We start from the raw sequence: 113782 nt of genomic DNA on the forward strand, positions 1-113782 counted from the left end.
CGGCGGACGTGACGGGGCGGAGTGCGATCATGCCCCGACGGTACGCACCGGCGTCACTCCGCGGCCATGTCGCCGGTCGCCGGCGTGCCGGGGCGCAGACCGTACCGCAGCAGGACCGCGCCGGACGGCGAGACGGCCGGTGCGTCCAGCAGCTCCAGGTTGGCCGGGACCGCACCGCCGTCGAAGACCTTCTTCCCGGTACCGAGCGTGATCGGGTAGAGCCACAGGTTCAGCCGGTCGAACAGGCGCTCGCGCAGCAGCGTCTGCACCAGGTCCAGGCTGCCGATGACGTGGATCTTCTCGTGCCGGTCCCGGAGCGCCCGGATCCCGTCCGCCGGGTCCGGGCCGAGCGGGGTCGAGCCGGCCCAGGTCAGGTCCGGCTTGCCGCGCGAGGCCACGTACTTCGGGATGCGGTTGAACAGCGTCGCGATCTCGTTGTCGCGCTGCGGCCAGTGCCCGGCGAAGATCTCGTACGTCCGGCGGCCCAGCAGCAGCGCATCCATGCCACGCATACCGGCCATCACCTGCTCGCCGGTCACCTCGTCGAACAGCGGCGCCTGCCAGCCGCCGAACGCGAAACCGCCCGCCGGGTCCTCCTCCGGCCCGCCCGGCGCCTGCGCGACCAGGTCGAGCGTGGTGAACAGGTCGACGTGAATGCTGCCCATGATGTCCTCCTCGTGTTCCGGTCACGCTTCAGACCTCCGCCACGGGGCGAACTCATCGGTGCCGCCGATCGGTGTCTTCCGGTGACCAGCGACGGAACCGGTGCCCGCGGGAGCACCGGTAAGCGGCCACGCCGGAAGCGGGAACATGAATCGCCGCTGGTCAGAAAGCGTCCAGCGACGGCTCCTCGTCCGCGTCGTGCGCGGCCAGCAGCGCGGCGAACCGGTCGGACGGCATGATCCGCACGCCCAGTTCCTCGGCCTTGGCCGCCTTGGAGCCGGCGCCGTCGCCGACCACGACCAGCTGCGTCTTCTTCGACACCGAGCCGGAGGACTTGCCGCCCAGCCGCTCGACCGCCTCGTTCCCCTCGTTGCGGGTCAGGCCGGGGACGGAGCCGGTGACCACGACCGTCATCGGTGAGCCGTCCTCGTTCTGCAACGGCAGTCGCGCACCCGCCGGAGGCACCGCGGCCGCGGCCCGCTCGGATGCCGGGACCACGCCCGGCTCGACCATGTTCACCCCGTGCGCCGCCAGCTTCGCGATGATCGGCGCCAGCTCCGCCAACTCGGCCGCGATCGTGGTCGCGCGTTCCGGCCCGACGCCGTCCACCTCCTGCAGTTGCTCGACGGTGGCGCCGGTCAGCTCGTCCATGGTGCCGAAGTGCTTGGCCAGCCGGCGGGACATCGATCGCCCGGTCATCCGCACGCCAAGCCCGGTCAGCACGCGGGACATCGGCTGGGTCTTGGAACCCTCGATGTTCGCCAGCAGCTTCGTGGCGGAGGTGGTGCCCATCCGCTCCAGCGCGGCGACCGCGTCCACGTCCAGCTCGTAGAGGTCGGCCGGGTCGGTGACCATGCCGGCCGCGACCAGCGCGCGGATCACCTTGTCGCCAAGACCCTCGATGTCCATCGAGTCGCGCGCCGCGAAGTACGCCAGCGACTCGGCCGCGCCGCACGCCCGGCCCTGCGCGCACCGCCAGCGCTTCTGCGAGCGGTCGATCTCGCCGCCGCAGCGCGGGCAGAACGCCGGCGGCGTGAACGGGGCCGAGTCGGCCGCGCGCTCGTCCAGCTTCGCGCCGGTGATCTCCGGGATGACCTCGCCGGCCCGGCGGACGAACACGGTGTCGCCGACCCGCACGTCCCGCCGGACCAGATCGTCGAAGTTGTGCAGCGTGGCCGAGGTGACCACGACGCCGCCGACCTGGACCGGCGCGATCACCGCGACCGGGGTGATCACGCCGGTGCGGCCGACCTGCACCTCGATCGCGGTCAGCGTGCTGGTGCGGGTGTCGGCCGGGAACTTGAACGCGATCGCCCAGCGCGGCGCGCGGCTCGACGAGCCGGCCGCGTCCCGGTCGGCGGGAGCGTCCGCCTTGATCACGGCGCCGTCGATGTCGAAGCCGAGCTTGCCGCGCAGCGCGCCGAGCGCGGTGACGGCCTCGACCAGCTCGTCCGCGGTCGCGCAGTGCGGCATGCCGGCCGGTGAGCCCGCGGTGGTGGTGACGCCGAGGTCCGCGATCGCGGCCATCGCGGCGCTGTGCGTGAGCCCTTCGCCGTCCGGCAGGTCGTGCACCGCGTACGCCAGGAAGGACAGCGGCGCGAGGTAGGCCCGGTCCTGTGCGCGGAGCGTGCCGGCGGCGGCGTTGCGCGGGTTCGCGAACGGTGCGCCGCCGTGCGCCACGCGCAGCTCGTTGGCCTTGGCGAAGTCGTCGTCGGTCATGAAGACCTCGCCGCGCACCTCCACCGTGACCGGCCGGGTCAGCGTGCCGGGCAGCCCGGCGACCGCACGGGCCTGCGCGGTCACGTCCTCCCCCGCGGTGCCGTCGCCGCGCGTGGCGACCTGCACCAGCTTGCCCTCGGCGTAGCGCGCCGCGATCGCCATGCCGTCGATCTTCGGCTCGACCGTGAACCCGGCCACCGGGCGGCCGATCACCTTCTCCAGACGGGCGGCCCACTGGCGCAGCTCGTCGTCGTCGAACACGTTGGCCAGGCTCAGCATCGGCGTGCTGTGCACGACGTCGCCGACCACGCCGCCACCGGCCGCGACCACCTCGGTCGGCGAGTCCGCCACCGCCCACTCGGGGTGTGCCGCCTCGCTGGCCGACACGCGGGCGAACAGCGCGTCGTAGGTGGCGTCGTCCATGACGATGTCCTCGCCCGCGTAGTACGCCGAGGCGGCCGCCCGCATGCGCGTGATCGCCTCGCGGTAGTCGTCGGCGCTGTCGAACGGCGCGGCGTGCGCCGCGTCGACGACGGGGGCGATCTCGTTGCCGGCGGTGGTGGGCATAGGGCACTCGTTTCCTCGGGTCCAGCGGTGTTGCCGTCCTTCATACTCCAGGGGTACGACAAGATCCGGGGCGTGTACGGTGCCGGGGTGTCGCGGATCCTCTTCGCCGCCCTGGCCTCGCCCGGGCACGCGTTCCCGATGGTCCCGCTCGCGGTCGCGGCGCGGGCCGCCGGTCACGACGTGTGGTTCGCCGCCGGTGACCACGTGCACGCGGCGCTGGCCGGGCACGGGCTCCGGCCGTTCCGCCCGGCGGACGCGTTCTACGAGATCTACCCGGAGGACCTGGCGCCGGAGCTGGACCGGCTGGCGCCGGACCTGGTGATCCACGGCTGGGGTCTGCCCGGCGCCGCCGAGGCCGCGCGGCGGAAGGGCATCCGCAGCGTCTGGCACGGTGCCGGGCGGCTCTTCCCGGACGGCATCGGCTTCGCCCGGCCGTCGATGGACCTGCCGCACCTGGACATCTGCCCGCCGTCGTTGCAGTCCCCGGAGCTGACCGCCGACCGGATCCCGCTGCGCCCGGTCCCCTACGCCGAGCCGGGCCCGCAACCCACCGCACGTCGCGGCCCCGTGCCGCTGGTCTTCCTGACCATGGGCACCGCGTTCAACACGCCGGAGGTGCTCGCCACCGCGCTGCGGGGCCTGGCCGGTCTGGACGCCACCGTGATCGCCTCGACGGGGCACAACACCGTAGAAGACGAAATTCCGGACAATGCCATGGTACGGCCGTGGGTCGCGCAGGCCGCGCTGTTGCCGGTCGTGGACCTCGTCGTGCACCACGGTGGCAGCGGGACCATGCTCGGCGCGCTCGCCCACGGCGTACCGCAGCTGATTCTCCCGCAGGGCGCCGACCAGTTCGCGAACGCGGACGCGGTGACGAGGGCCGGCGCCGGGCTGCGGCTCGACGAGGCCACGGCGGACGGGATCGCCGCCGCGGCCCGGCTGCTGCTGGCGGACCGGGGCGGCGATCACCGGGCGGCCGCACGCGCGATCCAGCGGGAGATCGCCGCGATGCCGTCACCCGCCGAGGTCGTCGGCGTGCTCACGGGTTCGTGAGCGGCGCGTCCAGGCCCGAGGCCCCGGCGGCACGCGTACCCACCGGGGCTCTGCGGCCGGCTCTCAGCTGATCTGGAAGCTGGGGTGCGGCGGCTGGTTGTACGCCGTGTTCTGCCACGCGACCGCCTCGCGGTACATCCGGTCCTGCATCAGCGACACGCGCGAGATGCTCGTCGGGTCCGTGGTCTGGTAGATGCGCAGCGCCGTGTTGTTCGTGGTCGGCCAGATGACCTCCTCGCGCCAGTCACCGAGGATGTCGGCCTGCAGTGACGGCGTCGCCTTGGTGCCGTTGTTGGAGTGCACGCCGCTCGCGGTCAGCAGTGTGGTGTCCGACGCCGTGCCGTACTTCTTGATGGTGGTGCCGTCCAGCAGCTCGCGCTGGCCGTCGCCGTCCCACCAGATCACGAAGTTCGCCGAGGACGGCTTGCGGCCGACGTTCGCACCGGACGTGTTGCGCAGGCCGTCCACCGCGCTCGACCAGGACTCCGCGCCGGGGCTGCCGGCCCAGACGTCCGCGGAGACGCCGCGGCCGTTGTCGCAGCCGCAGGACGGCGCGTTCCAGATGATCGCGCCGGTCCGGGCGTCCGCCATGTAGTGCGCGTACTTGCTGCCGTCCTCGTCGACCTTGAACACCTCGAGGCCGCCGCGGCCCGGGATCAGGTCGCCGACGTGCAGTGCGTCGCCGTGCCCCTGGTTCGTGCGCCACAGCCCGGCGCCGTTGTCGTCGATCGCGATCGCGCCGTAGATGATCTCGTCCCGGCCGTCCGCGTCCACGTCCGCGACGGACAGCTGGTGGTTGCCCTGGCCGGCCCACGCGGAGCCGTTGGTGGACGAGTTGCTGTCGAACGTCCACTTCCTGGTCAGCGTGCCGTTCCGGAAATCCCAGGCCGCGACCACGGTACGGGTGTAGTACCCACGCGCCATGATGATGCTCGGGTACGACCCGTTGAGGTACGCGGTCCCGGCCAGGAACCGGTCCACCCGGTTGCCGTAACTGTCCCCCCAGCTGCTGACCGTCCCGCGCGGCGGCACGTAGTCCACGGTGGCCGCGGCACGCCCGGTCTGCCCGTTGAAGACGGTCAGGTATTCCGGCCCGGTGAGGATGTAGCCGGAGCCGTTCCGGTGGTCGGCGCTCGCGTTGCCGATCACCGTGCCGCCGCCGTCCCGGGTGCCGTCCGCGGTCTTCATCGCGACCTCGGCCCGGCCGTCGCCGTCGTAGTCGAAGACCTGGAACTGCGTGTAGTGCGCACCGGCCCGGATGTTGCGTCCCAGGTCGATGCGCCACAGCCGGGTGCCGTTCAGCCGGTACGCGTCGACGAACACGTTCCCGGTGTAGCCGGACTGCGAGTTGTCCTTCGCGTTCGACGGGTCCCACTTCAGCACGATCTCGTACGCGCCGTCGCCGTCCAGGTCGCCCACGGACGCGTCGTTCGCCGCGTACGTGTAGGCGACGCCGTCCGGTGTGGTTCCGCCGGACGGCACCTGGATCGGCACGTCCTGGCTGGCCGCGAGCGTGCGCACCGGCTCCTCGCCGGCCAGCGTCTCGACGCCACCGATGCTCGGGCGGACCGTGTAGGTGGCGTTCGCGGGCGCGCCCACGTCCGTGAAGTTGGTGACCCGCGCGGTGCTGATCTTGACGCCGTCGCGGTACACGCCGAACGCGACACCGGCCGGGTCCGAGGCGAGCAGCCGCCAGGACAGGAAGTTGCCGCGGCCGGTGCGGATGCTGACCAGCCCGCGATCGAGGTTCTCGGTGTCACCGGCGGCCGGTGCCACGACCGGTGCGGGCGTCTCGGCCGCATGCGCCACCGCGACGGCGCCGCCGGTGAGCAGCAGCGTGCCGGCGGCGACCGCGGCGTACCGCTTCTTGACACGTTTCATGGGCGGACATCCCCTGCGATCGGGGTCGCGGTCCGCGAGGGGTCAGCCGGTGCCGGTCGGTGGCCGGCACCGGCTGCGGGCGTGGCGGACCACGGCCGTGCGATGCACTTCCCGGTGGAGGCGGAAAGCGTTTTCCGAAGCCGTTAACGTAAGCGTTACATTTGAGTCTGTCAATACTTGCGAGGGGTGTCCCCCGAGTCGGCGGCCGGCCCGCGGTAATGCGCCGGCATCGATCGCGCCGCCGTGCCGACCGCAAGCGAGACGCCATCCTGCGCGGCACGCTGGCAGTCGTCCTGCTGCTGACCGTCACCGCGGCCGCCCGGCCGTCACCGCCGCACCGCGACGTGAGCGCGCTCCGGGCGCTCGGCGTCACCGGCGCCGTGGCCCGCCTGGAGACGCCGGCCGGCACGTCTGATGTGGACCCGCGCATCCGGATCGGCAGCTTCACCGGGGCGTTCGCCGCCGTGGTGGTGCTGCAACCCCGCCGCGGAGGCCGTCCGAGCCCCGACTCCACCGCGTCACGCCCTCACCGCCGCCGTCTTCACCCGTACGGCCGGCCCGGCCGGGCACGCGGCCCGGGAGTCCGCGGCCGGCGCGCTCGCCGTCCGCGCACTGTGCGCCGGTCAGCGGTGATACGTCAGCTGCACGCCGAGCGTGGCGAGCGCGGTGACGAAGAAGACGGCCCAGCCGACCAGGTCGCGGGAGCCGACCCGGAGGTGGGCGACGAGCGCGCCGGCGAAGTAGAGCACCAGGCCGGCCGCGGCCGCGATGCCCAGCGGCGCGAGCCAGAAGCCGGCCAGCAGCCCGGTCGCGCCCGCGCCCAGCAGCCCGCCGAGGACCGGCATCCACCGGTGCGACATGCGCTTCATGTCCAGCTGGGCACGCGGATACGAGTGACCGGTCAGGTACGTCACGGCCGCGGTCGCGTGGAACAGCGCGGCGACGAGCGTGATCGAGACATAGGCGGCGAACACAGGCCCTCCTCATGGGACGTTTCGAGGAGGACGGGGCGGCGGCGCCGGATGTGACGCGGTGCCCGGCATCCCGCGCGGGATGCCGGGCGGCCGGTCAGTAGGCCACCGCGACGTCCAGCACCCAGGTGACGCCGAAGCGGTCCTTGAGCATGCCGTAGAGCGGGGTCCAGCCGGACGGCGCGAGGTCCTGGACGATCGTGGCGCCGTCCGAGAGGCCCTTCCAGTAGCCGGTGATCTCGTCGCCGTCGGCGCCGCGGACCGAGACGTACACCGGCTTGTCACCGGCGTCGTACGACTGACTCGCGGGCACGTCGAACGCCATCACGTGGAAGCCGTTCTCCGCGTGCACCTGGCCCCAGGCGACCAGGCCGGCCTCGGCCGGGTCGGTGGTGCCGTACGCCTGCTGGTGAGTGGCGACCGCGATCTCGCCGCCGAACACGGACCGGTAGAACTCCAGCGCCGCGCGGGCGTCGCCGCGGAAGTTGAGGTGGGTGGTGGTGGTGATGCTCATGTTGACTCCGATCGAGTGTCCGTGCGGCTTGCGAGACGAACTCTGTCAGCGGTAGGTGCCAGGATGTGTCACCTTCTTCCGGCACCATGAACTCCATGCCGAAGACCTCCGCCCGCCTGCTCTCGCTGCTGTCGCTGCTGCAGGCCCGCCGTGACTGGCCCGGAACGCTGCTGGCCGACCGGCTGGGCATCAGCCTGCGCACGGTCCGCCGCGACGTGGACCGCCTGCGCGAGCTCGGCTATCCGATCGCGGCCATGAAGGGTCCGGACGGCGGCTACCGGCTCGGCGCCGGCACCGATCTGCCGCCGCTGCTGTTCGACGACGAGCAGGCGGTGGCGCTCACCGTCGCGCTGCAGATCGCGGCGACCACGCCCGGCAACGGTACGGCCGAGGCCGCGGCCCGCGCGCTGCACACCGTCCGGCAGGTGCTGCCGGCCCGGCTGCGGCAACGCATCGGCGCGCTCGAGGTCACCGCGATCGAGCGCCCCACCACCCGCCCACCGTCCCCGGTCGACGGCGACGTGCTGCTGACGCTCAGCGCGGCCGTGCACGCCCGCGAGACGCTGCGCTTCGACTACGGGGACCGTGCCGACCGGCCGCCGCGCCGGGCCGAGCCGCACGCGGTGGTGACCTGGGACGGCCGCTGGTACCTGGTCGCGTGGGACCTTGACCGGGACGACTGGCGCACGTTCCGGGCCGACCGGATCAGGCCGTGGACGCCGAACGGCCCCCGCTTCACCCGCCGCGAGCTGCCCGGCGGCGACGTGGCCGCGTTCGTCGCGGACCGCTTCCAGGGCGGCACGCCGTGCCGGGGCACGGTGGTCCTCGCGCTCCCGGCCGCGACCGTGTCGCTCTACACCCGGGACGGCGTGGTCGAGGAACTCGGCCCGGACCGGTGCCGGCTCACGCTCGGCTCCTGGTCCTGGACCGCGCTGGCGGCCGCGATCGCGCGCTACGACGCGGACGTCGAGGTGGTCGGCCCGCCCGAACTCACCGCCGCCTTCACCCACCTGGCCCGCCGCTTCGGCCGTACCGCCGGGGTCTGACGGTCAGTGCAGGCGCGGGGCCGGCGCCGCGGTCGCCCGGAAAGGCCGGCGGAAAACCCGGGACCGCAGCATCGGCAGGCACACCACCGCGAGCGCCAGCACCGTGCAGACCAGCACGCCGCGGTCGCTGACGGAGCCGAGCAGCTCCTCGCTGAGCAGGCCGGTGACCATGTTGTTGCCGGCGTGCGCGAGCGTCGGCACCCACACCGTGCCGCTCTTCGCGTACAGCCAGACCAGCATCACCTCGTAGAGCACGAACACCGCGGTCCACAGCCCCATGCTGACCGTGTGATCGGGCAGCGCGGTATAGCCGAGGAACGCCAGCGGGTAGTGCCACACCGCCCAGATCAGCCCGGTCGCCCACATCGACGCCATCGGCCGCCCCGGCACCAGCCGCGGCCACAGGAAGCTGGTCCAGCCGAACTCCTCACCCCAGTAGAGCGGCGCGCAGACGACCGCGAGCCCCATCGCGAACACCACGACGCCCAGCTCGCCGCCCGGCCGCCACCACCCGGACACCGCCGCGATCGCCAGCATCAGCACGGTCACCGCGACCGGCAGCAGCCAGGCCGCGAGCCACGTCCAGTGCCACCGCGGGCGCAGTCCGGCGTCCGCGAACCCTTCGCGGGTCACCCACCGCCGTACCACGACCGCGGCGATCGCCGGCATCATCGCGCCTGGCAGCTGCACCAGCGGATTCACCAGCGACAGACCGAAACCCAGACGAGCGACCAGAAGGTACGACCAGGTGCCGCCGAACGCGACGGCCAGAAAGACGAGGATTCCCTTGACACGTATGGACACGCGTCAAGTCGATCATCCGCCCGCCGGGCCGGTCACTACGTCAGGCGGGCGTCCACCGGGTATGCCTGGGCATACCCCGGCGCCCGGTCACCAGAACTTGCGGCGGTAGTGGCCCTTGTGCCGGTAGTGCCCCTTGTAGCGGGCGTGCCCGTGGTAGCCACCGCCGTGGTGGTAGCCGGGCGGCGGCCCGTACGGGTGGTGCCCGTGACCGTACCCCGCGTGCCCGTGACCGTGACCGTACAGGCGCCGGTTGACCTCACCCAGCAGTCCACCCACGACCGGGTTGCCCCGGTGCGCCTTGCGCTGCAACCTCGACGCCACCATGGACAGCAGGAACCGCTTGACGAAACCGCTCACCGCACCCATCTCCTCACCAGCTCTGCCACCCACGGTAACCGACGCACTCCACCACACCCTGTGCTCCACCTGCCGGTTCCCTGAGAGCCGGAAAATCGGTTGACGGCGTCGATATTCTGATCCTCCGTGTGTGCGGCCGGTCGGCCGTGCGGCCGGGAGGGGCCCTGTCCCTCCACGACCTCGGAGTCGCACATGCGCCGGGCACCCGCCCTCTCGTTCCTGCTCGTCACCGTTTTCCTCGACATGCTCGGGCTCGCCCTGATCGTGCCGGTCATGCCCGCGCTGATGGCCGGCCTGACCGCGGACGCGGGCTCGGCCGTGCTCTGGTCCGGTGTGCTCGGGTCGGTCTACGGCCTGCTCCAGTTCGCCGTGTCGCCGCTGCTCGGGCGGCTCTCCGACCGGTACGGGCGACGGCCGGTCCTGCTGGCGTCGCTGACCCTGCTCGGCGTCGACTGGCTGGCGCACGCGCTCGCGGACAGCCCGTGGACGCTGCTGCTGTTCCACGCGCTCGCCGGTGCCTGCGCCGGCACGAACACCGTGGTCAACGCATACCTCGCGGACGTGACCCCACCGGCGGGCCGGGCCCGGGCGTACGGCCTGGCCGGTGCCGCGTACGGGCTCGGCTTCATGGCCGGGCCGGTGCTCGGCGGCCTGCTCGGCGCGGCCGGCGTACGCCTGCCGTTCCTCGCCGCGGCCGGGCTGTCGCTGGCGAACGTCGCGTACGGCTGGTTCGTGCTGCCCGAGTCCCGCGCCGGTGACCGGAGCACCACGCTGACGCTGCGCGGCGCGAACCCGGTCGCGGCGATCGCGGCCGTGCTGCGCCGCCCGGTGCTCGGCCGGCTCGCCCGGGCGCGTTTCCTGGCCGACGCCGGCCGAATGACGCACCAGTCCGTCTGGACGTTCTTCGTCGCATACCAGTTCGCCTGGAGCACCGCGCACATCGGCGTCGTCATGGCGGTCAACGCGGTGACGGTCGCGGTGGTCCAGACGCGCGCGACCGGCCCGATCGCCCGGCGCCTCGGCGACCGGCGTGCCGCCGTGGCCGGCAGCCTGCTCGTCGCCGCGTCGTTCCTGGGCACCGGCCTGGCGACCGCGCCGTGGATGCTCTACCTGTCACTGGCCGTGGGCGTGCCCGGCGTGCTCGCGGTCGCGGCCACGATGTCCTGGATCTCCCGCCGGATCGGCGACGGCGAGCAGGGCACCGTGCAGGGTGCGCTGTCCGGCGTCTCCGCGGCCGCGGAGACGATCGTCCCGGTGACCGCGGGCGCGATCTTCGGCACCTCGCTGGCGTACGGCCGGCCGGGCCTGGTGTTCGTCCTCGCCGCGATTCTCGCCGCCACGTCGGCGCTGCTGCTCGCCCGGACGCCGGACGAACGCTGATTGTCGTACCCGATGTCTACAGTGCGCGCCCGTGGGAAGCAGTCATCAGACCGTGCTCGCGTGCGGCTCGCTCGGCGCGGTGCGCGCCGCCGTCGCCGAGTCCGGGCAGCGGGCGGTGATCCGGCCGGTGGCCGAGCGCCACAGCGCGATGCTGCACGCGCTCGGCCTCGACTGCACGCCGCTGCGACAGCGGTTCCACGAGATGTCATGACAGGGCCGGGGCGGCCCGGCGGCTCCACTCCGCCGCCCACGCGGCGAACTCGTCGGGTGGCAGGGGGCGGCAGAACAGGTAGCCCTGGCCGACCTCGCAGCCCATCTCGCCGATCGCGCGGTGGGTGCGTTCGTCCTCCACGCCCTCCACCACGACCTGCAGGCCGAGTGCATGGGCCAGCTCGACCATCGCGGTCACGATCGGGCGGCCGCGCGGGGTGGAGAGGATCTCCGTGGTGAACTGGCGGTCGATCTTCAGCTCGTCGAGCGGCATCACCTGGAGGTAACTCATCGACGAGTAGCCGGTGCCGAAGTCGTCGATGGAGAGCAGCACGCCGCGGTCGCGCATGTCGCGGAGCGCGGTGGCGGCCCGCACCGGGTCGTCGACCAGCGCGCTCTCGGTGATCTCGATGGTCAGCTGGCCCGCGGCGGTGCCGTAGTGGTCCATCAGCGCGGCGACCCGCGCCGGGAAGCCGGGGTCGAGCAGGTTGGACGCGCCGACGTTCACCGAGACCGGCGTCAGCAGGCCCTCGTGCCGCCAGCGCCGGTGCTGGGCGAGCGCCTCCTCCAGCACGGCCTCGGTGAGCGGGCGCATCAGGTCGCTCTGTTCCGCGGTCGGGACGAACAGGTGCGGGCCGAGCAGTCCGCGCGCCGGGTGCCGCCAGCGGACCAGCGCCTCGGCGCCGCACAGCGCACGCGTGCCGACCCGTACCTTGGGCTGGTAGTGCAGTTCCAGCTCGCCGTTCTCGATCGCGCGGCGCAGCTCGCCGAGCAGCGTGAGTTGCTCGAAGCTGTTCGAGTCGGCCTCCGGGTCGTACATGCTGATCCCGCTGTGCCCGCGTTTCGCCGCGTACATGGCGACGTCCGCGTGCTGGAGCAGTTCGGCCGCGCTGGTGCTCGGCGACGGGTAGAACGCGACGCCGATGCTGCCGCTGATGTCGAGCGTGAGGCCCTCCAGCTCGGCCGGGCCGCAGAGACCGGCGAGCATGCGCCGGCCGATCTCCATCACCTCGTCCGCGGAGTCGACCGCGGACAGCAGTACCGCGAACTCGTCGCCGCCGAGCCGCGCGACCACGTCCGTGCCGCGGGACGCGCCGGTCAGCCGCCGGGCCACCTCCTGCAGCAGCAGGTCGCCGGCGTGGTGGCCGAGCGTGTCGTTGACCTCCTTGAACCGGTTGAGGTCGATGAGCAGGAGGCCGACGCCGGAGCCGCCCGGTACCGTACGCGCGATGGCCTTCTCGACACCCTCGGTGAGCAGGTCCCGGTTGGCGACGCCGGTGAGCGCGTCGTGGCTGGCCCGGTACCGGCTCTCCGCGGCCTGACGCTCGGTGCTGCGCTGGTAGACCAGCAGTACCAGCGAGCAGAAGACGACCAGCGCCAGGTCGGCGGTGGAGATCACGCCGACCGCGAGCTTGATCCGGTCGCTCTCCCGCTGTGCCTCGCGCAGCCGGTCGCCGATCTCCAGATTGTTCCGCGCGATGTTGTTCGAGGCCTGCTTGCGCAGCGCGGCGGCGCTCAGCGCGGCCTGCCGGGCCTGTAGGCGGACCAGCTCCTCGTCGTCGCCGCGGGTTGCGTCGACCAGGTTCCGCAGCGTGTAGCTGTACCCGCTGTAGGTGTTCTGCAGCGACCGGGCCTGCGTGCTGTCGTCCGGGCCGCCGTTCGCGTTGAGCCAGCGCAGGTTCTCCTCGGCCGAGCCGATCGAGCCGGTCAGCACCGAGCGGCCCTGCGCGCTCTGCTGGTCCAGGAAGTCGACCAGCAGCTCGTACTCAATGTTGATTTTGAGGTAGATCTCGTTCCACTGCTGGCTGACCTGCTGCCGGCCGGCCACGGACGCGGAGGCCTGCGCGGCGCTGCGGGCGCTGACGAACGCGAGACCGGCGAGCAGCATCAGGCCGATCATGAGCGCGACGATCGCGCTGCGGGCGACCGCGCGACGCTGCAACCAGTGGCGCATGCGGCCGCACCTCCTTCCGCCCTCGCCCATCGACCGGGGCCGCGTTTCCCTGAGCTAATCCGCAACGGTGCCGATGGGAGCGGCATGGACGTGTCGCGCCGGATCCTCGCCGCGCTGCTCACGCTCACCGTCACCGTGGGCACGGCCGGTTGCACCGGCGACCGGCGGCCCGGCCCGGTGGCGCTCCTGGTGGCCAGCCGCCAGTTCGGCTTCGTGCAGGAGATGACGCTCGGCTTCGCGCACGGCGTCGAGACGGTCGGCGGCGTCGCGCACACCGTGTCCGGTCCCGGCGTCGCGGACAACACCGCGGAACTCCGGGAGTTCGCCAAGGTGGAGGAGAAGAACCCGGCCGGCCTGTCGCTCTTCACACTCAGCCCGGAGCTGTTCGCCGACTCGCTCGGCAGTACGGTCGCGCGGGGCACACCGGTGATCGCGGTGCATTCGCCGCCGTCGCCCGGCTCCGGCATCCGGCTGTTCGTCGGCAACGACAACTACCAGCTCGGTGCGATGCTCGGCGACGCGGTCGCGTCCCGGCTGCCGCCCTCGACCGGCGGCGTCATCGTGATCGGCTCGGTCTCGCCCGGCATCCCGTCGCTCGACCGCCGGGTGGCCGGTGTGCGCGAGACACTTCAGCGACGGCTGCCCAGCGCGGTCGTGGTCGGCCCGTTCGACACCAAGCAGGAACCGGAGGCGAACCTGCGCGCCTGGCAGACGCTGCGCAACGCGAACCCGGACGCGCTCGCGTTCGTCGGCATCAGCGGCCGGGACGTCAGCTCGATCGCCTCGCTGCGGGAGACCAGCCGCGATCCGTGGGTGGCCGCCGCGGTCGGCTTCGACGACAAGTCGCTGACGCTGGCGAAGAAGGGCCGCATGGTGCTGGTGTCCGCGGAGACGTACCTGCAGGGCGAGGTGGCCGGCCGCCTCCAGGCGCTGACCGCCAAGACCGGGCGGCCGCTGCCGATCGGCTGGATCCAGACGCCGAGCCTGCTCATCGACTCCGGCAACGCGGCCGCGGTGATCGGCCGCCAGTTCTCCGAGCAGCGCCGCCGCGAATGGTTCGACGATACGGCCAGGACGATCGTGCACTCCCCGGAACAGTTCCTCAGGCCCCTCGACGACGCGGTCTAGAAAGACCCCCGGGCTCCCCGCACACCTCGTCACGGTCACCACGAGACCGGGTCAGTTGACGCCGAGGCTGGCGGCGAGGCGGCGGCCCTCGGCGACCGCGTCGCGCCAGGCCTCGGTCTCGGTCTTGGCGCCGCGTTCGAACGCGGCGAGCTCGCGGACGTAGATGCGCTGCACGTCCGCGTCGGCCGGTGCCTCGTAGACGCGGTGCGCGCGCTGCGCCGAGTCGCCGAACACCTCCACCGTGATCTGGCCACCGAAGTACGCGTCCGGCTCGCGCAGCGCCGCCATCGTGTAGGTCGCGGGCGCGGCCGGGAACAGCGCGGCGTCGGTGAACGCGCGCGCCTGGTTCTCCGGCGACAGGATCCAGGCCATGATCTCGTACGCGACAGCCGGGTCCTTGCCGTTGACCGGCAGCGACAGGAACGATCCGCCGTAGTTCGCGCCCGCCGCCGGCCCGGACGCCACCCGCCAGTCCCCGGCCGCGTCCGGTGCCGCGGTCTTGATGTCGTAGCCGAGCCAGGCCGCGCCCAGCTCGGTCGCCAGTGTCCCGTCCCGCAGTCGCGCCTTCCAGGCCGCGTCGTCCTCGACCGGGATGCCCGCGCTCACGCCGGTCCCGACCAGCCGCGCGGCCGTGTCCCAGGCCGCGCGCACGTGCGCGCCGTCGCCGACGAAGTGGTTCGCCTCGTCGATGAACCGTTTCGTACCCTGGCAGATGACGATGGTGAACAGCTCCGGCGCGTTGCGGAGCAGCTTCACGCCGGGCAGCGCACGGGTGATCTCGATGCCCGCCTCGAAGTAGTCGTTCCAGGTGCCCAGCCGCGCCGTCACCTCGCCCGGCTCGACCGGCAGCCCGGCCCGCTCGAACAGGTCCGCGCGGTAGAACATCGCGGTCGGCCCGATGTCGATCGGGAAGCCGATCAGCCGGTTGTCCGGCGCGCTGGCCTGCTGCCACTTCCACGGCAGGTACTGACCGGCGACCTCGTCCGCGCCGACCCGGTGCAGGTCGGTGAAGAGGTCCGCGCGCGGCAGGAACGACGCGATCTCCTCGCCCTTGATCCCGGCGATCGACGGCACCCCCTCGGCCGGCCCGGCCAGCGCCTCGGTCAGCCGCGCCCGGAAGTCGCCCTCGATGAGCACGGGCTTGAGCGTGGTCCGCGGCGCGAACCGTTTCACCGCGTCGGCCAGCACCGCGTCGCTCAGCCCGCCCGGCCAGTACCAGAGCACGGTCTCGTCCGCCCCGGCCGCGGCCCCGGACCCGTCCCCGTCGCAGGCACCCGTCGCAGTGGAGGCCACCAGCCCCGCCGCGAGGGACAGGACTTGCCGACGGGACAGCGACACGGCACGGACCTCCTCTGGAATTCCCACCCTACTGCGATTAGCCCGTTTTAAACCCTTTTATCGGTACGTTTGTCGCATGGCTGATCTCCAGGGATGGGTGAACGTGCCGGTCCGGGTCGAGCCCGGCGGCGAGGCGCGCGTGATCGCCGCCGGTGACCGGTCGCTGCACCTGCGGCGGGACACCGGCGCCTGGACCGGCCTGCAACCGTTCGACACCGTCTCGCTGGTCCGCGTCACCCCGCTCGGCCGCTGGTGGGCCGCGGTCCGCGAGACCGACGGCACCGACCTGCACCTCGGCCTCCCCCGCCCCACCGGCGCCGACCGCCGCCGCTACGCCCGGCAGGCCGTCGCCTCCACCATCACGGTCTGGTGGCCCGGCGCGGACCAGCCCGCGACCGGCAACACCACCGACATGTCCGTCGGTGGTTTCTCCGCCCGGCTCGACCGCGAGGTCCCGGCCGGCGTCAACGTCGCGGCCCGCATCTCACTCGGCGAATCCCCGATGACCTGCATCGCCGCCACCGTCGACGGCCGCCTGGGCAACGCCCGCTTCGCGTTCACCCACCTGCGCCCCGCCGACCGCGACATGGTCGCCGCCATCACCTGGACCACCGGCCCGGACGGCGCCGCCGTACCCAGCGGCCCCGCCTGGCTCTGGGCCTCCGCCGGCTCCGCCCGGGTCACGTTCGACGCCACCGCCCTCGGCGGCGCCATCACCGGCGACGACCTCAAGGTCCACCGCGGCGAACGCGTCGTCCTCGCCATCGACGACAAACTGCTCCTCGCCCGCGTCGTCTCCCTCGCCGGCGGCCGCCCCCGCCTCGCCTGGGACGACTGACCCCCTCCGTCACGTCAGCGCCCCCTCCCCACCCGGTCACGCCACCGCACCCGGGCCCGCACAGCACCGCCGCCGCCAGCCGCACCGCACTACCTGACCCGCACGGCGCTCGTCGCGCGCACGCCACACCCCCCTCCCGGCCCGACGGCACTCCCGGCCCACGGCATTCCCGACACCCATCCCACTCCCGGCCGCCAGGGCATTCCCGGCACACGGCATTCCCGGCGCCCATCCCACTCCCGGCCACCACGGCACTTCCAACAAAGGCACCCTTCCACGGCATCACCGGCCCTACGGCACCCGACATCCCCGCTCCCGGCCTCAGGCGCTACCGACACGGGCCCACTCTCGGCAGCCATGCCCGTCCCGGTCACATACCCTGAGTGATCAATCAGTGGAGCGAAACGGACGTCATTTAGCGACGTTGACATCTCTTTTGCTCCACTGATTGATCACTCAGGGCCGGGTGGTCCTGTTCAGTGGGAGCGGACTCCGGCACGCAGGGTGGGATACCGCGATATTTCGGGCGCGCAGCGCCCACTCGCTGCCGGTCACTGGGGATGCGCGGCGGGTCAGCCGGTCACCCACCCCCGTGTGGTGCAGTCGGGGCAGCAGGCCGGGCCAAGAAGGGGATCTCGCGCGGCCGTGGCGCCCGGACCGTCCGACGTGGCCTGTTGCGCCACCAGCCGGGCGAACGCGCCATCCGGCGACATGATCGGCATGATGAACATCGTCGCAGTGGCCCCCAGGGGTGGGGCGGCGGCGCGGGAACGGGGGCGGTGCACCGGCGGCTGTTGCCGGGGCGGGTCGCAAATGCGCGGATCGAGGGTGACACCAGGATCCTGACGATGCGGGACGGGCACGAGGTCCGGGAACTGATCGTCGGGATCGACCACGAGCTGCGGCGGATGGCGTATTCCGTCGTGGGTGGGCAGCGGATGTCGCTGACCTATCACCACACATTCTTTCAGGTCGATCCGGAAAGCGCCGGGCACTGTCGGCTCCTGTGGGTGACCGATGCGTTACCACATGACGCGGCCGCGGATCCGGCCGAGAATGGAACGCGGAATCGCCGAGATCAAGGCCGTTCTCGAAAGCCAGTGACCGGCATCACTCGATCGGGTGGAGCAAGAAATGTGCGGAGAGTGACCACCGAACGAACGAAGTGGAGCGGACCGCGCGGCAGCACACCCGGCACGACCACGCCGGAAACGGAACGGTTCTACATGGCCTGCGGCCGCTGCCGCCCCACCTGATCCGTGGCGACATAGACGCCGCGGCCCTGGTGACCCTGGAGTTCACCGAGGGTGTTGAGCATGCGGATGGCCATCTTGACCGGCTCGGCACTGCAGCTGTAGGCGACGGTGAGTTCGGCGATGGAGGGCAGCTTGTCGCCGGGCTTGAGATCACCGTTCGCGATCTTGGTGCGGATGTCAGCCATGATCTGCTGGTAGATGGGGGTGGCGGGCATGGTGAGGAACTCCCTTGGTCAGCGCCTGCCATGACATCACGCTGAACCTCGGATAACAAGCATTCCAAGAATCCTCAGTATCCACAGTTGACTTGGAATGAGATGCATTCTAGGTTTTCGATCCGAGGGCCCGCCGTTCTGCTCTTGGTCAGCAACTTTGGGTGACGAAGGCGGGCCCTCGCCACCGATCGGGGCGCGTCCCCGAACGCCGTGTTGCCGCCGGAGACCCCCCTCGCCGCACCTCGCGGCCGCTCCGCGGCAACTTGGAATGCATAGAATTCCACGAAGGGATGTTGCAGTGGCATCACTGCTGAACCGGCCGCTCAGCCGCCGGACGCTGCTGGCAGGCAGCGCCGCGGCCGGCGTCGGCCTCACCGGGCTGGCCGCCGGCTGCACGTCGGACGACGGCGCGGAGACCGCGGCGCCGAGCGGCGAGCTGCGCAAGACCACGTACATGACCGCGTTCGGTCTGCCGGGTCGTGAGGCGGCCGGTGCGGTGGCGAAGGGCAAGGGCTTCTTCACCGAGGCCGGGCTGGACGTCGAGATCCTCGCGGGCGCGGCCGGTGAGAAGAACTACGCGGCGATGGAGTCCGGGCAGGTGGACTTCGGCGCGGTGGACTGGTCCGGCGCGGTCCCGCGGTACGCCAAGGGCGGCAAGGCCGTGAAGATCGTGGCCGCGATCCACTCGCAGACGCTCATCTCGATGGTGACGCTGCCCAGCACCGGCATCACCGGCGCACGCCAGCTGATCGGCAAGCGGATCGGCGTGGGTGCCGGCGCGGCGCCGAAGTCGGTCTTCCCGGCGTACGCGTCGGCGTTCAACATCGAGCCGGCCGAGCTGAAGACCGTGCAGTGGCAGGAGGTCGCGCCGGACCAGGTCGCGGGCCTGCTCATCGCCGGCAAGGTGGACGCGATCGGCCTGTTCGTCGCGGGTACGCCGGGCGTGCGCAAGGCCGCGATCGGCAAGGGCCTGATCACCAAGGAGCAGGACCTGGTGGTGCTGCCGTACAGCGACGGCCTGACCGACCTGATGGGCAACGTGCTGACCGCGCGCACCCAGCTCATCCAGGAGCAGCCGCAGCTGGTCCGCGACTTCACGAACGCGCTGATGAAGGGCCTGGACTACGCGGTCAACAACCCGGAGGAGGCGGCGAAGATCCTGGCCGAGCAGGTGCCGGAGACCGACCCGGAGGTGGCGGCCGCGGAGCTGGTCATCATGAAGAACTACGTCTACCCGCAGGACACCACGAAGCCGGTCGGCTTCATCGACGTGGCCCGCGCGGCGAAGGGCGCGGCCATCCTCGAGGGCGTGCTCCAGCTGCCACCGGTCGACGTCGGCGACATGATCGACTTCAACTTCGTTCCCGGCGGTACGCCCGTGGCGGCGTCCGCGGCGGCCAAGTGAGGCGCGCGTGACGGACATCCGGCCGTACCCGCTGAGCAATCTGCACGCGGCGTCGGGCGCGCATCACGACGCGCTCAGCGACCTGCTCGACGACGACACCATGTACCGGATCATGAGCCTGATCGACCGGGAGAGCTTCCCGGCCACCGGGCTGCCGTCCGGCACCTGGGCGGGCGCGAGCATGCTGGAGGTCGGCGCCGGGGCCGGCAGCGTGGCGCAGAAGATGCGCTACCTGGTCGGTGACTCGGGCCGGGTGGTCGCGCTGGACCTGCACCCGGCGATCGCGCCGGACGGCAACCTCGAGGTGGTGCAGCTCGACCTGCTCTCCGGCGAGCCGCTGCCGGCCGGGCCGTTCCACCTGATCCACGCGCGGCTCACGCTCGGCCATCTGCCGCCGCGCAAGGAGATCACCGCGCGTCTCGTCGAGCGCCTGGCCCCGGGCGGGTGGCTGTGCCTGGAGGACTTCCGGGCGCGGCGGGCGAACATCGCGGTGGCCGGTGCGGGCGCCGAGATCGTCGAGGAGTTCCAGCGGACCGTGGGTGAGAAGGTCTTCGACGCACACGGTACGGACCCGGGCTGGGCGCCGAGCATGCACGGCGTGCTCACCGGGCTCGGTCTGAGCAATGTGGAGACCAGGACGTTCAGCTCGTACTGGGGTGGCGGGAACGCGGGTGCGCGCTTCCTGACCGCGATCCACGCGCAGACGTACGACAAGATGCTCGCCGCCGGGATGGCCAAGGACCGGCTGGACCGGGTGCCGGAGATCATGGCGCACCCGGAGACGCTGATCCACGGCCACGAGGTGTTCTCGGTGGTCGGCCAGCGCGTCTGAGAAACGTGCCGGGCGTGCCCGCGCACACCGGGACCGCCATCTTCCCGGTGTGCCCGCGCACGCCCGGCACCATCCTATGAGGAGCACCGGGTGTCCCTTCGTGCAACCTTCCTGCCCACCGCCGGGGTCGTCGGTGTGGTGCTGGCCTGGTGGTCGTTCACCGTGCTCGGCGGCGTGCCGGAGTTCTTCCTGCCGTCGCCGCCGCAGATCTTCGACGCGTTCCTGCAGAAGCCGGAGTACCTGCTCGGCGAGGCCGTCGTCACGCTGATCGAGACGCTGGCCGGGTTCGCCATCGCGACCGCGGCCGGTCTGCTGATCGGCGTCGGGCTGGCCGCGTCGGCCACCGCGGACCGGATCACGCTGCCGGTCTTCGTCGCACTCAACGCCGTACCGAAGGTGGCCCTGGCTCCGTTGTTGCTCTTCTGGCTGGGTTTCGGGTTCCCGCCGAAGATCACCCTGGTCGCGATCATGTGCTTCTTCCCGATCCTGCTCGCGGTCAAGCAGGGGCTGACGTCCGCACCGGCCGAGTCGCTGGAGCTGGCCGCGTCGCTGTGCGCGAACCGCCGGCAGACGTTCCTGAAGATCCGCTTCCACTACGCGCTGCCGCAGATCTTCCTCGGGCTGAAGACCGCGATCAACCTGGCCGTCATCGGCGCGGTGGTGGCCGAGCTGTCGAACCCGGAGCGCGGTCTCGGCACCGTGATCAGCCGCAGCACCTCGAACTTCGACACACCGGCCGCGTTCGCCGCGATCGTGCTGCTCGCGGTCATCTCGGTCACGCTGTTCTACGGCATCGCGCTGATCGAGCGGCTACTGCTGCCATGGGCCCGGGAGATCAGCGGCTAGCGAGCCAGCCGCGCAGGATCGCGGCGAGCGCCCGCCGGCCGAGATGCACCGCGCGGTCCGGGCCGATCGTGCCGAGGTGGCCGAGCGACGCCATCCCGTGCAGCGTGCCCCAGACGATCTCGCAGGCCTCGTCCAGCTCCAGCGCGACCGCGTGCGCGGCGGACCAGTCGGCCAGCGCCCGGTAGGTCAGCCCGACCACCGGATCGGCGGCCCGCTTCCGCGCCTCGGCGCCCAGCAGCGTGTTGGTCATCGCCTGGTAGAGGTACGGATGCGCACCCGCGTAGCGCAGGTAGGCCTCGGCGCCGTCCAGCACCCGGTCCCCGGCGCCCGCGATCGCCGCGCCCATCTCCGCGTGCAACTGCCGGTACCCGTGTTCGACCAGCGCCAGCAGCAGCCCGTCCTTGCCGTCGAAGTGCTGGTAGACGATCGGCGGCGTGTACTCCACCTCGGCGGCGACCCGGCGCACGGTCAGCCCGGCCGCGCCCTCCGACTCCAGGATCTCCAGCGCCGCCGCCACGATCCGGTCGCGGACGTTCGCCCGTTCCCGCTCCCGGCGCTGCCGTACCGCACCGCTCGTTGACATCTCCTCGGACACGCCTCCAACTTAACAGTGTTCGAAAATCTAACAGTGTTAGGCGTGCCGCATGTATGACGTTCCGGAATTCCTGACCCGTGATCACTATGAGGCCCTGGTCATCGGCAGCGGCTTCGGCGGCGCGGTGGCGGTCTGCCGGCTGGCCCAGGCCGGCGTGGACGTCGCGATCGTCGAGCGCGGCCGTCGCTGGCCGGCTGGCAGCTTCCCGCGCGACCTGACCCGGCTCGACGACGGCTGGCTGTGGGCATGCAACCACGGTCTCTACGACGCGATGCCGCTCAACGACATCCTCGCCGTGCGCGCCGCCGGGTACGGTGGCGGCTCGCTGGTCTACGCGAACGTGGCGGTCCGCTCGCCGCAGGCCGTGTTCGACGGCTGGCCCGCGCCGTACAGCCGCGCGCACCTGGAGGAGCACTACGACCTCGCCGCGCACATGCTGGACGTGGCGCCGGTGCCGCAGGACCGCGAGCTGCCGCCGAAGAGCCGCCTCATGGCCGAGGCCGCGGACCGGCTCGGGCACCGCGACGGCTTCTTCCACCCCAACCTGGCCGTCACGTTCGCCGACCGCGGCCCGGGGCAGACCAACCGCTTCGGCGTGCCGCAGCGCGGCTGCACCTACTGCGGGCAGTGCGACATCGGCTGCAACGTCGGCGCGAAGAACAGCGCACGATGCATCTACCGACCTATGTGTCCGGTCAGATGAGCCGCGGCATGCAGACGATGCTGTCGTCCGCGCGGTCGTTCGCGAGCCGGCTGGGCACGAACCGGACCGCCGTGCTGCTCGCGATGGGCGCGGACCACGCGGACGGCCGGATCGAGCTGCGCGGCAGGAACAACCGGCTGCGCGTGGTCTGGGACACCACCCGCAACGACCCGCTCTACACCGAGCAGCAGACCGTCTCCGGGGCCATGGTCCGCGCGCTCGGCGGCACCCCGTTCACCACCCCGACGTGGCGGATGTTCCGGCAGCCGGTCACCGTGCACAACCTCGGCGGCGTGCCGATGGGCAGCGCCGCCTCGCCGGACGGCGAGGTGTTCGGCCATCCCGGCCTCTACGTGCTCGACGGCGCGCTGCTGCCCGGCGCGACCGCCGGCAACCCGTCGCTGACCATCACCGCGGTCGCGGAGCGCTGCATCGAACGGGCGGTCCGCCGGATCACCGGCGACCCGTCCTGGCGGGCGCCGGAGCGTGACAGCCTGGTGCCGCGCCCGATCCCGGAGGACACGGCCGTGGCGGCGGTCGCCCGGCGTGCCGCGGTGCTGCGCCGCCCGGCCGGGGTCCGCTTCTCCGAGGTGATGACCGGCACGGTCCGGCTGCCCGGCCCGGACGGGCTGCCCGGTGCCGCCCAGCTGCGGCTGTCCGTGGACATCCCGGACCTGGACGCGCTGATCGGCGATCCCGCGCACTCGGCCGCGGTCTACGGCACGATCCGGGTGGCCGGACCGACCGCTCAGCCGGTCATGGTCGCCGGGGGGCGGCTGCACCTGCTCGCCACGGTCGACGGCGGCCCGGCGCGCACCATGACGTACCAGATACCGTTCACCGACGACACCGGCCGCCATTGGCTGCTGCACGGCACCAAGCACGTCCGCCGCGGCCGGCGCACGAACCCGTGGACCGCCACCACCCGCCTCGCCGTGGCCGTCGTCGACCCGGACGAGCGCTACGACGCGGTCATCCCCACCGGCCGGATGACGATCACCGCGCGCGAGGCCGCCCGCCTGCTGACCACGATCCGCCCGACCGGCGCCGGCACACCGGCCACGGTCGCCCGCTTCGGCCTCTTCCTCACCGGTGAGGTGGGCCGCGCGTTCCTGCAAGGAACCTCAAGATAGATGCTTCCGCTTCCGGCGTGGTCACTTCGCCCCCATTCCCGTGGAGGCGCTGGCCGCGTATGCCGGCCGTGCTTACCGGGCGGCCGGCTACCGGCCCACGTAGCGGTGATGCGTGCTCACCGCCCGGAATTTCCGGATAAAGTCCTCTGCCACCGCACCTGGTGATCGCTTCCGTCGCGGGCCGGGAACCTGAGTGATCAATCAGTGGAGCGAAAAGGACGTCATCTAGCGAAGTTGATATCCTTTTTGCTCCACTGATTGATCACACAGGGCTGGGCGGCGTCACTCGCCAGCGGCGGTGCTTCTACCTCCAGGGTGAGATATCGCGATATTTCGGGCGCGTAGCGCCCGATCTACGCTGCCGAGCGGGGTTGCAGCATCGAAGGTTGCCGCCGCGGAGCGGGAGTTGCCGTTGCCGGACGGAGGCGCCGGCTGCGGGAGGCTGCCGCCGCAGGGCGGGGGTGCCGCCGCGCAGCCGGGTTGCCACTGCGGGACCGGCGTGCCGCAGCGGAGGCTGCCGCCGCAGGGCGGGCGCTACCGCCGCAGAGCGGGCGCTACCGCCGCAGAGCGGGCGCTACCGCCGCGCAGCCGGACTACCGCCGCGCAGCCGGGTGCCGCTGCGGAGGTTGCCACCGCAAGCCGAAGTGTCGCCCGGAACCGGGCGCGGCACGGAACCGGAGCGCGGCACGGAACCGGAGCGCGGCGAGCGGGACCGGAGCGCGGCGAGCGGGACCGGAGCGCGGCGAGCGGGACCGGAGCGCGGCGAGCGGGACCGGGGATAGGCGACGGAGTTGGTCACGCGGGCGAACCTGGCGGTTCACTCGACGTCGCTGGCGCTCCGTTCGATTCCCGCCGAGGAACCGATTCCGGCGTGTGGAAGCCGGGCGTGGGGCGACCGGAGGCCTCAGCGGGCGGGCCGGCCCGGCAGTACGTACGGGCTGTGCAGGTGCTGGCGGAGCGCGCGGACGTCGAATGCGACCCGGTCCCGGGCGTCCGGGTCGCGGATGGCCAGCGACATCAGCGCGGCCAGCCGCGGCGTGTGGCTCTCGGTCAGGCCGGTGTGCACGGCCTCGGCCACGCCGAGGCTGAGCGCGGGCGCACCGCCGAGACCGGGAAGGTCGTCCCGGATCTCCGCGTCGATGCCACCGGCGGCGAGACGCTCACCGGCCCGGGCCGCGTCGAGCCCGGCCGTGCGGGTGTCGACCCAGAGCTGATGCCCGCCGGTGTAGCCGCGGTCGGCCGCGAGCGGTGGCAGCCCGGCGGCGGCCAGCGCGTCGCCGAGCGCGCGGGCCGTGCGCACGATCGCGCGTGCGTAGGCCAGCCCGGCCCGGGACTGGAACTCGGCCAGCGCCAGCCCGAGCGCGCACACCGCGGCCAGGTGGTGCGAGGCGATCAGGTCGCGTTCGGCCGCGAACACGGCCTCGGCGACCGGCGCGGTACGCATGGCCAGCACCCCGTGCTGCGGCCCGGGGAACGCGGTGTGGGTGGACCCGCCGATGCTGTCCGCGCCGAGGTGCAGCGGGTTCGGCAGCAGACCACCGAAGATCAGCGGCATGGTGGCGGAGATGTCCACGTGCGTGCGCGCGGCGCCGGTCGCGGTCAGCAGCTCGGCCAGCGGCAGCGGGAACAGGCCACCGTCCTCGAAGAGGATCAGCGCGGGCCGGTGTGCCGCGGTCGCGGCCGCCAGCGCGGCGGGGTCCGGCCGGTACGGGTCCGCGTGCCGGACGTGCACGTCCGTGTAGCGCATGCGGCGGACCAGCCGGGCGGTGCGGCAGACGCCCTCGTGCGCCGCGTGCACGATCAGCACGGTGGCGCCCGCCGGTGCGTCCAGCGAGGCGAGCACGAGCGTGGTCGACTGGGTGCCGGACAGCGGGCGGGCGGAGACGTACGAGGCACCGGTCGCGTCGTGCAGCAGCGGCAGCGTCACGTCGGTCTCGATGCGGGCGGCGTGCCGGCGGGAGGGCAGCGTCCAACCGCCGGGCTCACCATCAATGTTGAAGAACGCGCGGGCGGCCGCGTCCGTGCCGTACGCGGCTCCGGCCAGCCGGGACCCGGCGTTCTCGGTCGGGACCAGCGAGATGATCCGGGCCGCGCGGCGCTGGTGGCTGGAGAGAGCGTCGAGTCCGGCGGACAGCAGATCCTCAACGTCGACCACGGCGGGCACGGTCCTCCTCGGGGCACGGGTGCTGCGGGCCGCGGCAGCCTAGGGCGTGCAGAGAGGGACTCTACGTGAGTAACCGGATCGCCGCAGTCCGTGCTGTCATCGTGCCGTACCAATGGGTGATATTGAAGCTCTTCCACCGGTACGTTCGACCGCCGTCGATCCAGAATGGAGGATCAGTAGCTCGTGTAGGTGACGGTCTCGGTGTAGGTGACGCTGACCTCCTCGGCCGCCAGCGACGTGTAGCCGCCCGGCACCTCGTAGGTCTCCTCCGCGACGCCGTCACCGTCCACGTCGTAGGTGGCGACATCGGCGAGCCCGTCGCCGTCCAGGTCCGCGACGGTGAGGATGCTGCCGTCCGGGTACTCCTCCGCCACCACGTAGTCGTCGGTGCCGTTGCCGTCCGCGTCCATCATGAACTCGTAGATCTCGCTCATCGCCGTACTCCCTGTCGCGTGGTGCTTGCTGTGTGACAACGACATTAGGCGGCGGGCGGGCGCGGCGAATCCCGGGAATGTGCCACGAGCAGGTCGCCCTCCTCCGGCGTGGACGTGACGAACCGGCGGCCGTCCTCCGTCCGGGCGATCACGACCGCGTCCTGCCCGGGTTTACGGGTGTACGTCTCCACCGTCATCGGCCCGGGCCGGGATTCGCACACCGGCACCGCCGGCACCGCGTCCAGCCGGGCCTGGATCGCGGCGCTGTCGTCCGCCCGCCACGGCGCCGGTGCGGTGGAGTAGACGCCCACCGAGTACTTGCTGAGGAACCCGCCGTTCGCGCCGACCAGCCCGAACGTGCCGGGCGCGCGCCGGGCCCGGCGGACCGTCTCCACGATCGCGTGCAGCGCGTAGTCGTTGCCCGGACCGCCGAAGAACGGCAGCCCGCCGGTGACGGTCAGCCCGCGCGGGTCGTCGGCCGGCAGCCCGAGCCCGTCGCAGACCGCGAACACCGCGATCGGGAAGCAGCTGTACAGGTCGATCGTGGCCAGGCCGTCCAGCCCGATGCCGGCGAGGTCCAGCGCGTGCCGGACCGCGGCCACCGCGGCCGGGTAGGCGGACAGGTCCGGCCGGTCCAGCACGTCGCGTTCACGCAGGTCGGCGTGGCCGTGCAGGTACACCCACCGGTCCGGCGGGATCCGCAGCCGGCGCGCGGCGGCCACCGAGGCCAGCAGCACGGCCGCGCCCTGGTTCACCTTGTCCCGGGAGACGAGACATCGCGGGTAGGGGTCCGCGATCATCCGGTTCGAGGGCGTCTCGGTGATCAGCTCGGCCGCGGTCCGGACCGTGCGCGCGGCCGCGTGCGGGTGCCCGGCCGCTACCCGGCTGAACGGCGCGAACAGCGCGCCCATCGTGACCGCGTAGTCCGCGTGGGACAGGCCGAGGCGGGCCCGGCGGGCGTGCTCGAACAGCGCGTACTGGCCGGGCGGGTCGAGCAGGCCGTGCGCGGCGAGCTGAGGTGGCGCGAGGCCGTCCAGCCCGTACCCCCGGTCCTCGATCTGCCCCCGGGTGCGATCGGTGAAGTCGGGCCGGTCGCCGGCACGGGCCAGACGCGCGACCGTGGAGATCGCCTCCGCGCCGCAGACCAGCGCGGTGTCCGCGCGCCCGGCCGCGATCTCCCCGGCCATCTCGGTGACCAGCCGCTGCGGCGCCTGGCCGCCGGTGACCTCGAGGATCGCCCGCCTCGGCGCCTGCCCGAGCCGGGCCGCGACCGCGCGCGGGAAGTTCTCGGCCCGGCCGAGCGGCGCGTGCGACCAGGGCGTGGAGATCTCGAACTGGCGGACCGCCGCGATCACGTCGACGGCTGCCGCGCCGACCGCCGCCGCGGCGGCGGTCGTGGCCAGGTCCACCGGCGACATCGCGCGGTAGTCCGGGTCGGCCGGGCGCTCGGACGCCTCCCCCACCCCGATGATCACCGGCGTGCGGTCGTCGATCACAGCTGCCGGCCCAGTGACGCGATCCGGGCCGCGCACTCCTCCGCCATCGTCCGGGTGATCTCCGCAGCCGGGCGCAGACCCCGGAACGAGCCGACCACCTGCCCGACGAAGAACGACTCGAGCGCCAGCGCGCCCTCGTGCCCGGCCGCGGCCGCGTCGTCGATGCGCTGCCAGGCCTCACCGGTCAGCAGCGGCTGCAACGGCAACGGCAGCGGCGCCGGGCTGCCCGGCCGCTCCCACTCGTCGTGCCAGGCACTGCGCAACTGCCGGGCCGGCTTACCGGTGCGGGTCGGCGAGCGCAGCGTGTCCGCGCTGGACGCGGCCACGAACTTCGCCTTGATCGCGGCGTTCGCCACGTCCTCGTGACTGGACAGCCAGATCGAGCCGCACCACACGCCGGCCGCGCCGAGCGCGAGCGCGGCCGCCATCTGCCGCCCGTCCGCGATCCCGCCCGCGGCCAGCACCGGCGTGTCCCCGGCCAGGTCGACGATCTCCGGGGTGAGGACCATGGTGGCGATCGTGCCGGTGTGCCCGCCGGCCTCGGTGCCCTGCGCGATCAGCAGGTCGACACCGGCCGCGAGCTGGCGTGCCGCGTGCTTCGGCGCGCCGACCAGCGCGGCCACGATCACACCGGCCGCCTTGCCGCGCGCGACCAGATCCGGCGGTGGCGTGCCGAGCGCGTTCGCGATCAGCGAGATCCGGTGCTGGAACGCGACGTCGAGCAGCGCCGTCACGCCGGCCGGGCTGACCCCCGCCGCGAACTCGTCCGCGACGTCCCGGGTCCCGGTCGGCGGGATGCCGTAGCGGGCGAGCAGGTCGTCGACGAACGCGAAGTGCGCGGCTGGGATCTGCGCGCGCAGGCTGGCGATCAGATCATGCGGGTCCCCCTTCGCGAACGTCGACGGCACCAGCAGATCCACACCGTACGGCCGGCCCCGCACGCGCTCCTCGATCCAGGTGAGCTGCGCGTCCAGCTCCTCCGGCGCGTACGCGGACGCGGCCAGCACGCCGAACCCGCCCGCGTTCGTCACCTCCGCCACCACGGCCGGTGACCGGTTGAACCCCACGATCGGATGCCGTACGCCGGTCAGCTCCGTGAACGCGGTCCGCATCGACGTGCTCCTTTCGGTCGAGTGTCCGTCGCATCGTGCCCCGCGCGCCGCCCGGCCCGCTAGCCGAACGCCCGGTCGATCTCCTCGCCGGTCAGTGAGCGGGCGCGGAACGTGGTGGTGCCGGGACCGAGGAGTTCGAGCGCGGCGGTGCGGGCGGCGCCGTAGGCGGCCCAGGCGAGGGCACCGCCGGTGGAGACGCGGCGGACGCCGAGCGCGGCCAGCTCCGGGACGCTGGGTGCGCCGGCCACGGCGAGCACGTTGACCGGCGCGTCCACCGCGGCGACCACCCGGGCGATGTCGTCCGGCGTGCGCAGGCCGGGGGCGTAGAGCACGTCCGCGCCGGCGTCCCGGTAGGCACGCAGCCGGTCGATCGTGTCGTCCAGCTCGTCGTGGCCGTAGAGGTGGTTCTCGGCGCGCGCGGTGAGCACGATGCCGTGCCGCGCGCAGGCCTCCGCCGCCTCGGCGACGCGCGCGGTGGCGTCCGTGGCCGGGGTGACCGCGCCGCGGGCCGGGTCGTAGTCCTCGATGGAGAGGCCGGCGGCACCGGCGTCCGCGAGCGCGTCCACGGTCGCGGTGACGTCGTCGAAGCAGCGTTCCGCGTCCACGTTGAGCGGCACGCCGATCGCGGCGGTGAGCGCGGCCGTGTGCGCGCACAGGCCGGCGAGCGTCCCCCGCTGGTCGAGCGTGCCGAGGCCGGCGGCCAGGCCGGAGGACGTGGTGGCGAGCGCCGCGAAGCCCAGGCTCTCCAGCAGCCGGGCCGAGCCGGTGTCCCACGGGTTCGGCATCACGAACGTGCCGGCGGCGTGCAGTGCGCGGAAGCGGTCGCGGAGATCGGTCATGGGCCTCAGCGTACGATCTCCGCCATGCAGGATCGGGGACTCGAGACATCCGTCGACGCCGTCATCGCCGCGCTGGAGGCGTTCGACCGGGAGGCGTTCGGCGAGGCGATGCAGGACCTGGCGCAGGCTACGCCGCGGTCCCGGCCGGACGAGGTCGCGACCGCGCTCACCCGGCTGGCGCCGGTGCTGGCGGAGCTGCCGATCGGCATCGGCGGGCACCTGGCGCAGCTGGCCGGCAGCATGGTCGACTTCGGTGGCACGCCGGACCTGGTGCTGCCGGTGCTGGTCGAGCGCGCGTGCGAGGTGCTGGAGGCCGCGGCTCGGTTCCGCGCGCTGCACGAGAAGGCGTACGGCGAGGCCCCCGACCCGGACGACCACGAGGCGATCGGGACCACGATCGAGCGGTTCGCCGACGGGGCCGCGGCGCACGGACTGTCCGAGGTGGAGGGTCAGACGCTGATCGAGGCGTGGTTCACCGCGGGTGTCTGGGTGCAGCCGGTGCTCTACCTGGCGCAGCGCCGCGACGTGCGGGTGTCGCTGCCGCAGCGCGAGCGGCTGACCGCGGCGGTCGAGGCGACGCGCGAGCAGATCGGCACGGCCGGCTGGCTGCACGGGCTGCTGCTGGTCCTCGACGACGAGCCGCTGATCGTGCTGCACCGGGCGACCGGCCGCGCGTTCGAGGTGACGATCAGCGGGATCGGCGACAACTTCCAGCTGCACACGCTGCTGGCCGCCGCGATCCTGGACGGCGACGACCGGCCCTCAGAGGAGGAGATCGCGGCCGCGACGGACGGGCCGGAGCTGGAGCCGGAGGGCGGCATGACCGGCCGGGTGAACCTGGTCGACGGCGAGGGCACCTGGATCTGGAACGAGGGCCGCCCGGCGGACATCCCGGTCTACGAGGGCGCGCGCGTGGTGGTGCTGGACCCGCCGCCGTACCGGCGGACCTGGAACACCGGCCGGCCGTACCCGCTGATGGTCCCGTCCGTGACCGCGGAGCAGCTGCCGTCCGCCGAGGCCGCGGCCTGGCTGAGCAAGGTCAAGCCGGCCGCCTGACGCGTGTCCACCGACCGGTGGACAGCCGGATTCCGTCCACCGGTCGTCCCGTCGGCCGCCGTGCGCGGCGAAGAATCGAACGCATGGCAGTCATCGAGGTACAGGACCTCAGGAAACGGTACGGCCCGCACACGGCCGTCGAGGGCGTCACGCTGACCGTCGCGCGCGGCGAGGTGTTCGGGCTGCTCGGCCCGAACGGCGCCGGTAAGACCACCACGGTGGAGATTCTGGAGGGCTACCGCCGGCGCGACGGCGGCACGGTGCGGGTGCTCGGCGAGGACCCGGGCCACGCCGGGCGCCGCTGGCGGTCCCGGATCGGGATCGTGCCGCAGGGCGCGCAGGACGGCGGCGAGCTGACGGTCCGCGAGTACGTCCGGCACGTGGCCGGCTTCTACCCCCGGCCGCGCGACCCGGAGACCGTGATCGAGCGCTGCGGCCTGGCCGAGAAGGCCGGTGCGAAGCTGCGCACGCTCTCCGGCGGGCAGCGCCGGCGGGTGGACGTGGCGCTCGGCATCATCGGCGACCCGGAGCTGCTGTTCCTGGACGAGCCGACCACCGGCTTCGACCCGGAGGTGCGCCGCGCGTTCTGGTCGCTGATCCGCGACCTGGCCGCGGACGGCACCACGATCGTGCTGACCAGCCACTACCTGGACGAGGTGGAGGCGCTCGCGACCCGGCTGGCGGTGCTCGCCGGTGGCCGGATCGTGGCCGAGGGCACGCCGCAGACGATCGGCGGCCGGACCGCGGAGTCGATCGTGTCCTGGCGGGACGGCGACGGCCCGCAGCGCGTGGTGACCGACGCGCCGCTGCCGCTGCTGGCCACGCTGACCGGCCGGGCCACGGCCGTGACCGACCTGCGCGTGCAGCCGCGCAGCCTGGAGGACGTCTACCTGGAACTGATCGGGGAGAACCGATGACCACCGACACGCCGGCCATGCCCTCAACGCTGCGGATCGGCCTGGCCCGCGGCGTGGCCGAGGTGCGCGCCTACTTCCGCGAGCGGGACGCCGTGGTGTTCACGTTCGCGCTGCCCACGGTGATCCTGATCCTGCTCGGCATGATCTTCGACGAGCCGCTGGAGGGCGTGCCGGACGCGACGGTCAGCCAGGTGTTCGCGGCCGGCATGGTCGCGTACGGCATCCTGTCCACCGCGTTCATCAGCATCGGGATGGGCATCGTCGCCGACCGCGAGGACGGCACGCTGAAACGCCTGCGCGGCACGCCGGTCACGGCCGGTGCGTACCTGATCGGGAAGATCGTGCTGGTGGCGGTGACCACGGTCGCGTCCGTCGCGCTGATGCTGGCCGTCGCGGTGCTGCTGTTCGACCTGGAACTGCCCAGCGACACGGGGCGCTGGATCACGTTCACCTGGTTGATGGCGCTGTCGGTGGTCGCGTGCACGCTGCTCGGCATCGCCGCCAGCACGCTGGCCCGGTCCACCCGCAGCGCACCGGCCGTGATGAACCTGCCGGTGCTGGCGTTGCAGTTCACCTCCGGGATCTTCGTGCACATCTCCACGCTGCCGGATGGGATGCTGACCGTGGCGTCGTGGTTCCCGGTGAAGTGGATGGGGCAGGGCTTCCGGTCGGTGTTCCTGCCGGACGCGGCGGCCGCACAGGAGGTGGCGGGATCGTGGGAGCACGGCAGGATCGCGCTGGTGCTGACCGCGTGGTGCCTGGCGGGCCTGGCGCTGTGTCTGGCGACGTTCCGCTGGACGGACCGCCGCACGCGATGAAGCGCTGGGTGTGGCCGTGGGACGTCTTCCTGCTCACCGCGCTGGGCGTGGTGATGGTGGTGACCGCCCGGCACCAGGAGGTGTCCCCGGCCGCCCGCGCGGTGTCGGTCACCGCGCTCGCGCTGGCCGCGGCCGTCTGGGTGTGCTGGGGCCGGCGGATCGCACCGCGCGACGACGAGGGCGTACCGGAGGGCGGCGTCTGGTTCGGCGTCGTCCTCGTCGTGCTGTTCGTGGTCGCGGTGTCGGCGGCGGAGATCAGCACGTTCGCGCTCTTCGGGATCGCGCCGATGCCGTTCCTGTGCATGCGGGTACGCCCGGCGGTGCTCACGGCCGCGGTGCTCAACCTGACGCCGCTGCCGGTGGACCTGGCCAAGCAGTCCGGCTGGGAGGAGCTGCTGATCGACGCGGGCGTGGCGGTCCTCGGGCTGACGTTCTCCGCGCTGATCGGCACCACGATCGAGCGGATCTCCGCGGAGAGCCGGGAACGGGCTCGGCTGATCGAGGAGCTGGAGGCGAGCCGGGCCCGGGTGGCGGCGCTGTCGCACGACGCGGGTGTGGCGGCCGAGCGTGCCCGGCTCGCCGCGGAGATCCACGACACGCTGGCGCAGGGGTTCACCAGCATCGTCACGCTGGCCCAGGCGATCGAGTCGGAGCTGGACACGGACCGGGCCGCGGCCGACCGGCACCTGGCGCTGGTGCTGCACACGGCCCGGGAGAACCTGGCCGAGGCGCGCGCGATGGTGACCGTGCTGGCACCGGCGGACCTGCAGGGCCGGTCCCTGGCGGACGTGCTGTCCCGGCTGGCCGCCGCCCATCACGCGACGTGCAGCGTGGAGTCGGACGGTTTCCCGACCGCGGTCGAGGTGGTGATCGTGCGGACCGTGCAGGAGGCGCTGACGAACGTCCGCCGGCATGCGCGGGCGGCCACCGTCACCGTGGATCTCGTGCGGAACCGGCTGACGATCAGCGACGACGGCGACGGCTTCGACCCGGGCGTGCGGACCGGCGGGTACGGCCTGCGCGGCATGCGGGCCCGCGCCGAGCAGATCGGCGCCCGGCTCACCGTCACGTCCGCACCCGGCGCCGGAACGACGATCACATTGGACGTACCCTCATGATCAAGATTCTGCTGGTGGACGACCACCCGGTGGTCCGGGACGGACTGCGCGGCATGCTCGGCGCGGAACCCGGTCTGGACGTGGTCGGCGAGGCCGGGTCCGGCGCGGAGGCGGTGACCGCGGCCCGCGCGCTGCGCCCGGACGTGGTGCTGATGGACCTGCGCATGCCGGGCGTGGACGGCGCGACCGCGACCGGCCTGATCCTGGCCGAGCTGCCCGGCACCCGGGTGGTCGTGCTGACCACGTACGACACGGACGCGGACATCCTGCGTGCGGTCGAGGCAGGCGCGTCCGGCTATCTGCTCAAGGACGCCAGCCGCGCGGAGCTGACCGGCGCGATCCGGGCGGCCGGGCGCGGCGAGACCGTGCTGGCCCCGGCCGTGGCCGGCCGGCTGGTCCGGCAGGTGCGGCAGCCGGCCGCGCCCGCTCTGTCCGCGCGGGAGCTGGAGGTGCTGCGGCTGGTCGCACAGGGCCACACGAACGCCGAGATCGGCCGCCGGCTGCACATCAGCGAGGCGACCGTGAAGACGCACCTGCTGCGCACGTTCGCGAAGCTGGACGTCTCCGACCGGACGGCCGCGGTCACCACCGCGATGTCGCGCGGGCTGCTGTGACCGCGGCCGTCCCGTTCCACTAGTAGCGGACGACGATCACCACCCGGCGATTGAACTTCTGGCCCTTGCCGAGCCCGTTGACACCACCGGCGCCGACCGTGGAGATCGGCGCCGTGACACCGAGCTTGCGCAGGTGGGCGCGGACCGCGTTGGCACGCTTGAGGGCCAGCCGCTTGTTGGCCTTCGTGGCGGCCTTGCCCCTGCTGTCGGTCTCCGTGTAACCGGTGATCGTGATCGCCTTGGCGCTGGTCAGCGCGCCCCGGAGGTCACGCAGCGTGCGCTGGGCCTTCGGGCGCAGCTTCGCCGACAGGTGCGGGAACGTGAACGACTGCAGCGTCACCGTGTTGTTCACCGGCGCGGTCACGTTGTTGATGCTCTTCGCCTTGCACGTGTCGTCGAGCACGACGTAGCTGGAGTCCTCCAGCTTCGCCCCGCCCGGCGCGGTGCCGGTCAGCACCAGCCGGTGGGCGCCACCCTTGACACAGGCCTTCGCGGGCATCGTGATGACCGCGTTGAACGCGCCCGCCGCGTTGGTCGTGCCGCGGGCGACCTCGACCGGCGTGGAGTACATCGTCAGCGTGTACGGCGAGGACGGTTGCAGACCGCCGCCGCTGACCGTGGCCCGCGCCCCCTGCAGCGGCGCGTCCACGGCGAGCTGCAGGTTCAGGTTGATCCGCGGCGGGTCGGCCGGATTCGGCACCGGTGACGTGACGACCGGGCCGGGCGTGGTCGGGACCACGGACGGGGCCGCCGAGGTCGGCGCCACGGACGGCGAGGCCGACGGGCTGACCGACGGGGCCACGGACGGCGTGACGGACGGCGCCGCGGTCACCACCGGCGTGTCCGGGCCGGTGAACGGCGGCACCGGCGGCTTCGTCCGCACCAGCTTCACCACCATGCCCGGGTACATGAGCGTGGAGTAGACGTCGCCGTTCGCGGCGACCTCCACACCGGCGGGCACGCCGACCTCGGTGGTCAGCGCCGGACCCGGCGTCACCGCGTATCCGCCCTGCGCGGCGATCTGCGCCGCCACCGCCACCGGTTCCACGTCGGTCGCCTGTTCGGGCGCGGTGAGCTGGTCGATGCTCGCGCCGTGACCGATGCCGGCGATGACGCTGATCGCGCCGTCCATCGTGTCGACCTCGGCGATGACGCCGTAGGCGGACGTCGCGTACAGCTTGGCTCCGGTCTGGTCGAGGTGCAGGCCGACCGGGGCGAAGAACATCCACTCGCTCAGCAGCTCACCGGTCGACGCGACCTTCAGGATCCGGCTGGCCTTCGTGTCGGAGATGTAGACCGAGCCCTTGCTGTCGACCGCGACACCCCGCGGGTCCGGGATCGACATGAGCGTCGCCGGCTGGTTGAACACGCCCTGCGTCGGCGTGCCGTTGCCGTCACCGGCGATCACCTCGATCATCGGCGGGCTCTGTGTGACGTCGATCCTCGCGACGACGTGGGACTCCTCGTCGCCGAAGTAGAGCCAGTTGCCGTATGCCGTCATCTGGGTCGGCGTGTCGACCTGCCCGTTGAGCGGCGAGCCCTGGACACCGGTGCCGGCGAAGTGCGTCAGGTTCCCGTTCGCGTCGGCCCGGTAGATCCACCCGTCGTCGGCACCGCCGATGTACAGGTTGCCCTTCAGCCAGGCCAGGCTGACCGGCCGGTCGTAGAACGTGTTGCCGTTGCGGGGCACGCAGCCGTCCACCGTGCCGACGAAGACGGAGAGCTGCCCGGCCGGCGTGATCTTCTCGACCGCGCAGTTCTGGGTGTCCGCGACGTAGAGGTTGCCGGCCGGGTCGAACGCCATGTCGGTCGGCTGGTTCATCCGCGACGCGCTCGCCGGCCCCACCACCGGCAGACCGCTGCCGTCGTTGCTGCCCGAGACGATGGACAGCGTGTACGCCGCCGATGACGAGATCGGAATCGGCTCGGCCGAGGCCGAGGGTGCGACGGCCCCCACCGCCGCCACCAGCCCGGCCCCCGCGGCCGCCACCGCGGCTCCCGCGAACCAGTGTCTGTGCACTTTCACTGTTCCCCCCGTGGATCGGATATTCGTACCGACGTCGCCCGTGTCGCGTCACGTCGAACCCCACCACCTTAGGTCCGATTTGCCGGATTAATAAGGGAACGCAGCAACACCCGGCGATCGCGGGAACTGTTCCCGTGCCGCCGCCGACCAACGCTCCGAACGATCATCGAGGAGGACTGGACTGATGGGTAGGACCTCGCGTTTCGGTGCCGGACTGGCGCTGGCACTGGCGCTGAGCGGGCTCACCGCGTGTGCGAACGACGACAGCACGGCCGCCGCACCCGCACCGAGCGCCACCACCGCGGTGAACGCGCCCGCGGCGACGTCCGGGCTGACGATGAAGGACCCGTGGATCAAGGCAGCCGACGAGGGCATGACCGCCGCGTTCGGCACGCTGGTCAACGGCGGCAGCACCGACGTCACCGTGGTCTCCGCGGCGACCGAGGTGTCGCCGATGATGGAGCTGCACGAGACCACCATGGTCAACGGCGCCATGCAGATGCAGCCGAAGCAGGGTGGCTTCACGATCCCGGCCGGCGGCGAGCACGTGCTGGAGCCGGGTGGTGACCACATCATGATGATGGGCCTGACCACGCCGGTGAAGGCCGGCGACGAGATCGCGCTGACGCTGACGCTCGGCGACGGCTCGACCGTACGGTTCACCGCGGTCGGCAAGCCGTTCACCGGGGCCCAGGAGTCGTACGCGCCGGGCGCCCACGGCGGTGCGATGCCGTCGATGTCGGCCGGGGCGCATTCGTGACCCCACGCCCGATCAGCCGGCGCGGGCTGTTCACCGGCGGTGCCGCCGCACTCGGCGGCGCCGTCGCGGGCGGTGCGGTGACCGCCGCGCTTCCACCGGAGACGCCGGCACCGGCCGTGCCGGTCCTCGTCGACCACGGCCAGGCGATCGAGCCGTTCTACGGCGCCCGGCAGGCCGGTGTCGAGACGATCCCGCAGGCGCACGGCGCGTTCGTCGCGTTCACGCTGCTGCCCGGCACCGGCCGGGACGCGCTGGGCCGGATGATGCGGCTGCTCACCGACGACGCGGCCCGGCTCACCCGGGGCGAGGCACCGCTGGCCGACACGGAGGCGGAACTGGCCGTGGTACCGGCCCGGCTGACCGTCACGTTCGGCTTCGGGCCCGGCCTGTACACGGCCGCCGGCCTGCCCTCGCCGGTGACGCCGCTGCCCGCGTTCCCGCAGATCGACCGGCTCGAGGACCGCTGGAACGGCGGCGACCTGCTGATCCAGATCTGCGCGGACGACCCGATCACGGTCACCCACGCGCAACGCATGCTGATCAAGGACAGCCGGCCGTTCGCGACGGTACGGTGGGTGCAGCGCGGGTTCCGGCGCGGCGCCGGCATGGAGGCCACCGGCCGCACCCAGCGCAACCTGCTCGGCCAGCTGGACGGCACCGCGAACCCGGCGGCCGGCACGCCGTCGTTCGGCACCGCGGTCTGGCGCGCGGACGGCTCCACCCAGCTGGTGGTCCGCCGGATCCGCGCCGAACTGGAGGAGTGGGACCTGCTCGGCCGCACCGACAAGGAGAACGCGGTCGGCCGGAGGCTGGACACCGGCGCGCCGCTGACCGGCACGACCGAACTGGACGAGCCGGACTTCGCGCGGCTGGACGCCACCGGGTTCCCGGTCATGCCGGACTTCGCGCACGTCACCCGCGCCCGGCAGACCGACGACCGGCTGAAGATCGTGCGCCGGCCGTACAACTACGACGACGCACCGGCCGCGGACGGGACCGCGGACTGCGGGCTGATCTTCGCGGCGTACCAGGCGGACATCGTCGCGCAGTACGTCCCGATCCAGACGCGCCTGGCGGAGAAGGACCTGATGAACGAGTGGATCACGCCGATCGGCTCGGCCGTGTTCGCGATCCCGCCCGGCGTGCCGGAGGGCGGCTGGATCGGGCAGCAGGTGCTGGCATGATCCGCCGGGTGCTGGCCGCCGCGCTCGCGCTGACGCTCGCGGTGCTGGTCCCGGCCGCGCCCGCGTTCGCGCACAACCGGCTCACGTCGTCGGTGCCGGCCGAGGGCGCGCGGCTGGACGCCGTACCCGCGGAGATCGTCCTTGAATTCGCGGAGGCGCTGAACCCGGCGTACACCCAGCTGATCGTGACGGACGCGGCGAAGGCGCGGGTCGCGGTCTCCGAACCGGCCGTGGACGGTGCAACGGCGAAAATCACCTTCACGGGTACGCCGGGCGACGACGTCTACACGGTCGCGTACCGGGTGGTGTCCAAGGACGGGCATCCGGTGCAGGGGTCGTACACGTTCACGGTCGGTGCCGGTGCGCCCGCGGTGGTGTCGTCCGCTTCCCCGGCCACGGCTTCCCCGGCCACGGCTTCCCCGGCCGCTGTTTCCTCCGTCTCCGTTTCCTCCGTCTCCGTTTCCTACGGGGTGATCGCGCTGGGGGCGGCCGTGGCCGCCGCCGGCGGTGCGGTCGTGTTCTGGCTGTTCCGCCGCCGCCGGACCGCGGCCTAGCGTCCGTCGTGCCGTCCCGCCCGCACGGGGCGGCACGACGGTCTCAGAAGGCCGGCACCCCGGTGCATGCGGTGCTGGCGTGCCGCGCGCCCGCGCGAACGAAGGTCAGCGAGGTGTGGCGCGCACCAGGGTGCGGAGGCGGTGACGGCCGAGCCAGAGGGCAGCGGCGAGGGCGGCGCCGACGACGGGCAGCGTGTGCGCCGCGAGCGCGGGGACCGGCGTGATGACCGCGTTCCGGCCGCAGCCGGCGATGCCGACGTCGGCCGCGACGGCGGTGCCACGCAGGCTGATCCTGAGCGCGGTGCTGCGGATGCTGCCGGCGCCGGACGGGGCGCTGCGGGCGTCCAGCAGCAGCGTGGCCACGCCGGGGATGTCGACGACGGTGTTCGGGCCCGCGGAGAGCGACAGGTCGCGCAACGGCAGGCCGAGCAGCAGCACGGACGCGTTCGCCAGCGAGGCCCGGGCGACCGGCGCGGCACCGGCGACGGCGCGGCAGGACGCGATGATGGCGTCGGCCTTGACGGTGGCGAGACCGCGGAGGTTGATCTCGATGCCGCCGCCGGAGACGTCGCAGCTGCCGTCCTTGCCGACCGTGATGGTCCCGCCGTTGCCGACCAGGCCGGCGCATGCGACCGAGGTGCCGTCCGGGTACGCGACCGCGCGCTGCACCAGCGCGCCCGCGGAGATCAGCGTCTGCTCCCCGAGCAGCCCGAGCCCGGGCGCCGCGCCGGACGTCTGCGTCTGCTGCTCGCCGCTGTTGCTCGCCGCGCTGACCGGCGTGGTCACCGGCCCGCCCGGCAGCGTCAGCGAGGCCGCCTGCGCCCCAGCGGTGGACGTGTCCGCCATCGCCGGCGCGGCCTGCCCGGCCAGGAGCATCAGGCAGGCTCCGACCGTCACCACCGCCGCACGTACTCCGATCCGTCGCTTGCCCATCGATCCCGTCCCACCCGGAGTCACCGAACGTCCCCCGCACCGATCGACCGGCCGCCCCGGCCCCGAAGCGCTACGCCCGGACCGCACCAAACCCGCACCGCAACGACGGGTCACGCCGGGACCAGGCCACGCCTGGCCGGCCGCGCCTGGCCGGGCCACGCCGGGCGAGGGCTGCGGGATAGCGCCGGGACCTTTCGCGACGCGAGTCAGGGCGACGGCTGCAGGCGGGTGAGGCGGGCGCGGATGGCGCGTTGGAGGATCGTGGGGTAGACGTGCAGCACCGCGGTCAGGGCTGTGCGCCAGGCGACCGCGGTCCACGCGCCGGCGATCGCGGCCACGACGGCCAGCAGCGTGCCGGCCGCGGCCAGCACGCTGTGGGCGAGCTCCGAGCGGCGGGTGTCGCGGTCGAAGGCCGCGCCCGGCGGACAGGCGGCACGTCACCCCGCCTGTCCGTCCTAGGAGGCTGGCATGAAGAAGGTCAGAGGCGCTGGAGCTGGGTCACGACCATCGCGATCGCGAAGAAGCCGTAGAACGCGATCGCGACCAGCATGCCGCCGAGTCGCCAGCCTCTCAGGCGTACCGGTGCGGGCAGGCCCGTGCTGTTGAGACGGACCAGCAGGATCGAGTAGAGCAGCGTGACCACGGACGCGGCGCACGTGGAGACGATCAGCAGGGCGAGCGGCTGGGTGAAGCCGGCCAGCAGGATGATCGAGCCGAGCACGATCTCGGTCCAGACGACCAGCAGGTAGAGGCGGGGCTCGGTCCAGCGGGTGGATGCGGGCAGGAACGCACGGTGCACGAAGTCGGCGGTGAGCCGGCCGATCACGTCGAGCAGGCCCATCGCGGCAGCCCAGAGCGAGACCGCGGCGATCGCGAAGAACAGCAGCTTCAGCCAGACGCCCACCCGGTCGGCCAGCACGTCGCCCTCGATCCGCAGGAACGACGGGTCGCTCTTCAGGTCGTCGCGGCCGGCCAGCGTCTCGTACGCCAGCAGGCTCATGATCGTGATGGTGATCAGGCAGACGACCACGAACGTGACCAGGTGCTCCACGTTCGCGCGGCGCCACCAGACCCGCCAGCGCTCCAGGTTGGCCGAGGACTCGGACAGGTCGAAGCGGTCCGCGCCGGCCGGTTCCGGACGGCCGGTGATCGGCGAGATCAGCCGCGGTACGTGCGCGCCCATCCCGTACCCCTTGTCGCGAATCCAGTTGCTCAGCACCAGGTTGTGCACTCCCCCGGCGCCGGCCGCGCCGATCGCGCTGAGCAGCATCACGAACGTGATCTCCGGCGGGATGCGGCCGAACTCCACCACCGCGGCCCGCGCGCCGGAGCCCCAGGTGGACAGCGAGATGACGAAGACCACCACGACGAGCAGAAAGAACAGCGTGAGCAGCACCTTCACCGTCTCGACGCGCTCGACCGTGGTGTAGACGACGCGGGACACGGACAACAGCACGCCGATGGCGACCAGGACCAGCACCGTGATCCAGACCGGGTCGCCGCCGCCGATCAGGTAGGTGAAGACCGTGGAGCCGCTGGTCGCCCAGCCGGGCCAGACGTACTGGAACGCGCCGCCGAGGCAGATCAGCACGCCCCAGCCGGTCCACCAGCGGGAGAAGCCGGCGACCACGGTCTGCCCGGTGGCCAGCGTGTACCGCTCGATCTCCATGTTGATGACGAACTGCACGGCCAGCGTGCTGATCGCGAGCCAGAGCAGCCCGAGGCCGCCGAGGACGGTGAGGTACGGCCAGAGGATGATCTCGCCGGCCGCCATGCCGATGCCGACCGCGACGACGCCGGGGCCGATCATCCGCCGCAGCGGTACGGGAGCGGGCAGGTCAGTCATGTCGCACTCCTAGGAGAGCAGAATGTCCAGGTGGCGCAGCATCCGCGCGGTGTCCGCGGTGCGCCCGGTGAAGAGTTCGAACGCGGCGGCGGCCTGGTACGCGCACATCGCGGTGCCGCCGAGCGTGCGCAGGCCGGCCGCGCGGGCGGTGCGCAGCAGCGGCGTGTGGACCGGCATGTAGACGATGTCGGCGACCCACAGGCCGGGGTGCAGCAGCTCCGCCGCGAGCGGCAGGCCGGGGTGCCGGTGCATGCCGACCGGGCTGGCGTTGACCAGCCCGGTGGCCGGTGCGATCGCGGCGGGCAGCTCGTCCGGAGCCGCCACCGCGATCCGGTCCGCGTCCGCGTGCAGCGCGAGCGTCTCGGCGAGCAGCCCGCGCCGGTCCAGGTCCGGGTCGACCACGGTGAGGTGCCCGACGCCGAGGCCGAGCAGCGCGTGCGCGGTGGCGGCGCCGGCGCCGCCCGCGCCGAGCTGCACGACCCGGGTGGTGTCCACATCGGGCAGCCCGGCGCGGAAGGACTCGGTGAAGCCGTATGCGTCGGTGTTGTGCCCGTGCCGCTCACCGTCGCGGAACACGACGGTGTTGACCGCGCCGATCGCCCTGGCAGCGGGCGACAGCCGGTCGAGCAGCCCGATGACGTGCTGCTTGAACGGATGGGTGATGTTGAGCCCGGCGAAGCCGTCGCGTTCGGCGTCCTCGAGCAGCCGGCCGAGCGTGGCCGGGGTGCCCGCCCGGTCCACGTCGATCAGCTCATAGGTCAGGTCGAGGCCCTGCCGACGGGCCTCGGTCTCGTGCAGCGCGGGCGAGAACGACGCGTCGATCCCGGCGCCGATCAGTCCACACCGCATCATTCGACCCCTTTGAATGTACGAACTGGTACGTTAGTTATCCGGGTCACATCGAGCGGTGTCAAGGGGGCGGGCAGACTGGACCTCATGGAAGAGACCGTGGAACGCCGCCGGGACGCCGCGCGCACCCGAGCCGAGATCATCGACGTCGCCACGGACGAGTTCGCGCATCGCGGCTACGCCGGTGCGCGGGTGGACGAGATCGCGGCCCGCACCCGCACCACGAAGCGGATGATCTACTACTACTTCGGCGGCAAGGAGCAGCTCTACCGCGCGGTGCTGGAGCGGGCGTACGCCGAGATCCGGGCCGCCGAGCGGGCCGTGGACGTCGAGCACCTGGAGCCGGTCACCGCGGTCCGGCGGCTGGCCGAGGTCACGTTCGACCACCACGAGGCGCACCCCGCGTTCATCCGGCTGGTCGGCGTGGAGAACGCGCAGCAGGCCCGGCACGTCGCGCACGCCGCACGAATGACCGACCTGAACAGCTCCGCGGTGGACCTGCTGCGCGGCGTGCTGGAGCGCGGCCAGGCCGGCGGCGTGTTCCGCACGGACGTGGACGCGCTCGACGTCCACCTGATGATCAGCTCGTTCTGCTTCTTCCGGGTCGCGAACCGGCACACGTTCGGCGCGCTCTTCGACCGCGACCTGCTGGACCCGGCCCGCCGGGAGCACTACCGCACCATGCTCGGTGACCTGGTGACCGGATATCTACTGATCTAGGGGTACGGAATGCGGCGGTCGATCGCGACGGTGTGCGTCTCCGGGACGCTGGACGACAAGCTGACCGCCGCGGCGGCGGCCGGGTTCGACGGCATCGAACTGTTCGAGAACGACCTCGTGGTCTCGCCGTGGTCACCGGCCGAGATCCGGGACCGGTGCGCGGACCTCGGCCTGTCGATCGACCTCTACCAGCCGTTCCGCGACTTCGAGGCCGTACCGCGGGAGGCTCTTGAGCTGAATCTGCGCCGGGCGGCGCGCAAGTTCGACGTGATGGCGGCGCTCGGCGTGAACACCATGCTGGTGTGCTCGTCGGTGTCGCCGGACGCCCGCGACGACGACGCGCTGGCCGCGGAGCAACTTGCCTTACTGTCCGCTCAGGCGGCCGAGCGCGGGATCAGGATCGCCTACGAGGCGCTCGCCTGGGGCCGGCACGTGTCCACCTGGGATCATGCCTGGCGGATCGTGCGGGCGGCGGACCACCCCGCGCTCGGGCTGTGCCTGGACTCGTTCCACATCCTGTCCCGCGAGGTGAGCCCGGACGGCATCGCGGGCATCACGCCCGGGAAGATCTTCTTCGTTCAGCTGGCCGACGCGCCACACCTGCGGATGGACGTGCTCCAGTGGAGCCGCCACCACCGGCTCTTCCCCGGTCAGGGCGCGTTCGACCTGCCCGGCCTGATCAGGACCATCAAGGCCAGTGGGTACGACGGACCGCTGTCCCTGGAGGTGTTCAACGACGTCTTCCGGCAGTCCGACCCGGCACGCACCGCGGTCGACGCGATGCGCTCGCTGATCGCGCTGGAGGACCGGGCCGGCCTGCGCCCACTGCCGCTCGCACCCGCGCTGCGCGGTCACGCGTTCACCGAGTTCGCGGTGGACGGCGGCACCGGACCGCAGCTGCGCGAGGCGTTGCGCGGCCTGGGTTTCGCGCACACCGGCCAGCACCGGACCAAGCCCGTCGAACTGTGGGAACAGTCAGCCTGCCGGGTCGTGCTGAACAGCGCGGTGACCCGGCCCGGCGTCGCGATCAGCGCGATCGCGGTCAGCACCGACGACCCCGCGGCCGCGCTGCACCGGGCGGCCGCGCTGCGGGCACCGGCGCACGTCAGCGCGCACGGCCCACGCGAGATCTCGCTGGCGTCCGTCACCGCACCGGACGGCACTGACGTGTTCCTGACCGGCCCGGCCCCGGACTGGCGCGCGGACTTCCTGCCGACCGGCGAGAACGCCGGCACCGGGCTGCTCGACACCGACCACGTCGGACTGACGCAGCCGTTCGATCACTTCGACGAAGCCGGGTTGTTCTACCACTCGGTGCTCGGGCTGGACCGGCTCGCGACCGCGGAGTTCGCCGCGCCGTTCGGGCTGATGCGCTCGCGCGCGCTGGTCACGGCCGGCCGGCAGGTGCGCCTGGCACTGACCGTCGCGCTGCTGCGCCGCGGCGAGTGGGCGCCCGGCGTGCCGGAGCCGCAGCACGTCGCGTTCTCCACGTCGGACATCCTGGCGGTGGCCGCGCGGGTGCCACGGCGGCTGGCGATCCCGGACAACTACTACTCGGACCTCGCGGCCCGGTTCGCGCTGGCGGACGAGGCGGTCGAGCCGCTGCGCCGGCACGGCATCCTCTACGACCGGGACGCGCACGGCGGCGAGCTGCTGCACTTCTACACGCCGGTGCACGGCGGCCGGGTGTTCTTCGAGATCGTCGAGCGGCGCGGCGGCTACGACGGGTGCGGCGAGGCGAACGCGCCGGTCCGGATGGCCGCCCACCGCCACCTGCGCCTGTCCGGCCGTTGACGACGCCGGTGCCGTTCTTTTGATCTTCATCGCTATCCTGCTGCCGCGGGCTCACCGACGAACCCGCTCGGCGCGAGGAGTGAGATGACGGACTATCGGTGGGAGACCGCGTCGGACGGGCGGATCCCGGAGGGTGCGATCCCGCACGGGTACGACGACGACGGCTCGCCGCTCTGGGTGTGCCGGGTGCGGCTGCACGGCGGGCTGCACCCCGGCAAGGTCCGGCCCGGGCTAGGCCTGGCCGGCGTCGCCTGGGGCGGCGACGAGATCGGCGTGCCCGGCGAGTACGAGGTGCTGATGGACCGCGGTATCTGGGGCGTCGCGGTCGGCGGGCACGTGCCGGACGACGCGTACGAGGCCGGGCACGAGCACCACGGCGTCCCGCTCTACGTGGCGCGCGCGTCGATCGACGGCAACAACCTGCAGCTCGGCAAGGTGCGCCGGGAGTTCGGGGCGGCGAACATCGGCTACGGCAACGAGGAGCACACCGTGCACGCGTACGAGGTGCTGCTCCGCCCGGACGCACCGATCTTCGCGTCGCACACGGGCTCCGCACCGGGCCCGCGGCCGGTCACGCCCGCGCAGCCGGCCGCGGTGACGGTGGACGGCAGGCGGGTCACCGTCACGGTCACGGTCGACCTGGGCTGATCAGGTGGTGTAGGTGCCGTTCCACGGCTCGGTGAAGCCGAGCCGGTCCGGGTAGAGCTCGGCCCACGGGCCGCGCCGCTCGTCGGACTCGTCCACCAGCGCGAAGAGGACGCCGTCGTGCTCGAACCGGAACGGCCGCACCGCGATGTTCCCGAACCGGATCCGGTGCAGGCCGGCCAGCAGGCCGGCCAGCACCCGCTCCGCGCCGTCGGAGTCGGCCAGCACCGCGGTGCGGGCCAACAGCCGCACCCGGGTCTCCCGGTACCGGCCGTCCGCGTCGAACAAATGCACGTACGCGTACCACGCGGGGCCGGCGCCGGGCCGGTACGAGCCGTGCACCGCCGCGTAGAACTGGCCGTCGGCGTACCGGCCGATGGTCTGGGTGCGATGCTCCGCCTCCCACGCGATGGGGATGCGCCGCGGCACGGGCATGCCCGAATGCTAGTGATCGCCGTCACAGATCAGCTCAGCCATTCGGCTCAACCCTGAGCGCCCTCCGGCGGGGTCAGCAGGTAGTCGTCCGCGTCCGCGTTCCACTCCAGCGCGACCGCGCCGCTGGTCGCGGCCGCCTTGCAGAACTGCAGGAACGAGCGGTACCCGAGCTTCTTCTCGCTGAACCCGGGCGCGACCTTGCGGACCCGGTTCTTCAGGCCGGAGAGCGCGACGGCGCCGTTGCCGGTGGACAGCTCCCGCACGACCGCCCGCAGCACGCCGAACGCGGCCTCCCGGTCGCCGTGCTCCGGCAGGCTGACCTCGGGGTCGCCCTTGGCCGAGCCGTCGCTCAGCTCGACCACGTTCTGCTCGCGCAGGTGGCGCAGCAGTTCGCCGAACGCGCGGAAACCGTAGTCGGCCTCGCTGAACGTGGGGTCCTTGCGCAGCAGCGTGCGCTTCAGCGTGGACGCGGTCACCGCGCCGTTCGCGCTCTGCTGCAGACCGGTGACGGTCTGCGCGACCAGCGTGGCGAGCGTGTCGGCGTCCCGCGCGGGCGCCTCCGCGGCGTCCGGCGCGTCCGGCGCCACCTCCACGGCCACGTGCACCTCGACCGGCTCCGGCTCGGCCGGGGCGACCGGTTCCGGGGCCGGGCGGCTGCGCTTCGGCCGGGCCGGCGGCACCTCCACCCCCTCCAGCCGGTCGTAGTAGAGGAACTCGTCACAGGCCGGTGGCAGCAGCCCGGACGTGGACCTCTGCACGCCCACGCCGATCACCCGCTTGTTCAGCTCCCGCAGCTTGTGCACCAGCGGCGTGAAGTCGCTGTCGCCGGTGCAGAGCACGAACGTGGAGATGTACGGCCGCTCGAACGCCAGCTCCAGCGCGTCCACCACCATCTTGATGTCCGCCGCGTTCTTCCGGGACGCGCCCATCCGCTGCGGGATGTCGATCAGTTCCACGTGCGACCGGGTGAGCATCCGGCGGTCGTCGTCGAAGTACGACCAGTCCGCGTACGCCTTCCGCACCACCACCCGCCCGCGCTCGGCCAGCGCGTCCGCGACCGGCTTCAGGGCGAACGGAAGCCCGCCCAGGTGCTCGCGGGCCCCGATCGCCAGATTCTCGTAGTCGAGGAACAGGGCGATGCGCTCTTCATGATCCACGCAGGTCAGCGTACGCCCGGGGCGCGGCGCCCGCGCTCCCCGTCGAGTGAGAACACGATTTCACGCACGTGCTGTTGATCCGTGGCGGCCTTCCGTGCGTGCCATCTGATGGGCGACAACATGCCGGCGGATGGGAGTCACGGTGACGCAGGGCGGCGGGGCAGCGGAGCAGAGGTCCTGGGAGGTCGCGACGGCGGCGCAACCGCCGGTCGCGGACCCCGGCGACGAGCCGGAGAAGCAGCCGGCCGGGTGGCCGTCGATCGCCGACTACTGGCCGGACGCGCCGCACCGGATCGGCCCGGAGGCGGACGTCTACCACCTGGACGACGCCGCGCCCCCGGCAGCGGTGCCGGCGGCGGACGACACCGAGGTTCGGGATCCGTTCGAGGATCTGGTGCTGGCGGAGGATCTCGTCCATCCGCCCGCGGACGGTGACGACCTGCACTGGAACGGCGAGACCGCGGCGGTGCCGGCGGCCCGGCGCGGCGGGCGGGTCCTGGCCGGCGTCGCGATGGCGTTGCTGCTGCTGGTCGGACTGACCGCGCTGATCGTGGTGCAGCTGCCGAACGACGCCACGGACCAGGGCACGACCGCCGCACCGGCCGTGCCGGACGAGCGGGCCCCGGAGACCACGACGCCGGAGGAGACCGCACCGCAGGAGACCGCACCGGCTCCGGAGGCCGGCGGCGGGCGCACCGCGTCCGCGCCGCTGGACGGCCGGGAGGAGGCCACGTTCGCGCTGCTCAACGACGTGACGATCCTGGCCGTACGGACCACCTCGCTGGACGGCGACCTGTTCCGGATCAGCGCACCGGAGCGGAGCGGCGTGCTGCCGAACGCGGTCACCGAGGACGGTGAGGTGCGGCTGTTCCTCCAGCCGAGCGGCAACGCCGACGCCACCGCAGAGGTGGAGGTGCTGCTCAGCGACGAGGTGCGCTGGTCAGTGCGGCTGCTGGCCGGTGTCGACGAGGGCGCGGTCGACCTGAGCGCGGCCCCGGTCGCGGAGGTGACGCTGGCCGGCGGCGCCACCAGCATCGACCTGAGCCTGCCCGCGCCGGACGGCACGCTGCCGATCTCGCTCACCAAGGGCGCCAACCAGCTCACGGTACGGACCCCCGCGCGTGCCCCGGCCCGGGTCGCGATCCGGCAGGGCGCCGGCACGGTGGAGATCGACGGCGCGTCGAAGAACGGCATCGCGAAGGGTGAGGTGTTCCAGTCCCGCGACTGGCAGGCCGCCACCGACCGCCTCGACCTGGACGCGTCCGCCGGGCTCGGCACGCTCCGGATCGAGGCCGCCTGACCGGGGCGCGCACCTCTCCGGTACGGGGTCGGCTCCCCCGCCGGCACGACGCGCGGCCCGTTCCTCGCCGGTAGCGTGGCGAGCGTACGCGCGGGACGAGGAACAGGTGAGCGACGTGACGGACGGCCGGCCGGTGCGCGCGCTGTGGTGGGTCGGGCTGGGCTCGGCGGCCGGGCTGCTGCTGGTCGTCACGGCCACGCTCAGCGCGGACGTCTACGGCCTGCCGGTGCTCGTCGCGTTCGGCGCTGCGACCGCGGGCTGCGCCGCGCTGCCGCTGGTCCCGGTGCGACCCCGGCTCGCCGCGGCGCTGCAGTTCGCCGCCGTGCTGGTGTTCGCCTGGACGCAGCCGGTAGACGAGCATGCGTGGCCGCTCGCCGTACCGGTGATGGTGGTTCTGATCTTCTACGTCGGCCTGGTCGGCCTGTGCCGTCCATGGCGCGAGGCGGTGGCGACGTGGTGGGCGTCCGCGCTGATCCTGATCCTGCTGGCGATACTCGACCCGCGCGGGCGCAACTTCGACGCGGCCGACGAGACGCTGGTCGTCTACGCGACGAACTCGGCGCTGGTGCTGTTCGGCGCGATCGCGTGGCGGCAGCGCGCGCTGATCCGCCGGCAGCTCGCCGACGCCCGCTGCGCCCGGCGCCGGGCCTGCGCGACCTGGACGAGCTGGCCGTCTCCGCCCGGCGCGGCGGCATCGCGGTGCAGCTGACCGTACCGTCCGAGGTGCGCGACCTGGCCATCCCGGAGTCGGTCGGCGTGGCCGCGTTCCGGATCGTGCAGGAGTCGCTGAGCAACGTGGTGCGGCACGCGCCCGGCGCGGACACCCGGGTGCGGGTCGCCGCGACCGCGCGGGAACTCACCGTCGAGGTGGTCAACGACCGCGCGCGCCGGGCCCGGTCAGCGTGCCGCGCACGGCTTTGGTATCCATCGCGGTCACGCTATGGACCGGCCTCCGGCCGCGTCGTCCGGCGGCGGAGCCATACCCGCTACCCCGGGAGAGCTACGCCGCCCCCGAGTCGCGCGCGGTGTGGCGGCGGCGCACCCCGGAGTCGCGGATCCGCTCCCGGCGACGCCCGATGCCCCGATGCGGGCCGAGCGGTGCCGGGAGCGGAGAACCCGGTCAGGCGGTGCCGGTGAGGATCTCGAACAGGCCGGCGCGGCACTGGAGGCCGGCCTGGCGCAGCGCGGCCACGCGGGACAGCTGCTCGGCCGGTGGGATCGCGTGCAGTGCGTCCCAGGCCTGAGCGGTCGCCACGCGGTCCTCGTCCAGGTAGGTCACCGGTGGCGCGGACCGGCCGAGCAGCCAGGACGCGGCGACCGCGCGGGCGGCGCGCTGGCGGACGTCGGCCTCGCGCGTGGTGTAGTCCTCGCAGCGGAGCGTGCCGGCGCCGTCGAGCAGGTCCTCGACCAGCGTGGGACCGCCGGTGACCAGCGCGCCGGTGCCGTCGACGGTGAGGCGTACCCGTACCGTGGACGGATCTTGAAGGGTCTGCACGCCGAACGCGTGCTCGTCCTGGATCAGCGCGGACGGCGCGTCCGGCAGCCGGCTCAGCGCGGTCAGCGCCTCCCGGGCCGGGCCGGTCAGCTCCGGCAGCGTCTTCGCGTAGGCGCGGGTCACGCACACCCGCGGCGTGCCGTCCGCGCAGACCTGCGCGGTGGCGCCCGCGTCGACCGTCGTCGCCCGCGCGGCCGGTGGCAGCACCAGCAGCGCGGCGGCCAGACCGGCGGCCAGCACCGCGGCGCCGGGCACCAGCGCGGCCGGGCGGGGCCGCGACGGCAGCGCGTAGCACAGGAAGCCGGCCGTGCCGAGCGCCACGAACCAGATCGTTTGGCCCGCGACGGTGGCGGCACCGAACCGGAGGAACTCACCGGCGGTGCCGCCCTCCGGCAGGTACGACGGCAGCAGCGCGAACGCGCGGGCCGGCCGGTCCTGGGCCAGCACCTCCAACGCGAAGAACAGCACGGCGGAGACCACCAGCGTCGCCGGGACCGTCCACAGTGACGGCAGCAGCCGCCCGAGCGCGAGGCCGAGCAGACCGGCCGCGGCCAGGCCGAGCGCGCCGGTCAGCAGCGCCCAGGGCCAGCCGGACGGCCAGTACGTGTCCGCGTCCAGCACCGCCAGGCCGAGCGTCTGCCCGAGCGCGGCCAGGTAGACCACGGCCAGCCCGGCGCCGAGCAGGACCGCCCGCAGCGCCAGCCGGGACCGGGGGCGGCGGGACGTGACGCCGATCAGTTCGGTGGTGCCGGCCGCGCCGTCCCGGCGGCCGATCCACACCCCGGCGGTCAGTGCCAGCGGCCAGAGCAGCGCCAGCGCGGCGCGGTGGCCGAGCACGGTCGCGTTCACCAGGCCGGGCCAGCGCGGGTCCATCCCGTCCGAGGTCATCGCCCAGGACGCGAACAGCATCGCGACTATCAGCCAGGGCAGCAGCGTGCGGCGCAGTTCCAGCAGTGTCAGGCGGATCGTCATCGGAGTACCTCCGCGTACCCTCGCTCGTAGGTGCTCGTCATGCCGTCGTCGCCGGGCTCGGCGCGGGCGGCCAGCTCCGCGGGCGTGCCGCGGAACGCGACCCGGCCCTCGCGCAGCACGATCAGGCCGGTGCAGGCCGCGGCCACGTCCTCGATCACGTGGGTGGCGATCACCACGCAGGCGGTACGGCCCAGGCCGCGCAGCAGCGTGCGCAGCTCCTGCCGGTTGCCGGGGTCGACGCCGGAGGTGGGCTCGTCCAGGATCAGCAGCCCCGGGTCGCCGACCAGCGCCTGTGCCAGCCCGACCCGGCGGATCATGCCGCCGGAGAGCGTGCGCAGCTTCTCGTCCGCGCGGTCGGTCAGTCCACACTGGTCGATCGCGCGCTGCGCCGCGGCCGGGATGTCGTGCGCGGGCAGCTCCTTCAGCCAGGCCAGGTACTCGACGAACTCCCGTACGGTGAAACGCCGGTAGTAGCCGAAGGTCTGCGGCAGGTAGCCGAGCCGGCGCCGGATCTCCCGCAGGTCGCCACCGGCGTGGACCGGCTGACCGGTCAGTTCGAGCGTGCCGGCGGCGGGTGGGGTGACGGTGGCCAGCGCACGCAGCAGCGTGGTCTTGCCGGCGCCGTTCGGGCCGAGCACGCCGTGCACGCCCGGTCCCAGGTCCAGGTCGACGCCGTCGACGGCGAGGCGGCGGCCGGCGCGGACCGACAATCCCTCCGCCCGGATCGGCCATGCGGCCGGCCGGTCGTCTCCTATCGCACGCATCCTTCTCCTGTCCGGTTCTGTCGTTCTGGGCGGCGCTCGACGGCGCCGGTGTCGGTTCGTCCATGTCGCTTCGGGGGTGCCGGAAGCGTGGTCGGTGGCGGTGGGTCCGCTTCACGGGTGACGGCTTCGCTGCGGCAGGCCACTCCTGCTACGCCGGTTCCGGCGGTGCACCGGATTCCGCGGCGCGCGCCGGTTCCCGCGGGCGCCGCTTCCGGCGGTAGGGCCGCTGATCCGTGGCGCGGTCGGCGACGCCGGGAGCCCGCACGGCCCGCGCGGTGGGCCCGGTTCACCGGGCGAGGCGGTAGCGGTCGCGGAAGCGGGCCAGCACGGCCGTCGCCGCGACCGCGACCGCGAGCCAGGCCGGGGCCGCCGCCGGAGCCAGGACCACCGGGTCCCGCGCGTCGGCCAGCGTGGGCACGACCACGGCCACCGACCACAGCGCGGTCACGCCGACCGCGGCGCGGCCCACCCCGGTCAGCGCGCCGGCCGCCAGCACCACGGCCGTGAACGCGAGCCCGGGCAGCAGCCAGCGGGCCGGGGACGCGCCGACCGCGAGCCCGGCCAGCGCCACCGGCGGCAGCGTCACCAGCAGCGCCACCAGCGTGCGGCGCAGCACCAGCGTCAGCCCGGCCTGCGGCGTGACCGCGACCAGCGCATGCGCCGGGTCGGTCCACCGGTTCCAGGAGACGGCCACACCGAGCACCGGCACCAGCGGCGCGATCAGCAACAGCAGCGGCGGCATGTCACCCGGCCCGGCCGCCTCGAGCAGCGTCGCGGCCAGCGGCACCGCGACCGTCATGGCCAGCCAGGGCAGCACCGCCGGCACCGCCCACCGGGCCAACGCCCGGCGTGCCCGGTGCCGCAGCCCCCAGAGCCGGCCGTGCCCCGGCCCGAGCCGCGGCCCGACCGCCACGCGCACGGACTCGACCAGCACCGGAAGCACCGGATCGGCCTCGATCACACGCGTCATCCGCGCCCGGCACGCCGGGCAGCGCTCGAGGTGCGCCTCCAGCACCCAGAGCGTCTCCTCCGGCAGGTCGTCCCCGGTGGCGTACCGGGTGAGAAGGTCCTCCGGGACACACACGTCACTCACGACAACGCCCTCCGCAGCTCGATCCGGGCCCGGCGCACCCGGGTCTTCACGGTGCCCTCCGGCACGCCCAGCAGTGCGGCCGTCTCCCGCGCGGTCAGCCCGTCCAGGACCATCGCACGCAGCACCGCGCGCAGTTCCGGCGCCAGCCGCCCGAGCGCCGCCGCGAGCGCCGCGTCCGGGATCACGTCCAGCACCTCGTCCTCGGCCGCCGGCGCGGTCGCCCGCGGCGGCTCACCGGCCAGCGGCACCTCGTCGTGCCGCGCCTCGCGCCGGAACGCGTCCACCAGCCGCCGCGCCGCGATCGTCCACAGCCAGCCGGCCGCGCTGCCACCCATCGGATCACCCACGTACCCCGCCGCAGCCCGCCAGGCCGCCACGTACGAGTCCTGCATCACCTCGGCCACCAGTTCGTCGTCGCGGCAGCGCCGGCGCAGACGAACCGCGAGCCACGGCGCCGTACGCCGGTAGAACTCGTCGAACGCGGCCCGATCACCACGCCCGACCCGGCGCAACAACGCCTCCTCGTCGAGTCCGGTCACTCCCGCACTGTGGTTCACGCCCGGTAGGTCGTCGCCCCGACACGACGGAGATTGCGTTCAGTGGGTGACGTGGGTCACACTCCGGTGGCGGCGCATCGCCGCGTCAGGGCAGTGAGCGGCGCGTGACCGGGAAGTCGAAGTAGGTGTCCGGGTACGGCTCCCCGGCCAGGGTGAAGCGCCACCACTCCAGGTCGTAGTCGGTGAAGCCGGCCGCGGCCATCGCGTCGCGGAGCAGCAGCCGGTTGGCCAGGGCGCGGCCGGTGATCCGCGGGTCGAGCGTGTTCGCGCGCGGGTCGAAGCAGTCGTAGCCGGTGCCCATGTCGACGGTGTTGTCCGGGAACCGCAGCCACACCGGCGCGAAACACGGGATCAATGGCTGGCCGGGGACGTACGGCGGCTGCGGCCGGGCCGGGAGCCGGACGATCGTCAGGTCCACCGTGCTGCCCCGGCTGTGGCCGGACCGGTGTGCGATGTAGCCGTCCTCGAACAGCCGGGTCTTCGCCACCTCCGGGTAGAACTCGCGCTTCGTCAGCTCGTCGCCCAGGTCCTCGGCCCAGGCAGCGAAGTGGTCGACCGCGCGCTGCGGGCGGTAGCAGTCGTACACCTTGAGGGTGTAGCCCGTCGCCCGAAGGCCCGCCTGCACGCGCCGCAGCGCCTCCGCCGCAGGCCGGGTGAGCAGGCACAGCGGCTCGCGGTAGCCGTCGATCGGCCGGCCCACGAAGTTGTGGAATCCGCGGTACCGGATGTCGTGCAGGATCGTCGGGTCTACATCGGACAGACTGACGAAGCCGGCCGGAGCTTGCGGCGGCTGCGGTGTCGCTTGCGCGACGCCGGGCAGCACGGCCAGCAACCCGCCCACGACGGCGGCGAACACGAGGACGCGACGCTTCACGAGAACACCACCCGTCGACCACATTGACTGCCGGTCGTCAATGATGCCGGATCCGCGTTACATCCAGCTACGTCGAATCAGGACGACCGTCGTTGAAGTACGAGACCGGGCACGGGCTGCCGCACCGCCGCGAAGTACCACGATTCCGTTGCACACCCGGCGACTCCGGCCGCAGCCATGGCGCCCTGCCGCAGAATCCAGCTCTCGTCGGGAGCCCGGCGACCAGCGGGCGAAGCGGTCGTACCCCAAACCCGGGTAGAGCCGTTGTCCTTGCAGACGATGCGCCGCGCGGCATGGGGCGAGCGGCCATCCCGGGGTCGGCAAACCGGCGGCACCGCCCCACCCGTCAACCGATCGGCGTCGCAGTCGCATCGTGCAGGCGCGCGCCGCGCGGAACATGTTCGCCGCGATTGAGGCAGAACCGAAACGGAATCATGCTCCAGCATTCAACGGGCAATGTATCGAGCACGACACGATGAGTCGATATCCTGACATAGGTACGGAAAGGTGTATAAGGGACTACCATCAGCGCATCTTCGGTGACCCACCCCCGGCACCACCGAGCCCGAAGCTGAACCATTCCCTCGGAATTTTGCGCCAAGGAGAGTTGATGCTGCCACCTCCCGCAGTCGTCGAACCAGCAGATCATGGCGACAGCAAAATGCGCCTTTCCGACCTCTGGCGACAAGATTCCTCATTCATTTCGGAAGACCCGGACAATGCTCTCCTAGGCTTCCTCGACGGCATTTGCGAAAACATTAGCGAATACAACCCACAGGAGACGAATGATCCGGGCTCTGACATCAATCCGGTAGACGACCGACAGCCATAAGATCACCTACACAGGACCCACGATGACAACCGAACTACCGACTGCGGCACGGGACAGCCTGCTCACGGGGAATCCTACGGAGGACGCCGTTCACCGGCTTATGTCCGCGGAACGCGTCAGACGATCGACGGTAGCGCTGAAACACGTACGGAGGAAGCTCAGCGGGCTCGACCTGAGCCCGCTGCCCGCCGCGGAGGATGCGTTCCGCATTCTGGAGGCGGCCGAGCGGGCGGACGCGGACGCAGCCGACGAGGTGGTGATGTATCCGCACGTGGGAGCGTGGCTGGTTCATCTGGTGAAACGCCTGTACGAGGTCGAAAGACGCGACACACCGCTGTGGCACGACGTCGGCTACCTACATCTTCTTGCCGCTGCGGCAGCCATTCGCGCAGGCATCGACTTCACCCTGTCCGTACCGGCACCCCTAGTACTCCAGCAGGAGATCCGTTTTACGGTTCTGTGAGTGCTTGTCTGGCGTAGTGGCTGATTTTGGCTGAGTCCTGGTGGCGGCGTCTGAAGATGGACCAAGCGATGACGTCGGTGTTGCGTCGTGCGGGGTCGAGGATCAGGGCGTGGAACAGTCGGCGGAGTTCGTTGACGGTGATGTCGATCAGCCCGTCCGGGCTCGCTGTGCTGACTGCTGCGGCTGCGGCGAGGAAGGCGTGGGCGGCGATGACCAGGGTGGTCCAGCGGTGCCATGCTTTCCAGCGGCGGTGCTGGTGTTGGTCGAGTCCGAGGCCGGTTTTGGTGGCCTGGAACGATTCCTCGATGCTCCAGCGGCGGCCGGCGACGGTGACAAGTTGGCGCAGGGCAACACGTTCAGGGCTCCAACAGCGGTAGAAGGCCAGCTCACCGGTAGTGCGGTTGCGGCGGATCAGCAGCCAGTGGTGACCTGCGTGCTGGTCAGCGGCAAGGGGCAGCGTGATGAACGCCCAGTCGTAGTAGCGCTGTCCTTTCGCGCCCGAGCCGCCGGAGATCCGCTGCCAAGCGTGTCTCGGCAGGCCGGTGGCGATCTGATCGGTGCGGTAGGTGCCGAGGCCGGTGGGGACCCGGTGCGAGCAGGCAACGGCGAGGACATAGCCGATCCGCAGGCCGCGTAACGCCGTGGCGAGGTTCGGGTCGCTGCCGTAGGCTTCGTCGCCGGCAACCCACCGGCAGGGCAGTCCACCAGCCACCGCCGAGGCGACCAGCCGACGCGCCAACTGCGGCTTCGTGGCGAAGCCGACGGTGTCCGGCACGCCCGCTTCGAGGCGCCGCGCGGGGTCTTCGGTCCAGGACCTCGGCAAGTAGAGAGCGACATCGACCAACGTGTGCCCGAACGGTGAGGCGTAGGACAGGTGCACCGCGAGCTGACAGTTCTCGATCTTCCCCGCGGTGCCGGAATACTGCCGCTGGACACCGACGGTGTGGGTGCCCTTCTTCAGATCCCCGGTCTCGTCGATCACCAGGATCCCGTCGGGATGCCCGAGCCGGGCCGCGACGAAATCACGGACGTCGGCACGCACCAGAGCGTCGTCCCAGCTGGCTCGACCGATCAAATCCTGCATACCGCCCGGCCCGGCGTCCCCGGCGTGTTCCGCGATCGTCCAGCAGTTCTTAACCGGCAACGGCGCGAGTAGCCCGGCCACGAAGTCGCGGACCCGGCGTCGCGGTTCCGGCCGGACGAAGCGGGTCTCGATCGTGTCCATCAACGTCTCGAACAGCTCCGACCAACGCCGGGCGTCTACTCTGTAGGCGGCAGCCACCGCCGTGTTCTCAGTAGTCCACACAACCGCTGAGCCTCGACGGTGGCTGCTTGCCGTACACGGACAAAACCACACCAGTCACCCAGCTCAGAACGGATCTCCTGCTGGAGTACTAGGCATCGTGGTACTGCCCACGATCGGCACGGCGTCGTTCCCGGAAGCACCCGGGCCTCTTGCCGAGGTGCGCAGAATCGGTGCCGACGCATCCGCCTCCGCCGGCGGGCGGATCATTCGGATTGGCGACGCCGCGGCCGAGGGCTGGCGTTCGACACCCGTGCTTACCGCCGAGGCAGACGGAGCGAACATCCGGGTGTTCCTCGACGACGTCGACCCGTACCGGGATTTCCGGGGCGGGATGCCCCCCAAGCCCCTTCCGGCGGATGACGTGGCGCGATGGCGACAGCTCCTGAAGGGCGCGTGGCCACTCCTCGTCGCCCAGAATCGGCCACATGCGGAGGCGATCGCCGCCGCCGTCATATCGATCGATCCGCTGCCGGCGACCGAGAGTCACCGACCGTACAGCGGCTCGTCGAACGCGTCATTCGCCGGGGTCCGCGCATCGATGCCGAACGACGACGAGCAGTGCGCGGAGACTCTGGTCCACGAGACCCGGCACGTGACGCTCGGCGCGCTGCTGCAGCTGAAGAAGTTCATCGACGCCGACGACGGTCCCCTGCTGTACGCGCCATGGCGTGACGATCCGCGGCCGCTGAGCGGGCAACTACAGGGCGTCTACGCGTTCGTCGGCATCACCGGCTTCTGGCGTCAGCGGTCGGGCCCAGCCGCGACCTTCGAGTTCGCTCTGAGAAAGATGCAGGTCGACCGCGTACTGGCTGCCCTCGGCGAGGAGACGAGGTTGTCGCCGGACGGCCGTGCCCTGATCGCCGGCCTCAGCGGAACTGCGGCCACCTGGAGCACCGAGCCTGTCGCGCCGGAAGCCACACGCCTGGCCGCTGACGCCACCGCTGACCACTACGCGCAATGGCGAATGCTCCACATGCCGGCGCCGCGGGACTGGGTGACAGCCGCGGCGAACGCATGGCGCCACGGTCGCCCGTGCCCGCCCGTCCCAATCGATCCACGCGCGTGCCCGGTGACAGATGTGCGGGCGCGCGACCTTGACGGCAGAGCGATCCTGATCCGGCGCATGCTTCGCGATCGTGCCGAGTTCGACGCCCGGGCCGGGAAGCCCGCATTCATCTCGGAGACCACGCGGGGCACGCTACCGCCCGATGCCGCCCTTTTCTCCGGCGATCCGGAGCGAGCCCGGAACGGATATCTGGCCCGGCTGGCCGACGAGCCCCGGAATCGGCACGCGTGGAGTGGTCTCGGACTCACTCTGCGCGCGCTGGGCGACCCGGCCTCGACGCTGCTGCTGGAACGCCCCGAACTGATCAACGCCGTGCTCGCTGAATGTGCCGGCGCCGGCACAACGGAGCTGGTCGCGTGGATGTGGGCAGCCGCACGATAGTGCACCGACCGGCAGAGTCTCAGTATCATCGATGTCCGAGCCCATGTGGCCGCCACCGGCCCGCCCGGGGAGGAGATCGCGGTGACTTCCCCGTCGCAGCGCCACCTCCATGCCAGAATTCTGGATGACATCGCTGGTGAGCTGCGGCGAAGCGGCCGATTCACCGATCAGACGCAACGCCTTCGCTTGATCAACTCGGTGGCGCATCGGCGAGGGTCGCGGCTACCGGTGGAGGAGATGGAATCCGACCGCCCACACCTGAGTGCGATCGTGCACGCCTGCGCCGATCGGGGATTCCTGCCCGACCTGATCTCCGAGGCCGGCGCGTGGATCAGCGGTGAACCGATGCGACGCCTTCACCAAGCCGATGACGAGTGGCACGCGATCTCCCATTTCTCACCGGCCGCCTGGCAGTCCGTGCGGGAAGCCCTGCATCACCTTCACGCCCGGACTGCCACGGCGATGTACCGCGTCGTAGATCCCCAAGTTCCCCCGCCCGAACACTGCCGCACCGCGTGGCACATGTTCTCCCATCTGGCCGCGTCGAACCGGCACGATCACGGCGTTCCGCTGTTCCTGATTTTTCTTGAGCTCGCCGTCACGCGAATCCCGCTCGATGCGGGAAGAACACTCCGGGAAATCATCACCAACACGGCCGCCAAGTGGAATCTCACCGGGCGTTTCCACCGCTTGTCCCTGGAGCGTAAAAGCGCGATCGACAAAAGCCGCGCTGAAATGGGACGACCGTACGACGATGCCGGCGCCATGCCCTTTCCCGCGGAACGCGAATCGCAACCTAGAGTCAACGTGCCCGCCGTCTGGGGCGATGTCCCACCACGGAATCCGAACTTCACCGGCCGGACCGCTCTCCTCGGCGAGCTCCGGAACCGCTTCGGCCCTGGCACCGAGGCAGTCCTGCCGGGCGCGGTGCACGGCATGGGTGGTGTCGGCAAGACCCAGATAGTCACGGAGTTGGCCTATCGATACGCAAGCGAGTACGACGTGGTCTGGTGGATCCCCGCCGAGGACTCCGCCCAGATCTCGGTCTCGCTGGCGCAACTGGCCCAGCGACTGGAGCTGCCGGTCGACGCCGAGACCGCCGTCGTGCCGGCCGTCAAGGAGGCGTTGCGCGTCGGTCGTCCGTATCCGAACTGGCTGTTGATTTTCGATAACGCCGACGACCCGGAGGACGTCCGGCCGTACGTGCCGCTCGGCGGCTCCGGCCACGTCATCATCACCTCACGTAATCCGAGGTGGTCGTCGGTCGCTACCACGGTCGAGGTGGACGTGTTCCGCCGTGAGGAGAGCCAGGTGCTACTCACCCGGCGGGCACCGGCGCTCACCAGCGAGGAGACCGATTGCCTTGCCGAGGAGCTCGGTGACCTGCCGCTGGCGTTGGAGCAGGCCGCTGCCTGGATGGCCGAGAGCGGCATGCGGGTCCCGGAGTACCTCGGCCTGCTACGTGAGAAGCGGATCGAGCTGATGGAGGTGTCGTCGGCGGGCGACTATCGCCTGCCGGTGACCGCTGCGTGGAACCTGTCACTCGACCATCTGGCCCGCGAGAACCCGTCGGCCATGCTCGTGCTGCAACTCTGTGCGTTGTTCGCTCCGGAGCCGATCCCGCGTTCCTTTCTCGCGGCCGGTGAGCCGATTTCAGCGGCGCCGGAACTGTCTGCCGTGCTGGAGGACCCGATCCGGCTCGGCAACGCGATTCGGCACGTCCACCGGTACGCCCTTGCCCGGATCGACGCCAGAGCGGACACGATCCAGCTGCACCGCCTCGTGCAAGCGGTGCTGGTCGAGCGGATGACGGCAGACGAGCGGTCAGTCATGCGCACGGTCGTACACCAGTTGCTCGCCGCATCGGATCCGCGGGATCCGATGGACCGGACGACGTGGCCGCGCTACGCCGTTCTACACCCGCACCTCGTCGCGTCGGAGGCGACGACCACAGCAGCCGATGACCGGGTTCGCGACCTGGTCGTGCACGTCGCCCGCTACCACCATCATCGGGGTAACCGCCAGGTCAGCCTGGAAATCGCGCAACGTGCCCACGACTCGTGGAGGCAGATCCTGGGTGAGGACGCACCACAGACGCTGCGGATCGCGCACTGGCTGGCATACGTGCTCTACTCGGTGGGCCGCTATCCGGACGCGGCGCGGCTCAACTCCCGGCTGCTGGCGGTGCACGAGGCGACGGCAGCGAAGGACCTGAAAGGCCTGCTGGGCACGCTGCAGGCCATTGCAGCCGATCGGCGCATCGAGGGCAAGTTCCGCGAGTCACTGGAGTTGTCCCGGGATCTGCACGACCGATACATCGAGTCGTACGGCCGGGACGACCCGCTGACGCTCAACGCCGGCCACAACCTCGCGGTCAGTCTGCGCCTGACCGGTCGGTTCGCACAGGCGCGAGAGGTGGACCATTACATTCGCGAGCAGCGAGCACGGCTCCTCGGCCGGACGCACGTGCAGACCATGGTGGCCCACCGCAGCGTGTTGATCGACCGCTGCCAGCTCGGCGAACATCTGGCCGTCCGGGACGAGTTCGAGCTGCTCTCCGCGGCGTTCACCGATCATCTCGGCGAACGTGACATCCAGACGTTGGAGACCCGGCTCCACCTGTCCGTCGCGCGACGGAAAGCTGGTGATCACCCTGGTGCTCTCGCTCTCTCCGCCGACGCGGCGAGGCGTTACGCCGACGCGTTCGGCGCCGACAGCCCGGGCAGCATGATAGCGGCGCTGAACCATGCGCTCGATCTGCGCCGTGCCGGGGAGTGGGAGCGAGCCGAGGAGATGGCGGCGGACAACACCGATCGGTTCCGCACCGTTCTCGGCCAGATGCATCCGTACACGCTGGTCGCCTCCGTCAATCTGGGCATCGTCCTCCGGCTGAGGAACCGGGCGGCGCAGGCGCGGGCGCTCGACTCCATCGCGCTGCCCGCGTTGACCGACCGGCTCGGGCCGGATCACCTGATGACGCTGGGCTGCGCCGTGAACCTGATCGGCGATCACATCGCCGTCGGCGACGTCGAGGGGGCGCGGGCGCTGGACGCCGGGATTCTGGAACGATGCCGCGCGTCGCTGGGCCAGGATCACCCGTCGACGCTGGCCGCCGCGCTGAACCGGGCGCAGGTGCTGCGACTGCGCGGGCTCGAGGAGAGCGCGCAGGCACTGCATAGCGACGCTCTGGCTCGGTGCCAGCGGGTGCTGGGCCCGAATCACCCCGCCGTTCTGGCCGCAGCTCGCCGGCAGGTGGCTAGCTGCGAGTTGGACCCGATGCCGCTCTGACGGCGCACGGCCACCTAACTGCCGAGAGGTTCGTTCTCCGGTCCGAACCGCCCCTCGGGTGGCTCGGATCGCCTGGATCGTGCACGGCACAACCGATAGGCGAGTGTGGTCTGAGCGCACGAAGGGGCATCGACGGTGGTAACGACACGGACGAGCGCGCCGGCGCCGATCGTGCTGTCCCTGCTCGTCGCCGTCGCGCAGGGCGTGGCGCTGGTGGTGCCGGACGTACGGAGTACGATCTTCGGTCTGTTGCTCCTGACCCTCGACGCCCTCGGCGTCGTCTACTCGCTGCGTGCCGCCCGGCACCGGGCCCGGAGCACCTGGCGGCTGGCCGCGGCCGGGCGGGCGCTGTCGCTGCTGACCACGCTCGCGTTCGGCGTGCACGCGGTCAACGGCGCGGTCGCGTTCTGGTGGGCCGGGGTCCTCTCCGGGCTGGGCATGTTCGGGTGTCTGGCCGCGTCCGTGCTGAGCATCCCGGTGCGCCGGATGGAGGGCCGGCAGCGCTGGGCCTTCGCGGCCGAGACCCATGCGGTGTTCAACGGCGCGTTCATGGTGATCTGGTACTTCGCGCTGCATCCCACGCTGCACCGCGGCCCGGCCGGCACCTGGGCGATGGCGATCGGCTACCCGCTGGGCAACCTGCTGCTCGTGGTCGCGGTCTGCGCGGTGCTGTTGCGCGGCGGCGTCACCCGGCTCGGTGACCCGGTCACGACGCTGCTCGGCGGCGTGCTGCTCTACGCGATCACGGACACGCTCTACGCCTCGATCGGCGCGCAGGGCGAGCAGGCCGCGAAGTCGCCGGTCGTCATGGTCAGTCTGAGCCTGGCGTCGCTGGTGCTGACGGTGGCCGCGATGCGCGCGGACGCGGCGGGTGAGCCGCCGGGCCGGCGGCCGAGCGCGCCGGTGCAGTCGCCGTCCTGGTCGGCGTATCTGCCGTTCGCCAGCGTGGCGGCCGGGAACGCGCTGCTGCCGGGCGGCACGACCCGGGGGGAGGAGTTCACGCTCTGGGGCGGGCTGGTGCTGGCGCAGAGCGCGATCATCGGGGCGCTGCTGGTCCGGCAGATCATCTCGCTGCGTGACTCGCGGGAGGCCGCGGTCACCGACGCGCTCACCGGGCTGGCGAACGTGGCCGGGCTCCGTGCCGGCCTGGACCGCGCCACGGCCCGGCACGAGCGGGTGGCGATGCTGGTCGTGGACCTGGACGGCTTCAAGCCGGTCGACGACCGCTACGGGCACGACACCGGCAACACGGTCCTGATCGAGGTCGCCCGGACGCTGCGCGCAAGCTAATTTCCCGTTTCCGGCGTGGTCACCGTCCGCACGCTCCCGCGGGCACCGGTCGGCCGCGGGCGGCCTCCCTGCACGTGAGCGGGTGGTCCCGAAACCCGTGCACCGCCCCCGCACGCCGGCTGGGCACGCCGTGCCCGAGCTCCGGAACCTTCGGCGACAGCACCGCGAGCGGAACCCGGCCCGCCGGAAGCGGGGGCGGCATAGGCTTCTCAGACCGTCAGCGTCCAGGTGTTCAGGTAGCCGGTGTCGCCGGAGGCGTTGTCCTTGACGGAGAGCCGCCACGCGCCGTTCGCGGTCTCGCCGGACAGGTTCGCGGTGTAGGTGGTGTTGACGTTCGCGGCGCTGTCCGTGGTGGACGCGGCCTTGAGCACGTAGTACGTGTTGTCCGGCGCGTACAGATAGACGGAGACGTCGCCGCGGAACGGGTGGACGACGTTGACGTAGACGGTGGAGCTGCTGGACGCGGCCGTGCGGGCGCAGCCCGAGATGGTGATGGTGCTGGTCACCGGCGATCCGGCGTCCGGGATGGTGACGTCGGTGCCGTTCGTGCCGGTGCAGGTGCCGGAGCCGCCGGTCGGGGACGCGGTGGCGGTGCGCGTGGCGGTCGCGGTCGGGCCGGCGCCGATGACCACGTCGACCGTGACCGTGCTGTTGGTGCAGCCGGCCGCGAGCGACGTGAGCCGGCTCTTCTCCGTGGTGTCGACGGTCAGGCCCCAGCGGGTCTTCACGGCCGTCCACTCGGTGACGTAGCGGCAGTGCACGCCGGTCACGGACGGTAGCCACTCGGCCGGGTCCCGGTCGCCCTTGGACTGGTTGACGTCGTCGGTGACCGCGGCGAGCGCGCGGGCGTCGCCGAGGTCGTTCGCGAACGACTGGCGCTGCGCGGACGTCCAGGTGCGCGCGCCCGAGTCCCATGCCTCGGCGAGCGGGACGAGGTGGTCGATGTCGAGGTCGGCCGGGTCGGTCCAGGTCGCGCCGTCGAAGTAGGAGGTCCAGCGGCCGCCGCTGAGCGTGCAGCCGGAGCCGACCGACGGCGTGGTGGTGGCCTCCGCGATCAGCACCTCGTAGCGGGTGTTGCAGCCGTCGCCGTCCGCGTCGATCCAGTGGTTGAACAGGTCGCGGTCGTAGCCGGTGCGGACCTCGGTGGCGACCGCAAGGTTCGCGACCATCGTGCGCAGCGGCTGGGACACGGCCGCGGCCTGTGCGGGCGACGCGACGACGATCGTGAGCAGGCCGGCTGCGGCGATCACCAGCGCGGCGGCGAGGCGGACGACGGCCGGGAGCCGGCGTGGGACGATGGCCGACGCGGTGGCGGTGGCAGTGGCCGTGGCATGGCGGAGGGTGCGGTCCATGTCTGTGCTCCCTTGCCTGTGACGAACGGGGTCGCCGCATTTCTAGCCCGTCGGCACGGGCCGGGAGAACACCGGACATGTGAATTCTTCATACTGAATGGGGGCTCTTCGGGAGGTTATCGCCACCGCGACAACCCCCCGGGAACAGCTCAGCCCTGCGGCGGGATGTTGTGGTTCACCCGGAACAGGTTGCGGGGGTCGACCGCCGCCTTGATCGCGCGCAGGCGCTCCCACGCCTCCGGCTCGTACGCCGCGCTGACGTCCGCGGCGTCCAGGTCGTACCCGCCGAGGAAGTTGACCTGGCGGCGCCCGGACGCCCACGGCGTGAGCGCGTGGAGCGGCCCGAACAGCGGCTCGCGCAGCGCCTCCTCCATGCCGGGCGCACCGGCCGCGCCGAGGAAGAGCTGGAACGGCGCGGTACGGTTGCCGGTCGCGGACGGCACCTCGGGGTCGCGGGCCAGCGCACCGCCGAGCTGCCGCACCTCGATCACCAGCACCGGCGTGTCCACGCCCGGGCCGGCCGCGGCGATCAGCGCGTCCGCGGCCTCGGCCGGGAAGTCGCGCAGCAGCGCGGAGGTCTCGTAGGCCGGGATCGGGTCGACCGGGTCGGCGTGGATCGCGGCGAACGCGGTGTACGGCATCTCCGCCACCGCGTCGATGAGCGGCGTGGCGGCCGCGCGCACGTCCGCGACCAGGCGCTCGCCCTCCTCCGCATCGCCCAGGTAGGCGATCCGGACGTGCACGCTCAGCCGCCCCCGCAACGGCTCCGGCACGAACGGCAGCGGCGGCAGGCGCAGGAACGCCACGGACGCGGTGAGCGCGTCCGGCGCGTCCGCGACCAGGCGGCGGAACGCGTCCAGCACCGGGCGGGCGTCGGCACCGTCGAAGAAGATCCCGCCGCCGTAGAGCCGGGTGACCGGGACCAGGCCGATCGTCAGCGACGTGACCACGCCGAAGTTGCCCTTGCCGCCACGGATCGCCCAGAACAGGTCCGGCGCGGTGCCGGCGTCCACGGTGTGCAGCTCGCCGTCCGCGGTCACGATCTCGGCGGCGCGCACGTGGTCGGCGGCCCAGCCGTAGGTGCGGCCGAGCGTGGAGCTGAGCCCGCCACCGAGCACGTAACCGACCGCACCGACGTTCAGCGACGAGCCGGCCAGCGGCGCCAGCCCCGCCTTCGCGGCCGCGTCGACCAGGTCCTGCATCTCCACGGCCGCGCCGATCGTGGCGGTGCCCGCGGCCGCGTCGATCACGATGTCGTTCATCCGGCGCAGGTTGATCAGCAGCGCGCCGTCGGCCGGCAGCGCCTGCCCGTGACCGGTCGCGCTGACCGCGATCGGCAGGTCATTCGCGGCGGCCCAGCGGACCGCGGCCCGCACGTCCGCGGTCGAGGTGGCGCCCACCGCCACCACCGGGCGGCCGGTCATCGCCAGGTTCCAGGTCGCGGTCTCCTCCTCGTACCCGGCGTCGCCCGGCGTCAGGACCGGGCCGGTGACCTGTGCGGCCAGGATGTCGGTGCTCATCGTCGTCTCCTCGTCACGGCGTCCCGGCGGCGTGCCGGGCCCAGGTCCGATGAAACCCCGGGACGATCGCCGAATCATGAATGCGCGATAGGCAACGGATAGACGGCATCGTCCAGCGCGGCCCGTCAGCCGCGGCGGGCGTACGTGAGGGCGAGCTGGGTGCGGTCGCGGAGGCCGAGTTTGCGAAGGGCGGCGGAGACGTGGTTCTTGACGGTGCCCTCGGTCAGGAAGAGGGCGCGGGCGATCTCCTGGTTGGACGCGCCGGTGGCGACCAGGCGGGCCACCTCCTCCTCGCGTGCGGAGAGCGTGGCCGGGAGTGGGGCGGGGGTGTCGAGGCGGGCGATGACGCGGGCGGAGACCTGGGCGTCGATGACGGTGCCGCCGCGGGTGGCGGAGCGGATCGCGGCGATCAGCGTCTCCGGGGAGGCGTCCTTGAGGAGGAAGCCGCGGGCGCCGGCGCGGAGACTGCCGAAGATGAACTCGTCCTCGTCGAACGTGGTCAGCAGCAGCGTGTTCACGGCGGGATGGGCGACGGTGAGCCGGGCGATCAGCTCGACGCCGGTCATGCCCGGCATGCGCGCGTCGATCAGCGCCACGTGCGCCTCGGCCAGCGCGGGTAGCGCGAGCGCGGCCGGACCGTCCGCGGCCTCGCCGGTCACCTCGATGTCCGGTTCCAGATCCAGCAGCCGGTGCAGGCCGCGGCGCATCAGGTCCTGGTCGTCGACCAGCACCACGCGGATCAGCGCGCCGCCCACGCCGGTCCCGCCGCTCACGCCGGCCCCGCCGGCCCCGCCGGCCCCGCCGGCCCCGCCGGTGCACCGGCACGGCTCGGTTCCGGCGTCACCGCTTCGGTGAGCGTCGCCGGACCCGCGTGTGCCGCCGGGACGGCCGGATCGGGCGACGGCAGGTCGATGCGGACGCGGAAGCCGCCGGTGGCCGGGTCCGTCGTGGTCAGGGTCCCGCCGGCGTCGTGGACGCGGGCGGTCAGCGAGGTCAGGCCGAAGCCGTGCGGGGCACCGGCGGCGCCGTGGCCGTCGTCGGTCACGGTGAGGTGAACCGTGTCCGGGGTGAGGCGGAGGTGGACCGTGACGCGGGTGCCGCCGGAATGGCGCAGCGCGTTGGTCAGCGACTCCTGGAGCGCGCGGAACAGCAGCGTGTCGTGCGGCAGCGGGTGTTCCGGGCCGTCGATCGTGAGGTCGACGCGCAGGCCGGTGCCCTGGAACGAGCGGGCCAGGTCACGCAGCGCGTCGCTGCCACGGCAGCCGTCGAGCTGGGACGGGCGCAGCGCGCGGATCACCCGGCGGATCTCCTGGAGCGCGTCGCCGGTGAGCGTCTTGGCCTGGTGGACGTCCTGCCAGGCGGCGTCCGGCTCGCGGTCACGCCAGCGTTCCGCGTTCTCCAGGCCGACCTTGACCACGGTCAGGTGGTGGCCGACCGAGTCGTGCAGCTCGCGGGCCATCCGCACGCGCTCCTCGGCCACGGCGAGATCGTGCGCGTGCTGCGCGTACCGTCGCAGCTCCCGGTGGGCCCGGTCCAGCTCGTCGTGGAGCCGGCCGACCCGGTCACGCGCGTCGCGGGCCTCGTTCACGGCGGTGGCCAGCGTCATCACGAAGACGCCGTACAGCGCGACCGCGAACATCTCGTACGCGGCCCAGGTGAGCGTCTGGTGCCGCAGCAGGAGCTGACCGGCGCACTGTGCGGCGACCAGCCCGGCCGTGGTGAGCGCGCCGGCCCGCGGACCGAACGCGAGCGTGACGTTGGTAAGCGCGATCAGCAACAGGAACAGGCTGACGTTGGAGCCGTCGAACACCCCGGCCAGCACGGTGAGCAGCAGGAACGCGGTGGTGGCCGGCCAGCGTCCGGCGCCGCGCCGCCAGCGCAGCGTGGGCCAGACCAGCGCGAGCAGCACCAGGACCCCGGCCACGGTCAGGCGGGCGGCGGCCGGCACCGGCCAGATCAGCGTCTGCATCACCGCGGCCGAACCGGCGCAGCCCCAGAAGAGCAGGCCGATCGGGCGGGGCCGGTCGACGGGCGAGACGTTCACCCGCCCAGCCTAGGGCCGGTTCCGGGGCCGGGCCTCCCACGTGCGGCGGACCCGGACCATGACCGTGGTCATGGTCGCGGTCATGACCACGGCGCGATGTGCGCCCGGCCGCGGGTCCATAGCGTTCCCCGGCATGACGACGATCCCCCGCTTCCCACTGCCGGTACGCGCCGTGCTCACCCTGGCCGCGATGTTCGTGGCCTCGCTCTCCGGCGCGGTCGCGCTGCTGCTGCCGGCCGGCACCGGCCAGGGCGTGGCGACCCACCTGTGTGCCACCGTGACCGGCATCGGGCTGGCGATCGCGCTGGTCCGCGGCGTGGACCGGCGTCCGGTGGCCGCGCTCGGGCTGGGCCGGCCGGCGCTGCGGGCAAGCCTGGCCGCGCTGGCCGTGACGGGCGCGTGCACCGCGGCCGGCAACGGGCTGGCCGTGGCGCTCGGGCTGACCACGCCGTCGCCGGACATGCCGGACATGCCGATGTGGACGCTGCTGTCGAGTGTGCTGCTCGTGCTGACCCGGTCGTTCCTGCTGCAGGGCATCCCGGAGGAGGTGCTGTTCCGCGGCTACCTGGTGCAGACCGCGCTCGGCCGGCTGCCGCTGTGGGGCGTGACCGCGCTGTCCGTGCTGGTCTTCGGCGTGCCGCACCTGCTGTCCCGCTCCGGCGCGCAGTCGTTCGGCCAGCAGGTGGTGTTCCTGTTGCTGCCGATCGGGTTCGCGCTGCTGGCGACCGCGCTCCGGCTGCGTACCGGTTCGGTCTGGCCGGCGGTGGCGGTGCACGGCGGGTTCCACGTGAGCTGGTGGGTCGCGGCGCTGTGGGTGACGCCGCGGCCGGAGACGTACGGCGCGTACCTCGCGGTGGTCGGCGGCGTGCTGCTCGTCGTGGGCTTGGCCGCCGCGATCCTGGAGGTCAGGCGAACGCGCGCAGCTTCGCCGGGTTCCGCACCGCGAGCACTCGATGGATCCGTCCGTCCATGACCTCCACGGTGATCAGCACGAGCGGCCCGGCCGGTGCGGTGACCAGCAGTGCCGGGCCGCCGTTCGCGGTGACGACCGACCAGGTGACGCCGGGGACCGCGTTGAGCTTCCCGGCGATGCCGGCCACGAAGCCGGGGACGCGCTTGCTGACCGGGCGGAGCGTGGCGCTGACCACGCCGCCGCCGTCCGCGGTGTAGATCGCGTCCGCGGTGAGCACGGCCTCCAGGCGGTGTACGTCGCCGTCGCGCGCCGCGGCCAGGAACGCGTCCAGCAGCCGCCGGTGCACGGCCGGGTCGGCGGGCGTGCGACGGTGCGCGGCCAGGTGGGCACGGGCGCGGGTGACGAGCTGCCGCGCGTTCGGCTCGGTCACCTCGAGGATCTCCGCGATCCGGCGGTACGGGTAGTCGAACGCCTCGCGCAGCACGTAGGCGGCGCGTTCGCGGGCGCCGAGCCGCTCCAGCAGCATCAGCACGGCCAGTTCGAGCGCCTCCGCGCGTTCGGCGCCGAGCGCGGGGTCCGGTCCGGTCGCGACCGGCTCCGGCAGCCACGGTCCGGGGTAGGTCTCGCGGCGCGCGCGGGCGGAGGTGGCCTCGTTGATGGCCAGCCGGGTGATCGTGGTGACCAGGTAGGCGGCCGGGTCCCGTACCGTCCGGTGGTCGGTGCGCTGCCAGCGCAGCCAGGTCTCCTGGACGAGGTCCTCGGCCTCGGCCACGCTGCCGAGCATGCGGTAGCCGATGCCGAACAGCCGGTCACGGGTGCCGAGGAACGCGGCGAGCGGATCCGGCGGCATCCGAAGATCCTAGAACCTCAGGCGGTACGTGGCGACAGCACCGGGCTGCGCGGCAGGCACTGGTTCCAGCTGCGGCAGAGCGGGCTCATCCGGCAGCGCGCGGCGGCCGGGCACGACGGTCCGGGCCGGCGTCGCTCGCGGTACTCGGTCAGGTGCACCAGGACGCGCCTCTGGTCGATCTCGTCGTTCACCGCACCTCCAGCCGGTCGTTGACGTCTACAACGAAATCCGGGGCCGCCGGTTCATCCGTGTCACGGATCGGGAGCGGGCCCGGTCCTTGCCGATGGACGAACCACAGGAGGGACGGAAGACCATGAGGATCGTAGTCATCGGCGGCACCGGGCTGATCGGCACCAAGGTCGTGGCGCGGCTGACGGCCGAGGGGCACGAGGCGGCCGCGGCGTCGCCGAGCAGCGGCGTGGACAGCATCACCGGCCAGGGCCTGGACACCGCGCTGGCCGGCGCGGACGTGGTGGTGGACGTGACGAACGCACCGGCCTGGGGCGACGAGGAGGTGCTGCGGTTCTTCACCGCGTCGACCGGGAACCTGCTGGCCGCGGCGCAGAAGGCGGGCGTACGGCACCACGTGGCGGTGTCGATCGTCGGCGCGGACCGGCTGCCCGGATCCGGCTACCTGCGGGCGAAGGTGGCGCAGGAGCAGCTGATCAAGGAGTCCGGCGTGCCGTACACGATCGTCCGGGCCACGCAGTTCTTCGAGTTCATCGCCGGGATCGCGCAGAACTCCACGGTCGGCACCGAGGTGCGCATCGCACCGGCGAAGTTCCAGCCGGTCGCGGCGGACGACGTGGCCGCGCTGGTCGCGGAGGTGGCCACCGGCCCGGCCGCGAACCGGACCGTGCAGGTGGCCGGGCCGGAGGTGTTCGCGTTCCCGGAGATCGTGGCCCGCGCGCTGGCGGGTGACCCCCGCACCGTCGTCGCCGATCCGGAGGCCGGCTACTTCGGCGCGGCACTGCCGGACGACGGGCTGATCCCGGTGCCCGGCACGGCCCGGCTCGGCGCGATCGACTACGCCACCTGGGCGGCGCGACGCTGAGCGGTCAGGGCGGGAGGACCCCTCCCGCCCTGACTCACCGTATTCGCGTAGTTACTCGCATGGGGCGAGAAGGGACCGCGACCGGTTGTCGGCCGTCCACTGTGGCGTGATGCTGCCTGGCATCCCGACTCCACCCTCACCGGAAGGGCCACTGCCATGCTGTTCCGCCGTACCGCGACCGCCGCGGTTCTCGCCGCGACCGCGTTCCTCGCCGTGCCGGGCACGCCCGCGCAGGCCCGGGCCTGCAAGATCGACCACACCTGCTACTGGGACTACTACGCCGACTCCACGCGGACCGAGCTGGTCGGCGGCGTCAACACGCTGTGCGACGGCACCCGGATCTCGTGGGGCCGGCGGACCGGCACGTTCGACTTCTCCGAGTCACCCTGCTGACGCCGGGCTGCCGGGCTCAAACATGAGCCCGCCTCCGGAGCGGCGTCCTTGATCCGCTAGTGTCCGAGCCTGCATATCCGTGACAACGGGCTGTGCGTAACCCGTGTGACGGTACCGAGGGCCGATTCGTGACGCCCTCGAGCAAGATCCTCCGGTGACCATGGCCACCGCCGGAAACGGGACTCCACGCCCACGACTGTCCGTTGATCAGGATGGAACGGGAGCGTGGAGAATGACACAGAACGCGGAACACAGGGTCGTCATCGTCGGCGCCGGCTTCGGCGGGATCTACGCGGCACGGGCGCTGCGCAAGGCCCCGGTCCGGGTCACCGTCATCAACGGCACCAACCACCACGTGTTCGAGCCGCTGATCTACCAGGTTGCGACCGGTGTCCTCGCCCCCGGTGAGGTCGCCACGCCGGTCCGCGAGCTGCTCGGCAAGCAGAAGAACACCGAGGTCCGGCTCGGCTGGGTCACCGACGTCGACCCGGACGCGAAGACCGTCACCGCGACCGGCCCCGGCGGTGCGTACACGGTCGGCTACGACACGCTGATCGTCGCGGCCGGTGCCACCCAGTCGTATTTCGGCAACGACGGCTTCGCCGAGCACGCGCCCGGCATGAAGACGCTGGACGACGCGCTCGACCTGCGCGGCCGCGTGTTCGGCGCGTTCGAGGCCGCGGAGGTGGCCACCGACCCGGAGGAGCAGGCGCGGCTGCTCACCTTCGTGATCGTCGGCGGTGGCCCGACCGGCGTGGAGCTGGCCGGTTCGATCTCCGAGATAGCCACCCGCACGCTGCGCGGCCGGTACCGCAACATCGACCCGGCCTCGGCGCGGGTCGTGCTGCTGGACGCGGTCGACCGGGTGCTGCCCACGTTCCGCGAGCCGCTGTCGGCCAAGGCGGCCAAGCGGCTGCGGAAGATCGGCGTGGAGGTGCGGCTCGGCACCAAGGTCGTCGACGTGGACGCGGACGGCGTGAAGATCGAGACCGTGGACGGCGCGGAGCGCATCGACGCGGCCGTCAAGATCTGGGCCGCCGGCGTGGCCGGCACCGCGCTCGGCCGCCGGCTCGCGGAGGCCACCGGCGCGGAGACCGATCGCGGCGGCCGCATCCTGGTCGCGCCGGACCTGACCGTGCCCGGCCACCCGGAGATCTTCGTGGTCGGCGAGTCCGGCACGCTCAACCGGCTGCCCGGCGTGGCACAGGTGGCGATGCAGGGCGGCACGTACGCCGGCCGGGCCATCGCGCGCCGGCTGGCCGGCAAGCCCGAGGGCAAGCCGTTCGCGTACTTCGACAAGGGCAACATGGCCGTGGTGTCCCGGTGGAACGCGGTCGCCGGCATCGGCCCGCTGAACCTGGGCGGCCCGATCGGCTGGCTGCTCTGGCTGGCCGTGCACGTCTTCTACCTGGCCGGTGCCCGCAACCGCACCACGGCCATGTTCCGCTGGGTGATCAGCTTCCTCGGGCGCAACCGCTCCGAGTGGGCCATCCCGTCCAGCCGCATGCCCTAGGTTCCTGGGTGGAGGGCGGCCCGGCACCCGTGCCGGGCCGCCCTTTCCTCACCGGGGCGAGTCACCGAGGCGTGGCAGTCCGCGGGGTCGCGCCGAGGGCCGCGCCGCCACGCCGTCCGCGCAGGTCTGCGCGGCGCTGGCCCGCGCGCTCCAGCTCGGCGACGACGAGCAGGCACACCTGCTGCGGCTGGCCGGGCACGCCGCGGACCCGGACCGGGTGCCCCGGCTGATCCCGGAGAGCCTGCGCGGGGTGCTGGACGAGCTGGCCGCGTTGATCGCCCGTCTGCGGCGGGTGCCGCGGCTCCGGGCACTGTGGGAGTCGCAGTCGGTGGCCGAGCACCAGTCCGCGTCCAAGGTGGTGGTGCACCCGGAGGTCGGCGAGATCCCGGTGCGGTCGAACGTGCTGGCGATCGGCGGCTCGAACCCGCACGTGGTCGTCTGCACGCCGGCGCCGGGCACGGACGCGCGCGGCAAACTCGACCTGCTGGCGACGATCGGCACGACGTCCTTCGCGGGGTCGTAGCGCCCTCGCGGCATCCGCCTCGCTTCCCGGCGCGGGCCCGTTCCCGGCGCCGGGTAGGTTCGGCGCACGCGGGTGGTTCCGGCGTGGTGACGGTTCGGCGCCGGCTGGGTGGGCATCAGGTCGGGATGGCGACGATTCTGATGACCGGCGCGGCCGGGACGATCGGGCAGATGCTGCGGCCCCGGCTGTCGCACCACGAGCTGCGGCTGACCGACGTGCGGGCCGGCGACGGCATCGACGCGCTCGACGTGACCGACGCGGCCGCGGTCGAGAAGGCCTGCACCGGCGCCGACGCGATCCTGCACCTGGGCGGCATCGCCGGTGAGGGTCCGTTCGAGGACGTGCTCGCGGTCAACGTCCGCGGCACCGAACGGGTCCTGGCCGCCGCCGTCCGCACCGGCGTCCCCCGCGTCGTCCTCGCCTCCAGCAACCACGCCGCCGGCCTCTACTCCCGCGCCGACGCCGGCCCGGCCGGCCTGCCCGACGACGTACCGGCCCGGCCCGACTCGTACTACGGCTGGAGCAAGGCCGCGATGGAGCAGCTCGGCCGCCTCTACCACGACCGCCACGGACTGCACGTCATCTGCCTGCGCATCGGCACCTGCCGCGACCGCCCCGCCGCACCCCGCGACCTCTCCACCTGGCTCTCCCCCGACGACGCCGCCCGCCTGGTCGAGGCCGCGCTCACCGCGACCGGCTGGCGCGTGGTCTGGGGCGTCTCCGCCAACACCCGCCGCTGGTGGTCCACCACCGGCGGGCTCGCCATCGGCTACTACCCGCACGACGACGCCGAACGCTGGTACCGCCAGTGCGGCGAGCCCGACCTCACCGCCCCCGCCAACCAGCTGGTCGGCGGTGACATGCCCACCAAGCCCTTGGGCACCCCCTGACCTCCGGGCTTCAGTCGCGGGCCGGCCCGCACTGCCGCAGTGCACTGCCGTTCGGCCCGGGAAATCAGCGGAAATGGTGAAGGATCTGTCGGTGTATCTGCATCGTCCGCGCATCCGGGCGTGATCCGCGTGTTCGCCCGGGCAGTGTGGGAGAGGCGAGGCGGAACCTTCCCGTACTGCGGTCGGTCTTTACCGGCTGCCGGCTGTGAGAGTGCCGGATGATCAGTCGGCGTGCGGGTGGCGGAGGCGGCGGCGGTAGTGGGCGCGGTCGAGGTGGGCGTGGGTGGCCTCGGCCTCGGAGAGGGCGCGGTCGGCGGCCTTCCAGCGGCGGCGGAGCGCGAGGAACCCGAGCAGCGCCGCGGCCGTCAGCAGAAGGTTCAGCGCGGTCACGAGCATGCTGCTGACGATATGCGGCTTTCGGCCGTCGTGCTGTCCGGGTGGCGACCGCCGGTGGTGCGGTGGGCGTTATCGTGGGCGGATGTCCGCCGATGGCCAGCCGCACCGTCCCGTACCGCTGATTCTGCTGATCGGCAGCGTGTTCGTGACCGTCACGGTGGTCGAGGTGCTGGCCGGGAACCTGGATCGCCACTGGCTGGTGAGCGGTCTGTTCCTGGCCGGCGAGTTCGTCCTCGGCGTGGTGATCGCGGTAGCGGTCTGGACGTTCGTGATGACGCGCCGCTCCTGACGACCCCGGCGACGGTCGCGGTCGGTCAGCGGCCACGCACGCCACGCGGATGTGGGGTGCGTCGCAGTGATCAGGGACTGACATCCACCGGCGTCAGAGCGAAGAATGCCTGTGTCCTACAGTCTGTCGGTACAGGAGTTCCTCGATGTCGCACACCACACTGCGCCGCCGTGCCCTGCTCACCGCCGGCGGCGTCGCGGCCGGCGCGCTCGCGCTCCCGGCCGCCGCCTCCGCCGCGCCCGCCACCCCGCCCGCGGAGCCGGCGCCGACGACACCGGCCGCGGCCGTGCGCCGGCTGCTCGCCGGTAACCGGCGTTTCACCTCCGGGCGGGCCCGGCATCCGCACCAGTCGCTCGACCGCCTGCACGAGGTGGCGGCCGGCCAGCACCCGTTCGCAGTCCTGCTCGGCTGCGCCGACTCGCGGGTCTCACCGGAACTGCTCTTCGACGAGGGCATCGGCGACCTGTTCGACGACCGGGTGGCCGGCAACATCGTCGACGACCTGCTGCTCGGCAGCATGGAGTACGCGGTGGAGGAGTTCGCGCCGCCGCTGATCGTGGTCCTCGGCCACGAGCGGTGCGGTGCGATCAGCGCCACCATCAACGCGATCAACACCGGCGCGTCCGCACCCGGCCACATAGCGTCCATCGTGGCGGCCCTGCGGCCGATCGTCGCACCGTACGCGTCCGCGCCGGACGGCGTGGAGCGCGCCGTGCAGGCGAACATCCGCGCCCAGGCCGCCGCGATCCTCTCCCGGAGCGACATCATCCGCGAGCGCGTCGAGTCCGGCGAGACCGCCGTCGTCGGCGCCCGCTACGACCTCGACACCGGCGTGGTGACGCTGGTCCGCTGAGCGCCCGCGCGCCGCCCGGCCGGGTCAGGTGCCAGGCCGGGCGAGCCGCCGCCCGCCCGCGGGTTTCGGGTGACCCACGCCGGAACGTGCAGGGAGGAGCGTCAGCGACGACCGGTGCCCATGCCGCTCAGCTCACGTTGATCACGGACTCTGACCTGGTTCTTCACGAAGCAACCCACCGCGTCCGCCCCCTGCCCGCCGAACCGAACGGGACGGCATCTGCGCCGGCCAGGGACTCGCGCTCGGCCGGGCCCACTTCAAGATCAAAATAAGCTGAGTGGCGTTGTCGGCGACGGGTCGTCGCTGGTGCTCCTCCCCGCCAGTCTGGCCGCAAGCCCGCTACCGCCTTCGCTTTGCTCTGCTTACCTGACCACCCGCCCTACCCAAACACCCACACTTCCCTTGCACCCCCTCGCCCTCAGGCGGCCAGCCGGAATACCTCGCAACCGGCGCAAGGACCCACCCCCCGAAGGCGCACGGCACGGCACCGCTCCGGAGACCCGGCCCGCACGGAGACCCGACTCGGCCCGGATACCCGGCCCGGCGCGAAGGCCGGCCTGGAGGCGCGACCCGGCGGAGCAGGCGCGACCCGGCCCGGAGGCGCCACCCGGCTTGGCACGGGCCCGCCGGACACCACATGACCGCGCGAAGCGCAGCACAGCACGAACGCGCGAAGCGCAGCGTCGGGCCGCGCAGCACGGCGCGGCACGCCGTACTGCGCGGTGGCGATACGCCGTGGCTGCTCCGGCACGCATGTAAGGCCCGCGTCCGAAATATCGCCATATCCGGCGCCGCGTTCGAGTGTCTGTGTCCACGGGAATCCCGCCCGCCTGCGCGCCGGGCCGGCCGAGAGCCGCCGAGCACCTCTCCCCCAATATCGTGATATTTCGGACGCGGGGTACGGCGGCCGCCGGCTCGGTGGTGCGGTACGAGATCCGTACGCCGCCGGCGACTCCTTCGATCCGCACAAAGCGGCCACGGGAATGCACACACGCACCGTCGGCATCGGTCCGGAACCGGTCACGCGCGAAGCACGCGATCAGTGGGCAGTCCGGGTGTGCACCGCCGCATCGAGGCGGGATCGGCGTCCCATGCCACTAAGTTGATCACCAGCTCCGACCTGGGTTTTCACAACGCGCCCCACCCTGCCCGCCGAACCGAACAGAACGGCATCTGCGCCGGCCACGGACCCGCGACCCACCCAGGTCCGCTTCAAGATCAAAATAAGCGGAGTGGCATGGGACCGGTGCCCGCGGGAGCATGCGGATCACGGCCACGCCGGAAGCGGGAAATCAAATTCTCAACCTGCCTGCACCGCATGCAGCGCGGCGTCGAGCGAGGTCCGCCCGGGGCGGCGGCGCAGCAGCCGGAGCAGAGCGCTCGCCTGGCCATTCCCGGCAATGCAGTTCAGGCCAGGCCCAGGTGCCGCGCGACACGGGCGGCGTCCGAGGGCATGCCGCCGAGCGTCCCGGAACTCAGCGTGTGCTGGAACGGCAGACCCACGAAACCCAGCGACGGTACGCCGCGAGCGCGCGGATCCAGCCAGTCGAACCGGGGACGCAGCCCGGTGCACCAGACCACGGTGGCGACCGGCAGCACGCGCCCGTCCGCGAGCACCGGCAGCCCGTCCCGCACGCCGGTCACCCGCGGCACCCGGACCACGCCCGCGGCGGCCAGCGACCGGGCGGTGTGCCAGACCAGCGGGCCGGGCCGGCGCCGCAGGAACCGCCGCGCCCGCTCGCCCGGCACCGGCAGCCGGTAGAGCGCGCGCACGGCGCGGCTGCGGGCCACCGCGAGCGGCACCGTCCCGGTGCGCGGCCCGGCCAGGTAGGTGCGGTGCGCGACCGCGGCCATGGCCGCGATGTCCGCGCCCGACTGCCCGGCGCCGACCACCAGCACCGGGCCGTCCGGCAGCGCCTCGGATTGGCCGAGGCCGGCCGCGGTCGCCTGGCCGATCGCGGGGTCGAGCGCGGCCGCGAACGGCGGGATCACCGGCACCGCGTGCGCGCCGCTCGCCCAGATCAGCCGGTCCGCGACGATCTCGCCGTGCGCGGTGCTGAGGTGGTGCCGCCCGTCCCGGTGGACGTGCCGGGTGACCGCGGTGCCGAGCCGCACCGCGATCCGCTGCCGGTCCGCGTACGACTCCAGGTAGTCGGCGTAGTCGTCCTTGCCCGGGTGCGCGCCCGGGTCGCCGGGCAGCGGCAGGCCGGGCAGCGCGCAGAACCGGGCCGGCGTGAACAGCCGCAGCCCGGTGTAGCGGTGCCGCCAGCTGTCGCCGATCCGGGCGCCGGCGTCGAGCACGATCGGGTCGTGGCGGCGCAGCCGGACCGCGGCGGCGAGGCCGGCCGCGCCCGCGCCCACCACGACCGTCGTGCCCATCGGGTACGACGATAGACCTCAGTCCAGCGCGCGCAGGTCGTGGACCAGCTCGGAGCGGACCACCGGTGGCAGGCCGGCGAACGTGACGCCGCCGGAGAACTCGATCCCGCGCACGGTCTGCGTCAGCGCGGAGTCGACCGTGTCCGAGGCGTGCCAGCCCGGGTCGGTGTCCAGCACCGCCCAGCCGCCGCCGGGCAGTGCCTTCGCCATCCGGACCATGGAGGCGTCGTACCAGCGGGTCCAGCCGTACCGTTCCAGGCCGCGCAGCACCGGGTAGCTCGCGGTCCGGCCTGTGAGCCGGTCGAGCGCGTCCGGTTCCGGGTAGCACGGGCGGTCCAGCTGCGGGAACGGCTGGAGCAGCGCGTAGTCGGCGAACACCTCGGCCCACGGCGCCGGGTCGAACTCCACCGGGTGCAGGAGCGTGACCTCGGCCGAGGCCGCGGGCACGAACGGCTCGTCGCCGACGGTGGCGAGCGTGCCGTCCTCGGCGACCCGGACGGCCGTGACCGGCGCGTCGCCGTCGTGCACGCCCCAGACCAGGCGCTGGGCCAGGTGGGTCATCCACGGGTGGGCGGCGAACCGGTCCAGGAAGATCCCGGCCGGGATGCGGCGGCCGGTGCACATGGCCCGTTCCAGGCGGGCCAGGTGCAGCGACGCGGACGCGCGCGCGGTCTTGCGGATCGCGGCGAGCTCCGCGCGGGCCTCCTTGAACTCCGGCTTCCGGGGCAGGTCGGCCAGCACCCGCCCGTCCGGGTCGCGGACGACCGGCAGCCCGCGGTGGTCGAACGCGAGCCGGTACGCGCCCAGGTCCGTCTCCGCGCCGAGCGCCGGCACCATCCGGTCGGCCAGCTCGTCCGTGGTGAGCCCGCGCAGCGCCGCGATCTCCTCGATGTGACCGCGGGCCACGCTCGCGAACTTCGGGAAGCGGGAGCGTTCGGCCAGCAGGTTCAGCTCGATCAGCGCGGCGTCGGTGCCCCGGTGCCGGATCGCGTCCAGCGCGGTCTGCGCGCGGGCGGCCGCGTTGGTGCCGGCCCACTGCCGGGCCAGCGTGGCCAGGCGGCGGGCGCCGGTGTCATCGCCGAGCAGGCCGGTCGCGTGCAGGCACCACGCCTCCGCGGGCGGGGTGCCGGCGGCCAGCCAGCGGTCCAGCAGCGCGCCGGTGAACGCGGCCCGGTCCGCCGCGGTGAACCGCTCGCGGGCGGCCAGCACGCCCGGGTGCACCTGGTCGGCGTCGCAGGCGGCCAGCCGTACCAGCAGCGGCTTCTGATCGTGACGTGGGATGCCGGGCAGCGGCGCCTTCGTCAGGTACGCCGGGATCACCGGCTGCTTCGCCCGGGGTGCGGCCAGCGGGTCCAAATCGAGCAGCGCGCGCAGGTCGTCCGCGGCCGAGGACGCCTGCGCGAGCAGCAGCGGGCGGTGGCCCTGCGCGTCGAGCCAGCGCAGCGCGCGGCCGAGCACCGGATCGGACCGGTCCGCGTCCCACGCCGCGACCAGGCCGGCGGCGGCGTGCCGGGGGTGGCGCAGCAGCCAGGCGCGGGCCGGGCGGCGGTGCTTCTTCCCGGCGAACGCGCGCGCGACCGGGACGGCCAGCGCGCTGTGCCCGATCGGCTGCGCCGCGTCCAGCGCGGCCTCGACCGCGGACCGGTCGTCGAACGCGGCCACCAGCGCCGGTACGTGACTCGCGCCGTGCCGGAGCAGCACCAGCGGCAGCGCCCACCGCACCCAGTAGGCGTGCTGGTCGAAGCCGAGCGCCATGAGCCGGTCGTGGGTCCAGCGCGGCGCGAGCGCGAGCGCGGTGAACGGCGTCGGGATCGCCCAGTGCTCGTGATGCTCCAGCCACGCCGTGACCTGTGCGGTGTCGCAGTCGCCGATCGGCACGCCGTCCCACTGCGCCGCGTTCGCGTACACGCCCAGGCCCTCGGCCGCGGACCGCTCGTGCGGCTGCCAGTCGAATTCCGGCGCCACCGGCACCAGCGGCTCGCGCAGCACCGGGTGCGCCGCCTCCGGCGGCTGATAGGCGAAGGGCTCCCCCGGCGGTACGGCCCGGTCCCCCTCGTCCTCGACCACCGGCGCGAACCGGACGCCGGTCTCCTCGCCGGTGTGCCACCGCAGGCTGTCCCACACCGCGATGTAGTGCGGGTGGTCGTGGAACGGCCAGCCCGGTCGCATCCGGCTCAGGATCGGCCCGGCCTCCTCCCCCGCGATCTCCAGCAGGCTCGCCAGGTAGAGACGGCCGCCGGACTGGCCGAAGAACTCGTGCCGGACGGTCGAGTTGACCGCCAGGAACCGTTCGACCGTGGCCACGTCGCCGGACGCAAGCCCGCACGCGTGCACGTCGTAGTTGCCGAACTCGCCCACGTTGCGCAGCGCCGCGTCGTGCGCGGCCCGCTCGTCCGGGCCGGACGCCGGGCCGATCGGCAGCAGGAACGACACGGCCCAGAACAGGTCCGCGAGCCGGCTGCCGTCGAGGTGCCGCGCGCGCCGGTCCCGGGCGTCCAGGATCGCGTCGCGGGCCGCGGCGTACCCGGCGTCGTCCGCCAGGACCAGCAGCTGCCGCAGGCGGCCGAACACACCCACGCCGGTGTACGGCAGGTCGCTGTCGAAGCCGCCGATGATCCGCCGGGCCGCCTCGGGCAGGCCGTGCGCCGCGGTGAGGAAGTCGGCCAGCCAGTCGTCCTCCGGCCCGCCGTACCAGGTGAACCGGTTCCGGACCGCGCGGACCAGCGCGTGGTCGTCGTCCGCGGTGCCGATCCGGGCGACCGGGTCGAGCAGCCGCTCACCGAGCCGGCGGTCCTCCCGCGCGATCGAGGTGACGTAGCCCCAGACCCGGGACCGCTCGGACTTCTCCGTGGTCAGCAAGCGGTCCAGCGACCAGATGTGGTGCCGCAGCCCGGCCCACGACTCGTCCATCCCGCCGAGCGGGCGCACCGGGACCGGGATGCCGCCCCGGCGCGGGTGCAGCACGCTGCGCAGCCACGGCGTGACCAGCACGCTGCCGCGCCGCTCGTCCGGTTGGGGCTCCGGTGTCCAGGGCGGCGGTGCGGGTGAGGGAGCGGGCGCGTTCCAGGAGATCACCCGGCCAAGGTAGCCGCCCTTGACCATGCCCCCGGGACACGGTGTGGCATGGGACGAGTGAACACGAAAGGGAGGAGCGTCATGAATCGACGGCGAACCGCCGCGCTGGCCGGGCTGCTCGGCATGGCCGGGGCGCTGATCGCGATGCCACCGGCCACGGCGGCACCGGCGCTGCACTGGGCCGCGTGCCCGGCGGACGCGGCGATCAATCCCCTGGTCGCGGTACAGTGCGCGACCGTACCGGTACCGCTGGACTACGCCGACCCGGACGGCGAGCAGATCGAGATCATGATCTCCCGGGTGGCCAGCCCGAACCCGGCGAAGCGGCGCGGCGTCCTGCTGACCAACCCGGGCGGCCCGGGCGGCTCCGGGCTGGGCCTCCCGGCGGACCTGGTCGGCAAGGGGCTGCCGGTCAGCGTGACAAACGCGTACGACCTGATCGGCATGGACACCCGGGGCGTCGGCCATTCCACGCCGATCGCCTGCGGGATCACCACCGATGACGGGTATTACGGCAACGTGCCGCCGTACGCGCCGGACGACGCGGCCGTGGTGGCGCAGGCGGCGATCGCGGAACGGATCGCGGCCAGGTGCGCGGCGAACCCGCGGGTCCGGCACCTGACCACCGCGAACACGGCCCGCGACCTGGACCGGGTACGGATCGCGCTCGGCGAGGAGAAGGCCAGCTTCCTCGGTTACTCGTACGGCTCGGCGCTCGGTGCCGCGTACGCGTCGCTGTTCCCGGACACCGTGGACCGGGTCGTGCTGGACAGCAACGTCGGCGACAGCCACCTGAACCGGGAGGGCCTGCGCCGGTACGCGCACGGCTTCGAGGAGACGTTCCCGGAATTCGCCCGGTGGCTGGCGGCACGGCACGACTCGTACGGGATGGGCCGCACGCCGGCACAGGTGCGCAGGAACTACCTCGCGCTGGTCGAACGGCTGGACCGGACGCCGGCGCCGGACGGCACCACCGGCGCGATGCTCCGCGGCGCCGTGTTCGCCGGGTTGTTCTCCGCGACCGCGTACGGCCGGACAGCGATGTTCCTGCAGACGTACGCGACCCCCGGCTCGGTGGCACCCTCGCCGGAGACGCCGCCCGGACCGCACCCGTCCGACGTCGCGCTCTCCGTGTTCCTGGCCGTCTCCTGCAACGACGCCGACTGGCCGGAGGAGCTGGACACGTACCGGCGCGGCGTGGCCGAGGACCGCAAGCGCTACCCGCTGTACGGCGCGGCCGCGGCGAACGTGCTGCCGTGCGCCTACTGGGCCTGGGAGCCGTCCGAGGCGCCGGTCGGGATCGTGCCGAACGACGTGCTGATCGTGCAGAACCGGCACGACCCGGTCACGCCGCTGGCCGGTGGCGAGCTGTTGCGCTCCGCTTTCGGCGCGCAGTCCCGGCTGGTGACCGTGAACGGCAGCGGACACGGCGTCTACGTGCTCGGCGGCGACGGGTGCGCGCTGAACGTCACCACCACGTACCTCGTCGACGGCCGGCTCCCGGCCCGGGACACGGTCTGCTGACCGCTTGACCGTGCCCCTGGGGCAGGGTGTCGAATACCGGGATGCGGAACGGTGGCGGCTGGAGCACCCGGGAACTGGCGGAGATCGCCGGCACGACGGTCAAGGCGGTCCGGTACTACCACCGGATCGGGCTGCTGCCGGAGCCGGAGCGGGCGGCGAACGGATACAAGCGGTACCGGGTGGCGCACCTGACCCGGCTGCTGCGGATCCGCCGCCTGATCGACATGGGTGTGCCGCTGGCCGAGATGGACGCGATCGAGGGGTCGGCCGAGGGCGCGGAGCAGGTGCTTCGCGCCCTCGACGCGGAACTGGCCGCGAGCATCGCACGTCAGCAGCGGATGCGGGCGGAGCTGGCCGAGGCGCTGCGCCGGCCGCACCTGGCCGACCTGCCGGCCGGTTTCGGCGAGTTCCCCGAGGGCCTGCCGGACGCCGACCGCGGATTGCTGCTGATCAGCGCGCAGGTCCTCGAGCCGGACGCGCTGGACCTGCTGCGCGACGTCCCGGTGGAGCCGCGCTCCGCGGCTACGATCGCGTTCGACACGCTGCCCGCGGACGCGGACGAGGCGACCCGGCAGAGCCTGGCCGAGCGGTTCGCCCCGGAGGTCCGGGTGAGCCGGGAGACCTACCCGGAGCTGACCGCGCTCGGCGCGGACGGCGGCCCGTTCACCTCGCCGGTCATGCTGCGCAGCATCGCGGAGCTGTTCAACCCGGCGCAGATCGACGTGCTGCAGCGGATCAACGCGATGCTCACGCCGCCGCGCGCTTGAGCAGGGCGGCGATCAGCGTCTCGTGCTCGGCGGTGAGCGTGGTCAGCGCGTACGCGGTGGGCCACATGCCGCCGTCGTCGAGCGCGGCGTTGTCCTGGAAGCCGAGCGTGGCGTAGCGGGTCTTGAACTTGCCGGCCGGTTGCAGGAAGACCAGCACCTTGCCGTCCCTGGCCCAGCCGGGCATGCCGTAGTAGGTCTTCGCGGTCAGGTGCGGCGCGTGCTCCTTGACCAGCGCGTGCACCCGCTCGGCGAGCGCGCGGTCCGCGTCGTCCAGCTCGGCGATCTTCGCCAGCAGATCGGTCTCCGCGGTCGCGCTGTTCTTCTGCCGCTTCAGCTCGGCCGCGCGCTCCTTCATCGCCGCGCGCTCCTCGGCGGAGAACCCGTCGTCCTTCTTCGCTGCCATGGTCAGCCCCTTTCCGCAGCTCCTGCCGATCATGCTAGGCAGCGTTGCGAGCTCCGGACTTCTCGAAAACTGACCGGTCCCGTGGGCTCAGCCGAAGTCGAGCTCGCCGGTGCGGGTGCGCTTGAGCTCGAAGAAGGTCGGGAAGCTCGCGAGCGCGACCGCGCCGTCGAAGACCTTCAGCGCGTCCGCGCCGCGCGGGATGCTGTTCAGCACCGGACCGAAGAACGCGACGCCGTCGATGTGAATGGTGGGCGTGCCGACGTCGTCGCCGACCGGGTCCATGCCCTCGTGGTGGCTCTTGCGGAGCGCGGCGTCCCACTCGTCGCTGGTCCGCGCGTCGATCAGGGACGCGGGCAGGCCGACCTCGGCGAGCGCCTCCGGGATGACGGTGTCCAGGTCCTTCTTGCGGCCCTGGTTGTGGATGCGGGTGCCGAGCGCGGTGTAGAGCGGGCCGAGCACCGCGTCGCCGTGCTGCTGCCAGGCCGCGGTCACGACACGGACCGTGCCCAGCGAGCGGTTGACGGTCTCCCGGTAGCCGGCGTCGAGGTCGCGGTTCTCGTTCAGCACGAACAGGCTCATCACATGCCAGCGCAGGTCGATCTCGCGCTGCTGCTGCACCTCGAGAATCCAGCGGGACGTGATCCAGGCGAACGGGCAGGCCGGATCGAAGTAGAAGTCAACGGTGGTCACCCCGGCAGACTATGCCGCCGCACGGATCATCCTCACGCGGAAAGACCGGTTTACCGCACTGTTCACACTCGGATCGGCGCGGGAATGATCTCCACCTGTGACGGGTTGAACGCCCGCCGCACCGCCGCCTCGATCTCGGCCGGACCGTCGACCTCGTGCAGCTGCCGCCGCGCCACCGACTGCACCATAGGGTCCCTGATCCGGTAGCGGCCGTCCGCGCCGTCCACCACCAGATGCAGGTCGACCAGCGAGTCGAGCGCGGTCAGCGCGTTGTTCTCGGTGGTGCGCAGCATCGCGGCCACCTCCGGCGCGGTCGCGGCACAGGCCGCGGTCGCGGTCAGGAACCGCAGCGTGCGCGCGGCCTGTGGGCGCAGCAGCTGGTACGCGCGGACCATCGACGCCTCCGCGATGATGCAGTCGTCGTGCAGCGGCGCGTACGGGTCGTGCAGCTCCGTGGTCAGCTCCTCGACCAGCTGCCGCACGGTTCGGTGCGGCCGGCGCGCGACCCGTTCCGCGGCCAGCCGCACCGAGAGCGGCGCGCCGTCGATGGCCGCGATCGCCCGCCGGACCCACTCCGGGTCGGACGCCGCCCGCTCCGCGCCGGCGACCCGCTCGAACAGCCGCATCGCCTCGTCCTCGGCCAGCCCGCCGAGCGTCACCCAGGTGGTGGCCGGCAGCCGGTGGTGCCGGCGCCGGGACGTGAGCAGCACGGTCGCTCGCGGCAGCGCGGACCGGATCACGGTCACGTCCGCCGGGTCCTCGACGTCGTCGAGCACGATCAGCGGGCGGCGGTCCCCGGCCGCGGTGCGCAGCAGCGTGGCCCGCCCGGTCACGGTCGCGGGCAGCTCGCCACCGGCCACCCCGAACAGCCGCGACCAGGTCAGCAGCGTCTCGGCCAGCGCGCCCGGCGCGGCCAGGTCCGCGTAGAGCCGGCCGTCCGGGAACTCGGCGGCCAGCAGGTGCGCCGCGTGCACCGCCGTGCTCGTCCGCCCGAACCCGGGCACCGCGGTGATCCCCACGGTCGCGCCCGGCGTCAGCGCGCCGGTGATCACGGCCAGCTCCGCGACCCGGCCGGTGAAATCAGCAAGATCGGCCGGCAGGTACGTCGGGCCCGCACCGGCCGCGGCCAGCAGATCCGGATCGCCGCACAGGATGCGCCGCTGCATGTCGCGCAGCGCCGGCCCGGGATCGAGCGCCAGTTCGTCGCGCAGCAGCGCCTGCCCGCGCCGGTACAGCTCCAGCGCCTCCGCCTGCCGGCCGCGACGGTAGAGCGCGAGCATCAGCAGCGCCCGGAAACCCTCCCGCAGCGGGTACGTCTCGACCAGCTCGGTCAGCCGGGCCAGCTCCTCCGCGCTCGCGCCGGACGTCTCCAGCCGTGCCGTGAACAGCAGCTCCTCCGCCGCGATCCGGGTGTCCTCCAGCCGCACCCGGGCCGTCTCCGCCGCCCGCCCCGGCACCCCCGCCAGCGCCTCGCCCTCCCACAGCGCCAGCGCACCGGACAGCAGCCCGGCCGCACCGGGCGCGTCACCGGCACGCATCCGCTCGTGCGCCTCGGCAACCGCCGCGTGGAACGCGGTCACGTCGATCGACGCGTCGGCGGCGCTCAGCGCGTACCCCCGGCCCAGGCTCTGGATCGAGACGACGGTGCCGTCGAAGAGCCGCCGCAGCCGGTAGACGTAGGTGCGGGCGGTCGCGGCCGCGGTGTCCGGCAGATCCTCCCCCCAGACGGCTGCGACCAGCTCGTCCATGGACACGACCCGCCCGTCCCGGATCAGCAACGCGGCCAGCAGCGCCTGCTGCTGCGGCGACCCCACTGGCTGCGGCACCCCGTCCCGCCAGACACGTAACGGTCCCAGTGCACTGATGCGAACGGCGGCGGTCATCCCTCAAGGATGACCGGTCCCGCGCACTGCCGAACGATCGGCTTCCGGTCACATGGACAGCCATCACATCACCAGATCGGTAAGGCTCGTCTCGTGAGCATTAATCGGTGACTGCCGATACGTTGGGGCGGGGTCACCGTTTACCGTGTCGTCATGACCTCGTTGCGTGACTGCGCGTATGCCGAGCTGCGGCGGCGGATAGTGGATCTGGTGTATGCGCCGGGGCAGCGGCTGTTCGAGCGGGATCTCGCGACCGAGCTGTCCCTGTCCCGGATCCCGCTGCGGGAGGCGTTGCAGCTGTTGCGCAACGACGGGCTGGTGGTGTGCGTGCCGCGGCAGGGGGTGGTGGTCGCGCACTTCACGGCGGACGACGTGCGCGATCTGTTCGACGTGCGGGAGAGCCTGGAGTCGCTGGCGGCGCGGCTGGCGGCGGCCCGGGCGGACGAGGACGGGCTGGCCCGGCTGCGGGCATCGATGGCCGCGGCCCGGGTCGCGCTGGTGACCGGCGACGATCCCGGTGTCGCGGCGGCGAACGCGCGGTTCCACCGGGAGCTGGTCGCGATGGCCGGAAATCCGCTGCTCTCCGCGATGATGCGGCCGCTGGAGGCGCGTACGCAGTGGTTGTTCAACCTCACCCGGCGACGGGACCTGGTGCAGCAGTGCGAGGAGCATCAGGGACTGTACGAGGCGGTCGCGGCCGGTGCGGCCGAGCGAGCGGCCGCACTGGCGTTCGCGCACGTGGCGTCCGGGCGGGCGGAGAGCGTGGCGCTGGCCGCGGAGTGGTCGGCGGGCGTGGTCGACCCGGTGGAGGCGACCCGCGGCCGGCGGCGGGTCACTGAGCCGGCGGGTAGTACGCCTGCGGCGCCTCCGGGATGACGTAGGCCGGCGGCGCCTCGGCGGCCCGGGCGGCGAGGCCGTCGCGGACGTTCTTCTGCACGGCCACGGCGGCGAACAGCGTCATGCCGAACGCCAGGCCGTAGAAGCCCTTCTCGCTGAGCGCCATGCCGCTGTTCCACAGCCCGGCCGTCAGCATCACCACACCGGCGCCCAGCACCAGCCAGGACAGGCCCAGGTAGAGCGCGGAGACCGGGATGCCCTCGGCGCGGTCGCGGACCGACTTCTGCACCGAGACCGCGGCGAACACGCCCATGATCAGGACGGCGGCGTAGAAGCCCTTCTCGCTGCGGGTCATGCCCGCGTTCCACAGGCCGATCGCGAAGCAGACGATGCCGAGCAGCAGTGCGGCCCAGGACGCGCCGATGAAGGCCGGGGTGGGCTTGCCGTGGTGCGTCATGGGGGTCTCCGTGGGTGCGGGGTGCGGCCGGCCCTGCGCCGGCGCTGGAGACAGCCTCGCCGAAACCGCAGCTCAGGGCGTGAGTAGTGGTACTCAGACCGGCCCGCTCCGCCACCCGGGCGGAGCGGGCCGGTGCGGGTCAGCGCACGACCCACTTCTGGTTCGCCGTGCCGGCGCAGTCCCACAGCTGCAGTTTCGCGCCGGCGGTGGTGTGGAAGTCGCGGACGTCGACGCATCGGTTCGCGGCGCGGTTGACCAGGTCACCGGCTTCGCTGAGGACGAACTGCTGCCAGCCGGTGCCGTTGCAGTCCGCGAGCTGGATGGTGGTGCCGTTCGCGGGATCGCCGCCGGCCACGTCCAGGCACTTGCCGAGCGCGGTCACGGTGCCGTCCGGGGTGAACGTCCAGCGTTGTGCGTCGTTGCGGAGGCAGTCCCAGATCTGCAGCGGCAGGCCGTCCCGGGACTGGCCGCCGGGCACGTCGATGCACCGGCCGGACTGCATACCGGTCAGCGCGACACCCTGCGGCTCCTCCTCGACCGGCGGGATCTCCTCGGCCGGCGGGATCTCCTCGGCGGGCGGGATCTCCTCGGCCGGCGGAATCTCCTCGGCCGGCGGAATCTCCTCGGCCGGCGGCGGCTCCGTCACCGGCGGCGTCTCCTGCACCGGGTCCTCGCCGCTGCCGCCGCCGCTCTCGTACACCCGGACGTAGTCGATCACCATGGTCTGCGGGAACTGGGTGGAGCCGTCCGGATTCCCCGGCCACCGCCCGCCGACCGCCACGTTGAGGATCATGAAGAACGGCTTGTCGAAGACCCACCGGTTGCCGCCGATGTCGGCCGGTGTCTTCCGGCTGAACTCCACGCCGTCCAGGTACCAGACGATCAGATCCGGGGACCAGTCGATCGCGTACGTGTGGAACGCGTCGCCGAGCGGCGCGTCGTGCAGCACCGAGCCGCCGCTGGCACCGCCGCCGGAGTAGCCCGGCCCGTGGATCGTGCCGTGCGCGCGGTTCGGGTCCTTGCCGACGTTCTCCATGATGTCGATCTCGCCGCGCTCCGGCCACGCGCTCGCGCTGTCGCCCAGCATCCAGAACGCCGGCCAGATTCCCTGGCCCTTCGGCAGCTTGATCCGCGCCTCGAACCGGCCGTACGTCCGGCTGAACTTTCCGGCGGTCAGCAGTCGCGCGGACGAGTGCTCGCGGCCGCCGGAACTCTCCCGGCGTGCCGTGATCACCAGGTTCCCGTCGCCGTCCAGCGCCGCGTTGCCCGTACCGTCGGTGTAGTTCTGCAGTTCGTCGTTGCCCCAGCCGTGGCCACCGGTGTCGTGCTTCCACTTCGCGGCGTCCGGGCCGGTGCCGGCCGCGCCGTCGAACTCGTCCGACCAGACCAGCGCGCTGGCCGCGGACGCGCCGGGCTCACCGCCGGCCAGGTGGAAGCCGGCACCGAGGCCGGCCGCGATCACGGTGAGCGCGATCAGCGCGCGGCCGAGCCGGCCGTTGATACGTATTCGGTCCATTCGGTCATACCTCCAGCAACCAGGGGGTTCAGGACAGGTCGTCGACCAGATCCGCGAGGCTGAGCAGCACCTTCGGGGCCTTGCGCAGCTCGGCGCCGAGCCGCCACTGCTCGATCCAGGGCACCCGCCAGACAGGCGCCACCGACCGCAGCACGCGCGTGCGGCGGAACAGCGGCCACGGCAACCGGCCCGGCGCGTCCGCGACCAGGACCAGGCCGAGCAGTTCCATGCGGGGCGGGTGCCGGCCCTCGCGCATCGCCGCGAGCGCGCGGGCGGTCGCGCGCAGACCGCCGCTGTGCGTGCGCGCGACGAGCAGCACGCGGGCCGGGTCCGCGCGCGACTCGGACGGCCAGCGCGCGCCGACGTCGACGCCGCCGAGCGCGGCCGCCAGCGTGCTCGCGCCCGCGCCGCCGTGCGCCGCGACCCAGCTGACACCGGCCGTGGACAGGCCGGGCCGCGGATCGGCGGCCACGGCGCTTCCGTTGATCATCATCGTTCCCTCACCTCGTCGTCGGTGGTCTCCGCGTACTCCACGGGCACGTCGTCGAACTCGCCCCAGCGGTCGTGGCCGTGCGTGGCGGCCGGTGCGAACGGGCGCGACACGCGCACCAGCGTGCGGTCCTCGCCCGGGTCCCGGTCGGCACGCGGCGGGCGCCGGAAGAGCTTCGGGACCGAGAACCCACGCGGTACGCGGACGGAGTTCTCGCCGCCCCGCCAGATCCGCCGGAAGCGCACTCCGAGGAAGACCGCGAGGCCGAGCGCGAGCAGCGTGACCAGGATCAGCGCGACCGGGTTGCGGCGCTGACCGGCCGGCGCGGCGCCGTCCGGTGCGTCCTGGCCGGGCGGCGGGTCCACGGTCAGCGGGTCCGGCGACGCACCGGCCGACTCGGCCGGCAGGTCCCGGGTGACCGCGGCGCCCGGGTCGACCATGCCCCAGCCGTAGAGCGGGTCCGGGCGGCGGACGTCGCTCATCCCGTCCGCGGTGGCGAGGATCCGCTGGCGTACCTGCTCCGCGGACAGGTCCGGGTAGGCCGCGCGGACCAGCGCGGCGACCCCGGCCACGTACGCGACCGCGTAGTTGCCGCTGCTGCCCGCGCCGCCGGAGGTGCCGAGGCTGGTCACGTTCATGCCGGGCGCGGCCACGTCGACCGTGCCCTTCCGGTAGTCGGCCACGGACTGACCGGCCGCGCCGACACCGGCGACCCGGATCACGCCGTCCATCGCCTCCGGTGTGGACGTGCCGCCGGCCGGGGCGGAGACCACCACGACCGCGCCGGCCTCGACCGCGCGGCGGATCGCCTCGGCGACGTCCTTCTGCGTGGGGTCCACGGCGGTGCCGAGCGCGAGCACGGTCGCGCCCGCGGCGACGGCCTTGGTGACGCCGGTGGTCTGGATGTACGGCGTGGTGGTCGGCGTCGTGGTGAGGATCCGGACCGGCAGCACCATGGCGTCCGGTGCGACGCCGGTGAAGTCGCCGTCCCCGGTGGCGCGGGCCGCGACGATCGCGGCGATCGCGGTGCCGGTGCCGAGGCAGTCGACGTCGGCCGGGCTCTTCGGGTCGGTGACGTTCACCCCGGCGCGGACCCGGCTGGACAGCTGCGGGTGCAGACCGTCCACACCGGAGTCGACGACCGCGACGGTCTGCCCCTCGCCGCGGCTGCGCGGCCAGGCCTTGTTCGCGGCGACGCGCAGCGCGGCCCAGTCCGGCTTCGCACGGGCGGTGCCGGTGGTACAGGCGCCGGGCGACGGCTTCAACCCGGACGACGGGACCGTGGGGATGCCGCCGTGCGCGGGTGTCGCGGGCGGGTTCTGGGTACCGGTCTGCGGCGGGTTCTGGGCGCCGGTCTGCGGCGGGTTCTGGGCGCCGGTCTGCGGGTTGGGCGATGGGTTCGCGGGTGGCTTCGACGGGGTCGGCTGCGGGTTCGGCGGATTCGGCGGGTCGGGTGCCGCTGCCGTCTCCGGGAGCAGGCCGTACCGTACGCCGTCGCCGTAGGCGTCCCACGGCAGGACCAGCAGCCAGCCGTCGCGCAGCTTCCCCGGGTCGTCCAGCACACCGCCGTCCGGCTGCTTCCGGCCGATGTTGAGGTGCAGGATCTCGCTGTACCGGGTGGTGTCGTCGAGCAGCCGTGTGGCGATGTCGTAGAGCGTCTCCGGCTTGCCCTCGAACGCGTCCTGCACCTCGTAGTACTTCGTGAAGCTCTGCTCCCCCACGGCCAGCGCCGGTGCCGGCGCCGCGACCACTGCCAGGGCGGCCAGCACGGCGAGCACCGGCCGGAACATCGTCGGCACGTTCATCTCGGGCAACCTTCGGGATCGGTCCGGCGGGTCATCACAGCGTTCGGGCCGGTCGATGTTCATCGGCCGGTGCGGCGAACCGCGTGCGAGAGGCGACGCTCTCGGCCGGTTCCGCGGACCGGCGCGGTGCGTTGTCCGTCGCGACCGAGGTCACGCTGGCCGCGTGCGGCACCTGCCGCCGCCACTCATCGATCGCGGCGTATCTATCGGCCGGAAGGTACTGACTCGCTGGCTCCCGGCCGGCAGGCTCGCGGCCCGCCGGCCGGTCCGGCGCGGTCAGCGCTCTGGTCCTCGCGAACCAGCCCGGGCTGGCGTAGTAGAGCTCCCGAAGACCGGCCAACCGCGGATCCGCGAGGATGTGCCGGATCGCGTCGGCCAGGTCCTGCTCGTCGGGAGTGGCGGGCTCACCGGTTCCGGCCGGCGTCTGGCCCGCGCGCGACCGCACGACGTTCGCCAGCCTCCGCACCACCCGACTCCACCAGGAGGCCTGCGGCTCCCTGAGGCCTTCCTCCCACCGGGAGAGACTGTCGCGCAGATCGACCGATTGCCGGCCCACGCTGAGCCCGAGCGCGTTCGCGCGCCGCAGTCCCGCGAGGTCCGCCGTCAACGCCTTAACCGCGGCCCGGCGCGCGGCCGGGGACGGCTCCGTCAGATCAATACGAGGTGCCATGTCACCAGTCCCCGATCTGGCGCGTGTATCCGCGCTCGTCCAGGGCGCCGCGCAACGCGCGCAGCGCGTAGAAGGTGCGGGACTTGACCGTGCCCGCCGGTACGTCGAGCACCTCGGCCGCCTCCGCGACCGTGCGCTCCCGGTAGTAGATCTCCACGAGCACGGTGCGGAGCCGTTCCGGCAGCGCCGCGACCGCGGACCGGATCTCCCGGTCGTCCAGTCGCCCGTCCACGTCGACCTCGGCCGCGGCCATGTCCGGCACCGAGTCGTCCAGCGCCTCCGGCGGCCGGGACCGGGCGGCCCGGACCTGGTCGATGACGATCCGCCGGGCGACCGTGCACAGCCAGCCGCGGCTCCACCGGCCGTCCCGCATGCGGGCGTCCGGGTTGCGCCAGGCGCGCAGCATGGTCTCCTGGACCACGTCCTCGGCCCAGTACAGGTCGCCCTTGACCAGCCGCTTGACGTACGCCAGCAGCACCGGCCGGTGCACGCGCTGGAAGTGCTCGAGTGCCGCCTCCGGCGTCTCGCGCGTCGTGACCGTGCTCCGCGGTGAGTTCATCGGTACGTGTCCCCGAGCTCGACCGTCACCACGGTGCCGCCGTCCGGCTCGGTGACGGTGACGGAGACGACGTCGGCGAGCACCGCGTCCAGCCGGCCGGTCACGTCCCGGACCAGTCCGGTGTCGACCCAGGCGGACACGAGCGCGGTCCGGCCGTCCGCGGTCGTGGCGTGCAGCTGGTACGGCTCGTCCGGGTCGAGGCCGCTGACCGTGGCGCGGACCAGTGCCTCGCCGGCGACCGGCTCGCTGACCACGACGGACAGCGACACGCCGCCGGCCTGCCCGGTGGCGGCCGCGGTCACGTACGGTCCCTCCGCGCCGGGGGTGTCGCCGCCGGCCCGGGCCAGCGACGTCACCGCGAGACCGGCGATCAGCAGCGCGGCGCAGAACAGCGTGCCGGTGGTGGCCAGCGCCCGGGTCCGGCCGCGGTCCCGGGGTGCGCGCCGGAGCCGGACGGCCCGGACCAGCGGCCCGGCGTCCGGTGCGGCCGCGAGGTCCTCGATCAGATCGTCCGCGGGCGTCGCCACCGGCATCGGCGCGAACCGTGCGAACGCGGCCGGCGGCGGCGCGTCCCGGTCGCGGTGCAGCACACCGAACGCGTCCAGCAGCCCGGCCCGGTGCTCGTCGTGGACCAGGGCCAGCGCGGCGACCAGCTCGACGATCTCGTCCGCGGTGCCGCGGCAGGCGGCGCAGACCGCGAGGTGCGCCTCGATCTCGCCGTCCTGCGCGGCCGGGAGCGCGTCCAGGTAGTAGACGCCGAGCAGTTCGGCGACGGGATGGTCGATCAGCACGGCACACCTCCTCCTCTCACGGACGGCCGCACGGGACGGTCAGGCCTGGACACCCTCGGTGTACGGGACCTCCTTGAGCCGGTGGCTGCCGCGCTTGCAGCCGGCGAACGGGCCGGACGGGTCGCGCAGCACCGGCAGCGTGAGGTTGAGGTGGTCGCGGTGCCAGGCGGAGAGCGACTGCAGCGCGGCGCCGGGCGCGTTCGCGTCCTGCCAGGCGAGCCACAGCGCGTGCAGCCGGGCCACCGCCTCCAGGTGTTCCCACCACTGTGGACACCAGGGCAGCGTGGTGGTCACCTCGCGGCCGTACACCGGGAGCAGCAGTCCGTGCACCCAGGTCTTGAGCCGGCTGAGTTCCTCGGAGAACATCGGCTCCGCCATGAACAGGATGAACGGGGACTCCGGCGGCGCTTCGGCGGTCATCGGAACGGTCCTTCCTCGATCGGGCTGGTGACACCGGTCGCGCGGTCGGTGATCGCGCGTTCCTCGGCCTTGGCGGCGGCGGAGATCGGCCCGGCGTCCGGTTCCTTGAACCAGGGCCGCAGCCGGATCAGCGCGGGCCGGACACCGGTCGCGAGCAGCAGCGCGGTGCCCTTCGGCAGCGCGCGGATCCTGTCGGCCGGGAGGATCTGTTCCTGCCGGTACGAGGTGGACCGGGACCGGCCGTCGCGGCTGTGCGACGTGCTGAGCGTCTTGACGTCGTGCTGGCCGACCAGCCGGGCGACCTTGTCGACGAAGTCCGCGTCGTCCAGGCCGGCGCCGAGCAGCTTGATGGTGGCGGCGCTCCACAGCGCGTCCATCCCGGCGTCGCCCCAGACCCGCGCGCCCTGCCGGTAGCTCTGCAGCAGCGTTACCACGTTGATGCCGCGCGAGCCGAGGTGGCTGTAGAGGTCGGGCAGGTCGGAGATGCGGCAGACGTTCGCGGCCTCGTCCAGCACCGCGGTCATCGGCGGGTCGAGCCGGCCGCCCATCCGTTCCGCGGCCTGCACGCCGGCCCGCATGGTGGAGTCGGCGAGACCGGCGATCACCCCGGCGGCCGAGCCACCCCCGTCCTTGGACAGCAGGTAGAGCGTGTCCCGGCGGAGCACGTGCTCGTCCGGCGTAAACTCCCGCGTGAACGGGTCCGGCGTGACCCAGGCCAGGATCTCCGGGTCGAGCAGGCAGGAGACGCACTGCCGGGCAGTCTCGTAGATGCCGTCCCGGGTCTCCACCGCGCCGCGTACCGTGCCCTGCAGTTGATCTGCCATGGCCGGCAGGCCGGCGTCCCGCAACAGATCCACGGGGGTACGGTCGGCGGGGTCGGCCAGCCAGCCGAGCAGATCGGTGACGGACGCGCCGCTGCGGCCGGCCGCGAGGAACAGCGCGGTGAGCGTGTTCTGCGCCGCGGAGATCCAGAAGTCCTTCTTCGCGGTGTCGTCGTTGATCGAGGCGACGAAGTGACCGGCGAGCCGGCGCGCGCCCTCGATCGTGACGCAGACGGAGAGCATGTTCCACCACATGGCACGCCGGGTGTGCGCGATGCCCTGCGGGTCGAACGTCCACACCGTACCGACGGCCTCGCGCTGTGCCCGTGTCACGGCGTAGACGTCGGACTTGTTCGAGGTGAGCAGCACCGGGCCCTGGGCGCGCAGCACCCGTGGGATCGCGATGCCGGTGGACTTGCCGGCCCGCGGTGCCATCAGGTCCAGCTCCACGTCCTCGAACGAGGAGCGCAGTTCCGGTCCGGCCGGGTGCAGGTCGCCGAGCAGGTTACCGGTCTGGTCCGGCCGCGGGTCCTTGACGCCCATGAGGGACGGGCGGAGCCCGCGGGCGCGCTCGGTGACCGCCTTCGGCAGGAACGCGGCCAGGTCCCGCGCGGTGGCCAGCCCGCCGCTCTTCTTCTCCCGCGGGCGCAGCCTGGTGATCAGCTCGAACCCGACGGCCGCGGTCACGGCCAGCATCAGCAGGATGCCGCCGTAGACGGCCCAGCCGGGTGCGCCGGGCCAGAGCGCGGCCGGGCCCCGCTGTGTCAGGGTGACCAGCGCGTCCGCGGAGAACGGCGGCGGGCGCCAGCCACCGCCGGCCGCGGCGACGCCGAGCGTGCCACCGGCCGCGACCAGGCCGTAGCCGCCGAGCCCGGCCGCCGCGACCGCCATCACCGCGACACCGGTCTCGTTGCCGGGCCGTGCGCCCCTCATCGGACCGCCGCCGCGGCCTCGGCCCGGCGGTCCGCCTCGCCGTTCTTCACCCAGCGCGTGTTCGTGTCGTGCAGCAGCCGTTCCGCGTCGGTGATGGTCATCCGGATCGGGATGCCGGGCCGCCCACCCACCTTGATCAGGAAGCGGCCGCGGCCGGGCGGCTCGTCGTTGACGCCGGTGGCGGCCCAGCCGGGCGGCGACGACCAGGACGAGACCAGCTCGATCTCCCGGCGGGACAGTCCGACGGTACGGCCGAGGTCCTCCATCTCCGACTTGGGCAGCCCGGCGCAGACCACCATGCCGGCGCGTTCGACGAAGCCGCGCGCCTTGGCCCGGTCCGCGTCCGTACCGACGGACTCGGCGTCCTTCAGCGTGTGGGTGATCTTCGCGTCGCCCAGGCCGAGCGACCGGTTCAGGCGGGTCAGCGCGTCGATCCGGTCGACGATGCCGGACGCGGCGCGCAGCGGGCGCCACAGCTCGTCGAGCACGGTGAAGAACCAGCGCCGCGGTGCCAGCCCGGCGTCCGCGAGCGCGTGCGCGGCCGCGACCGTGCCCAGCCCGTCGGACCAGGCGGCGAGCATCGCGGCCGCGGTCAGCTGGGTGTCCGACTCACCGATCCGGGAGATGTCGATGCAGACCGCGGGCGCGTCCGGGTCGATGTGGGTGGACGTGCTGGCGGAGAACGTGCCGCCGAGCGGCCCGTCCAGGATGCCGAGCAGCGACCGGTGCAGCGGGTCGACGGCGTCGCGATACCTGGTCTCCTGGCCGCGGTCGAGCGTGACCGCGCGGACCGGCTCCGGGCCCTCGGTCAGCACCGTGAGCAGGTCCGGCAGCAGGTACGCCCGCCCGGCCGCGCGTTCCCGCAGGTGCCGCAGGCAGGCCGCGAGCACGGCCTGCTCGTGGTCGCCGACGGCCTGGCCGCGCACGATGGTGAGCAGCGCCGCGACCATGTTGAGGATCCGGCCGTCCGCCTCGGCCGCGAGCGCCTCACCGGCCGCACCGCCGATCCGCCGGGCCGCCGCGCCCATCGCGCCCGGGTCGAGCACGTTCAGGCCGCCGACGCCGCGGCCGATCGAGATCACCTGGCCGCCCAGGGCCCGTACCGTGTCGGCGTAGTCGGGTTTGAGGTCGCCGAGCACCAGCGGCGTCACGCCCTGCGCGGCCAGCCCGATCAGGATCCGGTTGACCAGTGTGGACTTGCCCAGGCCCGGCATGCCGAGCATGAACAGCGACGGGTTGGAGATGTACCGGGCACGCATGAACCAGGACAGCGGGTCGCCGCACACGGTCGCGCCGGTGGCCAGGTGCTGGCCCAGCGGCACGCCGCTCATCGGCGCGCCGGACCCGGCGGAGAACGGCCACAGCCCGCAGGCCTGGACCGTGGTGGCGCGCCACATGGTGGGCGGGTCGACGTAGCCGACGCGGCCGCCGCCGGAGCCGGGCCAGCCATGGGTGGGCACCGCGCCGCTGCTGCGTCTCGGCCTCGCGACCGTCTCGCCGGGGTCCGGCATCTCCAGGACCGGCAGCGCGTTGCGGGCGCCGGACGCGCCCCGGCGCCAGCCGGTACCCAGGTACGACGTTCTCACAGCGCCTCCTGGAGCTCGTGCGGGATCAGCGTGTACTCCCACGGCAGGACGCCCGCGGGCAGCGAGCAGGTGAACGCGGCCGCCTGCATGCGGTCGGCCGGGCGCATCGACAGCCGCGACCCGGCGATCAGGTTGCGGACCGTCACGTTCGCGTCGACCAGGTCCTCGTGCGCGTCCACGGTCACGGTCAGCAGCAGCGAGAACTCGACCAGCCCGGCGCCGGACGCCTCCTCCGCCGCGGTCTGCTCGGCCGCGGCGATCTCCGCGGACGCGCGCGCCTGCACCAGGCCGCGGCCGGAGCTGGCCATGAACTGGGCGCTGCGCCGGTCCGACTCGACGATCTTGGCGGAGGTGGCCGGGTCGATCGGCCGGTAGAGCAGCGTGACGCGCTTGCGGCGGGTGCCGGGCGCGGCCTCCAGGATGTCGCGCAGCACGCCGGAGCCGACCGTGCCGCGCGGCGCCATGGTCAGCATCCAGGTGCGCGAGACGCCGGAGTCGTGGCTGTAGGAGTCGACGGACTCCACGCACGCGGCCGGGCCGGCGTCGTCCCACTCCAGGCCGGTGCCGCCGTGCTCGGCGCGGGCCTCCATCACGTCGGTGACCGATGCCGGGTCGTACGCCACCCGGACCACCTCGGCGATCCGCTCGGCGGACAGCGGCTCCGCGGAACCGCCGCCCGCGCCGATCAGGCCGCCGCACAGGCCGGGGATCCGGACCGCCAAGTCGGTGATCACGTCGTCCAGGTCGCGTTTGTTGCCGCCCGGCGCCGCGTAGGTGAGCGTCACGTACGTGTGCATCTCCGACGACGCGGCCGGGTACTGCTCGACGATCTCCTCCATCACCGCGCGGGCGATGTCCGGCGCGTCCGGGGACAGCCGGGGCAGCACCTCGGCCGCGAGCGTCCGGCCGGAGTCCGGCGCGGTCTCCACGATCACCGACGCGCCCTTCAGGTTCGGCTCGTGCGACAGCCGGGCCAGCCACTCGCCCCACAGCGCCACCCACACGTCGACCTGCTCCTGGTCGACCAGCCCGCCGCCGTCCGGCACGCACTCCAGCACGACGGTGAACCGGTTGCGGCCGCGGTGGTGCAGCACGCCGAACGGGCGGTCGAACGCGTCCCGGCCCTCGCCCATCCGTACCTGGCTGAGCAGGCCCGGGGGTTGGTAGCGGCCGCCGGCGCGGCGGGACAGCGGGCCGGAGACGTAGAGGTGCTCGCCGCGGGACCGGCGCTGCCGCCAGCTGATCCGGGTCGCGGCCATCTGGTAGACGTTGCGGCCGTCCTCGGTCCGCACGGCCAGCGGCGCGATCGCGGCGGCCAGCGGCACGAACACCACCATCGCGGCGGACAGCGAGATCAGCGACGCGAGCAGCACCACGACGATGCCGCCGAACGCGGCGATGGTGCCGATCAGGCCGAGCGGCCCGAGCCCGGACCGTCGTGGGCGACGCCAGTTGCCGTACGTACGGCGGACAACGGCCTCCGTGGTCATGTGCACCTTCCCTGTCAGTCTGGGATTGCGGTCGGTCGCGGGTCGCGGTCAGTCGGGATTGCCGGACACCGCGCCCTGGGCCAGATTGGTGCCGTGCTTGACGGCGGTGGTGGATGCCTTCGCGGCCACCAGCGCGGCACCGCCGATCGCGCCGGCCGCGACGCGCCCGGCACCGGAGGCGATCGCCCGGCCGGTGCTGCGGCCGCCACCCGCGCCGCCGCCCCCGCCGCCGGTTCCGCCGCCACCGCCGCCGGTTGCTCCGGCCGCGCCGGTCGCTCCCCGGCCGCCGGACTTGCCGCCGCCCTTGCCGCCGCCGCGCGCGTACCGCATGCCGGCCGAGCCGATCGCGCCGGTCGCCTGGGCCGCGGCACCGGCGCCGGACGCGACCGCGGAGGACGCGCCGTCGGAGTTGCCGAGCGCCATCGTGGCCGGCACGACCAGCCGGAGCAGGCCGGGCAGCGCGACCGCGGCCATCAGCAGCACGCCGCAGCCGGCGATCTTCTGCTGTACCGCGTTCTGGCCCTCGAAGGAGATCATCGTGGCGCCGACGTAGAAGATCAGCCCGACCGCCGGCTTGTAGATCAGCCACGCGGTCATCCAGGCGATGTGCTTGCGCCACCAGGACGAGCCCCACTCGGTCATCGACGCGACCGCGGCCAGCGGCAGCGTGCCCACCAGCAGCACCATCACGCCGAGCCGGATGTAGAGCAGCACGATGTGCACCAGCCCGGCGATCAGCAGCAGCAGCCCGATGATGATGATCAGGAACGTGGAGATGTCCGCGTTGTCGCACGACGCGATCGTCTTCAGCTGCTCCTTCACGCCGGCCTCGAACAGGTGCTCGGTGTACCGGTCGGACAGCAGCGCGAGCTGGATGAGCACGAACGACCCGGCCCCGGCCACCAGGATCAGGCGCAGCACACCCCTGATCGCGACCACGCCGGGCTGGCCCCGTCGTTCCAGCGCCATCCGGGCGGCCGCGAACAGCAGCGACGCGACCGCGATCGTGACCACCAGCCAGTTGGTCTGCAGGCCGATCTTGTGGTTGATCTCCGGGTCCTGGGACAGCGTCGGGATCCGGAGCGCCAGCTCGCCGAAGAGGCTCGCGGCCGCTCTCATGATCGCGCTGGCGATGTCGCGGAGGAGCCCGTCGATCCCCTGATCGAAGAGTCTGTGCACGGCGCCGAACGTGCCGACGTAGACAATGTCGCCGTTGCTGCAGTCCGGCATGTCAGTCCTCCCACAGGATGAAGCCGGCGGACGTGTTCACCGGCGTCAGCGGTGTGTACAGCTCGCCCCCGCCGGACGGCACCAGCTTCCAGTCGCCGTCCAACCAGGCCAGCCGGTAATCCGCGGCCGCGTCACCGAATCCGGCCAGGCGCACCAGCACGCGTACGATCGCGCGCTCCGCCGTGTAGACCACCAGCGCGAACCCGGTCACCAGGACCGCGGTGCCCATCACCGGTGAGTCGTGAATCGAGGAACGCATCGCGACGAACACCTCGCGCCCCGGCCCCGGCTCCACCTGCCGCTCCACCACCGCACGCCAGTCACGGCCGCTCAACTGCCGCGGTATGACGTGCGCGGCCATCACCGCGCCGGTCGGCGTGTGCGCAAAACACCACAGGAGCGCACCATCGGTGCGAACCGGGCCGGATGAGGCGGACAGCGGGACCCGCGCCCCATTCAGCTCCCGCCAGGTCAGGTCCGCGGGCGGCCCGACCGGCGCGTCCTGTTGCGAGTCGTCGGTCCGGCAGCCGTCCGGCCGGCCGTCCACCAGCACCGGCCCGGTGGTCCGCGGGGCGACCCGCGGACCGTCGCGTAGCACCAGGAGGCCGGCCCCGGTGAGCAGCAGCACTGCGAACAGCACGGCCGGCACCAGCCAGCCCCGCTGCCGCCAGTACGGCGTCGGGTCGGTCTCGAACCGGCTGCCCATCTAGGCGCCCGGAGCGTTGAAGAAGAAGCCGACGATCGGGCCGGCGGTCGCGACCAGGATGCAGCCGCCGAGCACCAGGCCGAGCCGGCTCATGTGCTCGGAACTCTCGCCGCGCTGGTGCGAGATGGCCATCATCGTCCCAGTGATCAGCACACCGACGACACCGGCCGCGGTGCCGGCCCAGGCGATCAGATTCATCGCGGTGGTCACCATGGCCGCGAGGTCCTCCGGCGCGGCACCGCCACGGTCCGGCGACGGCACCTCGACCTCGGGGAAAGCTCCGAACGTGGCGAGAGCGCGGTGGATCGAGAACACGGTTTCCTCTTTTCGCAGGTTTTCCATCAGGGGAGTTTTATGTCGAGGAACGTAAGGATCGGCGCCACCGCGACCGCGATGATGCAGGAAATCCCGACGATCGTCAGCTGCCGCCATTGGTCCGGCCCGAAACCCATGTCGCCACGGCGCATCTGCAACGTCATGTTCAATCCGACGATGAGAATTCCGACCACGCCGGAGGCGGACACGCTCCAGGCCAGAAGATTGAGCAGACTGACGTCCACCCGCCGGTCATCCGCGTCCCGTACCGCGGACGGGTCGAATGGGGCGATTGACGGCGCCGAATGTGTTGCGGGCGGGCGCGGCACCGACTCACACTGCATCTTGACGTTCTGCACCAGCCCGGACCAGTGGCACCAGTCGCGTCCGGTGACGTCGTACCCCTCGTATGAGGGCCCCAGGTCAACCCAGAAGTCGAGGAGCACTCCGACGCCCTCGTCGTCGAGTGGCATGTCCTCCGTCTCGTTGACGGTCAGGTTCCAGACACAGAATCTGTCCTCGGTCTGCACCGGATCGTTCTTGCTACGGATACAGATGTCCACGATGTACCCCCCGGTGTTCCTCACATTCAGGTTGATCGGGGCGCGCGCACTGGACGCCGCCGCTACCGGTATCGGCACCGCCAGGAATGTGAAGAGGAGCACCAACGCCGACGAGATCGTCACTCGGCACCGATCAGAAAAGCCACGCATCGAGCCTCCCTCCATAGGTGACCACTGTGTCCTGTGGACCGCCCGCAATGTGCTCGCTGCGGCGCGACGCAGACCCAACGGCGCTCCGCGCGAACCGGTTCACGGCGTTTCTTGGCATACCGTTCCGCGGGTCCGTGAACCGCACGGCGGACACCGCCGTTGAGTTCCCGTCGGCCGAGGTGAGGGATGTGGCGAGGATGTCCGCGAAAGGTCTGCAACGCGGGGCACGTGCGGCGCGGGCGGCACAGGCGGCGGGCGAGGGCGCGGGGCCGGGGGAACGCAAGCCCGTCGACGCCACGGCGATCGTCGGTATCGCGATCTCCGTGCTGGGCCTGCTCCCGGTCGCGGTGCTCGCGCTGATCTGCCTGCTCGCGCTGGCCCTGTTCGCCGGGATGGGCGGCGCAAGCACACCCGCGGACACGTCGGCCAGCAACGGTCCGGCCGTCGCCGAAGCGCTACTCGGCGGTGACCCGCACAGCGAACTGTCAGCGGAGAGCATCCCGGAGCCGGCGCTGGTGGAGGCGCTCCGCGAGGCCGGCCGCGAATGCCCCATGATCAGTGCGGTGGTCCTGGCAGCCCAGATCATGGAGGAGTCCGGCTTCGACCCGGCGACGACCGGCCCGCACGGCGAGATCGGCATCTCGCAACTGCCGCCGGACGTCTTCGACCGGCTCGGCGAGGACGACGACGACAGCGGTGAGGCCTCTGCCCGCGACCCGATCGACTCGATCTTCGCCCAGGCGCGCTACCTCTGCGAACTCGGCGACGCGGTGCAGCGGTTGATCGACGACGGCAAGGCTTCCGGCGAGCGGCTCACGCTGGCACTGCTCGCCTATGACATCGGGCTGGCCGAGGTGGAGTCCCGCGGCGGAATGCCGTTCCCGGATCTGGGCTCCTACCCGTACCGGGTGCGAGCGCTCTTCCCGCAGTTCACCAACGGCAGACCGGAACCGCCCGGCAAGGGCGCACCCCCGCCGGGCGGCGCCGGCAAACTGGACGAGGCCGCGTTCAACGAGATCTTCCCGGGCCGGATCCCGTTCTACACGTACGCCGGCCTGATGACCGCGATGGCGAAGTACCCGGCGTTCGGCCAGACCGGCGACGAGACCACCCGCAAACGCGAGATCGCCGCGTTCCTGGCCAACGTCAACCAGGAGAGCGGCGGCCTGCGCTACGTCGAGGAGATCAACCAGTCCGCCTGGGGCAACTACTGCAACGCCGGCGCGCCGTACGGCTGCCCCGCCGGTCAGCGGGCCTATCACGGCCGCGGGCCGATCCAGCTGTCCTGGAACACCAATTACCACGCGGCCGGCCAGGCGCTGAACCTCGACCTGCTGAACAATCCGGACCTGGTGATGACGAACGCGTCGGTGGCATGGCAGACCGCGCTGTGGTTCTGGATGACGCAATCCGGCGCGGGCACGATGACGCCGCATGCCGCGATGACCAACGGCGCCGGTTTCGGCGAGACGATCCGCAGCATCAACGGCGTCCTCGAATGCCACGGCGGCCAGCCCGCCGCCATCGCCAACCGCGTCAATTCCTACCGCGACTACACCCGCATCCTCGGCGTCACCCCCGGCGACCGCCTGGAATGCTGATCAACGTCATCAAGATACTTCAATGAGACTTCCTTGAACCCACTTCGCACAGATTTCGTTGATTCTTTAGAGCCCTCGGCACCCACCTCAGAAAGGACCCAGAAAAGCCGGATTAGGGCCATATCAGCGCTTCGCATCACCGAATCCCAAGGAGTAACAATGACCAGTCCCGAACTCCCAACCCACGTCGAACGGCCACCAGCAAATCGACGAGAAGAGCTAACAAATAGCGAGCAGAAGGCCTTCAGCGAGTGGATGTTAGAAAGGAAGCACGCGGCCGCTTGGAGCAGACTGGAGAAAGCCGGAACGCTGACCTCACTGTTCGGCACCCTGACAAGCACGATCGGAAGCCTGCCAAATCTACCCGGCAAGGTCGGACCGGCGGTGAGCGCAGCCGGGTCAGGACTATCAGCATTCACCGATATCCCGACAGTGGCGCGGGGAGCCCAGCAGTGGCTCTCCGGCAAACGGAAGCCGACCGCTCACGAGATAATCACCGCGGCCAACTTCTTCGTCCAAGTCGCAAAATTCGGAATGGATGTCAAACTCGCCACGATCGTCAGTGCTGAAACAAAGGAGACAGCAGCGTCCACACTAGAATGGATCAAGAACGGCGCGCAGATCGGCAGCGTGTTGCTCGCGTTCGGCCAAGCCGGGACGGCACCTACCGAGGCCAAGGCATATGGCGCGAATCCCGCGTTGGGTGATGTTCTTGACGCAGCACGCCAGAACTCGATCGCACGCCATCAGAACGTCTCCGGGAGCGGCCCCTCGCTCGACGGCAATGAGCAGGTCTTCCAGATGAGCGACATGACACCACCGGGTACGAGGTATTCGCAGAGCCCCAACCTCAATACGAACGGGTCGGCGCCGAGCCACTGAGTGCTGTCCAGCGCCACACTCGACCGGCGCGGCACCGCAGCTGGACGCCACAGCTTGCGCTGCCCGGGTAGGACCGCTGAGGCGGTCCTACCCGGGCAGGAGCCCGAGTAGGTGCCCTCCTGGTGTGCTGGCTCCGCGTTCCTGCGGGCGGCGCGAATGGCCGTTCGCTACGACGGATCTCGGGTGGCGACTCGCACAGCATTACCGAAAGCCACCGGTCTCCGGTGGCTCGGCGCGTTCAGGGGGTCTCGGTGCGCACGGACACGAGCACGCCGCTAGAGATCAGGCCGCGCGGTGCAGGTCGTCGTGGGAGGCGTTCAGCGTGACCACGCCGGGCTCACCCTCGGTGGAGGCGGCGATCTGGTCGCCGGAGGCGTAGACGTCCGTGGTGAACAGGCCCTCGGAGTCGATGCGCAGGTAGCCGGTGCTGACCAGGTTCTCGGCGATGCCGGCGGCCACGTCGGGGCGCACGTCGGTGCCGGGCATCTGGACCGCGGTGACCGTGCCGACCGCGTCGCCGAGCGAGTCGACGACGCTCATCCCGACGTTGACCCGCGCGATCGGCAGCGCCTCCACGGGCGCGTCGTCGACCGGCGCGAAGCCGGCGGCGGAGGCCTCGGCGGCCGGATAGCCGGCGGAGGCCGTCCCGATCGGCGCCTCGCCCACGGGCGCGTCGTCCAGGGGCGCGCCGCCCTGCACCGTGGTGGCCGGCGGCGTGTCGTGCGGCGGCGTGTAGCGCGGCGGGGCGGTCGGGAAGTCGGCGGGTGTGTGTGAAGGCTGCATGCCGATCAGGTTTCCCGCCTGGCGCCGCGGAAAACCCGCAAGATCGGCCGGCGGCTACGTGGCGACCGGCAGGCCGGGGGTGGTGAACGCGCGGCCGTCCTCGGTGACGGCCGCGGACTCGTACCCGTCGGTGGCCAGCTTCTCCAGGTAGCGCAGGCCCTCGCGGTCCATGGCCAGCGCGGCCGTGGCGTACGCGTCCGCGAGCGTCAGATCCGGCCCGGTCACGGTCACCGAGCGCAGGAAACGCGCCGGTTTGCCGGTCCGCGGGTTGATCACATGACCGCCGCGCTCGTACGTACCGGACGTGGCCACCGCCGCGTCGCGCACCGCGAGTTTCCACGCCACCTTGGTCTCGTCCCACGGGTGCCGGACGCCGACCCGCCAGACGCGGTCGCCGCGGGCCGCGATGTCGCCGCCCGCGCTGATGAAGTGGGTGGGACAGCCGGCGTCCACCAGCCGCCGGGACGCCTCCGCGACAGCCCAGCCCTTCACGTAACCGGAGGGATCGAGCACGCCGCCGTAGTACGCGTCGAAGTAGCCGTCGGTGGCACGCCACAGGTCCGCGCACGCGCCGAGCACGTGGCGCAGGTCCGGGTGGCAGCCGGTGGAGGTCAGCTCGCCGCGCCGCATGCGGCTGACCTCGCTGTCCTCCTTGTACGTGCTGAACCGCGCGTCCACCTCGTGCAGCCACCCGCACACGTCCGCGATCAGCGCGCGCAGCTCGGGTGCGGCGCGGTCCGCGGCCAGCTCGATGCTGACCGCGGTGCCCATCACCATCTCGACGTGGCGCACGGTCTCAGCCCGCGGCCTTGTCCAGCGCGGCCTGCAGCGACTTGCGGTACGCCTCGGTGGTGAGCGTCGCGCCGGAGACCGCGTCCACGTCGTCGCCGTTCTCCGCGGTCAGCGCGGACTCGTTGAGCTTCTCGATCGCCGGCGGGTTGATCGTGGCGCTCTCGCCGCCGGTCGGGTAGGTGGCGTCGGCCGCGGAGACCTTGCCGTCCTCGACCGTGATGGTGACCTGGATCGTGCCGTACGCGTACTTGGATCCGGTGCCGCGGAACTCGCCGTCGGTGAGCCCGCCCCCGGCACCGCCGCCGTCCGCCGGGGCGTCGCCCTCGTCGTCGGCCGGAGCGTCGGCGGGCTCGTCGGCGGGGGCGTCCTGGCCGGAGTCGGCCGGGGCCTCCGCGGCCGCGTCCTCGGCGACCGGGACGATCTGCGTGGGGGCTGCCATCCGGACGCCGAAGATCATGCCAACGCCGGCCAGAGTGCCGAAGACTGCTGCCGTACTGCGTCGCACCGGAGGATCTCCTTAGAATCAACAATCAAGGTCATCAGGGGGTACGCGAAGCGCGCCGGGACGGTTCAGAACTCGAACGGGTCGAGGTGGATCTGCGCGTTCGGCACGTCCAGCTCGCGCAGCAGGTCGACCGCGGCGTCGACCAGGCCGGGCGGCCCGCACAGGTAGACGTCGCGCTCGGACACGTCCGGCACCAGCTCCCGCATGCCGCTGGTGGTGAACAGCCGGCGCGGGCCGGGCTCGTTGCGGCTGCCGACGACGAAGAACACCTGGGCGCCGCGGCGGACCGCCAGCTCCTCCAGCTCGTCGCGGAAGATCACCTCGTCCTGGCGGCTGGCCCGGTAGATCACGGTGGTGCCGGACGGCATGTCCTCCAGCAGCGCGCGGATCGGCGCGATGCCGCTGCCGCCCGCGATCAGCAGCGCGTTGCGCTGGGTGCGCCGCTCCGCGGTGAACGTGCCGTACGGTCCCTGCAGCCACACCCGGGTGCCCGGCTCCAGCTCCGCGAGACGCTCGGTGTACTTGCCGACCGCGGTGACGGTGAGCCGCAGCCACTGCGCGTTCGGCGCGGCGGACAGCGAGAACGGGTGCGACTGCCACCAGGCGCCGCCGGTCAGGAAACGCCAGCGCATGAACTGCCCGCCGCGTGCGGCCAGCTTGTCCAGGCCGCGCCCGTCGACGTACACGGAGAAGCTGTTGCGGCCCTCGTTGACCACCTCGACGACCTCGAAGCGGTGCCGGAGGTTCATCCAGAGCGGTTCGACGACCCGGCCCCAGACCACGGCGGAGATGACCAGCGCGGTCAGGCCGGGCCAGAAGATCGAGGCGAACCGGCCGCTGAGGTTCGCGCCGGCCGCGACCTGGTGGCCGTAGCCGAGCACCAGCACCAGGTACGCGCTCAGGTGCAGGCCCTTCCACAGCTCGTAGGAGAGCAGCCGGCGCAGGCCGCGGATCGAGATCAGCGCGATGAAGATCATGATGACGGTGGCGGCGAGCGCCTCGACCATCTTCGGCAGCGTGGTGATGATCGTGAAGGTCTGGGTGACCACGTCGGTCTCGGCGAGCAGCGCGTACCCGTACACGATGAAGACGATGTGCGTGATCACGAAGACGCACATCGACGTGCCCAGCCAGCGGTGCCAGTGCAGCAGGTCGCGAGAGCCGACCCAGTCCTCCAGCCAGGAGGCGCGGCTCATCATCAGCAGCTGGATGAAGAGCAGGTAGCCGCCGATCAGGCCGGTGACGCGGCCGATCGCGAGCATCAGCGAGGGCAGGTCGCTGACCGCGCCCGGCTGGGTCTCGAACACCCAGAGCGCGACGCTGGTGCCGAGGCCGCCGAGGAACAGCAGGACCGTGAAGAGGCGGTTACCGGTGAAGGGGTTGTCCGGTTCGTCGCCGTCGCCGACGGTCGCCACGCGGGCGCGGGACCGCGCCGGTGCGGGCTCGTCGTAGAGGTCCTGCGGCTGGCGCCGCCACGGCTGCTCGGCACCGGGCTGCGCGTACGCGCCGGACCCGGCCTCCCAGGCCGCGGACGGCTGGTCGTACCGGCGGGCCTCGAACCGGCCGTTCTCGTCGTAGCCGCCCCGCTCGCCGTAGCCCGCGGTCTGGTCCTCGTACCCGCGCTGGTCACCGTAGCCGCGCTGGTCGGCGTAGGCGGCCGGCTGCGCGTCGGATGACCCGCGGGTGTCCCGGCGCGTGCCTCCTCCGGCGTCGTCGTACCGTACCCATGATGTCGTCGGCGGTCCCTGCGCCACTTTCCCTCTACCCCCTGCCGGGCCCCCAGCGGAGAGGCCGTCGGCAGGAGGTACGCACCGCGGCGCCGGTCGGATCACAAGATCCAGAAAATCACCGCGACGAAGGCGATTTGACGCCGTTCGGATGGTTTTCCGAGCGGCACCGTCTCACCAGGTGATCTCGCCGTGCCGGGACACCAGCCGCCCGGAGCCGCGTCCCGGCCCCGCGGTTGCGAGCGCGACGACCGCGTCCGTGCCCTCGGTGACGGTCTGGGGGCCGGTGTGCCCGTTGAGGTCGGTCGCGGTGTAGCCCGGGTCGGCCGCGTTGATCCGGATGCCGGGCAGCGCCCGCGCGTACTGGGTGGTCAGCATGGTCAGCGCGGCCTTGGACGCGGCGTAGGCCGGCGCCAGCGCGCCGGACTCCGGCCGCGCCGGGTCGTGCGTGGCCACCAGGTCGCCCATCGCGCTGCTCACGTTGATCACCACCGGGTCCGCCGAGCGGCCCAGCAGCGGCAGGAACGCGGTCGTCACCCGCACCGGGCCGGCCACGTTCACGTCCGGCACGGCCAGCACCTCGGCACCGGCCAGGCCGCTCGGGTCGCCGAACGGGCCGCTCCAGCACCCGGATCTCCGCACCAGCCGGTTGACCAGCGCGCTCGCCATCGGCCGGGCCAGCGCACCGTCCGTCGACCGGTTGCCCGCGCCGATCACGATCGACCCCTCCGGCGACGACGCGTTCAGCTCGTCCAGGAACAGGCAGTACGGCTCGTCGCGGGCGATCGTCTCCGGCGGCGCGAACCGGCTGCGCCCGTCCCGCAGCTCCGGCACGCCGATCAGGTCCTCCGCGGCCAGCTGCGTGCCGACCGGACTCACGCACTCCAGGCCGAGCGACGACGCGAAGTCCCGGACCAGCGAACTCCTGCCGATCCCCGGCGCACCCCAGACGAACACCGGCCGGACCACGGAGACGTGCAGCAGCAGCTCGGGCAGGCGGGCGGGGGTGACGGTGACGGCCGAGCGCATGGCCGCCATCTGCCCGTTCCCACCTGAGCTTTCCACCCAATTTGTGGGGCCTTGCACAACCCCTCGCGGGTACGGCGCCGCCGCCGATGGACCGGGACCCACGTTCACGGCCACGGCAGGAGGTTCCGATGGCGTCACAGACCTACCTGCTCACCGACCCGGATCGCACGGTCGTCGCCGCGCGTCCGGTGGCCGTACCGGGCGGCAGGCGCGTGCGCCGCGGCTGGATCACCGAGGTGCGGCTGCCGGCCGGCGCCCGCCTCGGCCGGCACGGCGACGCGCTGGCCGGCCGCGTGATCACCGTGCTCGGCCTCGGGCTGCTCTGCGCCACGTTCACCGTGCTGGACCTGCCGGCCGCGGCCCGGGCCGCCTGCGTGGCGCTGGTGGCCGCGTTCGCCTGGCTCGGCGTCGCCTACCGGCGCACCGGCCGGCTGGCCCGGCTCGTGCTCGCCCCCGGCCCGGCGCACGTGCTCACCGCGGACGAGGACCGCGACGACCTGCACACCGCGGTCCGGCTGGCCGAGCGCGTCTGGGCGCACCGGGTCGCACTGCCGGCCGGCGACAGCGCACGCGCGCTCGGCCGCACGATCGAGGAACTGGCCGCGCTGTTGGTGCAGCGGCAGCGGCTGCGCGAGATCCGGGCCGGCCTGGACCGGCACAGCGACGCGGGACTGCCCGGGGACAGCCCGGCCGTGCTCGCCGCGCGGGCGCAGGACGCGCGCGCCGACGCGCTGTGGTCCGATCTGGACGGTCAGGTACGGCGGCACCTCGCCGCGCTGCGGGTGGCGGCCGAGACCGGCGCCGGCCTGATCCGGGAGATGGAACTCGGCGACGCGGCCCGCCGCACCCGGGCGGCCCTGGACGACCTCGGCGCCCCGGCACCGTCCACGGACGCGGGCCTGGACAGCGGGTTCGCCGCCGCCTACCGCGACCTGGCCGCTCGCTACGGCCGCGATCTCTACAGCTGACGGCGGGTTGCCATGACGAATCTGCGATGGGCCGGGACCACGGTGGTCGCGCTCTGCCTGGGCGTGCTCGCGCTGGGCTGGCCATATCTGCTGGGCGGCTGGGTGGCCGGGGAGTTCGGCGCGGGCGCCGCGATCCGTACCGGCGTGGCCTGGACCCTGGAGATCGCCTACCTGGCCGGGTTGCCGCTGGCGGTCGCGCTGTCCCGGCGGACCGCGCCCGGCACCGGCCGGGTGACCGGGGTGGTGCTGCCGGCCGTCTACACCGTGTTCGGCATCGTGCTGCTGGCCGTGACGGTCCGGCTGTTCACTTCGTGAGCAGCGCGTCGCTCGGGCGTTCGTAGACGCGCCGCGGGTCGTTGAGCGGGTCGGCGTGCCACATCCGGATCTGGATGGTCGGCGTCAGCAACCGGCCCCGCTCCACGCTCGCCTCGTCGGCGCGGCCGTCGCCGTCGTTGTCCGTGGACAGCGGCAGCGCGGTCACCCGAAGATCGGTCAGCGGGGCCCGGCCGGGCGGCAGCATCGCGTCGGCCAGGAACACCGCGTCCCAGGCCGGGATCAGGTAGGTGCCCAGGTCGTTCGGGCGGCAGTCGAGCTTGACGGCCGCGTCCAGCGGGCACGCGTCCAGCAGCTCGCCGGTCTCGGTCGCGGCCGGGTCCCGGTCCGCGCAGCCGAACGGCTCGTTCTCCGCCAGGCCGGTCCAGTCGCGGGACGCGTACACCTGATCGGTGATGATCTTCAGGGCACCCGGGGTCAGCTGGGCGCAGGACGGGCCGCCCACGTGGTAGTCGACCGGCCAGTCCGCGTTGCTGACCGCGCGCAGCTGGTTGTTCGCCATGAAGCGGCTCACCGACACGTCCGCGATCACCAGCCGGGGGCGGGCGTGGCCGCAGACCTCGTTGACCCGCTGGACGAACTCGGCGAACCGGGTCCAGCGGTCCGCGAAGTACAGCACGGTCGGCACGTCGCCGTCCCGGCAGACCGACGCGTCGATGCGGTCCAGCGCGGTCACGTGCCGCGCGGTCACCGCCGGGTCGGCCAGGTCCTTCACCACCGCCAGCAGGTCGTTGACCAGCGACGTCGTGTACTGGTCGGTGGGGTTCGGCACCGCGTAGACGTCCAGCCGGTAGCCGCCCGGGAAGGACAGCCGGTCGATCACGTCCTTCGCGTAGGCCCGGTTCGCGTCGGCCAGTTGCAGGTAGCCGGGCCGGTTGACGAACGGCGCGTCCGGCTCGCCCAGGTCGGCCAGCAGGTTCGGCGCGATGAACGGGATCTGCGCGTCCAGCAGCCGGTTGATCGCGCGCTGCGTCACGTCCCGGGAGTCCCCGCCACCGATCACCACCAGCCGGTCGCCCAGCACGTCCCGCCGCGCGATGATCATGCGGGCGACGTCGTCCGCGTGCGCCACGTCCTGCGTCGCGTCCGCGATCACCACGTGCAGGCGCTTCTCGTCGTACGTCGCCAGGAAGTGCGTCTGCGCGAACATCAGCGCGCGCAACTGATCACGCTCGGACGGGTAGTCGCGGCCGTCCGCGCAGCGCGCCGGGTCGGCCGGGAGCGGGTCGCAGGAGAGCGCGCCGAGCCAGACCACGGTCAGGTCGCCGTCCTTCAGCGGCTCGTTCAGCTCCAGGATCCGCCGCTGCAGCGCGATCGTGTCCGGGTCGCGGCCGAACGCGCGGGCCGCGAACACGCCCGGCTCCGCGGTGTCCAGCAGGCCGTAGCAGCGGCGGCCGTCCGGGGTGGCGCGGAGCGTCGTGATGCCGGTCGAGACCGGCAGCGACCAGGTCCAGGTGGGCAGCGTGTAGCAGCCGTGCGTGACGCCCGGCAGCCACTCCGACCGGCTCCAGCCGAGGAAGCCGATCAGCAGCGTCAGCACGGCCAGGATCGCGTGGTGCGTGGTGGTCAGCGCGGGTTGCCGTACCGTCGCGACGATCCGGTCCGAGACCAGCACCGGCAGCACGATCGCGGCCAGCGAGACGGCCAGCGCCCGCGCCTCGGTGCTGCCCTGGAAGATGTCGGCCAGGAACACGGTCGCGGCGCCGAACACCGCGGCGGTGCCGCCGAGCACGGCGACCAGCTTCAGATCCGGGCTGAGCAGCGTGGCGACGGCGGCGAGCGCGAGCGCGACCAGGATCGTCCAGACGCTCAGGTAGCCCGTGATCGCGGTGTGCACGACCAGGACCAGGATCGCCAGCACCGCGGCCAGGCGCGCGCGGGAGCGGCTGACCAGCCTGGACGTCAGGCGGGAGGCCTCCGGGCTGGACTCCGCCAGCAGGACGCGCAGGCGGGCGGCGAGGCGGACCAGGGCCCAGAAGAGCGCGGCGGAGGCCAGCACCAGGACGATCGAACCGATGCCGCTGACCCCGGCGAACAGCGACTGCACAACGATGAGGCCGGCGAGCAGGACGGCGGCCAGGCGCAGCGCGACGTCAGGTGCCAGCAGGGACCGCATGAACCCGGACATCGGCTCCCCCATCACGGATGAGTCGTCCACGGTAGAGGGTGCCCGCCACGTCCCGTGGCGCTTCCTAGGCGGTACACGTACGGGCGCGGCGGTGGCGGCCGCGGCATCGGCGGCAACCGGACCGTGTACCCGGACACCGGCTGGGTCGGCGTCGTGCTCACCGATCACGACGGCGCGGTCTGCTGGACCGCCTGCTGCACGACGCGTCCCTGGGCAGGGCGGTGGCGGAGATCCGCGCGGAGAACGAGCGGCAGCCCGCGCCGGCGGTGCTGGCCGAGCGGTTCGAGGGTCTCCGCTGACCGTCCGGTCTCCGGCGTGGGCGGTCAGGCCGCGAGCGCGGCGAGTTCCGCCTCGAACCGGGCGCGCAGCGCGGCCTTCTCCGTGTCGGGCAGCCAGCAGGCATCCACACCGGACAGTGCCATGGCGTGCAGCCGGTCGCGCGGGACGGCCAGGTCCTCGTGCAGGATGCGGTACTCCTCGGTGAGGCTGGTCGGGAACATGCCGGGGTCGTCGGCGCACGGGACGACGTTGAGGCCGGCGTCGAGCATGGCCGCGATGGAGGCGCGGCGCCACGGACGCCAGGAGCGGCGGGACGTGGTGGAGGCGACCAGGAACGGCGTCTGCTCGTCGCGCAGGCGGGCCACCACCGCGTCGTCCTCCAGCACGAAGTAGCCGTGGTCGATGCGGTCGCAGCCGAGCACGTCCAGGCAGGTGACGGTGTTCGTGGCGAGCGGGGCGTGCTCGGAGGAGTGCGCGGTGCGGCGCAGCCCGGCCTGGCCGGCCAGGCGGTAGGCGTCGGCGAACCGCTCCGGCGGGCCGGCGGTCTCCAGGTTGTCCAGGCCGATGCCGGCCACGTAGTCGTGCGGGTTGTCCACGACGGTGCGTACCCGGTCCAGCGCGTCGGCGCCGGGCTTGCTGCGGTCGATCGCGGCGAGCAGCCGGCCGGTCATGCCGAACGCGCGCTCGGCCATCCGGATGCCCTCGGCGTAGGCCTCGACCGAGCCGCGGTAACCGAGACCGGCCAGGTGCGGCGGAACCTCGTCGAAGGACATCTCCAGGTGCCGTACGCCGTTGTGGTGGGCGTCCTCGAACGCCTCGAACACGATCCGGGTCAGGTCGTCCGCGTCGCGCAGCGCCTCGATCACCCAGGCGGAGACGCGGAACAGCGAGTAGGAGACCGCGGGCTCGTCCGCGGACCGGCCCCGCGGCACGGGGATCCGGGTGTTCCGGTAGAGCGCCGGGTCGGGCGGCAGCGAGTTGATGCCGGCGTAGACGCGCTCGGGGGTGTCCGGCAGGTCGAGCCGGGCGCGGCGGGCCAGCTCGGCGAACGTGGTGGCGCGGACCGTGCCGATCAGGTGGCAGTGCAGTTCCACCTTGGGGATCGACCGCAGGTATTCGATGTCAGACATGGTTCTCCGTGGAGCGGCCGGGCCCGTCGGCGACGGGCCCGGCCGGGATGGGGGTGGTCAGGCGCCGGTGACTTCGCGGGCGAAGCGGTCGACCCAGTCCTTGCGGGTCGGTACGAGCCGGGCCGGGTCGAGCGTGGCGTAGCCGGCCGCGACCGGGTCGGTGACGATGCCACCGACGACCACGGTGAGCGTCTGCGGGACGTTCGCGCCGTTGTTGACCGGCAGGTCGCCGACCAGTTCGGCGGAGGACGTCTGGGCCTCGGCGGAGAGCAGGTAGTCGATGAACTTGTACGCGTTCTCGGTGTTCGCCGCGGTCGCCGGGATCATCGCGCGGTTGGTGGCCATGTAGCGGCCGGTGGCCGGCGGCACCCAGGCGACCTTCTCGCCGTCCGCGATCAGGTTGGTGGCGAAGCCG

The 113782-nt window shown here is 72.6% G+C and carries 107 protein-coding genes and 1 pseudogene (1 of these 108 running past the window's edge); 43 read left to right on the forward strand and 65 right to left on the reverse strand.

All coding sequences use genetic code 11. The annotated features are described in order from the left end of the window. Positions 1–53: 53 nt before the first annotated feature. Positions 54–665: a dihydrofolate reductase family protein gene (locus J2S42_RS06455; protein WP_307236195.1), complete on the reverse strand. Its 612-nt coding sequence runs from the start codon at positions 663–665 to the stop codon at positions 54–56. 160 nt (positions 666–825) lie between these two features. Further along, positions 826–2949 (reverse strand): NAD-dependent DNA ligase LigA, encoded by a 2124-nt coding sequence (gene ligA, locus J2S42_RS06460; RefSeq protein ID WP_307236196.1) that lies wholly within the window; start codon positions 2947–2949, stop codon positions 826–828. Positions 2950–3036: 87 nt separating this feature from the next. Between ligA and J2S42_RS06465 the strand changes: the two genes are divergently transcribed. Next, positions 3037–4002 (forward strand): glycosyltransferase, encoded by a 966-nt coding sequence (locus tag J2S42_RS06465; protein WP_307236198.1) that lies wholly within the window; start codon positions 3037–3039, stop codon positions 4000–4002. Between the two features lie 63 nt (positions 4003–4065). On the opposite strand, the gene J2S42_RS06470 is transcribed toward J2S42_RS06465, so the two are convergent. The 3 genes from J2S42_RS06470 to J2S42_RS06480 all read right to left on the reverse strand — a co-directional run bounded on the left by J2S42_RS06470 (position 4066) and on the right by J2S42_RS06480 (position 7368). Next, positions 4066–5883, reverse strand: coding sequence for a rhamnogalacturonan lyase (locus J2S42_RS06470; RefSeq protein WP_307236200.1), 1818 nt, complete (start codon positions 5881–5883; stop codon positions 4066–4068). 623 nt (positions 5884–6506) lie between these two features. Continuing rightward, positions 6507–6857, reverse strand: a complete 351-nt coding sequence (locus J2S42_RS06475) for a DoxX family protein (RefSeq protein ID WP_307236201.1) — start codon at positions 6855–6857, stop codon at positions 6507–6509. A 94-nt stretch (positions 6858–6951) separates the two neighbouring features. Beyond that, a complete protein-coding gene (locus J2S42_RS06480; protein WP_307236203.1) occupies positions 6952–7368 on the reverse strand; it encodes a VOC family protein in 417 nt (138 codons plus the stop codon). A gap of 95 nt (positions 7369–7463) precedes the next feature. Here J2S42_RS06480 and J2S42_RS06485 point away from each other — a divergent pair, with 95 nt between their 5' ends. Then, positions 7464–8414, forward strand: a complete 951-nt coding sequence (locus J2S42_RS06485; protein ID WP_307236205.1) for a helix-turn-helix transcriptional regulator — start codon at positions 7464–7466, stop codon at positions 8412–8414. Between the two features lie 3 nt (positions 8415–8417). On the opposite strand, the gene J2S42_RS06490 is transcribed toward J2S42_RS06485, so the two are convergent. Beyond that, positions 8418–9218: a CPBP family intramembrane glutamic endopeptidase gene (locus J2S42_RS06490; protein ID WP_307236207.1), complete on the reverse strand. Its 801-nt coding sequence runs from the start codon at positions 9216–9218 to the stop codon at positions 8418–8420. Between the two features lie 87 nt (positions 9219–9305). Further along, positions 9306–9575 (reverse strand): hypothetical protein, encoded by a 270-nt coding sequence (locus J2S42_RS06495; protein WP_307236209.1) that lies wholly within the window; start codon positions 9573–9575, stop codon positions 9306–9308. Between the two features lie 192 nt (positions 9576–9767). Here J2S42_RS06495 and J2S42_RS06500 point away from each other — a divergent pair, with 192 nt between their 5' ends. After that, on the forward strand, positions 9768–10955 hold the full coding sequence (locus tag J2S42_RS06500; RefSeq protein WP_307236211.1) for an MFS transporter: 1188 nt from the start codon (positions 9768–9770) through the stop codon (positions 10953–10955). Positions 10956–10986: 31 nt separating this feature from the next. After that, entirely contained in the window at positions 10987–11166 is a 180-nt protein-coding gene (locus J2S42_RS06505; protein ID WP_307236213.1) for a hypothetical protein, read from the forward strand. Here the strand turns inward: J2S42_RS06505 and J2S42_RS06510 are convergent. Beyond that, positions 11161–13119 carry a putative bifunctional diguanylate cyclase/phosphodiesterase gene (locus J2S42_RS06510; RefSeq protein WP_307236215.1) on the reverse strand — a complete coding sequence of 653 codons (1959 nt, stop codon included), beginning with the start codon at positions 13117–13119 and terminating at the stop codon, positions 11161–11163. The genes J2S42_RS06505 and J2S42_RS06510 overlap by 6 nt on opposite strands. An 84-nt stretch (positions 13120–13203) precedes the next feature. On the opposite strand from J2S42_RS06510, the gene J2S42_RS06515 reads away from it, so the two are divergent. Beyond that, complete coding sequence (locus J2S42_RS06515; protein ID WP_307236217.1) at positions 13204–14247, forward strand: sugar ABC transporter substrate-binding protein; 1044 nt, start codon at positions 13204–13206, stop codon at positions 14245–14247. A gap of 51 nt (positions 14248–14298) precedes the next feature. Here J2S42_RS06515 and J2S42_RS06520 read toward each other — a convergent pair whose 3' ends face one another. Beyond that, the gene (locus J2S42_RS06520; protein WP_307236219.1) at positions 14299–15585 is read right to left on the reverse strand and encodes an ABC transporter substrate-binding protein; all 1287 of its coding nucleotides are present in this window, start codon (positions 15583–15585) and stop codon (positions 14299–14301) included. A 76-nt stretch (positions 15586–15661) separates the two neighbouring features. Here J2S42_RS06520 and J2S42_RS06525 point away from each other — a divergent pair, with 76 nt between their 5' ends. Continuing rightward, positions 15662–16423 (forward strand): PilZ domain-containing protein, encoded by a 762-nt coding sequence (locus tag J2S42_RS06525; RefSeq protein ID WP_307236221.1) that lies wholly within the window; start codon positions 15662–15664, stop codon positions 16421–16423. A gap of 572 nt (positions 16424–16995) precedes the next feature. Here the strand turns inward: J2S42_RS06525 and J2S42_RS06530 are convergent. Then, on the reverse strand, positions 16996–17418 hold the full coding sequence (locus J2S42_RS06530; RefSeq protein WP_307236223.1) for a hypothetical protein: 423 nt from the start codon (positions 17416–17418) through the stop codon (positions 16996–16998). Positions 17419–17645: 227 nt separating this feature from the next. Then, positions 17646–17894 carry a winged helix-turn-helix domain-containing protein gene (locus J2S42_RS06535; RefSeq protein ID WP_307236225.1) on the reverse strand — a complete coding sequence of 83 codons (249 nt, stop codon included), beginning with the start codon at positions 17892–17894 and terminating at the stop codon, positions 17646–17648. A 298-nt stretch (positions 17895–18192) separates the two neighbouring features. Here J2S42_RS06535 and J2S42_RS06540 point away from each other — a divergent pair, with 298 nt between their 5' ends. The 3 genes from J2S42_RS06540 to J2S42_RS06550 all read left to right on the forward strand — a co-directional run bounded on the left by J2S42_RS06540 (position 18193) and on the right by J2S42_RS06550 (position 20977). Then, complete coding sequence (locus tag J2S42_RS06540) at positions 18193–19299, forward strand: ABC transporter substrate-binding protein (protein WP_307236227.1); 1107 nt, start codon at positions 18193–18195, stop codon at positions 19297–19299. Between the two features lie 7 nt (positions 19300–19306). Then, on the forward strand, positions 19307–20131 hold the full coding sequence (locus J2S42_RS06545) for a class I SAM-dependent methyltransferase (protein ID WP_307236230.1): 825 nt from the start codon (positions 19307–19309) through the stop codon (positions 20129–20131). Between the two features lie 90 nt (positions 20132–20221). Beyond that, the gene (locus J2S42_RS06550) at positions 20222–20977 is read left to right on the forward strand and encodes an ABC transporter permease (protein ID WP_307236231.1); all 756 of its coding nucleotides are present in this window, start codon (positions 20222–20224) and stop codon (positions 20975–20977) included. On the opposite strand, the gene J2S42_RS06555 is transcribed toward J2S42_RS06550, so the two are convergent. After that, positions 20967–21572, reverse strand: coding sequence for a TetR/AcrR family transcriptional regulator (locus J2S42_RS06555; protein WP_307236233.1), 606 nt, complete (start codon positions 21570–21572; stop codon positions 20967–20969). The genes J2S42_RS06550 and J2S42_RS06555 overlap by 11 nt on opposite strands. 49 nt (positions 21573–21621) lie before the next feature. Between J2S42_RS06555 and J2S42_RS06560 the strand changes: the two genes are divergently transcribed. Then, the gene (locus tag J2S42_RS06560) at positions 21622–22275 is read left to right on the forward strand and encodes an NAD(P)-binding protein (protein ID WP_307236235.1); all 654 of its coding nucleotides are present in this window, start codon (positions 21622–21624) and stop codon (positions 22273–22275) included. Positions 22276–22283: 8 nt separating this feature from the next. Further along, positions 22284–23408, forward strand: coding sequence for a GMC oxidoreductase (locus J2S42_RS06565; RefSeq protein WP_307236237.1), 1125 nt, complete (start codon positions 22284–22286; stop codon positions 23406–23408). A gap of 904 nt (positions 23409–24312) precedes the next feature. Here J2S42_RS06565 and J2S42_RS06570 read toward each other — a convergent pair. From J2S42_RS06570 to J2S42_RS06590, 5 genes are all read right to left on the reverse strand, one after another. Continuing rightward, positions 24313–25563, reverse strand: a complete 1251-nt coding sequence (locus J2S42_RS06570; protein ID WP_307236239.1) for a PLP-dependent aminotransferase family protein — start codon at positions 25561–25563, stop codon at positions 24313–24315. A 182-nt stretch (positions 25564–25745) separates the two neighbouring features. Continuing rightward, on the reverse strand, positions 25746–26006 hold the full coding sequence (locus tag J2S42_RS06575) for a hypothetical protein (protein ID WP_307236241.1): 261 nt from the start codon (positions 26004–26006) through the stop codon (positions 25746–25748). 44 nt (positions 26007–26050) lie between these two features. Continuing rightward, positions 26051–27502: an acetyl-CoA acetyltransferase gene (locus tag J2S42_RS06580; RefSeq protein ID WP_307236243.1), complete on the reverse strand. Its 1452-nt coding sequence runs from the start codon at positions 27500–27502 to the stop codon at positions 26051–26053. After that, the gene (locus J2S42_RS06585; protein WP_307236245.1) at positions 27499–28614 is read right to left on the reverse strand and encodes an NAD(P)H-dependent flavin oxidoreductase; all 1116 of its coding nucleotides are present in this window, start codon (positions 28612–28614) and stop codon (positions 27499–27501) included. Before J2S42_RS06585 ends, J2S42_RS06580 begins: the two co-directional genes overlap by 4 nt. A 59-nt stretch (positions 28615–28673) precedes the next feature. Further along, positions 28674–29453 carry an isocitrate lyase/PEP mutase family protein gene (locus J2S42_RS06590; RefSeq protein ID WP_307236247.1) on the reverse strand — a complete coding sequence of 260 codons (780 nt, stop codon included), beginning with the start codon at positions 29451–29453 and terminating at the stop codon, positions 28674–28676. Positions 29454–29477: 24 nt separating this feature from the next. Between J2S42_RS06590 and J2S42_RS06595 the strand changes: the two genes are divergently transcribed. The 5 genes from J2S42_RS06595 to J2S42_RS06615 all read left to right on the forward strand — a co-directional run bounded on the left by J2S42_RS06595 (position 29478) and on the right by J2S42_RS06615 (position 33976). Next, on the forward strand, positions 29478–30509 hold the full coding sequence (locus J2S42_RS06595) for a hypothetical protein (RefSeq protein WP_307236249.1): 1032 nt from the start codon (positions 29478–29480) through the stop codon (positions 30507–30509). Between the two features lie 74 nt (positions 30510–30583). Further along, positions 30584–31426, forward strand: coding sequence for an ABC transporter ATP-binding protein (locus J2S42_RS06600; protein ID WP_370879371.1), 843 nt, complete (start codon positions 30584–30586; stop codon positions 31424–31426). Continuing rightward, positions 31423–32244, forward strand: a complete 822-nt coding sequence (locus J2S42_RS06605) for an ABC transporter permease (protein WP_307236253.1) — start codon at positions 31423–31425, stop codon at positions 32242–32244. The genes J2S42_RS06600 and J2S42_RS06605 overlap by 4 nt, the downstream gene beginning before the upstream one ends. After that, a complete protein-coding gene (locus tag J2S42_RS06610; protein ID WP_307236255.1) occupies positions 32202–33362 on the forward strand; it encodes a sensor histidine kinase in 1161 nt (386 codons plus the stop codon). Before J2S42_RS06605 ends, J2S42_RS06610 begins: the two co-directional genes overlap by 43 nt. Then, a complete protein-coding gene (locus J2S42_RS06615) occupies positions 33359–33976 on the forward strand; it encodes a response regulator (protein WP_307236257.1) in 618 nt (205 codons plus the stop codon). Before J2S42_RS06610 ends, J2S42_RS06615 begins: the two co-directional genes overlap by 4 nt. Before the next feature lie 19 nt (positions 33977–33995). Here the strand turns inward: J2S42_RS06615 and J2S42_RS06620 are convergent, their stop codons facing one another. Beyond that, positions 33996–35996: an OmpA family protein gene (locus J2S42_RS06620; RefSeq protein WP_307236259.1), complete on the reverse strand. Its 2001-nt coding sequence runs from the start codon at positions 35994–35996 to the stop codon at positions 33996–33998. Between the two features lie 190 nt (positions 35997–36186). Here J2S42_RS06620 and J2S42_RS06625 point away from each other — a divergent pair, with 190 nt between their 5' ends. The 3 genes from J2S42_RS06625 to J2S42_RS06635 are packed head-to-tail and all read left to right on the forward strand — an operon-like array spanning position 36187 to position 38500. Further along, positions 36187–36762 carry a copper chaperone PCu(A)C gene (locus J2S42_RS06625; protein ID WP_307236261.1) on the forward strand — a complete coding sequence of 192 codons (576 nt, stop codon included), beginning with the start codon at positions 36187–36189 and terminating at the stop codon, positions 36760–36762. Positions 36763–36773: 11 nt separating this feature from the next. Continuing rightward, complete coding sequence (locus J2S42_RS06630) at positions 36774–37946, forward strand: Dyp-type peroxidase (protein WP_307248641.1); 1173 nt, start codon at positions 36774–36776, stop codon at positions 37944–37946. Continuing rightward, positions 37943–38500, forward strand: coding sequence for a copper resistance CopC family protein (locus J2S42_RS06635; protein ID WP_307236263.1), 558 nt, complete (start codon positions 37943–37945; stop codon positions 38498–38500). The genes J2S42_RS06630 and J2S42_RS06635 overlap by 4 nt, the downstream gene beginning before the upstream one ends. A gap of 105 nt (positions 38501–38605) precedes the next feature. Here the strand turns inward: J2S42_RS06635 and J2S42_RS06640 are convergent, their stop codons facing one another. From J2S42_RS06640 to J2S42_RS06655, 4 genes and pseudogenes are all read right to left on the reverse strand, one after another. Then, positions 38606–39400, reverse strand: a complete 795-nt coding sequence (locus J2S42_RS06640) for a choice-of-anchor P family protein (RefSeq protein ID WP_307236265.1) — start codon at positions 39398–39400, stop codon at positions 38606–38608. Positions 39401–39639: 239 nt separating this feature from the next. Continuing rightward, positions 39640–39834, reverse strand: a pseudogene (locus J2S42_RS06645) (glycosyl-4,4'-diaponeurosporenoate acyltransferase CrtO family protein); the annotation flags it as partial. Positions 39835–39911: 77 nt separating this feature from the next. Next, complete coding sequence (locus tag J2S42_RS06650) at positions 39912–41279, reverse strand: Nramp family divalent metal transporter (protein ID WP_307236267.1); 1368 nt, start codon at positions 41277–41279, stop codon at positions 39912–39914. A 9-nt stretch (positions 41280–41288) separates the two neighbouring features. Beyond that, positions 41289–42128: a shikimate dehydrogenase gene (locus tag J2S42_RS06655; protein ID WP_307236269.1), complete on the reverse strand. Its 840-nt coding sequence runs from the start codon at positions 42126–42128 to the stop codon at positions 41289–41291. A gap of 87 nt (positions 42129–42215) precedes the next feature. Here J2S42_RS06655 and J2S42_RS06660 point away from each other — a divergent pair, with 87 nt between their 5' ends. From J2S42_RS06660 to J2S42_RS06670, 3 genes are all read left to right on the forward strand, one after another. Next, the gene (locus J2S42_RS06660; protein ID WP_307236271.1) at positions 42216–42848 is read left to right on the forward strand and encodes a TetR/AcrR family transcriptional regulator; all 633 of its coding nucleotides are present in this window, start codon (positions 42216–42218) and stop codon (positions 42846–42848) included. 9 nt (positions 42849–42857) lie between these two features. Beyond that, positions 42858–44642, forward strand: coding sequence for a sugar phosphate isomerase/epimerase and 4-hydroxyphenylpyruvate domain-containing protein (locus J2S42_RS06665; RefSeq protein WP_307236273.1), 1785 nt, complete (start codon positions 42858–42860; stop codon positions 44640–44642). Between the two features lie 84 nt (positions 44643–44726). Then, the gene (locus tag J2S42_RS06670) at positions 44727–45290 is read left to right on the forward strand and encodes a DUF3421 domain-containing protein (RefSeq protein WP_307236275.1); all 564 of its coding nucleotides are present in this window, start codon (positions 44727–44729) and stop codon (positions 45288–45290) included. Here the strand turns inward: J2S42_RS06670 and J2S42_RS06675 are convergent, their stop codons facing one another. Beyond that, a complete protein-coding gene (locus tag J2S42_RS06675) occupies positions 45291–45722 on the reverse strand; it encodes a hypothetical protein (RefSeq protein WP_307236277.1) in 432 nt (143 codons plus the stop codon). Between the two features lie 47 nt (positions 45723–45769). Beyond that, a complete protein-coding gene (locus tag J2S42_RS06680; RefSeq protein WP_307236280.1) occupies positions 45770–46879 on the reverse strand; it encodes a PIN domain-containing protein in 1110 nt (369 codons plus the stop codon). Between the two features lie 130 nt (positions 46880–47009). Between J2S42_RS06680 and J2S42_RS06685 the strand changes: the two genes are divergently transcribed. Then, on the forward strand, positions 47010–48179 hold the full coding sequence (locus J2S42_RS06685; protein WP_307236281.1) for a hypothetical protein: 1170 nt from the start codon (positions 47010–47012) through the stop codon (positions 48177–48179). Positions 48180–48285: 106 nt separating this feature from the next. After that, complete coding sequence (locus tag J2S42_RS06690) at positions 48286–48888, forward strand: hypothetical protein (RefSeq protein WP_307236283.1); 603 nt, start codon at positions 48286–48288, stop codon at positions 48886–48888. A 411-nt stretch (positions 48889–49299) separates the two neighbouring features. On the opposite strand, the gene J2S42_RS06695 is transcribed toward J2S42_RS06690, so the two are convergent. The 5 genes from J2S42_RS06695 to J2S42_RS06715 form a co-directional block, all read right to left on the reverse strand. Next, positions 49300–50646: a hypothetical protein gene (locus J2S42_RS06695; RefSeq protein WP_307236285.1), complete on the reverse strand. Its 1347-nt coding sequence runs from the start codon at positions 50644–50646 to the stop codon at positions 49300–49302. After that, positions 50643–51410, reverse strand: a complete 768-nt coding sequence (locus J2S42_RS06700) for an ATP-binding cassette domain-containing protein (protein WP_307236288.1) — start codon at positions 51408–51410, stop codon at positions 50643–50645. The genes J2S42_RS06695 and J2S42_RS06700 overlap by 4 nt, the downstream gene beginning before the upstream one ends. A 286-nt stretch (positions 51411–51696) precedes the next feature. Then, on the reverse strand, positions 51697–52503 hold the full coding sequence (locus tag J2S42_RS06705) for a zf-HC2 domain-containing protein (RefSeq protein WP_307236290.1): 807 nt from the start codon (positions 52501–52503) through the stop codon (positions 51697–51699). After that, positions 52500–53042, reverse strand: a complete 543-nt coding sequence (locus J2S42_RS06710) for an RNA polymerase sigma factor (RefSeq protein ID WP_307236292.1) — start codon at positions 53040–53042, stop codon at positions 52500–52502. The genes J2S42_RS06705 and J2S42_RS06710 overlap by 4 nt, the downstream gene beginning before the upstream one ends. 103 nt (positions 53043–53145) lie before the next feature. Then, positions 53146–53934, reverse strand: coding sequence for a M15 family metallopeptidase (locus J2S42_RS06715; protein WP_307236294.1), 789 nt, complete (start codon positions 53932–53934; stop codon positions 53146–53148). Between the two features lie 854 nt (positions 53935–54788). On the opposite strand from J2S42_RS06715, the gene J2S42_RS06720 reads away from it, so the two are divergent. Then, the gene (locus tag J2S42_RS06720; protein ID WP_307236296.1) at positions 54789–55229 is read left to right on the forward strand and encodes a hypothetical protein; all 441 of its coding nucleotides are present in this window, start codon (positions 54789–54791) and stop codon (positions 55227–55229) included. Here the strand turns inward: J2S42_RS06720 and J2S42_RS06725 are convergent. Then, the gene (locus tag J2S42_RS06725) at positions 55216–56454 is read right to left on the reverse strand and encodes an IS701 family transposase (protein WP_307248643.1); all 1239 of its coding nucleotides are present in this window, start codon (positions 56452–56454) and stop codon (positions 55216–55218) included. The two genes, J2S42_RS06720 and J2S42_RS06725, sit on opposite strands and share 14 nt — an antisense overlap. Before the next feature lie 178 nt (positions 56455–56632). Between J2S42_RS06725 and J2S42_RS06730 the strand changes: the two genes are divergently transcribed. From J2S42_RS06730 to J2S42_RS06740, 3 genes are all read left to right on the forward strand, one after another. Then, positions 56633–57982: an aKG-HExxH-type peptide beta-hydroxylase gene (locus J2S42_RS06730; RefSeq protein WP_307236298.1), complete on the forward strand. Its 1350-nt coding sequence runs from the start codon at positions 56633–56635 to the stop codon at positions 57980–57982. 45 nt (positions 57983–58027) lie between these two features. Further along, positions 58028–61270 carry an FxSxx-COOH system tetratricopeptide repeat protein gene (gene fxsT / locus J2S42_RS06735; RefSeq protein WP_307236300.1) on the forward strand — a complete coding sequence of 1081 codons (3243 nt, stop codon included), beginning with the start codon at positions 58028–58030 and terminating at the stop codon, positions 61268–61270. Positions 61271–61405: 135 nt separating this feature from the next. Next, on the forward strand, positions 61406–62560 hold the full coding sequence (locus J2S42_RS06740) for a diguanylate cyclase domain-containing protein (RefSeq protein ID WP_307236301.1): 1155 nt from the start codon (positions 61406–61408) through the stop codon (positions 62558–62560). Positions 62561–62769: 209 nt separating this feature from the next. Here the strand turns inward: J2S42_RS06740 and J2S42_RS06745 are convergent, their stop codons facing one another. From J2S42_RS06745 to J2S42_RS06760, 4 genes are all read right to left on the reverse strand, one after another. Beyond that, positions 62770–63912 carry a proprotein convertase P-domain-containing protein gene (locus tag J2S42_RS06745; protein ID WP_307236302.1) on the reverse strand — a complete coding sequence of 381 codons (1143 nt, stop codon included), beginning with the start codon at positions 63910–63912 and terminating at the stop codon, positions 62770–62772. A 149-nt stretch (positions 63913–64061) separates the two neighbouring features. Then, positions 64062–65432 (reverse strand): FAD-binding oxidoreductase, encoded by a 1371-nt coding sequence (locus tag J2S42_RS06750; protein WP_307236303.1) that lies wholly within the window; start codon positions 65430–65432, stop codon positions 64062–64064. A 125-nt stretch (positions 65433–65557) separates the two neighbouring features. Continuing rightward, entirely contained in the window at positions 65558–66205 is a 648-nt protein-coding gene (locus J2S42_RS06755) for a response regulator (protein WP_307236304.1), read from the reverse strand. After that, positions 66202–67476 (reverse strand): sensor histidine kinase, encoded by a 1275-nt coding sequence (locus J2S42_RS06760; RefSeq protein WP_307236305.1) that lies wholly within the window; start codon positions 67474–67476, stop codon positions 66202–66204. The genes J2S42_RS06755 and J2S42_RS06760 overlap by 4 nt, the downstream gene beginning before the upstream one ends. Before the next feature lie 133 nt (positions 67477–67609). Here J2S42_RS06760 and J2S42_RS06765 point away from each other — a divergent pair, with 133 nt between their 5' ends. Beyond that, on the forward strand, positions 67610–68449 hold the full coding sequence (locus J2S42_RS06765) for a CPBP family intramembrane glutamic endopeptidase (RefSeq protein WP_307236306.1): 840 nt from the start codon (positions 67610–67612) through the stop codon (positions 68447–68449). On the opposite strand, the gene sigJ is transcribed toward J2S42_RS06765, so the two are convergent. Then, the gene (gene sigJ, locus J2S42_RS06770; RefSeq protein WP_307236307.1) at positions 68382–69239 is read right to left on the reverse strand and encodes an RNA polymerase sigma factor SigJ; all 858 of its coding nucleotides are present in this window, start codon (positions 69237–69239) and stop codon (positions 68382–68384) included. The genes J2S42_RS06765 and sigJ overlap by 68 nt on opposite strands. A gap of 17 nt (positions 69240–69256) precedes the next feature. After that, positions 69257–69430 (reverse strand): hypothetical protein, encoded by a 174-nt coding sequence (locus J2S42_RS06775; protein ID WP_307236308.1) that lies wholly within the window; start codon positions 69428–69430, stop codon positions 69257–69259. A gap of 122 nt (positions 69431–69552) precedes the next feature. On the opposite strand from J2S42_RS06775, the gene J2S42_RS06780 reads away from it, so the two are divergent. The 5 genes from J2S42_RS06780 to J2S42_RS06800 all read left to right on the forward strand — a co-directional run bounded on the left by J2S42_RS06780 (position 69553) and on the right by J2S42_RS06800 (position 73612). After that, positions 69553–70293 carry an SDR family oxidoreductase gene (locus J2S42_RS06780; protein WP_307236309.1) on the forward strand — a complete coding sequence of 247 codons (741 nt, stop codon included), beginning with the start codon at positions 69553–69555 and terminating at the stop codon, positions 70291–70293. Positions 70294–70449: 156 nt separating this feature from the next. Beyond that, entirely contained in the window at positions 70450–70686 is a 237-nt protein-coding gene (locus tag J2S42_RS06785) for a DUF6289 family protein (RefSeq protein WP_307236310.1), read from the forward strand. Positions 70687–70918: 232 nt separating this feature from the next. Beyond that, positions 70919–72199 (forward strand): NAD(P)/FAD-dependent oxidoreductase, encoded by a 1281-nt coding sequence (locus J2S42_RS06790; protein ID WP_307236311.1) that lies wholly within the window; start codon positions 70919–70921, stop codon positions 72197–72199. Between the two features lie 217 nt (positions 72200–72416). Further along, positions 72417–72722, forward strand: coding sequence for an MmyB family transcriptional regulator (locus J2S42_RS06795; RefSeq protein ID WP_307236313.1), 306 nt, complete (start codon positions 72417–72419; stop codon positions 72720–72722). 125 nt (positions 72723–72847) lie between these two features. Then, positions 72848–73612: an NAD-dependent epimerase/dehydratase family protein gene (locus J2S42_RS06800; RefSeq protein WP_307236315.1), complete on the forward strand. Its 765-nt coding sequence runs from the start codon at positions 72848–72850 to the stop codon at positions 73610–73612. 222 nt (positions 73613–73834) lie between these two features. On the opposite strand, the gene J2S42_RS06805 is transcribed toward J2S42_RS06800, so the two are convergent. Then, a complete protein-coding gene (locus tag J2S42_RS06805; protein ID WP_307236317.1) occupies positions 73835–74008 on the reverse strand; it encodes a hypothetical protein in 174 nt (57 codons plus the stop codon). Positions 74009–74090: 82 nt separating this feature from the next. Here J2S42_RS06805 and J2S42_RS06810 point away from each other — a divergent pair, with 82 nt between their 5' ends. Both J2S42_RS06810 and J2S42_RS06815 read left to right on the forward strand, forming a co-directional pair. After that, positions 74091–74297, forward strand: coding sequence for a hypothetical protein (locus J2S42_RS06810; RefSeq protein ID WP_307236319.1), 207 nt, complete (start codon positions 74091–74093; stop codon positions 74295–74297). A 145-nt stretch (positions 74298–74442) separates the two neighbouring features. Next, positions 74443–75150: a carbonic anhydrase gene (locus J2S42_RS06815; RefSeq protein ID WP_307236321.1), complete on the forward strand. Its 708-nt coding sequence runs from the start codon at positions 74443–74445 to the stop codon at positions 75148–75150. 1407 nt (positions 75151–76557) lie between these two features. Here J2S42_RS06815 and J2S42_RS06820 read toward each other — a convergent pair. Together J2S42_RS06820 and J2S42_RS06825 are read right to left on the reverse strand one after the other, a co-directional pair. Continuing rightward, complete coding sequence (locus tag J2S42_RS06820; protein WP_307236323.1) at positions 76558–77529, reverse strand: NAD(P)-binding domain-containing protein; 972 nt, start codon at positions 77527–77529, stop codon at positions 76558–76560. An 18-nt stretch (positions 77530–77547) separates the two neighbouring features. Then, positions 77548–80604: a DUF4132 domain-containing protein gene (locus tag J2S42_RS06825; RefSeq protein ID WP_307236325.1), complete on the reverse strand. Its 3057-nt coding sequence runs from the start codon at positions 80602–80604 to the stop codon at positions 77548–77550. A gap of 81 nt (positions 80605–80685) precedes the next feature. Here J2S42_RS06825 and J2S42_RS06830 point away from each other — a divergent pair, with 81 nt between their 5' ends. Continuing rightward, the gene (locus J2S42_RS06830; RefSeq protein WP_307236327.1) at positions 80686–82128 is read left to right on the forward strand and encodes an alpha/beta hydrolase; all 1443 of its coding nucleotides are present in this window, start codon (positions 80686–80688) and stop codon (positions 82126–82128) included. A gap of 41 nt (positions 82129–82169) precedes the next feature. Then, complete coding sequence (locus J2S42_RS06835) at positions 82170–82895, forward strand: helix-turn-helix domain-containing protein (RefSeq protein WP_307236329.1); 726 nt, start codon at positions 82170–82172, stop codon at positions 82893–82895. On the opposite strand, the gene J2S42_RS06840 is transcribed toward J2S42_RS06835, so the two are convergent. The 3 genes from J2S42_RS06840 to J2S42_RS06850 form a co-directional block, all read right to left on the reverse strand. Further along, positions 82876–83298 (reverse strand): iron chaperone, encoded by a 423-nt coding sequence (locus tag J2S42_RS06840; protein WP_307236331.1) that lies wholly within the window; start codon positions 83296–83298, stop codon positions 82876–82878. The genes J2S42_RS06835 and J2S42_RS06840 overlap by 20 nt on opposite strands. Positions 83299–83385: 87 nt before the next feature. Then, positions 83386–83988: a mycothiol-dependent nitroreductase Rv2466c family protein gene (locus tag J2S42_RS06845; protein ID WP_307236333.1), complete on the reverse strand. Its 603-nt coding sequence runs from the start codon at positions 83986–83988 to the stop codon at positions 83386–83388. 62 nt (positions 83989–84050) lie between these two features. Continuing rightward, entirely contained in the window at positions 84051–85871 is a 1821-nt protein-coding gene (locus J2S42_RS06850) for an AfsR/SARP family transcriptional regulator (protein ID WP_307236335.1), read from the reverse strand. A gap of 153 nt (positions 85872–86024) precedes the next feature. On the opposite strand from J2S42_RS06850, the gene J2S42_RS06855 reads away from it, so the two are divergent. Then, entirely contained in the window at positions 86025–86747 is a 723-nt protein-coding gene (locus tag J2S42_RS06855; RefSeq protein WP_307236337.1) for a GntR family transcriptional regulator, read from the forward strand. Here the strand turns inward: J2S42_RS06855 and yiaA are convergent. The 15 genes from yiaA to J2S42_RS06930 all read right to left on the reverse strand — a co-directional run bounded on the left by yiaA (position 86704) and on the right by J2S42_RS06930 (position 101183). Beyond that, positions 86704–87165: an inner membrane protein YiaA gene (gene yiaA / locus J2S42_RS06860; RefSeq protein WP_307236340.1), complete on the reverse strand. Its 462-nt coding sequence runs from the start codon at positions 87163–87165 to the stop codon at positions 86704–86706. The genes J2S42_RS06855 and yiaA overlap by 44 nt on opposite strands. 139 nt (positions 87166–87304) lie before the next feature. Beyond that, positions 87305–88681: a glycoside hydrolase family 16 protein gene (locus J2S42_RS06865; protein WP_307236341.1), complete on the reverse strand. Its 1377-nt coding sequence runs from the start codon at positions 88679–88681 to the stop codon at positions 87305–87307. 28 nt (positions 88682–88709) lie between these two features. Continuing rightward, positions 88710–89174, reverse strand: coding sequence for a DUF6668 family protein (locus J2S42_RS06870; protein WP_307236343.1), 465 nt, complete (start codon positions 89172–89174; stop codon positions 88710–88712). After that, complete coding sequence (locus J2S42_RS06875) at positions 89171–90976, reverse strand: S8 family serine peptidase (protein WP_307236345.1); 1806 nt, start codon at positions 90974–90976, stop codon at positions 89171–89173. Before J2S42_RS06875 ends, J2S42_RS06870 begins: the two co-directional genes overlap by 4 nt. A gap of 34 nt (positions 90977–91010) precedes the next feature. Continuing rightward, positions 91011–91646, reverse strand: coding sequence for a hypothetical protein (locus tag J2S42_RS06880; RefSeq protein ID WP_307236347.1), 636 nt, complete (start codon positions 91644–91646; stop codon positions 91011–91013). A gap of 1 nt (position 91647) precedes the next feature. After that, the gene (locus tag J2S42_RS06885) at positions 91648–92205 is read right to left on the reverse strand and encodes a sigma-70 family RNA polymerase sigma factor (protein WP_307236349.1); all 558 of its coding nucleotides are present in this window, start codon (positions 92203–92205) and stop codon (positions 91648–91650) included. Continuing rightward, positions 92202–92996, reverse strand: coding sequence for a zf-HC2 domain-containing protein (locus J2S42_RS06890; RefSeq protein ID WP_307236351.1), 795 nt, complete (start codon positions 92994–92996; stop codon positions 92202–92204). The genes J2S42_RS06885 and J2S42_RS06890 overlap by 4 nt, the downstream gene beginning before the upstream one ends. Positions 92997–93035: 39 nt before the next feature. Then, positions 93036–93416 carry a DUF4913 domain-containing protein gene (locus J2S42_RS06895; protein ID WP_307236353.1) on the reverse strand — a complete coding sequence of 127 codons (381 nt, stop codon included), beginning with the start codon at positions 93414–93416 and terminating at the stop codon, positions 93036–93038. Further along, positions 93413–95170, reverse strand: a complete 1758-nt coding sequence (locus tag J2S42_RS06900; protein ID WP_307236355.1) for a type IV secretory system conjugative DNA transfer family protein — start codon at positions 95168–95170, stop codon at positions 93413–93415. Before J2S42_RS06900 ends, J2S42_RS06895 begins: the two co-directional genes overlap by 4 nt. Continuing rightward, a complete protein-coding gene (locus J2S42_RS06905) occupies positions 95167–96756 on the reverse strand; it encodes a putative type IV secretion/conjugal transfer ATPase (protein WP_307236357.1) in 1590 nt (529 codons plus the stop codon). The genes J2S42_RS06900 and J2S42_RS06905 overlap by 4 nt, the downstream gene beginning before the upstream one ends. Then, a complete protein-coding gene (locus J2S42_RS06910) occupies positions 96753–98246 on the reverse strand; it encodes an SCO6880 family protein (protein WP_307236358.1) in 1494 nt (497 codons plus the stop codon). Before J2S42_RS06910 ends, J2S42_RS06905 begins: the two co-directional genes overlap by 4 nt. A gap of 48 nt (positions 98247–98294) precedes the next feature. After that, positions 98295–99476 carry a hypothetical protein gene (locus J2S42_RS06915; RefSeq protein WP_307236360.1) on the reverse strand — a complete coding sequence of 394 codons (1182 nt, stop codon included), beginning with the start codon at positions 99474–99476 and terminating at the stop codon, positions 98295–98297. A gap of 1 nt (position 99477) precedes the next feature. Further along, on the reverse strand, positions 99478–100182 hold the full coding sequence (locus J2S42_RS06920; protein ID WP_307236362.1) for a DUF8175 domain-containg protein: 705 nt from the start codon (positions 100180–100182) through the stop codon (positions 99478–99480). After that, on the reverse strand, positions 100183–100524 hold the full coding sequence (locus tag J2S42_RS06925) for a hypothetical protein (protein WP_307236364.1): 342 nt from the start codon (positions 100522–100524) through the stop codon (positions 100183–100185). It lies immediately after the preceding gene. Further along, positions 100524–101183 (reverse strand): hypothetical protein, encoded by a 660-nt coding sequence (locus J2S42_RS06930; protein ID WP_307236366.1) that lies wholly within the window; start codon positions 101181–101183, stop codon positions 100524–100526. The genes J2S42_RS06925 and J2S42_RS06930 overlap by 1 nt, the downstream gene beginning before the upstream one ends. A 224-nt stretch (positions 101184–101407) precedes the next feature. On the opposite strand from J2S42_RS06930, the gene J2S42_RS06935 reads away from it, so the two are divergent. Together J2S42_RS06935 and J2S42_RS06940 are read left to right on the forward strand one after the other, a co-directional pair. Then, positions 101408–102811, forward strand: a complete 1404-nt coding sequence (locus J2S42_RS06935) for a glycoside hydrolase family 19 protein (RefSeq protein ID WP_307236368.1) — start codon at positions 101408–101410, stop codon at positions 102809–102811. A gap of 159 nt (positions 102812–102970) precedes the next feature. Next, complete coding sequence (locus J2S42_RS06940; protein WP_307236369.1) at positions 102971–103693, forward strand: hypothetical protein; 723 nt, start codon at positions 102971–102973, stop codon at positions 103691–103693. 282 nt (positions 103694–103975) lie between these two features. Here the strand turns inward: J2S42_RS06940 and J2S42_RS06945 are convergent, their stop codons facing one another. The 5 genes from J2S42_RS06945 to J2S42_RS06965 all read right to left on the reverse strand — a co-directional run bounded on the left by J2S42_RS06945 (position 103976) and on the right by J2S42_RS06965 (position 108529). Next, entirely contained in the window at positions 103976–104476 is a 501-nt protein-coding gene (locus J2S42_RS06945; protein WP_307236371.1) for a hypothetical protein, read from the reverse strand. 54 nt (positions 104477–104530) lie between these two features. Next, complete coding sequence (locus J2S42_RS06950) at positions 104531–105247, reverse strand: FAD:protein FMN transferase (protein ID WP_307248645.1); 717 nt, start codon at positions 105245–105247, stop codon at positions 104531–104533. 25 nt (positions 105248–105272) lie between these two features. Then, positions 105273–105773: an FMN-binding protein gene (locus J2S42_RS06955; RefSeq protein WP_307236373.1), complete on the reverse strand. Its 501-nt coding sequence runs from the start codon at positions 105771–105773 to the stop codon at positions 105273–105275. Between the two features lie 65 nt (positions 105774–105838). After that, a complete protein-coding gene (locus tag J2S42_RS06960) occupies positions 105839–107527 on the reverse strand; it encodes a ferredoxin reductase family protein (protein ID WP_307236375.1) in 1689 nt (562 codons plus the stop codon). A gap of 147 nt (positions 107528–107674) precedes the next feature. Further along, positions 107675–108529, reverse strand: a complete 855-nt coding sequence (locus tag J2S42_RS06965; protein ID WP_307248647.1) for an SDR family NAD(P)-dependent oxidoreductase — start codon at positions 108527–108529, stop codon at positions 107675–107677. Between the two features lie 128 nt (positions 108530–108657). Between J2S42_RS06965 and J2S42_RS06970 the strand changes: the two genes are divergently transcribed. Both J2S42_RS06970 and J2S42_RS06975 read left to right on the forward strand, forming a co-directional pair. Continuing rightward, complete coding sequence (locus J2S42_RS06970; RefSeq protein ID WP_307236377.1) at positions 108658–109497, forward strand: hypothetical protein; 840 nt, start codon at positions 108658–108660, stop codon at positions 109495–109497. A 12-nt stretch (positions 109498–109509) separates the two neighbouring features. Further along, a complete protein-coding gene (locus J2S42_RS06975; RefSeq protein WP_307236379.1) occupies positions 109510–109812 on the forward strand; it encodes a hypothetical protein in 303 nt (100 codons plus the stop codon). On the opposite strand, the gene J2S42_RS06980 is transcribed toward J2S42_RS06975, so the two are convergent. The 3 genes from J2S42_RS06980 to J2S42_RS06990 all read right to left on the reverse strand — a co-directional run. Beyond that, entirely contained in the window at positions 109802–111988 is a 2187-nt protein-coding gene (locus J2S42_RS06980) for a hypothetical protein (RefSeq protein ID WP_307236381.1), read from the reverse strand. The two genes, J2S42_RS06975 and J2S42_RS06980, sit on opposite strands and share 11 nt — an antisense overlap. A 293-nt stretch (positions 111989–112281) precedes the next feature. Beyond that, positions 112282–113367, reverse strand: coding sequence for an adenosine deaminase family protein (locus J2S42_RS06985; protein WP_307236382.1), 1086 nt, complete (start codon positions 113365–113367; stop codon positions 112282–112284). A gap of 57 nt (positions 113368–113424) precedes the next feature. Continuing rightward, positions 113425–113782 carry the 3' end of an ABC transporter substrate-binding protein gene (locus J2S42_RS06990; protein WP_307236384.1) on the reverse strand. Its footprint extends 704 nt past the window's final position, so only the last 358 of its 1062 coding nucleotides appear in the window; its start codon lies beyond the right edge, outside the window — the gene reads right to left on this strand; the stop codon is at positions 113425–113427.

The sequence above is a fragment of the Catenuloplanes indicus genome, from assembly GCF_030813715.1.
GTDB lineage: Bacteria > Actinomycetota > Actinomycetes > Mycobacteriales > Micromonosporaceae > Catenuloplanes > Catenuloplanes indicus.

Bases quoted from the DNA above. Each gene is read 5' to 3' on its own strand.
- J2S42_RS06455 (WP_307236195.1), bottom strand. From the start codon at position 665: ATGGGCAGCATTCACGTCGACCTGTTCACCACGCTCGACCTGGTCGCG.
- ligA (WP_307236196.1), bottom strand. From the start codon at position 2,949: ATGCCCACCACCGCCGGCAACGAGATCGCCCCCGTCGTCGACGCGGCG.
- J2S42_RS06470 (WP_307236200.1), bottom strand. From the start codon at position 5,883: ATGAAACGTGTCAAGAAGCGGTACGCCGCGGTCGCCGCCGGCACGCTG.
- J2S42_RS06480 (WP_307236203.1), bottom strand. From the start codon at position 7,368: ATGAGCATCACCACCACCACCCACCTCAACTTCCGCGGCGACGCCCGC.
- J2S42_RS06485 (WP_307236205.1), top strand. From the start codon at position 7,464: ATGCCGAAGACCTCCGCCCGCCTGCTCTCGCTGCTGTCGCTGCTGCAG.
- J2S42_RS06500 (WP_307236211.1), top strand. From the start codon at position 9,768: ATGCGCCGGGCACCCGCCCTCTCGTTCCTGCTCGTCACCGTTTTCCTC.
- J2S42_RS06510 (WP_307236215.1), bottom strand. From the start codon at position 13,119: ATGCGCCACTGGTTGCAGCGTCGCGCGGTCGCCCGCAGCGCGATCGTC.
- J2S42_RS06515 (WP_307236217.1), top strand. From the start codon at position 13,204: ATGGACGTGTCGCGCCGGATCCTCGCCGCGCTGCTCACGCTCACCGTC.
- J2S42_RS06525 (WP_307236221.1), top strand. From the start codon at position 15,662: ATGGCTGATCTCCAGGGATGGGTGAACGTGCCGGTCCGGGTCGAGCCC.
- J2S42_RS06535 (WP_307236225.1), bottom strand. From the start codon at position 17,894: ATGCCCGCCACCCCCATCTACCAGCAGATCATGGCTGACATCCGCACC.
- J2S42_RS06560 (WP_307236235.1), top strand. From the start codon at position 21,622: ATGTATGACGTTCCGGAATTCCTGACCCGTGATCACTATGAGGCCCTG.
- J2S42_RS06565 (WP_307236237.1), top strand. From the start codon at position 22,284: ATGCAGACGATGCTGTCGTCCGCGCGGTCGTTCGCGAGCCGGCTGGGC.
- J2S42_RS06575 (WP_307236241.1), bottom strand. From the start codon at position 26,006: ATGAGCGAGATCTACGAGTTCATGATGGACGCGGACGGCAACGGCACC.
- J2S42_RS06585 (WP_307236245.1), bottom strand. From the start codon at position 28,614: ATGCGGACCGCGTTCACGGAGCTGACCGGCGTACGGCATCCGATCGTG.
- J2S42_RS06590 (WP_307236247.1), bottom strand. From the start codon at position 29,453: ATGACCGATCTCCGCGACCGCTTCCGCGCACTGCACGCCGCCGGCACG.
- J2S42_RS06595 (WP_307236249.1), top strand. From the start codon at position 29,478: ATGCAGGATCGGGGACTCGAGACATCCGTCGACGCCGTCATCGCCGCG.
- J2S42_RS06605 (WP_307236253.1), top strand. From the start codon at position 31,423: ATGACCACCGACACGCCGGCCATGCCCTCAACGCTGCGGATCGGCCTG.
- J2S42_RS06615 (WP_307236257.1), top strand. From the start codon at position 33,359: ATGATCAAGATTCTGCTGGTGGACGACCACCCGGTGGTCCGGGACGGA.
- J2S42_RS06625 (WP_307236261.1), top strand. From the start codon at position 36,187: ATGGGTAGGACCTCGCGTTTCGGTGCCGGACTGGCGCTGGCACTGGCG.
- J2S42_RS06635 (WP_307236263.1), top strand. From the start codon at position 37,943: ATGATCCGCCGGGTGCTGGCCGCCGCGCTCGCGCTGACGCTCGCGGTG.
- J2S42_RS06650 (WP_307236267.1), bottom strand. From the start codon at position 41,279: ATGACTGACCTGCCCGCTCCCGTACCGCTGCGGCGGATGATCGGCCCC.
- J2S42_RS06655 (WP_307236269.1), bottom strand. From the start codon at position 42,128: ATGCGGTGTGGACTGATCGGCGCCGGGATCGACGCGTCGTTCTCGCCC.
- J2S42_RS06660 (WP_307236271.1), top strand. From the start codon at position 42,216: ATGGAAGAGACCGTGGAACGCCGCCGGGACGCCGCGCGCACCCGAGCC.
- J2S42_RS06665 (WP_307236273.1), top strand. From the start codon at position 42,858: ATGCGGCGGTCGATCGCGACGGTGTGCGTCTCCGGGACGCTGGACGAC.
- J2S42_RS06670 (WP_307236275.1), top strand. From the start codon at position 44,727: ATGACGGACTATCGGTGGGAGACCGCGTCGGACGGGCGGATCCCGGAG.
- J2S42_RS06675 (WP_307236277.1), bottom strand. From the start codon at position 45,722: ATGCCCGTGCCGCGGCGCATCCCCATCGCGTGGGAGGCGGAGCATCGC.
- J2S42_RS06685 (WP_307236281.1), top strand. From the start codon at position 47,010: ATGGGAGTCACGGTGACGCAGGGCGGCGGGGCAGCGGAGCAGAGGTCC.
- J2S42_RS06695 (WP_307236285.1), bottom strand. From the start codon at position 50,646: ATGACGATCCGCCTGACACTGCTGGAACTGCGCCGCACGCTGCTGCCC.
- J2S42_RS06700 (WP_307236288.1), bottom strand. From the start codon at position 51,410: ATGCGTGCGATAGGAGACGACCGGCCGGCCGCATGGCCGATCCGGGCG.
- J2S42_RS06720 (WP_307236296.1), top strand. From the start codon at position 54,789: ATGACAACCGAACTACCGACTGCGGCACGGGACAGCCTGCTCACGGGG.
- J2S42_RS06725 (WP_307248643.1), bottom strand. From the start codon at position 56,454: ATGGACACGATCGAGACCCGCTTCGTCCGGCCGGAACCGCGACGCCGG.
- J2S42_RS06745 (WP_307236302.1), bottom strand. From the start codon at position 63,912: ATGGACCGCACCCTCCGCCATGCCACGGCCACTGCCACCGCCACCGCG.
- J2S42_RS06750 (WP_307236303.1), bottom strand. From the start codon at position 65,432: ATGAGCACCGACATCCTGGCCGCACAGGTCACCGGCCCGGTCCTGACG.
- J2S42_RS06765 (WP_307236306.1), top strand. From the start codon at position 67,610: ATGACGACGATCCCCCGCTTCCCACTGCCGGTACGCGCCGTGCTCACC.
- sigJ (WP_307236307.1), bottom strand. From the start codon at position 69,239: ATGCCGCCGGATCCGCTCGCCGCGTTCCTCGGCACCCGTGACCGGCTG.
- J2S42_RS06780 (WP_307236309.1), top strand. From the start codon at position 69,553: ATGAGGATCGTAGTCATCGGCGGCACCGGGCTGATCGGCACCAAGGTC.
- J2S42_RS06785 (WP_307236310.1), top strand. From the start codon at position 70,450: ATGCTGTTCCGCCGTACCGCGACCGCCGCGGTTCTCGCCGCGACCGCG.
- J2S42_RS06790 (WP_307236311.1), top strand. From the start codon at position 70,919: ATGACACAGAACGCGGAACACAGGGTCGTCATCGTCGGCGCCGGCTTC.
- J2S42_RS06800 (WP_307236315.1), top strand. From the start codon at position 72,848: ATGGCGACGATTCTGATGACCGGCGCGGCCGGGACGATCGGGCAGATG.
- J2S42_RS06805 (WP_307236317.1), bottom strand. From the start codon at position 74,008: ATGCTCGTGACCGCGCTGAACCTTCTGCTGACGGCCGCGGCGCTGCTC.
- J2S42_RS06810 (WP_307236319.1), top strand. From the start codon at position 74,091: ATGTCCGCCGATGGCCAGCCGCACCGTCCCGTACCGCTGATTCTGCTG.
- J2S42_RS06815 (WP_307236321.1), top strand. From the start codon at position 74,443: ATGTCGCACACCACACTGCGCCGCCGTGCCCTGCTCACCGCCGGCGGC.
- J2S42_RS06820 (WP_307236323.1), bottom strand. From the start codon at position 77,529: ATGGGCACGACGGTCGTGGTGGGCGCGGGCGCGGCCGGCCTCGCCGCC.
- J2S42_RS06830 (WP_307236327.1), top strand. From the start codon at position 80,686: ATGAATCGACGGCGAACCGCCGCGCTGGCCGGGCTGCTCGGCATGGCC.
- J2S42_RS06835 (WP_307236329.1), top strand. From the start codon at position 82,170: ATGCGGAACGGTGGCGGCTGGAGCACCCGGGAACTGGCGGAGATCGCC.
- J2S42_RS06840 (WP_307236331.1), bottom strand. From the start codon at position 83,298: ATGGCAGCGAAGAAGGACGACGGGTTCTCCGCCGAGGAGCGCGCGGCG.
- J2S42_RS06850 (WP_307236335.1), bottom strand. From the start codon at position 85,871: ATGACCGCCGCCGTTCGCATCAGTGCACTGGGACCGTTACGTGTCTGG.
- J2S42_RS06855 (WP_307236337.1), top strand. From the start codon at position 86,025: ATGACCTCGTTGCGTGACTGCGCGTATGCCGAGCTGCGGCGGCGGATA.
- yiaA (WP_307236340.1), bottom strand. From the start codon at position 87,165: ATGACGCACCACGGCAAGCCCACCCCGGCCTTCATCGGCGCGTCCTGG.
- J2S42_RS06865 (WP_307236341.1), bottom strand. From the start codon at position 88,681: ATGGACCGAATACGTATCAACGGCCGGCTCGGCCGCGCGCTGATCGCG.
- J2S42_RS06870 (WP_307236343.1), bottom strand. From the start codon at position 89,174: ATGATGATCAACGGAAGCGCCGTGGCCGCCGATCCGCGGCCCGGCCTG.
- J2S42_RS06875 (WP_307236345.1), bottom strand. From the start codon at position 90,976: ATGAACGTGCCGACGATGTTCCGGCCGGTGCTCGCCGTGCTGGCCGCC.
- J2S42_RS06880 (WP_307236347.1), bottom strand. From the start codon at position 91,646: ATGGCACCTCGTATTGATCTGACGGAGCCGTCCCCGGCCGCGCGCCGG.
- J2S42_RS06885 (WP_307236349.1), bottom strand. From the start codon at position 92,205: ATGAACTCACCGCGGAGCACGGTCACGACGCGCGAGACGCCGGAGGCG.
- J2S42_RS06895 (WP_307236353.1), bottom strand. From the start codon at position 93,416: ATGACCGCCGAAGCGCCGCCGGAGTCCCCGTTCATCCTGTTCATGGCG.
- J2S42_RS06900 (WP_307236355.1), bottom strand. From the start codon at position 95,170: ATGAGGGGCGCACGGCCCGGCAACGAGACCGGTGTCGCGGTGATGGCG.
- J2S42_RS06910 (WP_307236358.1), bottom strand. From the start codon at position 98,246: ATGACCACGGAGGCCGTTGTCCGCCGTACGTACGGCAACTGGCGTCGC.
- J2S42_RS06915 (WP_307236360.1), bottom strand. From the start codon at position 99,476: ATGCCGGACTGCAGCAACGGCGACATTGTCTACGTCGGCACGTTCGGC.
- J2S42_RS06920 (WP_307236362.1), bottom strand. From the start codon at position 100,182: ATGGGCAGCCGGTTCGAGACCGACCCGACGCCGTACTGGCGGCAGCGG.
- J2S42_RS06925 (WP_307236364.1), bottom strand. From the start codon at position 100,524: ATGGAAAACCTGCGAAAAGAGGAAACCGTGTTCTCGATCCACCGCGCT.
- J2S42_RS06935 (WP_307236368.1), top strand. From the start codon at position 101,408: ATGTCCGCGAAAGGTCTGCAACGCGGGGCACGTGCGGCGCGGGCGGCA.
- J2S42_RS06940 (WP_307236369.1), top strand. From the start codon at position 102,971: ATGACCAGTCCCGAACTCCCAACCCACGTCGAACGGCCACCAGCAAAT.
- J2S42_RS06945 (WP_307236371.1), bottom strand. From the start codon at position 104,476: ATGCAGCCTTCACACACACCCGCCGACTTCCCGACCGCCCCGCCGCGC.
- J2S42_RS06950 (WP_307248645.1), bottom strand. From the start codon at position 105,247: ATGGGCACCGCGGTCAGCATCGAGCTGGCCGCGGACCGCGCCGCACCC.
- J2S42_RS06965 (WP_307248647.1), bottom strand. From the start codon at position 108,529: ATGCGCTCGGCCGTCACCGTCACCCCCGCCCGCCTGCCCGAGCTGCTG.
- J2S42_RS06970 (WP_307236377.1), top strand. From the start codon at position 108,658: ATGGCGTCACAGACCTACCTGCTCACCGACCCGGATCGCACGGTCGTC.
- J2S42_RS06975 (WP_307236379.1), top strand. From the start codon at position 109,510: ATGACGAATCTGCGATGGGCCGGGACCACGGTGGTCGCGCTCTGCCTG.
- J2S42_RS06985 (WP_307236382.1), bottom strand. From the start codon at position 113,367: ATGTCTGACATCGAATACCTGCGGTCGATCCCCAAGGTGGAACTGCAC.